The 115,343-nt window shown below is 52.4% G+C and carries 87 protein-coding genes, 3 tRNA genes, 3 rRNA genes and 19 pseudogenes (2 of these 112 running past the window's edge); 68 read left to right on the top strand and 44 right to left on the bottom strand.

From position 1 onward, the window contains the following. Positions 1-187 carry the 3' portion of a multicopper oxidase CueO gene (gene cueO, locus KQP84_RS18260; RefSeq protein ID WP_215847594.1) on the top strand. 1,403 nt of this gene lie to the left of the window's left edge, so only the last 187 of its 1,590 coding nucleotides appear in the window; the start codon falls outside the window, past its left edge; the stop codon is at positions 185-187. Between the two features lie 2 nt (positions 188-189). On the opposite strand, the gene KQP84_RS18255 is transcribed toward cueO, so the two are convergent. Next, a complete protein-coding gene (locus KQP84_RS18255; RefSeq protein WP_215847593.1) occupies positions 190-1,473 on the bottom strand; it encodes a cystathionine gamma-synthase family protein in 1,284 nt (427 codons plus the stop codon). A 164-nt stretch (positions 1,474-1,637) separates the two neighbouring features. Between KQP84_RS18255 and hpt the strand changes: the two genes are divergently transcribed. Continuing rightward, the gene (hpt, locus tag KQP84_RS18250; RefSeq protein ID WP_215847592.1) at positions 1,638-2,174 is read left to right on the top strand and encodes a hypoxanthine phosphoribosyltransferase; all 537 of its coding nucleotides are present in this window, start codon (positions 1,638-1,640) and stop codon (positions 2,172-2,174) included. 193 nt (positions 2,175-2,367) lie between these two features. On the opposite strand, the gene can is transcribed toward hpt, so the two are convergent. Then, the gene (gene can / locus KQP84_RS18245) at positions 2,368-3,030 is read right to left on the bottom strand and encodes a carbonate dehydratase (RefSeq protein ID WP_215847591.1); all 663 of its coding nucleotides are present in this window, start codon (positions 3,028-3,030) and stop codon (positions 2,368-2,370) included. Between the two features lie 107 nt (positions 3,031-3,137). Here can and KQP84_RS18240 point away from each other — a divergent pair. Together KQP84_RS18240 and KQP84_RS18235 are read left to right on the top strand one after the other, a co-directional pair. Next, a pseudogene (locus KQP84_RS18240) lies at positions 3,138-4,063 on the top strand (ABC transporter ATP-binding protein). Beyond that, positions 4,060-4,830, top strand: coding sequence for an ABC transporter permease (locus tag KQP84_RS18235; protein WP_215847590.1), 771 nt, complete (start codon positions 4,060-4,062; stop codon positions 4,828-4,830). Before KQP84_RS18240 ends, KQP84_RS18235 begins: the two are co-directional and overlap by 4 nt. A gap of 70 nt (positions 4,831-4,900) precedes the next feature. Here KQP84_RS18235 and panD read toward each other — a convergent pair whose 3' ends face one another. From panD to thpR, 9 genes and pseudogenes are all read right to left on the bottom strand, one after another. Then, positions 4,901-5,281, bottom strand: a complete 381-nt coding sequence (panD, locus tag KQP84_RS18230) for an aspartate 1-decarboxylase (protein ID WP_215847589.1) — start codon at positions 5,279-5,281, stop codon at positions 4,901-4,903. A 50-nt stretch (positions 5,282-5,331) separates the two neighbouring features. After that, complete coding sequence (gene panC, locus KQP84_RS18225; RefSeq protein ID WP_215847588.1) at positions 5,332-6,186, bottom strand: pantoate--beta-alanine ligase; 855 nt, start codon at positions 6,184-6,186, stop codon at positions 5,332-5,334. A 15-nt stretch (positions 6,187-6,201) separates the two neighbouring features. Continuing rightward, positions 6,202-6,996: a 3-methyl-2-oxobutanoate hydroxymethyltransferase gene (gene panB / locus KQP84_RS18220; RefSeq protein ID WP_215847587.1), complete on the bottom strand. Its 795-nt coding sequence runs from the start codon at positions 6,994-6,996 to the stop codon at positions 6,202-6,204. A gap of 85 nt (positions 6,997-7,081) precedes the next feature. Beyond that, positions 7,082-7,566 (bottom strand): annotated as a pseudogene (gene folK, locus KQP84_RS18215) (2-amino-4-hydroxy-6-hydroxymethyldihydropteridine diphosphokinase). Beyond that, positions 7,563-8,975, bottom strand: a complete 1,413-nt coding sequence (gene pcnB, locus KQP84_RS18210; protein ID WP_215848335.1) for a polynucleotide adenylyltransferase PcnB — start codon at positions 8,973-8,975, stop codon at positions 7,563-7,565. The pseudogene folK and the gene pcnB overlap by 4 nt, the downstream one beginning before the upstream one ends. A gap of 40 nt (positions 8,976-9,015) precedes the next feature. After that, the gene (gene gluQRS, locus KQP84_RS18205) at positions 9,016-9,945 is read right to left on the bottom strand and encodes a tRNA glutamyl-Q(34) synthetase GluQRS (protein ID WP_215848334.1); all 930 of its coding nucleotides are present in this window, start codon (positions 9,943-9,945) and stop codon (positions 9,016-9,018) included. A 73-nt stretch (positions 9,946-10,018) separates the two neighbouring features. After that, a complete protein-coding gene (gene dksA / locus KQP84_RS18200; RefSeq protein WP_008925615.1) occupies positions 10,019-10,474 on the bottom strand; it encodes an RNA polymerase-binding protein DksA in 456 nt (151 codons plus the stop codon). Positions 10,475-10,720: 246 nt separating this feature from the next. Then, a complete protein-coding gene (gene sfsA / locus KQP84_RS18195) occupies positions 10,721-11,425 on the bottom strand; it encodes a DNA/RNA nuclease SfsA (protein ID WP_215847586.1) in 705 nt (234 codons plus the stop codon). Positions 11,426-11,436: 11 nt separating this feature from the next. Then, the gene (gene thpR / locus KQP84_RS18190) at positions 11,437-11,964 is read right to left on the bottom strand and encodes an RNA 2',3'-cyclic phosphodiesterase (RefSeq protein WP_215847585.1); all 528 of its coding nucleotides are present in this window, start codon (positions 11,962-11,964) and stop codon (positions 11,437-11,439) included. Between the two features lie 36 nt (positions 11,965-12,000). On the opposite strand from thpR, the pseudogene hrpB reads away from it, so the two are divergent. The 6 genes and pseudogenes from hrpB (at position 12,001) to fhuB (ending at position 23,219) form a co-directional block, all read left to right on the top strand. Next, positions 12,001-14,483, top strand: a pseudogene (gene hrpB / locus KQP84_RS18185) (ATP-dependent helicase HrpB). A 98-nt stretch (positions 14,484-14,581) separates the two neighbouring features. Further along, positions 14,582-17,106 (top strand): annotated as a pseudogene (gene mrcB, locus KQP84_RS18180) (bifunctional glycosyl transferase/transpeptidase). A 200-nt stretch (positions 17,107-17,306) separates the two neighbouring features. Then, on the top strand, positions 17,307-19,517 hold the full coding sequence (gene fhuA, locus KQP84_RS18175; RefSeq protein WP_215847584.1) for a ferrichrome porin FhuA: 2,211 nt from the start codon (positions 17,307-17,309) through the stop codon (positions 19,515-19,517). 40 nt (positions 19,518-19,557) lie between these two features. Then, positions 19,558-20,352, top strand: a complete 795-nt coding sequence (gene fhuC / locus KQP84_RS18170; RefSeq protein ID WP_215847583.1) for a Fe3+-hydroxamate ABC transporter ATP-binding protein FhuC — start codon at positions 19,558-19,560, stop codon at positions 20,350-20,352. A gap of 10 nt (positions 20,353-20,362) precedes the next feature. Continuing rightward, positions 20,363-21,241 carry a Fe(3+)-hydroxamate ABC transporter substrate-binding protein FhuD gene (fhuD, locus tag KQP84_RS18165; protein WP_215847582.1) on the top strand — a complete coding sequence of 293 codons (879 nt, stop codon included), beginning with the start codon at positions 20,363-20,365 and terminating at the stop codon, positions 21,239-21,241. Next, positions 21,241-23,219: pseudogene (gene fhuB / locus KQP84_RS18160) on the top strand (Fe(3+)-hydroxamate ABC transporter permease FhuB). Before fhuD ends, fhuB begins: the two are co-directional and overlap by 1 nt. A gap of 73 nt (positions 23,220-23,292) precedes the next feature. Here fhuB and hemL read toward each other — a convergent pair. Then, the gene (hemL, locus tag KQP84_RS18155) at positions 23,293-24,573 is read right to left on the bottom strand and encodes a glutamate-1-semialdehyde 2,1-aminomutase (protein ID WP_215847581.1); all 1,281 of its coding nucleotides are present in this window, start codon (positions 24,571-24,573) and stop codon (positions 23,293-23,295) included. Positions 24,574-24,777: 204 nt separating this feature from the next. On the opposite strand from hemL, the gene erpA reads away from it, so the two are divergent. Then, positions 24,778-25,125, top strand: coding sequence for an iron-sulfur cluster insertion protein ErpA (erpA, locus tag KQP84_RS18150; protein WP_215847580.1), 348 nt, complete (start codon positions 24,778-24,780; stop codon positions 25,123-25,125). 29 nt (positions 25,126-25,154) lie between these two features. Here erpA and KQP84_RS18145 read toward each other — a convergent pair whose 3' ends face one another. From KQP84_RS18145 to mtnN, 3 genes and pseudogenes are all read right to left on the bottom strand, one after another. Then, positions 25,155-25,406, bottom strand: a complete 252-nt coding sequence (locus KQP84_RS18145) for a hypothetical protein (protein ID WP_215847579.1) — start codon at positions 25,404-25,406, stop codon at positions 25,155-25,157. A 124-nt stretch (positions 25,407-25,530) separates the two neighbouring features. Continuing rightward, a pseudogene (gene btuF, locus KQP84_RS18140) lies at positions 25,531-26,324 on the bottom strand (vitamin B12 ABC transporter substrate-binding protein BtuF). After that, positions 26,317-27,015, bottom strand: coding sequence for a 5'-methylthioadenosine/S-adenosylhomocysteine nucleosidase (mtnN, locus tag KQP84_RS18135; RefSeq protein ID WP_215847578.1), 699 nt, complete (start codon positions 27,013-27,015; stop codon positions 26,317-26,319). The pseudogene btuF and the gene mtnN overlap by 8 nt, the downstream one beginning before the upstream one ends. Before the next feature lie 95 nt (positions 27,016-27,110). Between mtnN and dgt the strand changes: the two genes are divergently transcribed. From dgt to KQP84_RS18120, 3 genes and pseudogenes are all read left to right on the top strand, one after another. Continuing rightward, positions 27,111-28,601: a dGTPase gene (gene dgt / locus KQP84_RS18130; RefSeq protein ID WP_215847577.1), complete on the top strand. Its 1,491-nt coding sequence runs from the start codon at positions 27,111-27,113 to the stop codon at positions 28,599-28,601. 152 nt (positions 28,602-28,753) lie between these two features. Continuing rightward, positions 28,754-30,171: pseudogene (gene degP, locus KQP84_RS18125) on the top strand (serine endoprotease DegP). A gap of 183 nt (positions 30,172-30,354) precedes the next feature. Continuing rightward, positions 30,355-31,515 (top strand): CdaR family transcriptional regulator, encoded by a 1,161-nt coding sequence (locus tag KQP84_RS18120; RefSeq protein WP_215847576.1) that lies wholly within the window; start codon positions 30,355-30,357, stop codon positions 31,513-31,515. Between the two features lie 131 nt (positions 31,516-31,646). Here KQP84_RS18120 and KQP84_RS18115 read toward each other — a convergent pair whose 3' ends face one another. The 4 genes from KQP84_RS18115 to map form a co-directional block, all read right to left on the bottom strand. Beyond that, positions 31,647-32,039: a DUF3461 family protein gene (locus KQP84_RS18115; protein ID WP_215847575.1), complete on the bottom strand. Its 393-nt coding sequence runs from the start codon at positions 32,037-32,039 to the stop codon at positions 31,647-31,649. A 221-nt stretch (positions 32,040-32,260) separates the two neighbouring features. Then, the gene (dapD, locus tag KQP84_RS18110) at positions 32,261-33,085 is read right to left on the bottom strand and encodes a 2,3,4,5-tetrahydropyridine-2,6-dicarboxylate N-succinyltransferase (protein ID WP_215847574.1); all 825 of its coding nucleotides are present in this window, start codon (positions 33,083-33,085) and stop codon (positions 32,261-32,263) included. An 82-nt stretch (positions 33,086-33,167) separates the two neighbouring features. After that, positions 33,168-35,822 (bottom strand): bifunctional uridylyltransferase/uridylyl-removing protein GlnD, encoded by a 2,655-nt coding sequence (gene glnD / locus KQP84_RS18105; protein WP_215847573.1) that lies wholly within the window; start codon positions 35,820-35,822, stop codon positions 33,168-33,170. Between the two features lie 66 nt (positions 35,823-35,888). Further along, a complete protein-coding gene (gene map / locus KQP84_RS18100) occupies positions 35,889-36,683 on the bottom strand; it encodes a type I methionyl aminopeptidase (RefSeq protein WP_215847572.1) in 795 nt (264 codons plus the stop codon). A gap of 315 nt (positions 36,684-36,998) precedes the next feature. On the opposite strand from map, the pseudogene rpsB reads away from it, so the two are divergent. From rpsB to KQP84_RS17995, 21 genes and pseudogenes are all read left to right on the top strand, one after another. Then, a pseudogene (gene rpsB, locus KQP84_RS18095) lies at positions 36,999-37,723 on the top strand (30S ribosomal protein S2). Between the two features lie 180 nt (positions 37,724-37,903). After that, on the top strand, positions 37,904-38,755 hold the full coding sequence (tsf, locus tag KQP84_RS18090; protein WP_215847571.1) for a translation elongation factor Ts: 852 nt from the start codon (positions 37,904-37,906) through the stop codon (positions 38,753-38,755). Positions 38,756-38,911: 156 nt separating this feature from the next. Beyond that, the gene (pyrH, locus tag KQP84_RS18085) at positions 38,912-39,637 is read left to right on the top strand and encodes a UMP kinase (protein WP_128084920.1); all 726 of its coding nucleotides are present in this window, start codon (positions 38,912-38,914) and stop codon (positions 39,635-39,637) included. A 143-nt stretch (positions 39,638-39,780) separates the two neighbouring features. Continuing rightward, positions 39,781-40,338: a ribosome recycling factor gene (gene frr / locus KQP84_RS18080; RefSeq protein ID WP_215847570.1), complete on the top strand. Its 558-nt coding sequence runs from the start codon at positions 39,781-39,783 to the stop codon at positions 40,336-40,338. 118 nt (positions 40,339-40,456) lie between these two features. Then, a complete protein-coding gene (ispC, locus tag KQP84_RS18075) occupies positions 40,457-41,659 on the top strand; it encodes a 1-deoxy-D-xylulose-5-phosphate reductoisomerase (protein ID WP_215847569.1) in 1,203 nt (400 codons plus the stop codon). 171 nt (positions 41,660-41,830) lie between these two features. After that, positions 41,831-42,582 (top strand): annotated as a pseudogene (gene ispU, locus KQP84_RS18070) ((2E,6E)-farnesyl-diphosphate-specific ditrans,polycis-undecaprenyl-diphosphate synthase). Between the two features lie 18 nt (positions 42,583-42,600). Further along, positions 42,601-43,458 carry a phosphatidate cytidylyltransferase gene (gene cdsA / locus KQP84_RS18065; RefSeq protein WP_215847568.1) on the top strand — a complete coding sequence of 286 codons (858 nt, stop codon included), beginning with the start codon at positions 42,601-42,603 and terminating at the stop codon, positions 43,456-43,458. A gap of 12 nt (positions 43,459-43,470) precedes the next feature. Continuing rightward, on the top strand, positions 43,471-44,820 hold the full coding sequence (rseP, locus tag KQP84_RS18060) for a sigma E protease regulator RseP (RefSeq protein WP_215847567.1): 1,350 nt from the start codon (positions 43,471-43,473) through the stop codon (positions 44,818-44,820). A gap of 51 nt (positions 44,821-44,871) precedes the next feature. Beyond that, the gene (gene bamA / locus KQP84_RS18055; RefSeq protein ID WP_215847566.1) at positions 44,872-47,277 is read left to right on the top strand and encodes an outer membrane protein assembly factor BamA; all 2,406 of its coding nucleotides are present in this window, start codon (positions 44,872-44,874) and stop codon (positions 47,275-47,277) included. A gap of 112 nt (positions 47,278-47,389) precedes the next feature. Further along, complete coding sequence (gene skp / locus KQP84_RS18050; RefSeq protein ID WP_215847565.1) at positions 47,390-47,887, top strand: molecular chaperone Skp; 498 nt, start codon at positions 47,390-47,392, stop codon at positions 47,885-47,887. 3 nt (positions 47,888-47,890) lie between these two features. Then, positions 47,891-48,913 (top strand): UDP-3-O-(3-hydroxymyristoyl)glucosamine N-acyltransferase, encoded by a 1,023-nt coding sequence (lpxD, locus tag KQP84_RS18045; RefSeq protein ID WP_215847564.1) that lies wholly within the window; start codon positions 47,891-47,893, stop codon positions 48,911-48,913. A 151-nt stretch (positions 48,914-49,064) separates the two neighbouring features. Continuing rightward, positions 49,065-49,519 (top strand): annotated as a pseudogene (fabZ, locus tag KQP84_RS18040) (3-hydroxyacyl-ACP dehydratase FabZ). Positions 49,520-49,522: 3 nt separating this feature from the next. After that, positions 49,523-50,311: an acyl-ACP--UDP-N-acetylglucosamine O-acyltransferase gene (gene lpxA / locus KQP84_RS18035; RefSeq protein WP_215847563.1), complete on the top strand. Its 789-nt coding sequence runs from the start codon at positions 49,523-49,525 to the stop codon at positions 50,309-50,311. Positions 50,312-50,314: 3 nt separating this feature from the next. Next, the gene (lpxB, locus tag KQP84_RS18030) at positions 50,315-51,463 is read left to right on the top strand and encodes a lipid-A-disaccharide synthase (protein ID WP_215847562.1); all 1,149 of its coding nucleotides are present in this window, start codon (positions 50,315-50,317) and stop codon (positions 51,461-51,463) included. Next, entirely contained in the window at positions 51,456-52,082 is a 627-nt protein-coding gene (gene rnhB / locus KQP84_RS18025; protein WP_252515302.1) for a ribonuclease HII, read from the top strand. The genes lpxB and rnhB overlap by 8 nt, the downstream gene beginning before the upstream one ends. 31 nt (positions 52,083-52,113) lie before the next feature. Next, positions 52,114-55,594, top strand: a pseudogene (dnaE, locus tag KQP84_RS18020) (DNA polymerase III subunit alpha). A gap of 12 nt (positions 55,595-55,606) precedes the next feature. Continuing rightward, positions 55,607-56,563, top strand: coding sequence for an acetyl-CoA carboxylase carboxyl transferase subunit alpha (gene accA, locus KQP84_RS18015; RefSeq protein WP_215847561.1), 957 nt, complete (start codon positions 55,607-55,609; stop codon positions 56,561-56,563). A gap of 121 nt (positions 56,564-56,684) precedes the next feature. Then, a pseudogene (locus KQP84_RS18010) lies at positions 56,685-58,828 on the top strand (lysine decarboxylase LdcC). A gap of 74 nt (positions 58,829-58,902) precedes the next feature. Beyond that, entirely contained in the window at positions 58,903-59,292 is a 390-nt protein-coding gene (locus tag KQP84_RS18005; protein WP_215847560.1) for a VOC family protein, read from the top strand. A gap of 53 nt (positions 59,293-59,345) precedes the next feature. Further along, complete coding sequence (gene tilS, locus KQP84_RS18000) at positions 59,346-60,644, top strand: tRNA lysidine(34) synthetase TilS (RefSeq protein WP_215847559.1); 1,299 nt, start codon at positions 59,346-59,348, stop codon at positions 60,642-60,644. Positions 60,645-60,662: 18 nt separating this feature from the next. Continuing rightward, positions 60,663-60,971, top strand: coding sequence for a c-type cytochrome (locus tag KQP84_RS17995; protein WP_215848332.1), 309 nt, complete (start codon positions 60,663-60,665; stop codon positions 60,969-60,971). Between the two features lie 39 nt (positions 60,972-61,010). Here the strand turns inward: KQP84_RS17995 and rof are convergent, their stop codons facing one another. Both rof and KQP84_RS17985 read right to left on the bottom strand, forming a co-directional pair. Next, positions 61,011-61,271, bottom strand: coding sequence for a Rho-binding antiterminator (rof, locus tag KQP84_RS17990; protein WP_215847558.1), 261 nt, complete (start codon positions 61,269-61,271; stop codon positions 61,011-61,013). Further along, complete coding sequence (locus KQP84_RS17985) at positions 61,249-61,458, bottom strand: YaeP family protein (protein WP_215847557.1); 210 nt, start codon at positions 61,456-61,458, stop codon at positions 61,249-61,251. Before KQP84_RS17985 ends, rof begins: the two co-directional genes overlap by 23 nt. Positions 61,459-61,675: 217 nt before the next feature. Between KQP84_RS17985 and arfB the strand changes: the two genes are divergently transcribed. After that, positions 61,676-62,086 (top strand): alternative ribosome rescue aminoacyl-tRNA hydrolase ArfB, encoded by a 411-nt coding sequence (gene arfB, locus KQP84_RS17980; RefSeq protein ID WP_215847556.1) that lies wholly within the window; start codon positions 61,676-61,678, stop codon positions 62,084-62,086. A gap of 38 nt (positions 62,087-62,124) precedes the next feature. On the opposite strand, the gene proS is transcribed toward arfB, so the two are convergent. The 6 genes and pseudogenes from proS to metN all read right to left on the bottom strand — a co-directional run bounded on the left by proS (position 62,125) and on the right by metN (position 67,682). Continuing rightward, entirely contained in the window at positions 62,125-63,843 is a 1,719-nt protein-coding gene (proS, locus tag KQP84_RS17975; RefSeq protein ID WP_215847555.1) for a proline--tRNA ligase, read from the bottom strand. A gap of 89 nt (positions 63,844-63,932) precedes the next feature. Continuing rightward, a pseudogene (gene tsaA / locus KQP84_RS17970) lies at positions 63,933-64,639 on the bottom strand (tRNA (N6-threonylcarbamoyladenosine(37)-N6)-methyltransferase TrmO). Continuing rightward, positions 64,636-65,033 (bottom strand): annotated as a pseudogene (gene rcsF, locus KQP84_RS17965) (envelope stress sensor lipoprotein RcsF). Before rcsF ends, tsaA begins: the two co-directional pseudogenes overlap by 4 nt. Before the next feature lie 128 nt (positions 65,034-65,161). Beyond that, positions 65,162-65,976, bottom strand: a pseudogene (locus KQP84_RS17960) (MetQ/NlpA family lipoprotein). Positions 65,977-66,005: 29 nt separating this feature from the next. Continuing rightward, positions 66,006-66,658 (bottom strand): annotated as a pseudogene (locus tag KQP84_RS17955) (methionine ABC transporter permease MetI). Next, positions 66,651-67,682: a methionine ABC transporter ATP-binding protein MetN gene (gene metN, locus KQP84_RS17950; RefSeq protein ID WP_215847554.1), complete on the bottom strand. Its 1,032-nt coding sequence runs from the start codon at positions 67,680-67,682 to the stop codon at positions 66,651-66,653. Before metN ends, KQP84_RS17955 begins: the two are co-directional and overlap by 8 nt. Before the next feature lie 189 nt (positions 67,683-67,871). Between metN and gmhB the strand changes: the two genes are divergently transcribed. From gmhB to dkgB, 7 genes are all read left to right on the top strand, one after another. Next, on the top strand, positions 67,872-68,432 hold the full coding sequence (gene gmhB, locus KQP84_RS17945) for a D-glycero-beta-D-manno-heptose 1,7-bisphosphate 7-phosphatase (protein ID WP_215847553.1): 561 nt from the start codon (positions 67,872-67,874) through the stop codon (positions 68,430-68,432). 405 nt (positions 68,433-68,837) lie between these two features. Further along, positions 68,838-70,378, top strand: a 16S ribosomal RNA gene (locus KQP84_RS17940). 91 nt (positions 70,379-70,469) lie between these two features. Then, a tRNA-Glu gene (locus KQP84_RS17935) sits at positions 70,470-70,544 on the top strand. 214 nt (positions 70,545-70,758) lie between these two features. Beyond that, positions 70,759-73,664, top strand: a 23S ribosomal RNA gene (locus tag KQP84_RS17930). A 97-nt stretch (positions 73,665-73,761) separates the two neighbouring features. Then, positions 73,762-73,877, top strand: a 5S ribosomal RNA gene (gene rrf, locus KQP84_RS17925). Together the 16S, 23S and 5S rRNA genes with 2 tRNA genes alongside form the textbook arrangement of a ribosomal RNA operon. A gap of 98 nt (positions 73,878-73,975) precedes the next feature. Beyond that, positions 73,976-74,052: transfer RNA gene (locus tag KQP84_RS17920), tRNA-Asp, on the top strand. 167 nt (positions 74,053-74,219) lie between these two features. Next, positions 74,220-75,023, top strand: coding sequence for a 2,5-didehydrogluconate reductase DkgB (gene dkgB / locus KQP84_RS17915; protein ID WP_215847552.1), 804 nt, complete (start codon positions 74,220-74,222; stop codon positions 75,021-75,023). Here dkgB and yafC read toward each other — a convergent pair. Next, positions 75,020-75,942 (bottom strand): annotated as a pseudogene (yafC, locus tag KQP84_RS17910) (DNA-binding transcriptional regulator YafC). The gene dkgB and the pseudogene yafC sit on opposite strands and share 4 nt — an antisense overlap. Positions 75,943-76,041: 99 nt before the next feature. Between yafC and KQP84_RS17905 the strand changes: the two are divergent. Continuing rightward, the gene (locus KQP84_RS17905) at positions 76,042-77,220 is read left to right on the top strand and encodes an MFS transporter (RefSeq protein ID WP_215847551.1); all 1,179 of its coding nucleotides are present in this window, start codon (positions 76,042-76,044) and stop codon (positions 77,218-77,220) included. 149 nt (positions 77,221-77,369) lie between these two features. Next, on the top strand, positions 77,370-78,161 hold the full coding sequence (locus tag KQP84_RS17900; RefSeq protein ID WP_215847550.1) for an endonuclease/exonuclease/phosphatase family protein: 792 nt from the start codon (positions 77,370-77,372) through the stop codon (positions 78,159-78,161). Positions 78,162-78,223: 62 nt separating this feature from the next. Here KQP84_RS17900 and mltD read toward each other — a convergent pair. Then, positions 78,224-79,599, bottom strand: a pseudogene (gene mltD / locus KQP84_RS17895) (murein transglycosylase D). Between the two features lie 70 nt (positions 79,600-79,669). Then, on the bottom strand, positions 79,670-80,425 hold the full coding sequence (gene gloB / locus KQP84_RS17890) for a hydroxyacylglutathione hydrolase (RefSeq protein WP_215847549.1): 756 nt from the start codon (positions 80,423-80,425) through the stop codon (positions 79,670-79,672). A 42-nt stretch (positions 80,426-80,467) separates the two neighbouring features. Here gloB and KQP84_RS17885 point away from each other — a divergent pair, with 42 nt between their 5' ends. Then, positions 80,468-81,202, top strand: coding sequence for a class I SAM-dependent methyltransferase (locus KQP84_RS17885; protein ID WP_215847548.1), 735 nt, complete (start codon positions 80,468-80,470; stop codon positions 81,200-81,202). On the opposite strand, the gene rnhA is transcribed toward KQP84_RS17885, so the two are convergent. Next, a complete protein-coding gene (gene rnhA, locus KQP84_RS17880; protein ID WP_215847547.1) occupies positions 81,187-81,654 on the bottom strand; it encodes a ribonuclease HI in 468 nt (155 codons plus the stop codon). The two genes, KQP84_RS17885 and rnhA, sit on opposite strands and share 16 nt — an antisense overlap. Before the next feature lie 53 nt (positions 81,655-81,707). On the opposite strand from rnhA, the gene dnaQ reads away from it, so the two are divergent. Beyond that, a complete protein-coding gene (gene dnaQ, locus KQP84_RS17875) occupies positions 81,708-82,439 on the top strand; it encodes a DNA polymerase III subunit epsilon (RefSeq protein ID WP_215847546.1) in 732 nt (243 codons plus the stop codon). 134 nt (positions 82,440-82,573) lie between these two features. Beyond that, positions 82,574-82,650, top strand: a tRNA-Asp gene (locus KQP84_RS17870). A gap of 147 nt (positions 82,651-82,797) precedes the next feature. Here KQP84_RS17870 and KQP84_RS17865 read toward each other — a convergent pair. Beyond that, entirely contained in the window at positions 82,798-84,294 is a 1,497-nt protein-coding gene (locus tag KQP84_RS17865) for an NCS1 family nucleobase:cation symporter-1 (protein WP_215847545.1), read from the bottom strand. Positions 84,295-84,440: 146 nt separating this feature from the next. Here KQP84_RS17865 and KQP84_RS17860 point away from each other — a divergent pair, with 146 nt between their 5' ends. The 4 genes from KQP84_RS17860 to KQP84_RS17845 all read left to right on the top strand — a co-directional run bounded on the left by KQP84_RS17860 (position 84,441) and on the right by KQP84_RS17845 (position 87,655). Further along, positions 84,441-85,163: a GntR family transcriptional regulator gene (locus KQP84_RS17860; RefSeq protein ID WP_215847544.1), complete on the top strand. Its 723-nt coding sequence runs from the start codon at positions 84,441-84,443 to the stop codon at positions 85,161-85,163. After that, on the top strand, positions 85,160-85,891 hold the full coding sequence (gene hpxA, locus KQP84_RS17855; RefSeq protein ID WP_215847543.1) for an allantoin racemase: 732 nt from the start codon (positions 85,160-85,162) through the stop codon (positions 85,889-85,891). The genes KQP84_RS17860 and hpxA overlap by 4 nt, the downstream gene beginning before the upstream one ends. A gap of 34 nt (positions 85,892-85,925) precedes the next feature. Next, the gene (gene puuE, locus KQP84_RS17850) at positions 85,926-86,885 is read left to right on the top strand and encodes an allantoinase PuuE (RefSeq protein ID WP_215847542.1); all 960 of its coding nucleotides are present in this window, start codon (positions 85,926-85,928) and stop codon (positions 86,883-86,885) included. Positions 86,886-87,091: 206 nt separating this feature from the next. Beyond that, positions 87,092-87,655 (top strand): glycosyltransferase family 25 protein, encoded by a 564-nt coding sequence (locus KQP84_RS17845; protein WP_215847541.1) that lies wholly within the window; start codon positions 87,092-87,094, stop codon positions 87,653-87,655. 42 nt (positions 87,656-87,697) lie between these two features. Here KQP84_RS17845 and hpxZ read toward each other — a convergent pair whose 3' ends face one another. Genes hpxZ through KQP84_RS17825 form a run of 4 tightly spaced genes read right to left on the bottom strand, consistent with a single transcriptional unit; the run spans position 87,698 to position 91,259 of the window. Next, entirely contained in the window at positions 87,698-88,081 is a 384-nt protein-coding gene (gene hpxZ, locus KQP84_RS17840) for an oxalurate catabolism protein HpxZ (protein ID WP_215847540.1), read from the bottom strand. Next, on the bottom strand, positions 88,081-89,478 hold the full coding sequence (locus KQP84_RS17835; RefSeq protein ID WP_215847539.1) for an AtzE family amidohydrolase: 1,398 nt from the start codon (positions 89,476-89,478) through the stop codon (positions 88,081-88,083). Before KQP84_RS17835 ends, hpxZ begins: the two co-directional genes overlap by 1 nt. Next, complete coding sequence (gene hpxX, locus KQP84_RS17830) at positions 89,475-89,660, bottom strand: oxalurate catabolism protein HpxX (RefSeq protein WP_215848331.1); 186 nt, start codon at positions 89,658-89,660, stop codon at positions 89,475-89,477. Before hpxX ends, KQP84_RS17835 begins: the two co-directional genes overlap by 4 nt. A gap of 12 nt (positions 89,661-89,672) precedes the next feature. Beyond that, positions 89,673-91,259 carry a gamma-glutamyltransferase family protein gene (locus KQP84_RS17825; RefSeq protein ID WP_215847538.1) on the bottom strand — a complete coding sequence of 529 codons (1,587 nt, stop codon included), beginning with the start codon at positions 91,257-91,259 and terminating at the stop codon, positions 89,673-89,675. A 142-nt stretch (positions 91,260-91,401) separates the two neighbouring features. On the opposite strand from KQP84_RS17825, the gene hpxU reads away from it, so the two are divergent. From hpxU to uraH, 9 genes and pseudogenes are all read left to right on the top strand, one after another. Further along, a complete protein-coding gene (gene hpxU / locus KQP84_RS17820; protein WP_215847537.1) occupies positions 91,402-92,241 on the top strand; it encodes a MurR/RpiR family transcriptional regulator HpxU in 840 nt (279 codons plus the stop codon). Positions 92,242-92,445: 204 nt separating this feature from the next. After that, complete coding sequence (locus KQP84_RS17815; RefSeq protein ID WP_215847536.1) at positions 92,446-93,231, top strand: transporter substrate-binding domain-containing protein; 786 nt, start codon at positions 92,446-92,448, stop codon at positions 93,229-93,231. A 10-nt stretch (positions 93,232-93,241) separates the two neighbouring features. Continuing rightward, a complete protein-coding gene (locus KQP84_RS17810) occupies positions 93,242-93,907 on the top strand; it encodes an amino acid ABC transporter permease (RefSeq protein ID WP_215847535.1) in 666 nt (221 codons plus the stop codon). Continuing rightward, a pseudogene (locus KQP84_RS17805) lies at positions 93,907-94,561 on the top strand (amino acid ABC transporter permease). Before KQP84_RS17810 ends, KQP84_RS17805 begins: the two are co-directional and overlap by 1 nt. Continuing rightward, entirely contained in the window at positions 94,542-95,273 is a 732-nt protein-coding gene (locus tag KQP84_RS17800) for an amino acid ABC transporter ATP-binding protein (RefSeq protein WP_215847534.1), read from the top strand. The pseudogene KQP84_RS17805 and the gene KQP84_RS17800 overlap by 20 nt, the downstream one beginning before the upstream one ends. Positions 95,274-95,294: 21 nt before the next feature. Continuing rightward, positions 95,295-96,530, top strand: coding sequence for a pyridoxal-phosphate-dependent aminotransferase family protein (locus KQP84_RS17795; protein ID WP_215847533.1), 1,236 nt, complete (start codon positions 95,295-95,297; stop codon positions 96,528-96,530). Further along, entirely contained in the window at positions 96,527-97,783 is a 1,257-nt protein-coding gene (gene hpxK, locus KQP84_RS17790) for an allantoate amidohydrolase (protein WP_215847532.1), read from the top strand. Before KQP84_RS17795 ends, hpxK begins: the two co-directional genes overlap by 4 nt. A 25-nt stretch (positions 97,784-97,808) precedes the next feature. Beyond that, on the top strand, positions 97,809-98,303 hold the full coding sequence (uraD, locus tag KQP84_RS17785; protein ID WP_215847531.1) for a 2-oxo-4-hydroxy-4-carboxy-5-ureidoimidazoline decarboxylase: 495 nt from the start codon (positions 97,809-97,811) through the stop codon (positions 98,301-98,303). Next, positions 98,300-98,635, top strand: coding sequence for a hydroxyisourate hydrolase (gene uraH / locus KQP84_RS17780; protein ID WP_215847530.1), 336 nt, complete (start codon positions 98,300-98,302; stop codon positions 98,633-98,635). The genes uraD and uraH overlap by 4 nt, the downstream gene beginning before the upstream one ends. A gap of 262 nt (positions 98,636-98,897) precedes the next feature. Here uraH and KQP84_RS17775 read toward each other — a convergent pair whose 3' ends face one another. Both KQP84_RS17775 and KQP84_RS17770 read right to left on the bottom strand, forming a co-directional pair. Next, complete coding sequence (locus KQP84_RS17775; RefSeq protein WP_215847529.1) at positions 98,898-99,668, bottom strand: amidohydrolase; 771 nt, start codon at positions 99,666-99,668, stop codon at positions 98,898-98,900. After that, positions 99,656-100,816: a pyridoxal phosphate-dependent aminotransferase gene (locus KQP84_RS17770; protein ID WP_215847528.1), complete on the bottom strand. Its 1,161-nt coding sequence runs from the start codon at positions 100,814-100,816 to the stop codon at positions 99,656-99,658. Before KQP84_RS17770 ends, KQP84_RS17775 begins: the two co-directional genes overlap by 13 nt. A gap of 378 nt (positions 100,817-101,194) precedes the next feature. On the opposite strand from KQP84_RS17770, the gene KQP84_RS17765 reads away from it, so the two are divergent. Genes KQP84_RS17765 through KQP84_RS17755 form a run of 3 tightly spaced genes read left to right on the top strand, consistent with a single transcriptional unit; the run spans position 101,195 to position 103,033 of the window. After that, positions 101,195-101,809: a methylthioribulose 1-phosphate dehydratase gene (locus tag KQP84_RS17765; protein WP_215847527.1), complete on the top strand. Its 615-nt coding sequence runs from the start codon at positions 101,195-101,197 to the stop codon at positions 101,807-101,809. Then, positions 101,806-102,489 (top strand): acireductone synthase, encoded by a 684-nt coding sequence (mtnC, locus tag KQP84_RS17760; protein ID WP_215847526.1) that lies wholly within the window; start codon positions 101,806-101,808, stop codon positions 102,487-102,489. The genes KQP84_RS17765 and mtnC overlap by 4 nt, the downstream gene beginning before the upstream one ends. Before the next feature lies 1 nt (position 102,490). Further along, on the top strand, positions 102,491-103,033 hold the full coding sequence (locus tag KQP84_RS17755; RefSeq protein ID WP_215847525.1) for a 1,2-dihydroxy-3-keto-5-methylthiopentene dioxygenase: 543 nt from the start codon (positions 102,491-102,493) through the stop codon (positions 103,031-103,033). 154 nt (positions 103,034-103,187) lie between these two features. On the opposite strand, the gene mtnA is transcribed toward KQP84_RS17755, so the two are convergent. Then, positions 103,188-104,210 (bottom strand): S-methyl-5-thioribose-1-phosphate isomerase, encoded by a 1,023-nt coding sequence (gene mtnA / locus KQP84_RS17750; RefSeq protein WP_215847524.1) that lies wholly within the window; start codon positions 104,208-104,210, stop codon positions 103,188-103,190. Positions 104,211-104,332: 122 nt separating this feature from the next. Here mtnA and mtnK point away from each other — a divergent pair, with 122 nt between their 5' ends. Beyond that, a complete protein-coding gene (gene mtnK, locus KQP84_RS17745) occupies positions 104,333-105,532 on the top strand; it encodes an S-methyl-5-thioribose kinase (RefSeq protein ID WP_215847523.1) in 1,200 nt (399 codons plus the stop codon). A gap of 59 nt (positions 105,533-105,591) precedes the next feature. On the opposite strand, the gene fadE is transcribed toward mtnK, so the two are convergent. Then, a complete protein-coding gene (fadE, locus tag KQP84_RS17740) occupies positions 105,592-108,039 on the bottom strand; it encodes an acyl-CoA dehydrogenase FadE (RefSeq protein WP_215847522.1) in 2,448 nt (815 codons plus the stop codon). 253 nt (positions 108,040-108,292) lie between these two features. On the opposite strand from fadE, the gene lpcA reads away from it, so the two are divergent. Continuing rightward, positions 108,293-108,871 (top strand): D-sedoheptulose 7-phosphate isomerase, encoded by a 579-nt coding sequence (gene lpcA, locus KQP84_RS17735; RefSeq protein WP_215847521.1) that lies wholly within the window; start codon positions 108,293-108,295, stop codon positions 108,869-108,871. A gap of 48 nt (positions 108,872-108,919) precedes the next feature. Further along, a complete protein-coding gene (locus KQP84_RS17730) occupies positions 108,920-109,687 on the top strand; it encodes a class II glutamine amidotransferase (RefSeq protein ID WP_215847520.1) in 768 nt (255 codons plus the stop codon). Here KQP84_RS17730 and dpaA read toward each other — a convergent pair. Then, a complete protein-coding gene (gene dpaA / locus KQP84_RS17725; protein ID WP_215847519.1) occupies positions 109,658-110,398 on the bottom strand; it encodes a peptidoglycan meso-diaminopimelic acid protein amidase in 741 nt (246 codons plus the stop codon). The two genes, KQP84_RS17730 and dpaA, sit on opposite strands and share 30 nt — an antisense overlap. 245 nt (positions 110,399-110,643) lie before the next feature. Between dpaA and dinB the strand changes: the two genes are divergently transcribed. Then, entirely contained in the window at positions 110,644-111,699 is a 1,056-nt protein-coding gene (gene dinB / locus KQP84_RS17720; protein ID WP_215847518.1) for a DNA polymerase IV, read from the top strand. Positions 111,700-112,138: 439 nt separating this feature from the next. On the opposite strand, the gene KQP84_RS17715 is transcribed toward dinB, so the two are convergent. The 3 genes in view from KQP84_RS17715 to KQP84_RS17705 are tightly spaced (at most 32 nt apart) and all read right to left on the bottom strand, a layout consistent with a single transcriptional unit that may run on beyond the window. After that, complete coding sequence (locus KQP84_RS17715; RefSeq protein ID WP_215848330.1) at positions 112,139-113,230, bottom strand: sugar ABC transporter substrate-binding protein; 1,092 nt, start codon at positions 113,228-113,230, stop codon at positions 112,139-112,141. A 32-nt stretch (positions 113,231-113,262) separates the two neighbouring features. Next, on the bottom strand, positions 113,263-114,264 hold the full coding sequence (locus KQP84_RS17710) for an ABC transporter permease (RefSeq protein WP_215847517.1): 1,002 nt from the start codon (positions 114,262-114,264) through the stop codon (positions 113,263-113,265). Next, positions 114,261-115,343, bottom strand: partial view of a sugar ABC transporter ATP-binding protein gene (locus KQP84_RS17705; protein ID WP_215847516.1) — the 3' portion only. It continues 423 nt past the right edge of the window; the window shows 1,083 of its 1,506 coding nt (coding positions 424-1,506); its start codon lies off the right edge, out of view; the stop codon is at positions 114,261-114,263. The genes KQP84_RS17710 and KQP84_RS17705 overlap by 4 nt, the downstream gene beginning before the upstream one ends.

Below are 115,343 nucleotides of genomic sequence, written 5' to 3'. Positions count from 1 at the left end.
GGAGAATGGCAAACCGCCAGCCCCGCATCGTCAGGGCTGGAAAGATATCGTGAATGTTGACGGCTGGCGCAGCGAAGTGCTGGTGCGCTTCAACTACGTTGCCGCCGCCGAACAGGCTTATATGGCGCACTGTCATCTGCTGGAGCATGAAGATACCGGCATGATGCTGGGCTTCACCGTGACCTAAATTCAGGCGATATCAAGCGCCAGCTTAATGTCTTCTATCAGGTCATCCGCATTCTCGATGCCAATCGACAAACGCACGGTAGCGTCAGTAATGCCAATCCGCTGACGCACCGCTTCCGGCACGCCCGAATGGGTGGTGCTGCCAGGATGGCTGGCCAGCGATTCGGTACCGCCAAGGCTGACGGCCTGTTTGAACAGCGCTAGCGCATTAAGAAAACGAAACGCAGCTGGCTGGCCGCCAACGATATCAAATGAAAAGGTTGAGCCGGCGCCGTGACATTGCTCACGGTAGGTTTTTCCTTCTGCGCTCTCTGCATCCAGATAGGGCAGCCAATGCAGCTTTTCCACTTTCGCATGGTCGCGTAAAAATGCAGCCACCGCTTCGGCGTTATGCCAGGCTTTTTCCATGCGCAGCGACAGTGTTTCCAGCGAGCGACCAATCATCCAGCTGGAATGGGGATCGAGCTGCATACCAATCGCGCTGCGTAAGGCACGGATTTTTGTCATCAGCGCTTTACTGCCCATCGCCGCGCCAGCAATTAAATCAGAATGCCCACCCACATATTTGGTCAGTGAATAGAGCGACACGTCCGCGCCCAGCGTCAGCGGTTGCTGAAACAGCGGGCCAAGCAGGGTGTTGTCACAAGCCACGATCGGACGTGATCCTTGCTGCTGATCAATCTCGTCGGCGATGCGCGCAATCAAGGCGATATTTACCAAACTGTTGGTCGGGTTGGCGGGCGTTTCAATCAGGATCATCGCCACCCGACCTTGCGCCATTGCGCGCTGTGCAGCGTCACGCACTTTGCTTTCATCATTGCCATCGCTGAAACCCACCGCCTGAATATCCAGATTATGCAGCGTCTTACTCAACAGCGTTTCGGTGCCGCCATAGAGCGGTTGCGAATGCAGAATGACTTCGCCAGGACGGGAGAAGGCCAGCAGCGTGGTTGAAATTGCCGCCATGCCCGATGCAAACAGGGCACAGCTTTCAGCGTGTTCGTAAATCGCTAGCCGATCCTCAACAATTTCGCTGTTGGGATGGTTGAAGCGCGAATAGACTAACCCGCCAGTTTTCCCTTCTGGCGGTTCTTTGCGTCCTGAGACGTAATCAAAAAAATCACGTCCTTCTTCAGCACTGTTAAAAACAAAGGTGGAGGTGAGGAAAACCGGCGGTTTAACCGCGCCTTCTGAGAGGCGTGGATCAAAGCCGTAATTCAGCATTTGCGTTTCAGGATGAAGGGGACGATCGCCTATGTGGGTCTTTTTACTGGATGAAGAGGTCATGAAATCTCCGGCTAACCTGGGTTAACGAGCAGCGTACGATTCATACAGTTAACGCTACTGCATCCTTTTTCGCCACGGTAACGTTTGCCTTTGCCGTACGGCGTCAGCGGCGGTATCGACTATGATAGACTTCGTGGCTTTCTGACGTAACCGGGCTGAACGCAATGAAACACACTGTTGAAGTGATGATCCCTGAGCAGGCAATCGCCGAGCGCATCGCCGAACTGGGCAAAGAGATTACCGAGCATTACCGCGACAGCGGCAGTGACATGGTACTTGTCGGGCTGCTACGCGGCTCCTTTATGTTTATGGCCGATCTGTGCCGTGCCATCGATGTTTCGCATGAAGTCGATTTTATGACGGCATCAAGCTACGGCAGCGGCATGTCTACCACGCGTGATGTGAAGATCCTGAAAGATTTGGATGAAGATATTCGTGGTAAAGATGTGCTGATCGTGGAAGACATCATCGACTCCGGTAATACACTGAGCAAAGTGCGTGAAATCCTGGCATTGCGCCAACCGAAATCGCTGGCAATTTGTACTCTGCTGGATAAACCGGAACGTCGTGAAGTTGAAGTAAAAGTAGAATATGTCGGTTTTACTATTCCCGATGAATTCGTGGTGGGCTTCGGTATCGACTATGCGCAGCGCTACCGTAATCTGCCTTATATCGGTAAAGTCGTTCCGCTCGAAGCATAAGCACCGCACATTCTTCCAAGGCTACGACAGCCTGCTTAGTGTAGGCTTGTCGCCGCGATACCCATCATTCTTCACGCTGCAGATGCGCTGGCTACCTGTGTTTATCCGAATCACTGACCTGAGTCAGCTCATCGGGATAAATACGCTTGCCGTGTGGCTGCAACGAGAATGATTTAGGGTATATCCAGACGGATTACTGCGGGCTTTCGGAATTGACCAATAAATTGGCAATGCCGTGGCGATAACGTTGCTCAAGGATTTCGCGGCTGTTGGCGGTGACATCAAGGTTACGCAAGCAGCCGTCCTGAATACCGTATACCCAGCCGTGCAGCGAAACATTCTGCCCGCGTTTCCAGGCGGATTGCAGGATGGTAGAGTGTCCAAGGTTATAAACTTGCTCAACCACGTTGATTTCGCACAGTTTATCGAGGCGCTTATCCGGCGGGAGTTCCCCCAACAACACGCTATGCTTGTACCAGAGATCGCGAATGTGCAGCAGCCAGTTGTTGATCAAACCCAGCTCCGGGTTATCCATCGCCGCCTGTACACCACCGCAGCCATAATGGCCGCAAACAATGACGTGTTCAACTTCCAGCACTTCGATGGCGTATTGCACCACGGAAAGGCAGTTGAGATCGGTGTGAACTACCAGATTGGCCACGTTGCGATGAACAAAAAGTTCGCCCGGTTCAAGTCCGGTGAGGCGCTCGGCGGGAACGCGGCTGTCTGAACAGCCAATCCACAAAAAGCGGGGTTTTTGTGCCTGGGCAAGCCGCTCAAAAAAGCCGGGATCTTCTTCGACCAGTAATTTGGACCATTCGCGGTTATTACTGATCAGGGTATCGATGTCTGTCATGGCGTGAGCGACCTGTTACTGCGCGTTGTGCGTGGGCGTACTATAGGCGAAGGCTTAATAATTTCAAACGGCATAAAAATGCCACTACAACAGGGTATGGATTCGTAATGACTTATGCACTGGAACTTTCCCGGTTAACTAAAACCTATCCCGGCGGCATGCAGGCGCTGAAAGGGATCGATCTTAACGTTGAGGCGGGCGACTTTTATGCGCTGCTGGGACCAAACGGCGCCGGTAAATCCACCACTATCGGTATTATTAGCTCGCTGGTGAATAAGACCGAAGGCAGCGTGCGGGTATTTGGTTACGACCTGGAAAAAGATGTGGTAAATGCCAAACGGCAGCTCGGATTGGTGCCGCAGGAGTTCAACTTTAACCCGTTTGAAACCGTCATGCAGATTGTCGTGAATCAGGCGGGTTATTACGGCGTTGAACGTCGAGAAGCCAATACGCGCGCTGAAAAATACCTGAAGCAGCTCGATCTGTGGGAAAAACGCAACGAGCGTGCGCGTATGCTTTCCGGGGTATGAAGCGTCGCCTGATGATTGCTCGCGCCTTAATGCATGAACCCAAGCTGCTGATTCTTGATGAACCCACCGCCGGCGTAGATATTGAGCTGCGCCGTTCAATGTGGGTGTTTCTGAAAGATCTCAATGCGAAAGGCACCACCATTATCCTTACCACGCACTATCTGGAAGAGGCCGAAATGCTGTGCCGCAATATTGGCATTATCCAGAGCGGTGAATTGGTGGAAAACACCTCCATGAAAGGTTTGCTCTCCAAGCTGAAATCGGAAACCTTCATTCTTGATTTAGCCCCGCGCAGCCCGCTGCCAGCACTGGAAGGTTTTCAGTATCGCTTGGTTGATACCTCAACGCTGGAAGTGGAAGTGATGCGTGAACAGGGATTAAACAGCGTATTCAGCCAGCTTAGTGCGCAGGGCGTTCAGGTATTGAGTATGCGTAACAAAGCCAACCGACTGGAAGAGTTGTTCGTCGGCCTGGTGCAGGGAAAAACAGGAGCAAAAGCATGACACATTTGTACTGGGTGGCGTTAAAGAGCATCTGGAGCAAGGAAATTAACCGCTTTGCCCGCATCTGGATTCAGACGCTGGTGCCGCCGGTAATTACCATGACGCTCTATTTCATTATCTTCGGTAATCTGATCGGTTCACGCATTGGCGATATGCATGGTTTTAGCTACATGCAGTTTATTGTGCCGGGCTTAATCATGATGTCGGTGATCACCAATGCTTACGCTAACGTGGCGTCATCCTTCTTCAGCGCGAAGTTCCAACGCAACATTGAAGAGCTGTTAGTCGCGCCCGTTCCCACACACATTATCATCGCTGGATATGTTGGTGGTGGTGTCGCGCGCGGCGTGTGCGTCGGTATTTTGGTTACAGCAATCTCTCTGTTTTTTGTGCCGTTCCACGTGCATTCATGGACGATGGTGGCAGTAACCTTGTTACTGACAGCAATTTTGTTCTCACTGGCGGGTCTGCTGAATGCCGTGTTTGCGCGAACTTTTGATGACATCAGCTTGATTCCAACCTTTGTGCTGACACCGTTAACCTACCTTGGCGGCGTGTTCTATTCGCTGACGCTGCTGCCACCGTTCTGGCAAATGGTGTCGAAACTGAACCCGGTGGTTTATATGATCAGCGGGTTCCGCTTTGGTTTTCTGGGTATCAACGATGTGCCGATCATTTTCACGTTGTCGGTGCTGATCGGCTTTATTGTGGTGTTTTATATCTTGGTGTATAGCCTGATTCAGCGTGGCCGCGGTTTACGCAGCTAATCGCAGCATCAGCAATATAAATAACGCAGCTCAGGCTGCGTTATTTTATTGGAGCGAATAGCACAAAGCGTCAGGCTACCTGTACGGGCAACGCTTTCGCCAGGCGCTTCATCTGGTTGTCGCCTTCAAAATAGGCCACTTTAGGCTGCCATGTCCGCGCTTCAGCCTCTTCCACCTGCACATACGAGCAGATAATCAGAATATCGCCTTCACAGGCACAACGCGCCGCTGCACCATTCACGGAAATGATTTTTGAGCCGCGTTCAGCCGCAATGGCGTAGGTTGAAAAGCGCTGACCGTTGGTCACGTTGTAGATATCAATCGCTTCGTATTGCAGGATGCCTGAGGCATCAAGAAAATCCTGGTCGATAGCGCAGGAACCTTCATAATTCAGGTCCGCTTGCGTCACTTTCACCCGATGTAACTTACCTTGTAAAACGGTACGAATCATAGCCAAAACCTTTCTTATGCAGCGGAAAAAATCTCTCCAGCAACAGCGAATTACTGGGTGAGATCGACCTGTTTGTTATCGATTAAACGCGCGTTGCCGAGCCACGCCGCCATTAATACCACCGCGCACTGACTGTCGACCGTCAAGGGTTGCAGCGTCTCAGCATCACAAATGGCCAGCCCATCTGGACGTAAGCCTTTTTCCAGCAATGATTGGTTAGCGGCTTCAATCATCTCATCAACGTGCCGTTCGCCATTAGCCAACTGCGTGGCGATCTCATTCATCACCTGACTTAACGCCGGTGCCAGCTTGCGTTCGTCATCGCTGAGATAGCCATTACGTGAGCTCAGCGCCAGGCCATCTTTGGCACGCACGGTAGGCACGCCAACAATGTCGATATCAAAGCCCATGTCCGCCACCATTTTGCGGATGATCGCCAGCTGCTGGAAATCTTTCTCACCAAAGCAGGCGATATCGGGCTGAACCAGATTAAATAACTTGCTCACGATAGTGGCAACGCCACGGAAATGACCCGGACGGCTGGCGCCTTCCAGCAGTGAAGAAAGTACCGGCACTTCAACAAAGGTCTGGTTTTTAGTGCCGTGCGGATAGACTTCGGCCGGAGAGGGCGCAAACACCACATCTACACCGCGACGGTTCAGCTTTTCGCAATCTTCCTGCAAGGTGCGTGGATAGCGCGCTAAATCGTCGGCACGATCAAATTGCATCGGGTTAACAAAAACCGACACGATAACGATGTCGCCGCGGTTACGCGCTTCATCAACCAGCGTTAAATGTCCGTCGTGAAGATTACCCATGGTCGGCACCAATGCGATGCGTTTGCCTTCCTGACGCCAGCGGCGCACTTCACGGCGCAGCAACGGCAGCGTTTCAATGATCAGCACTGCAATTCTCCTGAATTACTGGAAACTGTGTTCAGCGGCGGGGTAAGCCCCAGACTCCACTTCGGCAATATAGTGGCGAATCGCCGCGCGAATGTCGCCGGTCTCGGCCAGGAAATTTTTAGCGAATTTGGGAATGTGCCCGCCGGTAATGCCAAAGGCATCATGCATCACTAAAATCTGACCATCGGTGGCGTTACCGGCACCAATACCAATCACGGGAATGGTCAACGCTTCGGTGATGCGCTTCGCCAGCGCGACCGGCACGCATTCAAGCACCAGTAACTGTGCACCTGCTGCTTCCAGTGCCAATGCATCAGCCAGCACGCGTTCAGCACCTGCCTCATCACGACCTTGCACTTTATAGCCACCAAAAATATTCACCGACTGCGGCGTTAACCCGAGATGACCACATACCGGCACCGCACGATCGGCGAGCATACGTACGGTCTCAGCCAGCCACTCACCGCCTTCAATTTTCACCATGTTGGCCCCGGCGCGCATCAGCTGCGCGGCATTCTCGAAGGTTTGCTCAGGCGTGGCGTAACTCATGAAGGGCAGGTCAGAAAGCAGCAGCGACTGCGGCGCACCACGACGTACTGCCGCCGTGTGATAAGCAATATCGCTAACCGTAACCGGTAATGTCGAGTCGTGACCTTGAACCGTCATGCCAAGAGAATCACCGACCAGCAGCACCTGAATACCTTCATCAGCAAACAGGCGAGCAAAACTGAAATCGTAAGCGGTCAGCGTTGCGAATTTTTTACCGCTGGCTTTCCACTGGCGTAAATGGGAAATCGTGGTGGGTTTCATAACCTTCTCAACTCAGGGAGTTCTGATGGGCGAAGTTTACTGGATAGCGTCAAGGAGCGGAATGAAAGAAGTGCTATTGTGCGGTTCAGGCGTGCCAGAGGCGAATATTGCTGGCATCCAGTGTAGGAAGAAAGGTTTTGAGTGCGCGTCCATCGGGCAGGGCAACATCGGGCGCAATCTCAAGCAGCGGCAGCAGCATAAAGGCGCGATTCAGCATGTCGTAATGCGGCACGATAAGGCGTTCGGTATTGATCTCCGCTTCGCCAAACAGCATGACGTCAATGTCCAGCGTGCGCGGCCCCAACGCTCAGCTTTGCGTACGCGACCATGCTCAAGCTCGATGCGTTGAGTGTGGTCGAGCAGGCTTTCTGGCGACAGCTGGGTTTCCAGCGCGACGGCAGCGTTAAGATAATCTGGCTGATCCGCTGGACCGTAAGGCGGGGTGCGATAAAACGCGGAGGTGGCGATACGTTGCGTTTCGGGCAGCGCATCCAGCGCTGCCAACGCTGCATCAACCTGATGCAGCGGATCGGCGAGATTACTGCCTAACGCAAGGTAAACGCGGGTCATGACGCGCTTTGATTCCGTGGCGCAGCCGAACGAGGACGACGACGACGCGCTTTACCGCGCGGTGAAGGATCATCACCCAGAGTATTCAGCATGGTTTTCTGATGCGGCGGTGCAGCGACCTGGAATTCACCCCACCACTGGCTCAGGCGCAACAGCTCTGGGTTATTCTCAACTTCAGCACGCAGCGCCAGCAAATCGTAGGCTGCACGGAATTTTGGATGCTCCATCAGCTTCCACGCTCGTTTACCGTGACGGCGAGACATACGCAGCTGGAGTTGCCAAATATCGCGAATCAGCGAAGTAATACGTTTGGGAATCGCCAGCGCTTTGCAGGCTTCATCCAGCGTATCGTTCATCGCCATGGCAAAGGCTTCGAAGTAGGTCAGGCCACTTTCCTGTGCAATGCGCTCGGCAGTTTCCAACTGGGGATACCAGAACATGGCAGCAAACAAAAATGCCGGGTTTACGCGCATATCGTTGTGGATGCGGTTATCGGTATTTTTCAGCACCTGCGCCAGCATGCGTTCCATGAAGCTATCACCGTTTTCGGTGAAGTTGCGTGACAGCGTCGGGAACAGCGGCTGGAATAACTGGTATTCGCACAGCTTGAGATAAGTACTGTAACCGTAACCGGCTTGCAGCAGCTTAAGCGACTCTTCAAACAGGCGCGCTGGCGGAATGTCACGTAATAGCGTGGCCAGGCGAGGAATCGGCTCCGCGGTCTCTGGTGCAATGCGCATGTTCAATTTGGCGGCGAAACGCGCCACGCGCAGCATCCGCACCGGATCTTCGCGATAGCGGGTTTCCGGATCGCCAATCAGTCGAATAATGCCTTCCTGCAAATCGTGCAGGCCGCCGACGTAATCGCGCACGCTGAAATCAGCCACGCTGTAATAAAGGCTATTGATGGTGAGATCGCGACGCTGCGCATCATCTTCAATATTGCCAAAGATGTTATCGCGCAACAGCATGCCGCTTTGAGCGCGCTGCGACGTGTTGCGATCGTCCACTTCCTCTTCAGCCTGATGGTGACCACGGAAAGTCGCGACCTCAATCACTTCCGGGCCAAACATCACATGGGCCAAACGGAAACGGCGACCCACCAGCCGACAGTTGCGGAACAGCTTACGCATCTGCTCTGGCGTGGCATTGGTGGTCACGTCGAAGTCCTTCGGCTTTTGCCCTAACAGCAAATCGCGCACGCCGCCGCCTACCAGATAGGCTTCGTAACCGGCTTTATTCAGGCGATACAGCACTTTGAGGGCATTTTCGCTGATGTCTTTGCGTGAGATGATATGGCTTTCACGAGGAATAATGGTCATAAGACGCTCGGGTTCAACCTCTACTGGTGCCTCCTCGTCATCACGCTTAAGGACTTTTCTGCAAAAATTAGCTACTCGGGTAAAAATGGGACACCTCGACAGTGACGTAAAAAGGGTGTGGGTAAAATCAGCGGCTAATCATAGCCTGTTGAGAACCGTTTGAGAATGCTGTTGTCCTGGCATCCGGTTTCAGAGCGTTGTCTTGAGGGATCAAAGCGATATTCCACTGTGACACCGCACGAGACAGCAGTTTCTCCTGCGTTTCGTCCTGCCAGTTCTCATCAACCTGCTGACCAAGAAAGCGTAGCGCCTCAACCAATAGCGGCCGTGCATCACCTTGAGGCAATGGCGGCGCATGATTTTGCTTCGAAAGCTTATTGCCGTCAGCATTGATCGCCAGCGGCAAATGCAGATATTGCGGCACCGCCCAGCCAAATTGCTGATAAAGCGCGATCTGCCTTACCGTGGGTTCAATCAAGTCAGCACCGCGAACAATTTCGGTCACACCCTGGAAATAATCGTCAACCACCACCGCCAGGTTATAAGCGAACAACCCATCGCGACGATGAATAATAAAGTCTTCCTGCGCCAGACGAGGATCGGCCTGCAACGTGCCGCGTAGGCGATCGGTAAATTCATTCACCGGCGCATGCTGACGCAGACGTAATGCGGCGTTTTCCGATCCCCGCTGTAAATCACGGCAATGACCATCATAAAAGCCGCCCAACTGCTGAATTCGGCTGCGCGGGCAGGTACAAAAGTAGCTTTGACGATGCTGTTGTAGCCAGTCGAGGGCTTCGCGATAAGCTTCATGCCGTTGCGATTGCCACAGCACCTCACCATCCCAATGCAAACCGTATTGTTCAAGCTGCTGCAGAATATGCGTGGCGGCGCCCGGGATTTCACGCGGCGGATCAATATCCTCAATGCGTACCAGCCAGCGACCATTTTGCGCGCGCGCGCTAAGGTAACTGCCTAAAGCAGCGATGAGTGAGCCAAAGTGAAGTTCACCGGAAGGGGATGGGGCGAAGCGCCCAGTGCAAGATGACATTGACATGTGCATTAGAGGTTACCGCGCAACGAGAAAACCTGCAGTTCTCTTGATGCGCGGCAACGAAGTGGCTGCGGCATTAGCCAGCCATTTGTTTCTCGCGGATTTCTGCTAATGTCTTACAGTCGATGCAAAGATCGGCGGTAGGACGCGCTTCAAGACGGCGAATGCCAATCTCTACGCCACAGGAATCGCAATAGCCAAAGTCGTCATCTTCAACTTTCTTCAGCGTTTTTTCGATCTTTTTAATCAGCTTACGTTCGCGATCGCGGTTACGCAGCTCCAGGCTGAATTCCTCTTCCTGCGCGGCACGGTCAACCGGGTCCGGGAAGTTGGCAGCTTCATCCTGCATGTGCGATACGGTGCGATCCACTTCGTCCCGCAGTTGATTACGCCAGGCTTCCAGAATCTTACGAAAATGGGTCAGCTGGGCATCATTCATATACTCTTCGCCCGGTTTTACCTGATAAGGCTCAACCCCAGCGATTGCGAGAATACTCAGGGACGATGTTTTACGGTTTTGCCCTTCTTGCATGTTGTTTCTCCTGGATAACACGCACTATACCCTTCAACTTCTTGCAACAGGTGCGTTGCCGCCTGCCTGCTTCTTGACATCTCTCGGGTACATCGATCCCCCAACGGGGAAAAAACAGGCCGCTATAAATAACAGAAGCAGTCAAGGTTAGCAATTATTCGTGAACGCACCTTGACAAGCCTGTGAGGAGCAGCGTAATTGGCGTCATGCTCAGAACATTCTTAGCACAAATAATTGCTAAAGATATTACAACTTTACTGCAACAGGATTTTTAAGAAACATACCTGCCACCGATAAGTTTGCCTGATACGCCAAAACTTCAACGCCATCCTTCTGCGCCTGGACCAGTTGTTCTGCGTAAGCCGCGTCAATATGACGGGCCGGGGAAACGTCCTCAATCCCCGAGTGCAGAACCGCGAACAACAAGACAGCTCGATGACCTTCAGCGGCAACTGCGCTTAGCTCGCGCAGGTGCTTTTGACCTCGAGTCGTCACCGCATCCGGGAAGTAGCCTTTTCCTTGATGTAAAAGGGTCACGGATTTCACCTCAATATAGCAGTTGCGCTTGTCCTTCGCCTGGAGGAGGAAGTCAATTCGGCTTTTTTCGCTGCCGTACTTCACCTCAGCCTGGCAATGTTCGTAAGCGGATAACTCTGGAATACGTTGCTGGTCCAACGCTTCACGCACTAACTGATTGGCGCGCAAGGTATTAACGCAAATCCAGTGGCCTGATTGCGTCTCAGTAATTTCCCAACTGTGGGGATATTTACGCGTCAGGCTCTCCGACGTGGAATACCACACTGTATCGCCCGGTGTAGCGCAGCCGGTCATTGCACCGGTATTGGCGCAGTGAATCGTCAATGTTTCGCCTTCGGGTGTCACCACATCGGCGAGAAAACGTTTGTAACGGGCAAGTAAACGGGCGGATTTAAGCGGTGGAGAAAAATGCATAGGATTCCTGATCAAGCCTGCAACGGCCAGCTTGCCAGCGCGCGATAACGCGTGCGGCCTTTAGCAAACTCCGAAGCATAAAGAGAAAAATGCGCCACGCGAAAGCGCCAGTGAAAGCCGCGCGGCGGTAGCGCAACCGGCTGGTAAGCGTGGCGTAATAAGGTCACATGCGGATGAAACGGCTGGGGACTTTGTACACAGCCGTGACGCGCAGCTTGGGCTCGCAGCAGGCTGGCGAGCTGTAACAAGCCGCGAGGCGGGCGCTGACAACCGAGCCATACCACGCCGGGACGTGGCCAGTGTCCGGCATCATCAAGATCGACATCAAAACCAGGCTGCACAATGCGTGACGCCAGCGTCTGTAAGCGCTGCGACGTCTCGCTGGAAACCTCGCCCAGAAATGCCAGTGTAATATGCATATTGGCCGCAGCAACCGGGCGTCCAGCCTCTTCAGCAAAGTTTTCTGCCCGCCAACGCACCAGCTGTTGCTGAAGATCGTCGGGCAGGCTGATAGCAAAGAATAAGCGTTGTGTCGGCATGGCGGTCTCCGGCAATCCTCACGGATGGGTGCTACAATGCGCGCCATATTAGCACAGGCGGAATCGGAGTTTGCTGTGAGTGATTTACCCGTCAGCGCGGTGCTGCCTGACATTTTAGCGGCGCTTAACACGGCGTCACAAATCCTGCTGGCCGCGCCAACCGGCGCAGGCAAATCGACCTGGCTGCCGCTGCAATTACTGGAACATGCGGCGCTGCCAGGCCGAATCATTATGCTGGAACCGCGTCGTCTGGCGGCGCGCAACGTGGCGCAGCGGCTGGCGGAACAGCTCAATCAGCAGCCGGGCGAAACCGTGGGTTATCGCATGCGCGGTGAAACCTGCGTTAGCGGTAATACCCGATTAGAGGTCGTGACCGAAGGCATTCTCACCCGGATGTTGCAGCAAGATCCCATGCTGGATGGCGTCTCGTTAGTGATCCTGGATGAGTTTCATGAGCGCAGCCTGCAAGCTGATGTCGCGCTCGCGCTGTTGCTGGACGTGCAGCAAGGTCTGCGCGAAGACCTGAAGATTTTGTTGATGTCGGCAACCCTCGACAATGCCCGTTTGGCGGCGATGCTGCCAGATGCGCCGTTGATCATTTCAGAAGGGCGCAGTTACCCCGTCGAGCGGCGTTACGCATCGCTCAATCAATCGGTTCGCTTCGATGAGGCGGTTGCGCGTGAAGTGGCGCAACTGTTGCGCGAAGAAAGCGGCTCGCTGCTGCTGTTTTTACCCGGTGTCGCAGAGATTGAACGCGTAAAGCACGCGCTGGAATCACGTGTGGCGGAGGATATTGATCTTGCGCCTTTATATGGTGCATTGCCGTTAGCGGCGCAGCGGCGCGCCATTCTTCCTGCACCTGCAGGGCGACGCAAAGTGGTGCTCGCCACCAATATTGCTGAAACCAGCCTGACGATTGAAGGTATTCGCTTGGTGGTCGACAGCGCACTGGAACGCAGCGCGTTGTTTGATGCGCGCAGCGGTGTCACGCGGCTGCAAACCCAGCGCATTAGCCAGGCTTCAATGACGCAGCGCGCCGGACGCGCCGGACGTTTATCGCCCGGCATCTGTTTGCATCTCATTCCTCAAGAACAAGCTTCACGGGCAGCAGCACAAAGCGAAGCGGAAATTCTGCACAGCGATCTCTCATCGTTGTGGCTGGATTTGCTGCAATGGGGCTGTACGCAACCCGAGCAGCTGCAATGGCTCGATTTACCGCCCGCAAAACATCTGCGCGCTGCACAGCAACAGTTAACGCACCTCGGCGCGTTAGCCGACAAGGGTCAACTTAACGCGCAAGGTCGCCGTATGGCGCAGCTCGGTAGCGATCCGCGTTTAGCTGCTATCTTGCTCGCCGCTGGCGAGGATGCTGATGCGGTTGCCAGCGCCGCTTTGCTGGTGGCGATTCTGGAAGATCCCCGCGCAGCGGCAGCGCCGATTTACGGGATGCGCTGCATCGGCCCCAGCCGCACTGGCAACGTCGTGCTCAGCAGTGGCAAAAGCGGCTTAAGGTCAGCGGTGGGCGCGTGGATGAAGATCGCTTTGCCGTCTTGCTGGCTGCGGGATTTGGCGATCGCCTGGCACGACGTCGCGATCAAAGTGGTCGCTATCAGCTGGCTAACGGCCTGGGCGCGAAACTGGATGAGCAGGATGGATTAACGCGTAATGAATGGCTGATTGCGCCTGCGTTGTTACAAGGCAGCGCCGCACCGGATGCACGCATGTTGCTGGCGTTGCCGGTAGATATCGATGCGTTGTGTCGCCAGTATCCCGCGTTGATTGAGCAACGTATGGAAGTGGAATGGGATGATGAAAAAGGCACGTTGCGCGCTTTCAGACGTGAGCAGATCGGGGCGTTAATCCTCAAAACGCAACCGCTGGCGCGCCCTGAACCAGAGGTACTGCATGCCGCGATGCTGCGCTGGATCAGCGAGAAAGGTTTATCGGTGCTCGGCTGGACACCGGAAGCTGAACAGCTGCGTCTGCGTCTACACTGCGCGGTTGAATGGCTGCCGGAAGAGAACTGGCCCGCGATGGACGATGCCGCGTTGCTTGATTCACTGGAGCAATGGCTGTTGCCGCAGATGAGCGCGGTACGCGATCTAAAAAGCCTGCAGTCGGTCAATCTTGTTAGCGCGCTATTACATTTGCTCACATGGTCACAACGTCAGCGGCTGGATACTGTGCTGCCAACTCATTACACTGTGCCGACCGGAAGTCGTCTACCTATTCGCTATCATGCGGATAAGCCTCCGGCGCTGGCGGTGCGGATTCAGGAGATGTTTGGCGAAGCCATCAATCCCGCCGTCGCAGAAGGGCGCGTGCCGCTGGTGCTGGAGCTGTTATCACCCGCACAGCGCCCGCTGCAGATCACCCGTGACCTCGCTGCGTTCTGGCGTGGCGCGTATCTGGACGTCCAAAAAGAGATGAAAGGGCGCTATCCCAAACATCCCTGGCCTGACGATCCAGCAAACGCTTTGCCAACAAGACGCACGAAAAAATATTCCCCGCAAGGTTGAGAACGCTGGATCGAATTCAGAGGGTTCTGCCATGCGGAATGCGATAAAGCAGTTAGAGTAACCGCCTTGCCGATGGCTATGCCTGGAGAACGAAACGAATGTCTGGGAACGATCGCGAACCTATTGGGCGCAAAGGAAAGCAGCTGCCGCCGCGCCGCAGCGCGAACCGGGGTCGCCGCAGAGATATCGATGACGATATCGCGCAGGATGATTTTGACGATGATTACGAGGAGAAGGCACCCGTGCCACGTAAAGGTAAAAGCGGAAAGCCGCGCGGCAAACGCCGTTGGTTGGGATGGTTAATTAAACTCTTCCTGGTATTTGTAGTGGTAATGGCGGCATGGGGCGTCTATCTCGACTCGGAAATCCGAAGCCGCATTGATGGTAAAGTATGGCAGTTGCCTGCCACGGTGTACGGTCGTATGGTCAGCCTCGAACCTGGCATGGCGTACAACAAAAGCGAAATGGTGGCGCTGCTGGAAGGTACGCAGTATCGCGAAGTATCGCGCATTACCCGTCCCGGCGAGTTCTCGATCAAAGGCAACACCATCGATATGCTGCGTCGTCCGTTTGACTTCCCGGACAGTAAAGAAGGGCAGATCCACGCGCGCATGACCTTCAGCAAAGATGAGCTGAGTGAGATCAAGAACCTGGATAACGGTCGCGACTTTGGCTTTTTCCGCCTCGATCCGCGTCTGATCACCATGCTGCAATCACCCAATGGTGAGCAGCGCTTGTTTGTGCCACGCGCAGGTTTCCCGGATCTGCTGGTCGATACCTTGATCGCCACTGAAGATCGCCACTTCTATGAACATGATGGTATTAGCCCCTATTCGATTGGTCGCGCTTTCCTGGCGAACATTACCGCCGGTAAAGCGGTGCAGGGCGGCAGTACGCTGACTCAGCAGTTGGTAAAAAACCTGTTCCTGACCAATGAGCGTTCGCTGTGGCGTAAAGCCCGTGAAGCTTACATGGCGGTGATCATGGATGCGCGCTACAGCAAAGATCGCATCCTTGAGCTCTATCTGAACGAGGTTTACCTCGGCCAGGCGGGCAACGATCAGATTCGCGGCTTCCCGCTGGCCAGCTTGTATTACTTTGGTCGTCCGGTCGATGAGCTGAGCCTCGACCAACAGGCGATGCTGGTCGGCATGGTAAAAGGCGCTTCGCTCTATAATCCGTGGCGTAACCCGAAACTGGCGCTGGAACGTCGTAACTTAGTGCTGCGTTTGTTGCAGCAGCAAAAAGTGATCGATCAGGAACTCTACGACATGCTGTCGGCGCGTCCGCTGGGTGTGCAGCCGAAAGGTGGCGTGATTACGCCGCAGCCTGCTTTCATGCAGATGGTGCGTAACGAACTCCAGACCCGGCTGGGCGACAAAGTCAAAGATCTCTCTGGCGTGAAAATCTTTACCACGCTCGATCCGGTATCGCAGGATGCAGCGGAAAAAGCGGTACTTGACGGTATTCCAACCCTGAAAAAACAGCGCGGCTTAAAAGATCTGGAAACCGCGATGGTGGTGGTTGATCGCTTCAGTGGCGAAGTGCGTGCCATGGTCGGCGGTGCCGATCCGCAGTTTGCCGGTTATAACCGTGCGCTGCAGGCGCGTCGTTCTATCGGTTCGCTGGCAAAACCCGCGACCTATTTAACGGCACTGAGCCAGCCGAACAGCTATCGTCTCAACAGCTGGATTGCGGATGAACCGATTGCGCTGAAACAGCCAAACGGTTCGATCTGGAAACCGATGAATGACGATCGTCGATTCAGCGGCAAAGTGATGCTGGTGGATGCGCTGACCAACTCCATGAACGTGCCGACAGTTAACCTTGGTATGACGCTGGGTCTGGATGCGGTAATGGATACCTGGACCAAGCTGGGCGTGCCGAAAGATCAGCTGCATCCGGTTCCTTCAATGCTGTTGGGTGCTCTTAACCTGACGCCGATTGAAGTCGCGCAAGCTTTCCAGTCGATTGCCAGCGGCGGCGACCGTGCGCCCCTGTCAGCGGTGCGTTCGGTGATTGCAGAAGATGGCACAGTGCTCTATCAGAGCTTCCCACAGGCGCAACGTGTTGAGCCTGCGCAAGCGGCTTACCTGACGCTTTACACCATGCAGCAGGTTGCGAGCCACGGAACTGCACGTGCGCTGGGCGCGCGTTTCCCGAATGCGCATCTGGCGGGTAAAACCGGTACCACTAACGACCTGATCGATAGCTGGTTCGCCGGTGTCGACGGTAAAGAAGTGGCGATTACCTGGGTAGGCCGTGATAACAACCAACCCACCAAGCTTTATGGTGCAAGTGGTGCGATGCAGCTTTATCGCCGTTATCTCGACAATCAGGCGCCGATGCCGCTTCAGCTGACGCCGCCAGAAGATGTGTCATTGATGAACGTTGATTCTGCAGGCAACTTTGTTTGCGGCACAGGCAGCAGCACCTGGCGCTCGCTGCCGGTTTGGGCGCTGGATCCTAATGCGCTTTGCCAGCAGCAGCAGCAGCAGTTGAACAGCAGCAGCAGGTAGAGCAGCAGCAGGAACAACAAGTTCAGCAGCAGCAACAGCAGCAGCAAGAGCAGAAAGACAGCGATGGCGTTGCGGGCTGGATAAAGGATATGTTCGGCAAGTAGTTGAAAGAGTAATGAGTAAAAAGGGCGCTTATGCGCCCTTTTTTTGTGCTTGATCAATAACGGTCAATCGCGCTGCAAACGGCGTCACGCTTGGGTTTTTGCTTGCAGTGATTGCTGCGTTTCGCATATTATCCGACCGTTATAATAATCATTATCGTTTCGATTCGCCTGCCCAAAACTCATCCATTAGAGATAACTTTATGAATGCGCGAACGACTTTTCCTTGTTACAAAAGCGGTGTTTTTTCTCGTCAGCCTCTGACCATGATGATTGCCCTTGCGCTCAGTGGTTTCAGCGCCGGTGCCTTTGCCGAAGAGACGATTGTTGTTTCAGCAGATGGCGGAGGCGGCGTAGAGCAGGAAAGCGCATGGGGACCCGCTCCAACTGTTGCCGCGAAACGCAGTGCCACGGGTACCAAGACCGATACACCCATCGAAAAAAATCCGCAGTCGGTTTCCGTAGTAACGCGTGAAGAGATGGAGATGCGTAACGTTACCAGCGTGAAAGGTGCCTTTAACTACACGCCAGGCGTATTAACCGGTAACCGCGGCAGCTCCGATGTGATCGATGCGCTGTCGATTCGCGGTTTCAGCGAAACCAACACCAATCAATATCTTGATGGCCTGAAGCTACAGGGCGACAACTACTCTGAATTTGCCATCGATCCCTATTTTCTTGAACGTGCGGAACTGCTGCGCGGCCCGGTTTCGGTGCTGTATGGCAAAAGCAATCCAGGCGGCGTGGTTTCACTGGTCAGCAAGCGCCCAACTCAGGAAACACTCCGTGAAGTGCAATTCCAGATGGGCAACGACAATCTGTTCTCGACGGGCTTCGACTTCAGCGGATCGCTGGACGATGATGGCGTTTACAGTTATCGCCTGACTGGCCAGGCTCGCAGTCAGGATGCGCAGCAGGATATGAACAAAGAGAAGCGTTATACCCTCGCGCCGTCATTCAGCTGGCGTCCTGATGAAAATACCCGCTTCGATCTGCTGACCTATTTCCAGAACGAACCTGAAACCGGCTATTACGGCTGGCTGCCGCGTCAGGGCACGGTAGTACCTATCATTCGTGCCGACGGCAGCGAATACAAACTTCCTACCAACTTTGATGAAGGCGAAGACAGCAACAAGATCTCGCGTAACACCAAGATGGTCGGCTATAACCTTGAACACAGTTTTAATGATACGTGGACGGTGCGGCAAAACCTGCGCTACGCGGATTTACGTACCGATTATCGCAGTATTTACGGCAACGGTTATCTGCCCGCCACGCAGGAGATTACACGTGGTTCGGCCACTTCAAATGAGAAGCTGAACCAGTTCGCGGTGGATAACCAGGCGCAGGCCAAATTTGCTACTGGTCAGGTTGACCACACATTATTGCTGGGCGTGGATTTCCAGCGTACGCGCAACGATATAGATGCGCAGTTTGGTACGGCATCGCCGTTGAATGCTGTGAGTCCTCAATATGGTGATGACAGCGTGACGCCATTTGCCGATCCTTATCAGCATCTCAATAAACAACGTCAAACCGGTTTGTATGCGCAAGATCAGTTGGAATGGGATCGCTGGGTATTGACGCTCGGTGGTCGCTACGATTACGCCATGAATTCAGTTTACGATCGTGTAGCAGACTCGGTTGATCGCCAGAACGATCAAGCGTTTACCTGGCGCGGTGGCCTGAACTATGTGTTTGATAACGGCATTGCACCCTATTTCAGCTACAGCGAATCTTTCATACCCAACGCGGGTGCGACGTGGGGTGGCGAGGCGTTTGATCCTTCACGCGCTAAACAGTATGAGGCGGGAGTGAAGTATGTGCCGAAAGATCGCCCTGTTGTTATCACTGCTGCGGTGTATCAGCTGACCAAAACCAAAAACCTCACCGCCGATCCCGATAGCGTAAACCATCCTTTTGCCAGCATTCAAAGCGGTGAGATCCGTTCACGCGGCGTTGAGCTGGAAGCCAAAGCGGCGCTGAATGCCAACATCAACCTGACCGCGTCGTACACTTACACCGATGCGGAATACACCGAAGACACCACGCTAAAAGGCAAAACACCGGTTCAGGTGCCGAAGCATATGGCGTCATTGTGGAGTGATTATACCTTCCATGAGACAGCGCTTTCGGGTGTCACCGTGGGGGCTGGCGTGCGTTACGTCGGTGAAAGCAAAGGTTTGTATAGCACGGGCGACAACGTTAACCAGAACTTCGACGTTGCGGGTTACACCACGGTTGATGCTGCGCTGAAGTATGATTTAGGTCGCTTCGGATTGCCTGGATCGACGGTAGGCGTTAACGTCAATAATCTGTTTGACCGTGATTATGTCGCCAGCTGTTACCGCGAATACGCGTGTTACTGGGGCGCAGAACGTCAAATTGTGGGCACCGCGACCTTCAGATTCTGATTTAACCGGGCGCTGCGGCGCCCGTTTTACAGGGATTCTCATGCAGCATCAGCACGCCGAAGAAACCACTTTTACACTGCAAAATGTCAGCTTTCATGTGCCTGGCCGCACGCTGCTCCATCCGCTCACGCTGACCTTTCCGCCTGGCAAAGTCACCGCATTGATTGGTCATAACGGATCAGGCAAATCCACTTTGCTGAAAATGTTGGGGCGTCATCATGCAGCCAGCGAAGGTCAGGTTTTGCTTAACAATCGGCCAATAGAGAACTGGAGCAGCAAAGCTTTTGCGCGTCAGGTGGCTTATCTGCCACAACAACTGCCTGCTGCAGAAGGAATGACGGTACGTGAACTGGTGGCGATTGGACGTTATCCGTGGCATGGCGCGCTGGGGCGTTTCGGCCAGGAAGATCGCGATCGTGTCGATGAGGCGATTGCGCTGGTTGGGCTAAACCCCTTCGCCAGCCGGCTGGTGGATAGCTTGTCCGGCGGTGAGCGGCAGCGTGCATGGCTGGCGATGCTGGTGGCGCAAAACAGCCGCTGTTTACTGCTGGATGAACCGACCTCTGCGCTGGATATTGCGCATCAGGTAGATGTACTCGCGCTGATTCAACGCCTCAGCCGTGAACGCGGTTTAACCGTGATCGCGGTATTGCATGACATCAACATGGCGGCGCGTTATTGCGATCATCTGGTGGCGCTACGCGGCGGTTCAATGATTGCCGAAGGCGGCCCGGAAACCATTATGCAGGCCGACGTGCTGGCAGCCATTTACGGTATTCCCATGGGCATTTTGCCTCATCCGCAGGGCGGCGCGCCGGTCAGTTTTGTTTACTAAGGATGGGATAATGCCCGATCTGCTGCGCCGTCGTTTGATGATGGCAATGGCGTTGTCGCCGTTACTTCACAGTTTTCCGCTGCGTGCCGCACCCGTGGATCTGCAACGCATTATTGCGCTGGAGTGGTTGCCGACGGAGTTACTGCTGGCGCTGGGCGTAACACCGCTCGGCGTGGCAGATATGCACAACTACAACATTTGGGTGGGGGATCCGCCGCTGCCTGCCCGCGTCGTGGATGTGGGATTGCGTACCGAACCCAATCTTGAATTGATGACGCAGATGCGGCCGTCACTGATTCTATGTTCCAACGGTTATGGTCCACCAAAAGAGAAGCTCACGCGCATTGCGCCGATTATGGGGTTTGACCTCAACAGCGGCGACGGTAAACCGTTTACGACTGCGCGCCTGTCGCTACAAGAATTAGGCAAGCGTCTCGGTCGCGAAGCGCAAGCCGATCAGCATCTCGCGTGGGTGGATAAACAGCTTGCAGCGGCGCGTCAGCGCCTTGCTGTTTATCGCGGGCGGCCCATTCTCTTGATGTCACTGCTCGATAGCCGCCACGCCATCACGTTCGGTAAAAACAGCCTGTTTCTTGAGGTGATGAATATGCTGGGCCTGGAAAATGCCTGGCAGGGCGAAACCAATTTTTGGGGCAGCGCGGTGGTGGGCATTGAGCGTCTGGCTTCGCTAAGCGATGTTGAGGTGATCTGCTTCGATCATGACAACGAGGCGGACATGCAGCAGGTGATGCGCAGTCCGCTGTGGCAATCTTTGCCCTTTATTCGCGCGGGCCGCTTTCAGCGCGTTCCTGCGGTGTGGTATTACGGCGCGACGTTGTCGGCGCTGCATTTTGTTCGCGTGTTGGAACGCGCGCTGGAGACGCATTGATGCGCCATCGTCTTTTCCCCGTTGCGTTGTTGGGTGTGCTGTTTTTGCTGGCGCTTGGATTAACGCTGGTTAATTTGCAGCACGCGTTGCCGTTGGCGCAGTGGTCACAGGCGCTGTGGGCGCCGGATGTGAATAATATTCAGCAAATGGTGTTTCATCACAGTTTGCTGTCGCGCCTGATTTTAGCGTTGCTGGTTGGCGCAGGCTTGGGTTTAGCCGGTTTGCTGTTTCAGCAAGTGTTGCGCAATCCGCTGGCAGAACCCACGACATTGGGCGTCTCGTCGGGGGCGCAGCTAGGGATTACGGTGGCGACGCTGTGGCAATTACCCGGCGGCGCGATGACGCAGCAGTTTGCGGCGCTGGGCGGCGCGTTACTGGTGGGGGCGATTGTGTTTGGCGTGGCGTGGGGAAACGTTTGTCGCCGGTCACGCTAATCCTTGCAGGTTTGGTTCTGAGCCTTTACAGCGGCGCGGTCAACCAGATTTTCGCCATCTTTAACCACGATCAATTACAGAACATGTTCCTTTGGAGCACCGGATCGCTGAATCAAATGGGCTGGGAGAATGTGAGTCAGCTCTGGCCGCGTCTGCTGCTGGCATTTGCGGTGGCGCTGGCGCTGCTGCGCCCATTAACCTTGATGGGGCTAGATGATGGTGTCGCTAAAAACCTGGGACTCGCACTTTCCCTGGCGCGGCTGGGCGGTTTGGCGCTGGCGATTTTGCTGAGTGCGCAGCTGGTAAACGCAGCCGGGATTATCGGCTTTATCGGTCTGTTTGCACCGCTGCTGGCGAAGTTGCTTGGCGGACGTCGCTTGCTCAGCCGTATGTTATTAGCGCCACTTATCGGCGCGTTACTGCTCTGGCTGGCAGATGCTTGCGTATTGTGGCTCACCACGCATTGGCGCGAAGTTTCAACCGGTACCGCAACTGCGCTGCTGGGTGTGCCAATTTTGTTGTGGTTGTTGCCGCGTTTGCGTACCGGCTCGGTGCCGCCCGCAATGAACCTTGGCGATAATGTGCCTGCGGAGCGTCAAGCGGTGGGGCGTTGGTGTCTTATTGCTTTGAGCGTCCTGGCGCTGCTGACGTGCTTTGGCCTGGCATTTGGCCGCGATGCGCATGGCTGGACTTGGTCCAGCGGCGAGATGTTACAACAGCTCATCCCGTGGCGTGCACCGCGCTTGCTGGCTGCGCTGGTGGTGGGTTTAATGCTAGGCGTTGCCGGCAGTTTGATTCAGCGTCTGACCGGTAATCCGATGGCGAGCCCGGAAGTATTGGGCATCAGTTCAGGTGCGGCTTTTGGCGTGGTGATCATGCTGTTTTTCGTACCGGGTGATGCGCTGGCGTACCTGCTGCCGGCGGGCGTGCTGGGTGCTGGCGTCACTTTGCTGATCATCATGCTGGTCGCCAGCCGAGGCGGTTTCTCGCCGGAGCGTATGCTGCTGGCGGGAATGGCGCTTAACAGCGCTTTTGTCACGCTACTGATGCTTTTGCTGGCAAGTGGCGATCCGCGCATGGGCGGATTACTCAGCTGGATTTCTGGCTCAACCTACAATATCAGCGGCAAGCAGGCGATCCAGAGTGCCGTTTGCGCACTGGTACTGGTGTCGATGGCACCGCTGGCCAGCCGTTGGTTGACGCTGCTGCCGCTGGGTAGCGCCACGGCGCGCTCGGCAGGAATGGCGCTGACGTCATCGCGCCTGAGTCTGCTGCTGCTGGCTGCCGCGTTGACGGCTGCCGCGACATTAACCATCGGACCGCTGAGCTTTATCGGTTTGATGGCACCACATATCGCACGCATGTTGGGCTTTCGTCGGGCGTTGCCGCAGGTGTTGCTGTCTGGATTGTTAGGGGCAGGGTTGATGGTGTTTGCTGACTGGTGCGGCAGGATGTTAGCGTTTCCGGATCAAATACCGGCGGGCTTAATGGCAACGTTTTTGGGTGCGCCGTACTTCATCTGGTTATTGCGGCGGTCGCGTTAAACTGCATAACATCAACCCGATTCAGGGTGGGTTATTCAGAACAAAAAAGACCGGCTTTCACCGGTCTTTTTTATTACAGCTTAGCGAAACAGCGACGTGCCGCGTCAATAGTGCGCTGGATATCTTCAGTGCTGTGCGCCAGCGACATGAAGCCCGCTTCAAACGCTGATGGTGCCAGATAAACGCCCTCTTCCAACATCAGGTGGAAGAATTTTTTGAAGCGTTCAACGTCACACTGTGTGACATCGGCATAGCACGTTACCGTTGCGGCATCAGTGAAGAACAGGCCAAACATACCGCCTACGTAATTCACGACCAACGGAATGTTTTCCTGCTGCGCCGCTTCAAGCAGGCCTTCCGCCAGCTGCGTGGTGAGTGCGGTCAGCTTCTGATGCGTACCCGGCTGGGCGATTTGGCTTAAACAGGCGTAGCCCGCTGCCATCGCAATCGGGTTACCGGAGAGCGTACCTGCCTGATAAACCGGGCCGGTTGGTGCTAGCGCTGCCATCACGTCGCGACGGCCGCCAAATGCGCCGACAGGCATGCCGCCACCGATAATTTTGCCGAGGCAGGTCAGATCGGGCACGACATTGTAATGCGCCTGCGCGCCGCCAAGTGCGACGCGGAAGCCCGTCATCACTTCATCAATGATCAGTAGCGCACCAAACTCATCACACAATGCACGCAAACCCGACAGGAAACCTGGCTGTGGCGGAATGCAGTTCATGTTGCCCGCAACCGGTTCAACGATGATACAGGCGATCTCTTGCGGATAAAGTTTAAACGCCGCACGTACAGAATCGAGATCGTTATAGGTGCAGGTCAGCGTGTGTTTGGCGAAATCAGCAGGCACGCCCGGTGAGTTAGGCTGGCCCAGCGTTAATGCGCCAGAACCCGCCTTAACCAGCAGGTGATCGGCATGGCCGTGATAGCAGCCTTCAAACTTAATGAGCTTATCGCGGCCGGTGAAACCACGCGCCAGACGAATCGCGCTCATGGTGGCTTCAGTGCCGGAGTTCACCATGCGCACCATTTCCATGCTTGGCACCAGGTCGCAGACCAGTTGCGCCATGGTCACTTCCATTTCGGTAGGCGCACCAAAGCTTAAACCGCGCTGGGCCGCTTCAATCACGGCATTGCGAATTTCAGCATTATTATGGCCCAGCACCATCGGGCCCCATGAACCGACATAATCGATATAGGCTTTGCCATCGGCATCATACAAATAGGCGCCGTCAGCATGCTCAATGAACAGCGGTACGCCGCCCACACCAGTAAACGCACGTACCGGCGAATTTACGCCGCCGGGAATCAGGCGTTGCGCCTGGGCGAACAGGTTTTCGGACTTACTCATTTTCGGCTCCAGCAGTTCAATAAAATATCGCGCCATTCTACGTAAGAGGCGCGGCAGGCGAAAGGGTGGAAAACCCTGCAATATGTCTAACCTTAGTTAAGGCGGCACAGAGTGCGAAGCTCAAAACTTGATTGCGCTGGTGTGCTGGCAGATAATAGCGGTATTAAGGTCGTTTTCTGACCTGGGCGTTTACTGGAGTCAAACATGAGTGATGAAGTAGCAGCACTGCCGTTGCAATTTACCGAAGCAGCAGCCAATAAAGTGAAGAATCTGATTGCTGATGAAGAGAATCCAGAACTGAAACTGCGTGTCTATATCACTGGCGGCGGTTGCAGCGGATTTCAGTATGGTTTTACTTTCGATGACAAAATGAATGATGGTGACATGACGATTGAGAAGCAAGGCGTGTCACTGGTGGTTGATCCGATGAGTCTGCAATATCTGGTGGGCGGATCGGTGGATTACACCGAAGGGCTGGAAGGTTCGCGCTTTATCGTGACTAACCCGAACGCTAAAACCACCTGCGGCTGTGGTTCTTCATTTAGTATCTGATTTTGCAGGCCGCTGTTCAGCGGCCTCGCTCACCACTCTATTGTTACTAACCGATCGGTTTCTCTCTGCTTGGCATCTCGTTTCAGCACGCTTTGCATAATGCGCGGCTGCGCGCTGAAGTGACGTCCGCAATCAACCCGGGGCGTGCTTTGGCTCGTGGCGCTGTTGATTTCACAGCGAGAGAAAATGATCAGTTTAACGCCAATAGAGCCGGTGATTGACCCTGCAGTCGCGGAGCTAGCAATCAACAGCGCTATGGCCAGAAGCACTGTTCTGGTCATGTTTAGGTCCTGGTGTAGTCAAAAGGCGCTTATGCGCAAAAGGACGGCGAGCATACGTGGCTCGCGCGTCTCATGTAGTAATTAACGGCAATAATTGGTTTTTCTTTAATCGATTATGCAAATTTTATGGTACTGGATGCAGCGCTGTACAGAGTTGTTTTGCTGCCAGTATCAGACGTGGGCCCGGACGGCTTAGCCAGTCATCATTGATAGCAATCACCGGCACGCTAAGCTGCGGTTGCCAGAATCGCGCTACGTTTCTTGCCTGCTGCGTGTTACCGCCCATCACTATCGCTTGAGGATGGCGCATTAATACTTGTTCGCGGCTGACTTGTGGCCAGCTGACGCGGCTATCAGCAAAAATATTTCTGCCGCCGCACAGCTCAATGATGTCGTTCTGCAAGGTCGCTTTTGCTGCGGTGAAAAGAGGCTGCTGGCCAAACTGTAAAAACAGCGGAATTGATGTCAGCGAAGCGTAATGCTGACGCAATTCAGCTTCCTGCTGGCGCAGCTGTTGCGCCGCCTTTTCCGCCTGCTCAGGATGCGGACTCCATTTCCCTAGCGCGGCCAGCGCATCGATCATGCCTGCCAGATTAGCGGGATCAATCCATTCAATTTTGATACCCAACTGCTGCAATTGATCTATTTGACGTTGTGGATTGCCGCCACGCCACGCCAACACCACATCCGGTTTTAGCTGCAAAATGCGCTCAACTTTGATGCCTTGCCAGTTGGCAACCTGTTCGATTTTTGCGCAGCAGTCGGATAGTCTGACCAGGCGCTAACGGCAATTGGTGTGATGCCTGCGGCGAAAGCCAATTCGGTTAAATGCGGGGCGAGAGCGATAACGCGTGGGGATGAAGCGAACAGGCTGCTGCTAAACAGCAGCAGCCAGCAGAGCAGAAAACGTTTAGCCACGCGCCAGGCGCGCCAGCAAGTTTTCTACCATCAGCGACGACTGTTTTGCCGCAACGCTGAGGAACTCATCAAAGCTCAAATGTGATTCTTGATCGGCAACGTCCGAAATGGCGCGAACCACCACGAAAGGCACCGCGAATTGATGGCAGACGTGACCAATTGCGGTGGCTTCCATCTCAACGGCAATGGCCTGCGGGAAGGTGTTACGAATGCGTGCCAGCGGCTCAGCGCCGTTGATGAAAGCATCGCCGCTCACCACCAAACCACGCACTGCATTGAGATCCAACTGCTGAATGCAGGCTTCTGCTTGCGCAATCAAATTCGCATCGGCAACAAATGCTGCCGGGCAGCCCGCCATTTGGCCGGGCGCGTAACCAAAGGCGGTGACATCTGCATCGTGATAACGCACCTCTTCCGAAACCACAATATCGCCCACTTTCAGCGTAGGCGCTAAACCGCCCGCAGAACCGGTATTGATGACGACATCGGGTTTGCAGAGCTGTAACAACAGCGTCGTACCAAGCGCAGCTGCAGTTTTACCGATGCCCGATTTCAGCAGAGCCACCTCAACGCCATTAAGCGTGCCGGTGTAAATTTCGCAGCCAGCCAGTGATAAGGTTTGACGGTTTTCAATTTTGTCACGCAGTAGAGTGACTTCCTGCTCCATCGCGCCAATAATGCCTGCTTTCATAAAGAGTCTCGCTAATGTAGATGTTTTCGCCGAAATTAAGGCATAGTCTACCATGGCTGACAGGGGATTAATTCACGAAAAAAGAGGGGCAATTAATGGCAGCGATCAATTTCAGGACGAAGATCAGCTTTACTCGCCCTTATACCAGCCGAAAAGATCCCGAAGGGGAATATTATATTAGCCGCCATTTTGAAAGTGACCGCGGTCGAATAATTAACTCGGCGGCCATTCGTCGTTTGCAACAGAAAACCCAGGTCTTTCCTTTAGAGCGAAATGCGGCGGTGCGCTCGCGTTTAACCCATTCGCTTGAAGTGCAACAAACCGGACGCTATATCAGCAAAGAGATCCTGCAAACCCTGAAAATGCAGGGCGGGCTGGCGCAATATGGTCTGGATGAGCTGGAAGGTGCCTTTGAGAGCTTAGTGGAAATGGCGTGCCTGCTGCACGACGTCGGCAATCCGCCGTTTGGCCATTTTGGCGAAGCGGCAATTAACGACTGGTTTGAGGATAAGTTACCCGCAAACTTGGTGGATCCGCTGGTTGCTGGTGTTGAAACCGATGAGCAGCGCAGCGCTTTTGATCAAATGAATGCCATGATTCGCCAGGATTTATGTCATTTTGAAGGCAACGCGCAGGCCATTCGCATGGTGCATACTTTGCTGCAGCTGAATCTCAGCTATTCACAAGTTGCCTGCGTGTTGAAATATACAGCGCCCGCCTGGTGGCAAGGCGAAAAACCGGCTGAATATAGCGTATTAATGAAAAAACCGGGCTTCTATTTATCCGAGCGAGATTATATTGCTGAGCTACGGGCTGAGACGAATATGGATGAGCATCATCGTTTCCCGCTGACTTATATAATGGAAGCGGCAGATGATATCTCTTATTGCATTGCCGATCTGGATGATGCGGTAGAAAAAGCCATTTTTAATGTCGACAGTTTGTATGAATTTCTCAGTAAAGCCTGGGGAACAATTAAACCCAACGATGCATTTAGCCGAACTATTGGTGAGGCCTGGCGTGAAGCCTGCAGCAAAAAGCGCCGCAGCCGCAGCGATCAATTTTTTATGTCGCTACGTGTCAATGTTCAAAACGTTTTGGTGGGCTACGCAGTAAAACGTTTTGTTGATAATCTTGCCGCTATTTTTGATGGTAGCTTTAATCATGCTTTATTAGAGGATGAAGGGGAAGAAGGGCGGCTTCTTCAGATATTTAAAACCGTGGCGCGGCAGCAGGTATTTAACCATTCCGAAGTCGAACAGTTGGAGTTACAAGGTTATCGCGTCATTAAAGGACTATTGGAAATTTATGAACCGCTAATGAAGCTGAATTACGAAGCTTTCACTGCATTGATTAATGAAGATTTTCTTCCTCAGCATCCCATTGAAACCCGTTTGTTTCATAAGCTTTCAGGAAAACATCGTAAAGCTTATCAGCAGGCAATGCGTTCGCTGGTAGTAAAACATAAATATGAGCGTCTGTTATGGGAGCGTTATTATCGTTTCCGCCTTATTCAGGATTACATTAGCGGCATGACCGACCTTTATGCCTGGGATGAGTATCGTCGCTTGATGGCGGTGGAATAAAGGGCGAATTGTAAAGAGCGCGCATAAATTTTTACTTTTACCTAAAACTTTTGCTGGAACTTCGCGTTAAAACATTTATCTCATCATACGACCACAGCAAGGGTCTGGACGATAATTTTTGAGAGATACCGAAAAATGAAAAAAAAGTTCTAATGTTAAGCGCGCTGGCGCTGAGTCTTGGTATGGCACTGACGCCTGTCAGTGTTCTCGCAGCAGAAACGGCCTCTTCTACCAGTCAGCAATTACCCAGCTTGGCTCCTATGTTAGAAAAAGTGATGCCTTCTGTTGTCAGTATCAGTGTTGAAGGCAGCACTACGGTAAAAACGCCGCGCATGCCGCAGCAGTTCCAGCAATTCTTTGGTGATGATTCACCGTTCTGCCAGGACGGTTCGCCGTTCCAGAGCTCGCCAATGTGTCAAAACGGTGGCGGCAGCGAGGGGGCAACGCGCCAGATACCCAGAAAGAAAAATTCCGGGCTCTGGGTTCAGGCGTGGTCATTAATGCTGAAAAAGGCTACGTGGTAACCAATAACCATGTGGTAAACGACGCCACTAAAATTCAGGTGCAGCTCAGCGATGGTCGCCGTTATGACGCTAAAGTGATTGGTAAAGATCCCAGCTCTGACATTGCGTTAATTCAGCTGCAAGATGCCAAAAACCTCACTGCTGTGAAAATTGCTGACTCCGATAATTTGCGCGTGGGTGATTACACCGTCGCCATCGGCAACCCTTACGGCTTGGGTGAAACCGTAACATCGGGCATCGTTTCAGCGCTGGGCCGTAGCGGGCTGAACGTAGAAAACTACGAAAACTTTATTCAGACCGATGCGGCGATTAACCGTGGTAACTCCGGCGGAGCGCTGGTCAATCTCAACGGTGAACTGATTGGGATTAACACCGCAATTTTGGCACCAGATGGCGGTAATATCGGTATCGGTTTTGCTATCCCAAGTAACATGGTTAAAAACCTCACCGGACAGATGGTGGAGTTTGGTCAGGTGAAACGCGGTGAACTGGGCGTTATGGGCACCGAGCTTAACTCTGAACTGGCAAAAGCGATGAAAGTGGATGCCCAGCGCGGTGCATTTGTTAGCCAGGTGCTGCCGAATTCCGCCGCAGCAAAAGCGGGTATCAAAGCGGGCGATGTCGTGGTGTCGATGAACGGTAAGCCATTAACCAGCTTTGCTGCGCTGCGTGCCGAAGTAGGTACATTACCGATTGGTACAACCTTGAAACTGGGCTTGTTGCGTGACGGTAAACCCATGGACGTTTCCGTGCAGTTGCAGCAAAGCACGCAGGATAAAGTGCAATCCGCCATCATTTACACCGGTATTGAAGGCGCCGATCTCAGCAACAGCGACACCAGTGATAAAGGTGTGCGTATCGATAATGTTAAGCCGGGCAGCTCAGCTGCGCGCATTGGCCTGAAGAAAGGCGATGTGATCATGGGCGTGAACCAGCAAAGCGTTGCTAATCTGGGCGAACTGCGCAAGATCCTCGACAGCAAGCCCTCCGTGCTCGCGCTTAACGTGAAGCGCGGCGACAGTAACCTTTACTTGCTGATGCAGTAAAAATTCACGATTATCTGATTCAGGCGGGCTTTGGCCCGCCTTTTTGTACCCATGCGCTGACCGATTAGAATGTGATGGCCGCCGCAAAATGAGTAAATGACACTCTGGCTCTGTGCAGTTGCACAATGTTCTGTGCGTAACCTACGCGTATTCTGTCATTCCCCTCTTTGTCAGGAGTAATGGATGGCTACCTATCACCTCGACGCTCGACTAGCCCAAGATATTGTGGCACGCACCATGAGAATTATTGATAGCAATGTCAACGTCATGGACGCACGTGGACGGATTATTGGCAGCGGTGATCGGGAGCGTATTGGAGAATTGCACGAAGGTGCTTTGCTGGTGCTCTCTCAGGGACGGGTGGTAGACATTGATGAAGCGGTAGCAAAGCATCTGCACGGCGTCAGGCCCGGCATAAATCTGCCACTGCGTATTGATGGCGATATCGTTGGAGTGATCGGACTGACCGGCGAGCCGGTCGCGCTGCGTCACTATGGCGAGCTGGTGTGTATGACGGCAGAAATGATGCTGGAGCAGGCGCGCTTGCTGCACATGCTGGCACAGGACAGTCGTTTACGTGAAGAGCTGGTGCTTAATCTGATTCGCAGCGATACCTTATCGCCACAGCTAACCGAGTGGGCGCAGCGGCTGGGCATCGATCTTAATCAGCCACGTGTCGTCGCAGTCGTGGAAGTGGACAGCGGGCAGCTCGGCGTTGACAGTGCCATGTCCGAACTGCAACAGCTGCAAACGCTGCTTACTACGCCGGAGCGCGATAACTTGATCGCCATTGTTTCGTTAACAGAAATGGTGGTGCTGAAACCGGCACTTAATCCGCACGGACGTTACGATCAGGAAGACCACCGTAAGCGTGTTGAACAGCTTTTGCATCGTATGAAAGAGAGCGGACAAATACGTATGCGCATCGCCTTGGGTAACTATTTTACGGGGCCTGGCAGCATTGCGCGATCTTATCGTACCGCTCGCACCACCATGATGGTCGGTAAACAGCGGATGCCGGATGTAAGAAGTTATTTTTATCAGGATTTAGTGTTGCCGGTATTGCTGGATAGTTTGCGTGGTGGATGGCAGGCGAACGAGCTGGCGCGGCCGTTGGCGAAGCTAAAAAGCATGGATAATAACGGCTTGTTGCGCCGTACCTTAATTGCCTGGTTTACCCATAACGTACAACCGAGCGCCACGGCGCGGGCGCTGTTTATACATCGTAATACGCTGGAATATCGACTGAACCGTATCTCTGAATTAACGGGGCTTAATCTGAGCCATTTTGACGATCGGCTGTTGTTGTATGTGGCACTACAGCTTGATGAGCAGGGCGGCTAGCCCGCTTTTTGACGGCAAACGCAGCAAGCTGCTGCGTAGCGATGTTGGAAGAAACCATGCGTATTAAGGGGTATTCGGTCGAAAATAAAAAAGGCCAGCGTCAGCCAGCCTTTTATATCAGAGCGGTGAGATTAACGTGAATTACGGGTTAATTTATCAAGGTCTGATTCAATTTCTGTGATCTTGTGTGAGACCACGCTTTCTAAATGACGCAAGTCATCAAGAATTTTACGTTTCAGATCAACTTCTACCTGATCGCGCTGGCAAATTTGATCTAATTCATCAATCACATAGCGCAGATTCGGGCTGATTTCCTGAACTTCTTTGTAACCCTGACTCGCGTGATCGGCAACCACGGTTTTACGCTGACGTGGGTATTTAAACTTGACGCTTTTAGCGAAGAATTCACCTTTATCTTTGCGAAAGTAAATCTTCAGAATGTCGTTGTTCGCTTCCTGACGCAGGCTGTAACGGTCGATATCGTCGGGATTATTGATGCCTAAGCTTTTAAGATTGTCGTACATAGCGTTGTTTCCACCAAGATTGAGAAGCGCGCAGATGTGTTCATGACTTAACAACTGTAGACATTAATAACAGGATGAACATTGCGCGACAGGATTTAACTGGCGCGGATTATGAACTGTTTGAAAAACAAACGCACCTGTTAATTCGTGGCGCGAATCAGGATATTGGGCGGGAAGTGTAAAGAAAAGATGACAGGCTGATTTCCAGCCCGTCTGATGCTTTAGTCGATGGTACGCAACAGTTCGTTGATGCCTACTTTACCCAAGGTTTTCGCGTCAACTTTCTTAACGATTACGGCACAGTACAAGCTGTAACTGCCATCTTTAGAAGGCAAGTTACCGGAAACCACCACAGAACCTGCTGGTACGCGTCCGTAATGCACTTCACCGGTTTCACGATCGTAAATCTTGGTGCTTTGTCCAATGTAGACACCCATTGAAATCACAGCGCCTTCTTCTACGATCACGCCTTCTACGATTTCTGAACGTGCGCCAATGAAGCAGTTATCTTCAATGATGGTTGGGTTTGCCTGCAGCGGCTCCAACACACCACCAATGCCAACGCCGCCTGACAAGTGAACGTTTTTACCGATCTGCGCGCAAGAACCCACGGTCGCCCACGTATCAACCATTGTTCCTTCGTCAACGAAAGCACCAATGTTGACGTAAGAAGGCATCAACACGGTATTACGTGCAATGAACGCGCCCTGACGAACGGCTGCGGGTGGCACCACACGGAAACCGGCTTCTTTGAAGCGCGCCTCATCCCAACCGGCAAATTTCATTGGCACTTTGTCATAAAAACGCGTTTCAGCGCCTTCCATAACCTGGTTGTCATTAATGCGGAATGACAGCAGTACCGCCTTCTTCAGCCACTGATGCGTTATCCATTCGCCGTCAATCTTTTCAGAAACGCGCAGCGCACCGCTGTCCAGTAATGAGATAACTTGATTGATGGCATCACGGGTTTCGGTATCGACATTGTTCGGTGTCATGTCGGCGCGACGTTCGAAGGCGGATTCAATAACGCTCTGTAACTGTTGCATGTTTTTTCCTGATTTGTCGTGTTCAGTGCCGGGTAATGACCCGATACAAGTAAATAGTTTTAATTTCACAAATCGATTGCGGTCACACTTTATCGTTTGGATTAAGGGTTTCTGTCAACCGTTGTTGCAACGCTTTGCGCATTTCCTCATCAAGCGCCAGGCGATCGCTGTTTGCTAAAATAAACAAATCTTCGACGCGTTCGCCAATGGTGCTGATGCGTGCACCGTGCAGTGAGACGCCGAGATCGGCGAACACTTCACCTACGCGTGCCAATAAGCCCGGCTGATCGAGCGCCACCAGTTCAAGATAACTGCGCCGATCGGTGTGCGTAGGCAGGAAGTTGACTTCGGTATCAACGCTAAAGTGTTTCAGCTTGGCGGACTGACGGCGAGTGCGTGGCGGAACCCAATCTGATTGGGTAATCGCCTGTTCCAGCGCTTGAATGATGATGGGGTGACGATCCGGTGCCAGTGGGCTGCCGTCCGGTTCCAGCACAATAAACGTGTCCATTGCCATGCCATCGCGGCTGGTAAAAATTTGTGCATCGTGAACGCTGAGGTTACGGCGATCCAGTTCGCCAGCAACCGCCGCGAATAGGTGAGGGCGATCCGGACTCCAGATAAAAATCTCAGTGCCGCCGCGCGTGGCTTGCGGGCTGACCAATACCAAAGGTTTAGTCAGATCGTGTCCCATTAAATGTCGAGCGTGCCAGGCAATTTGGTTTGGCGTATGTCGCAGGAAATAATCAGCGCGACAGCGATTCCAAATCTGGTGCAAACGTTCTTCATCGATATTGTCCATGCGCAACAGGGCCAAAGCCTGTAGGCGATGATGGCGCACGCGTTCGCGCAGATCCGGACTATTTTCCATGCCGCGACGCAGCTGTTTTTCCGTCGCAAAGAACAGCTCTCGCAATAAACTCTGCTTCCAGCTGTTCCATAAACTTTCATTGGTTGCGCAGATATCCGCTACGGTCAAACACACCAGATAGCGCAGGCGATTTTCGTTTTGCATGATTTCAGCAAACTGTTGAATAACAGTAGGATCCTGAATATCACGACGTTGGGCGGTGACTGACATCAACAAATGATGGCGCACCAGCCAGGCCACTAATTGCGTTTCACGCGAATTGAGCCCATGCAGTTCGGCGAAATCGAGTGCGTCCTGCGCGCCGAGAATCGAGTGATCGCCGTTGCGTCCTTTGGCGATATCGTGCAGCAAGGCTGCCATCAGCAGCAGTTCTTGCTGCGGCAGACGCGGCCACAGTTCGACGCACAGAGGATGTTGCGGGCGCGTTGCTTCGTTGGCAAAGCTTTCCAGTTTCTGCAACACGCGAATAGTATGTTCATCAACGGTGTAAGCATGAAACAGGTCAAACTGCATTTGCCCGACGATATGTCCCCAAAGCGGCGTATAAGCCCACAGCACGCTATGGCGATGCATAGGAACCAGCGCACGGCTAACAGCGCCTGGATGGCGCAAAATGGCCATGAACAGCTGACGCGCTTCGGGAATCTGACACAGCGGTTGCTTAAGATGACGACGTGCATAACGCAAATGGCGCAAGGTTGTGGAGTAGATACCTTTGATATTTTCGTTGCGTACCATCACATAGAACATGCGCAGAATCGCCTGCGGCTCGCGACCAAACAGGGTTTCATCGCGCAGATCGATCAAGTCACCGCGTAGCTGGAAATCATCATCTATTGGACACGGTTTTTCACTGGTAGAGAGGGCTAAAATCGCTTCATCGAACAGTTGAAGCAGCATGTGGTTCAGTTCGCTGATGCGACGGGTGACGCGATAAAAATCTTTCATCATGCGTTCAACCGGCTCGTTGCCTTCGCCTTGATAATTCAGGCGCTGAGCCACGCTTAGCTGGCGATCAAATAGCAAACGGTTGTCATAACGCGTCAGCGAAAGGTGCAGGGCGAAGCGGATGCGCCAGAGAAAATCCTGACATTCATTGAGTTCGTTGCGCTCAACCTCAGTGAGGAAGCCAAACCCAACCATTTCATCCAGCGTGGTGGCACCGAAATGGCGTCGCGCAACCCATTGCAGCGTGTGAATATCGCGTAATCCGCCGGGGCTACTTTTAATATCGGGTTCAAGGTTATAACTGGTGCCGTGGTAGCGTTTATGACGCTCTTGCTGCTCTTCAATTTTGGCGGCGAAGAAATCAGAGGAAGGCCAGAACCCATCGCTGAAGACATTTTTTTGCAATTCAAGAAAGAGCGCGACATCGCCAGTCAGCATGCGTGATTCAATCAGGTTGGTGGCGACAGTCAGATCGGACAAACCCTCCAGCAAACACTCTTCCAGCGTTCGGACGCTGTGACCGACTTCAAGTTTGAGATCCCACATCAGGGTCAGCAGTTCGCTGGTGCGCTGCGCCGCCTGTTCGTCGAGTGGCTGACGGCTGAGGATCAGGACATCAATATCGGAAAGGGGATGCAGTTCGGCGCGCCCATAACCACCTACCGCAACCAAGGCGATAGACTTCATGCTGTCAAAACCAAAGAAGCGCCACAAACGACGCAGCAGGCGATCGATATACAACGTACGCGCATCGATCAATGTTTCAACCGCTTCACCTGCGTCGAACGCTGCAGCTAAATATTGCTGAAAATTCTCCAGCCGCTGTTTTAACAGTTCGCGTGTTAGCTGGTCATCATCCCAATGCGCGGGGGAATCTTTTAGGCCATTTTTAACATCGTCCGACAGGCTCACACTCATGCAGCTCTTCTCTTCTTTAGCCATAAAAAAACCGGCATAGCGCCGGCCTTTTCTTAAGTGGGGGAATCACCCTTCGTTGACTAACACGGCAGGAATGGTGTCGTCTTTACGCAGGGTTAAAATCTCACAGCCGTTTTCCGTCACCACAATAGTATGCTCGTACTGTGCGGACAAGCTGCGATCTTTGGTTTTCACCGTCCAGCCATCTTTCATGGTGCGGATGCGGTAATCACCCGCGTTGACCATCGGTTCAACCGTGAAGGTCATGCCCGCTTGCAGCACAACGCCGCTGTCGTCTGCATCGTAATGTAATACTTGCGGCTCTTCATGGAAGCCTTTGCCAATGCCGTGACCACAATATTCACGTACTACGGAGAAGTCGTTCGCTTCAACATATTTTTGAATAGCGCGGCCCAGCTCGCGTAAGCGAATGCCTGGCTTGATCAGGCGCAGCGACAGATAAAGGCTTTCCTGAGTGACGCGGCACAGACGCTCGCCCTGAATAGTCGACTTGCCAACAAGGAACATTTTTGAGGTGTCTCCGTGATACTCATTTTTGATCACGGTGACGTCAATGTTAATGATATCTCCATCTTTCAGGGGACGATCATCGCTGGGAATACCATGACACACAACTTCATTGATAGAGATGCACACGGATTTCGGGAAACCGTGATAGCCGAGGCAAGCGGAAATCGCGTGCTGCTCGTTGGTGATGTAGTCGTGACAGATGCGATCCAGCTCGCCAGTGGTGACACCCGGCTTTACATGCTGTTCAATCATCTCCAGCACCTCGGCAGCCAGACGGCCCGCGACGCGCATTTTTTCGATTTCTTCAGGGGTTTTTATTGAGATTGCCATTAAATTAATCCGCATTTGTCGAAAATATCGACAATAATAAATTCTGTGCTGTCATGTTAGCAGCCAGCAAATGGGCTGCCAAATAGAGAACGCGCTGGCCTGAGTTAGCGAACTATTATTGGTGTCTCGGGCGTGATTATGGTATAAAGCGCGCCGACGATTCTCTGTACGGCCGTTTTGGTCGGCAGGAAACGCATAACTCTCATTATGTGTAATAAAACACACATGTATCGACACATACGCCGGGGTGCCTTGTAAGAGGTCGGTTGTATGGGATACATGGAGGCCCAACCCCAATCACTCATAGAGGTAATCATGGCAACTGTTTCCATGCGCGACATGCTCAAGGCTGGTGTTCACTTCGGTCACCAGACCCGTTACTGGAACCCAAAAATGAAGCCATTCATCTTTGGTTCACGTAATAAAGTTCACATCATCAACCTTGAGAAAACTGTACCAATGTTCAACGACGCTCTGGCTGAACTGAACAAGATCTCTTCCCGTAAAGGTAAGATCCTGATCGTTGGTACTAAGCGCGCTGCTGCTGAAGCGGTAAAAGAGTCTGCACTGAGCTGCGACCAGTTCTTCGTAAACCACCGCTGGTTGGGTGGCATGCTGACTAACTGGAAAACTGTTCGTCAGTCTATCAAACGTCTGAAAGACCTTGAGACTCAGTCTCAGGACGGTACTTTCGACAAACTGACCAAAAAGAAGCGCTGATGCGCGCTCGTGAACTGGCCAAGCTGGAAAACAGCCTGGGCGGTATCAAAGATATGGGCGGTTTGCCGGATGCACTGTTTGTTGTCGATGCTGACCACGAACACATCGCAATCAAAGAAGCAAACAACCTGGGTATCCCAGTATTTGCTATCGTTGATACCAACTCTGATCCAGATGGCGTTGATTTCGTTATCCCTGGTAACGACGATGCGATCCGTGCTGTAAGCCTGTACCTGACTGCCGTTGCGACCACTGTTCGCGAAGGCCGTTCTCAGGATCTGGCTGAGCAAGCTGAAGAAGCGTCTTTAGAAAACGCTTAATAAGGTTTGCTCTGCATAAGAGCCCTTAGTATTCAGATGTGATCTGTAAGGGGCCAAGATTGGCCCCTTTATTTTATCTAAGTCTGTAACGCCCCCATTGGGAAGGCGGGACAGAGTAATCTTTCCGCAATAAGTGCCTGCTAGTGCAAATGTACACAGGTACGAACCGAGGATTCTGGAATGGCTGATATTACCGCTGCATTGGTAAAAGAACTGCGCGAACGTACTGGCGCAGGCATGATGGATTGCAAAAAAGCGCTGACTGAAGCGAATGGCGACATTGAGCTGGCAATCGAAAACATGCGTAAGTCTGGCGCAATTAAAGCAGCGAAAAAAGCAGGCAACGTAGCTGCTGACGGCGTGATCAAAACCAAAATCGTTGGCAACTACGGTGTGATTCTGGAAGTCAACTGCCAGACCGACTTTGTCGCTAAAGATGGTGGTTTCCAGGCATTCGCAGACAAAGTTCTGGAAGCTGCTGCGACCGACCGCGTTACTGATGTTGAAGTTCTGAAAGCGCAATTCGAAGAAGAGCGCGTGGCGCTGGTTGCTAAAATCGGTGAGAACATCAACATTCGTCGCGTTGCGATCCTGGAAGGTGAAGAGCTGGGCAGCTACCTGCACGGCGCACGTATTGGCGTTCTGGTTTCAACCAAAGGCGCTAACGAAGAGCTGATTAAGCAGATCGCTATGCATGTTGCAGCGAGCAAGCCTGAGTTTGTTAAACCAGAAGACGTATCTTCTGAAGTGGTTGACAAAGAATACCAGGTTCAGCTGGACATCGCGATGCAATCTGGCAAGCCAAAAGAAATCGCAGAGAAAATGGTTGAAGGCCGCATGAAGAAATTCACCGGCGAAGTTTCTCTGACCGGTCAGGCTTTTGTTATCGACCCAAGCAAAACTGTTGGCCAGGCTCTGAAAGAGCAGGGCGCTGACGTTATCAACTTCATCCGCTTCGAAGTGGGTGAAGGCATTGAGAAAGCTGAATCTGACTTCGCTGCAGAAGTTGCAGCAATGTCTAAACAGTCTTAATGTTCTGAAAGAACCGCCAGAAGGCGGTTCTTTTTTGTCTGTGATTTGCAACAGATACATTTTCAGTCTCATCCCAATAGCAATTTCATTGCGGTAAGCGGATGATCGATCAGATTTTACTTCTCCTTTTCATCATATCTTCCAGGAAGAATTGCCATGGCGACCAACGCAAAACCTGTTTATCAACGTATCCTGCTAAAACTGAGTGGCGAAGCACTGCAAGGCGCCGAAGGTTTTGGTATTGACGCGAGTGTGCTTGACCGCATGGCACAAGAGGTGAAAGAGCTGGTCGAACTGGGCATCCAGGTTGGCGTCGTGATTGGCGGCGGTAACTTGTTCCGTGGTGCTGGTCTTGCACAAGCTGGCATGAATCGCGTTGTAGGCGATCACATGGGCATGCTGGCGACCGTGATGAACGGCCTGGCGATGCGTGATGCGCTGCACCGTGCATATGTTAATGCGCGCCTGATGTCTGCAATTCCACTGAATGGCGTGTGTGACAATTACAGCTGGGCCGAAGCTATCAGCCTGTTGCGGAATAACCGTGTTGTGATTTTCTCTGCGGGTACGGGTAATCCTTTCTTCACCACTGACTCTGCAGCTTGCCTGCGCGGCATCGAGATTGAAGCCGACGTGGTATTGAAAGCGACCAAGGTTGACGGCGTTTACTCAGCCGATCCAGTGAAAAATCCCGATGCGACACTTTACGAACAATTGACCTATGCTGAAGTGCTGGATCAAGAGCTGAAAGTGATGGATCTTGCTGCCTTTACGCTGGCGCGTGACCATAAATTGCCGATTCGCGTCTTCAACATGAATAAGCCTGGCGCGTTGCGCCGCGTAGTGATGGGTGAAAAAGAAGGTACCCTGATTACGCATTAATACCCGAGGCGAGATAAAATAAGGTATATTCTGTCAGCGCGGTGACAATTCATCGCGCACCAGTCAGGATTATCGATGATTATCGATCCCGCTTCCGGTTATGCCGGAACTGGCCAGGTCAAACCGAATCCAAGGGTTTCAACGTGATTAACGACATCAAAAAAGATGCTGATATGCGCATGGACAAATGCGTGGAAGCATTCAAAAACACCATCAGCAAAATACGCACGGGCCGTGCTTCACCTTCGCTGCTCGACGGTATCATCGTCGAATATTACGGCACGCCGACGCCGCTGCGTCAGCTGGCTTCTGTTACCGTAGAAGACTCACGCACGCTGAAAATCAACGTGTTTGATCGCTCACTCGGCCCAGCCGTTGAGAAAGCGATCATGACGTCTGATCTCGGTCTGAACCCAAGTTCAGCCGGTACAGACATCCGTGTTCCGCTGCCTGCGTTAACCGAAGAACGTCGTAAAGATTTGATTAAAATCGTGCGCGGCGAAGCCGAGCAGGGCCGAGTGTCGGTACGTAACGTCCGCCGCGATGCCAACGATAAAATCAAAGCATTGCTGAAAGATAAAGAGATCAGCGAAGACGACGAGCGTCGTACGCAAGACGAGATTCAAAAAATGACCGATGCACACATCAAGAATGTTGATGCTGCTCTGTCAGAAAAAGAGAAAGAGCTGATGGATTTCTAATCCCATCACTGCCAGACAAAACGCCGTACAGATGAAGTATTCTCTCGAATACGCTATCTGGCGGCGTTTTACATTGTGCTTCTTAGCACGGCCTTTTTGACTTCACATGGACAGCATAATGAAGCATCTAACTCTGCTAGGTTCAACCGGTTCGATTGGCGTCAGCACGCTGGCGGTAATTCGCGCTAATCCAAATTTATATCAGGTAACCGCATTGGTTGCCGGTCACAACGTTGATTTGATGGCTGAACAGTGCGCAACTTTTCAACCACGCTATGCGGCGATGGCCGATGAAACTTCAGCAGCGGCGCTGCGTGAACGACTGAGAGCACTCAAGGTAAATACCGAAGTGCTCTCCGGCGTTCAGGCGGCTTGCGAACTGGCGGCATTGGACGACGTCGATCAGGTCATGGCGGCGATTGTTGGTGCATCGGGTTTACTCCCCACGCTGGCCGCTATTCGCGCCAGTAAAACTGTCCTGTTGGCGAATAAAGAATCCCTTGTCACCTGCGGCCGTTTGTTTATGGAGGCTGTACGTCAACATAACGCGCAATTACTGCCCGTCGACAGCGAGCATAACGCCATTTTTCAGAGTTTACCGGCTTCCATCCAGCATCAGTTAGGTTACGCTGACCTCCAGGATAATGGCATTGAGTCGATTATTCTTACGGGATCAGGTGGTCCTTTTCGTGACACGCAATTAACCGATCTGGCGGGTATGTCGCCCGATCAGGCATGTGCACATCCGAACTGGTCAATGGGGCGAAAAATCTCTGTTGATTCAGCCACCATGATGAATAAAGGTCTTGAATACATTGAAGCCCGTTGGTTGTTTAACGCTAGCGCAGCGCAGATGGAAGTGATTTTGCATCCGCAATCGGTCATTCACTCCATGGTGCGTTACTGCGATGGGAGCGTGTTAGCCCAGCTGGGTTCTCCCGATATGCGTACGCCGATTGCTCACAGCATGGCGTGGCCAGCGCGTATCAAGGCGGGCGTCACGCCGCTGGACTTCACCCGCATGTCGGCGTTGACATTCGCAGAACCCGATTATGGTCGCTATCCGTGTTTGAAACTGGCCATTGATGCCTGTGAAGCCGGACAAGCGGCGACCACCACGCTTAACGCCGCCAATGAGGTTGCCGTCGCGGCTTTCCTGAGTCACCAGATCCGCTTCACTGATATTGCGGCACTTAATAGTGAGGTGCTGGCAGCGCAAACGTGTCAGGAACCGGATTCGGTGGACGCAGTCCTTGAAATCGATCGCATAGCGCGCAAAGTTGCAACAGAAATGTTGCCGCGCGTCACGTCATTACGTTGATCGCGCCGAGGCTGTTTGTTCACTTCCGGTGAAACTGGTATAGTCGCTGGCTCGCGTTTCACGGTCTGACACCGAATTCGGTGTGGCCCGACATAGAGTGTCGGGATTTGTACCGAGCGCAATGTATTCAGAAACCACAGCATTTCTGATGAAAGGAATTGATTACGCGTTATGTCGTCTAACAATCAAAACAACACCGATGACCAACAGGGAAACGGTCCACGTCATGTTGCTATCATTATGGATGGCAATGGTCGCTGGGCTAAAAATCAGGGAAAATTGCGTATAACCGGTCACAAAGCCGGTGTGAAGTCGGTACGACGTGCCGTTAGCTTTGCTGTCAGCAACAATTTAGAATCCTTGACGCTGTACGCCTTCAGTAGCGAAAACTGGAGCCGCCCAGCGCAAGAGGTGACTGCCTTAATGGAATTGTTTGTCTGGGCACTCGACAGTGAAGTGAAGAGCCTGCACAAACACAATGTTCGTTTACGTATTATCGGCGATATTAGTCGTTTCAGTGCCCGCATCCAGGAACGTATTCGTCGTTCTGAAATGCTGACTGAAAATAACGATGGTTTGACCCTTAACATTGCCGCCAACTATGGTGGGCGTTGGGATATCATCGAAGGCGTAAAAAAACTGGCAGAACAGGTTCAGGAAGGATTATTACGTCCTGACCAAATTACCGAAGAGAATCTGGCACCGCACCTGTGTATGCAGGATCAAGCGCCAGTGGATTTAGTGATAAGGACCGGGGAGAGCATCGGATTAGCAACTTCCTGCTGTGGCAAATTGCCTATGCTGAATTCTATTTTACCGATGTTCTTTGGCCTGATTTCGATGAACACGTTTTTGAAGGTGCACTGAATGCATTCTCTCTGCGGGAGCGACGCTATGGCGGCGCTGCACCAGGCGGCGCCTGAGCAATCTGGGGGTAACCTTTGCTGAAGTCTCGTCTGATTACCGCGTTTATTCTAATACCGCTGGTGATTGCTGCGCTGTTCTGGTTACCGCCCGTTGGTTTTGCGATTACAACCATCATTATCTGCATGCTGGCCGCCTGGGAATGGGGGCAGCTTGCGGGCATGGCATCCCGTCAACAACGCATCTGGTTAGCCGTACTTTGTGGCTTATTGCTGTCGCTGATGCTTTTTACACTTCCTCCCTATCAGCATGATGTCCATCTGCCGCAGGTGGAAATTTCTCTTTGGGCGTCATTAGTGTGGTGGGTTGTAGCGCTTTTACTGGTGCTCTGTTATCCCGCTTCTGCAGCATTATGGCGTCATTCGCGCCCGCTGCGCCTACTGTTTGGCATCTTAACCATTATCCCCTTCTTCTGGGGCATGCTTGCACTGCGCCAATATCATTACGACAGCGATCACTTCGCGGGAGCCTGGTGGCTGCTGTTTGTTATGTTTCTGGTATGGGGTGCGGATTCAGGTGCGTTTATGTTCGGCAAACTGTTTGGTAAACATAAGCTGGCACCAAAAGTTTCACCCGGTAAAACCTGGGAAGGCTTTATTGGTGGTCTGATTTCTTCAGCCATCATTGCATTATTATTTGCTAGTCTGGCGCCGTTGAGCGTGCCTGTCGGTACGCTGGTCATTTGCGCCGTCATCGCGACATTAGCCTCGGCGCTAGGTGATCTCACCGAGAGCATGTTCAAACGTGAAGCGGGTATTAAAGACAGTGGCAATTTGATTCCTGGCCACGGTGGTATTCTTGACCGCATTGATAGTCTGACCGCAGCCGTGCCGGTTTTTGCCTGTTTATTGCTATTGGTGTTCCGCACCCTCTGAGGACAGGCAAAGATGTTGAGCATACTCTGGAGTTTCGTCGCCTTTATCGTTGCACTTGGCGTATTGATTACCGTGCATGAATTTGGCCATTTTTGGGTAGCGCGCCGTTGCGGTGTGCACGTTGAACGTTTCTCTGTTGGCTTCGGTAAAACACTGTGGCGACGTCAGGATCGTCACGGCACCGAATTTGTTATTGCTCTTATTCCCCTTGGCGGTTACGTCAAAATGCTCGACGAGCGCGTCGAGAGCGTTCCTGCGGAGCTGCGCCATCAGGCTTTTAATAACAAAGCTATATGGCAGCGCGCCTCAATTATTGCGGCAGGTCCTGTCGCAAACTTCATCTTCGCCATCTTGGCTTACTGGGTTGTGTTTATTCACGGCGTACCCGGTGTGCGCCCAGTAATTGGTGAAATATTAAACGGATCGGTCGCTGCTGAAGCGCAAATTGCGCCGGGTATGGAACTTAAGGCCGTTGACGGTATCGAAACGCCTGATTGGGATGCTGTGCGTATGGAGCTGGTAGGAAAAATCGGCGACAGCGCAACCACGTTAACGGTGGCGCGTTTTGGTGAACAGGCAACTCAGCAGAAACAGCTTGATCTGCGTAACTGGCATTTTGAGCCTGATAAGCAAGATCCGATTGTGGCATTGGGTATTCGACCACGTGGACCGCAGCTTGAAACTACGTTGGCAGAAGTGCAGGCGAACTCCCCAGCCAGTGAAGCTGGTTTGCAAGCTGGTGACAGGATCGTTAAAGTCGATGGTCAGCCATTATCGCAGTGGCAGGTTTTTGTCACACAGGTGAGAGATAATCCTGGCAAAAGCATGGCACTTGAGGTTGTTCGTAATGGTGAATCGGTGCAGTTAGCCATGACACCTGAAGCGAAGCCGGGAGCGAAAACGGAAGGATTTGCGGGTGTGATCCCACGTATCATTCCGCTGCCGGAAGAATATAAAACGGTACGACAGTATGGCGCGTTCGCAGCTGTTGGTGAGGCCAGTGTAAAAACCTGGCAACTGATGAAGCTAACTGTTTCCATGCTGGGCAAGTTAATAACCGGTGATGTGAAGTTAAACAATCTGAGCGGGCCGATTTCTATCGCGCAAGGTGCAGGATTGTCAGCAGAGTACGGGATGATTTACTACCTGATGTTCTTAGCGTTGATTAGCGTCAACCTTGGCATCATCAACCTGTTCCCTCTCCCGGTTTTAGATGGTGGGCACTTGCTCTTTCTGGCGATCGAAAAGATCAAAGGTGGACCGGTGTCCGAACGAGTTCAGGACTTTAGTTATCGCATTGGCTCAATCTTGCTGGTGTTGTTAATGGGGCTTGCACTTTTCAATGATTTCTCACGTCTGTAATAGCTGGATAGCGGACAGACGAGGGATGTGTTAGGAAAACGCATAATAACGATGGCGATGAAAAAGTTGCTCATAGCGTCGCTGCTGTTTAGCAGCGCCACCGTTTACGGTGCAGACGGTTTCGTGGTGAAGGATATTCATTTCGAAGGGCTGCAGCGAGTCGCCGTCGGCGCGGCTCTGCTGAGCATGCCGGTACGGGTTGGCGATACGGTGTCTGACGATGACGTCAGAAATACGATTCGCTCGCTGTTCGCTACTGGCAACTTTGAGGATGTTCAGGTCCTGCGAGACGGTAATACGCTGATTGTCCAGGTCAAAGAACGTCCTACCATTGCCAGCATTACCTTCACCGGTAACAAAGCGGTGAAAGAGGATCAGCTCAAACAGAATCTTGAAGCATCAGGTGTTCGTGTCGGCGAAGCGCTGGACCGCACCATGCTCTCTTCAATCGAGAAAGGACTTGAAGACTTTTACTACAGCGTCGGTAAATACACCGCCAGCGTAAAAGCGGTCGTTACGCCGTTGCCACGCAACCGTGTCGACTTGAAGCTGGTGTTTACTGAAGGTGTTTCTGCAAAAATTCAGCAGATAAACATCGTTGGTAACAAAGCGTTCAGTTCCGATGAACTCATTTCACGTTTCCAGCTGCGCGACGAAGTGCCGTGGTGGAACGTGGTAGGCGATCGCAAATATCAGAAACAGAAACTGGCGGGCGATCTTGAAACCCTACGCAGCTTCTACCTTGATCGCGGTTACGCACGCTTTAATATCGACTCAACGCAAGTGAGCCTGACGCCAGATAAAAAAGGCATTTACATCACCGTGAACATCAACGAAGGCGATCAGTACAAGATTGCTGGCGTGATTGTGAATGGCAGCATGGCGGGCCACTCGGCAGAAATCGAACATCTGACCAAAATCCCTGCGGGCGAGCTGTATAACGGCACCAAAGTGACGCAGATGGAAGATGATATCAAAAAGCTGCTGGGCCGTTATGGTTATGCCTATCCGCGCGTTGTTACACAGCCGGAAATTAACGATGCTGATAAAACAGTAAAACTGCATATTAATGTCGATGCCGGCAACCGTTACTACGTGCGCAATGTTCGCTTTGAAGGGAACGACACGTCGAAAGACTCCGTATTGCGCCGTGAAATGCGTCAGATGGAAGGTGCATGGCTGGGCAGCGATTTGGTCGATCAGGGTAAAGAGCGTCTGAACCGCACCGGCTATTTTGAGACAGTTGATGTCGATACGCAGCGCGTGCCGGGTTCTCCTGATCAGGTCGACGTGGTTTATAAAGTTAAAGAGCGTAACACCGGTACCTTCAACTTTGGTGTGGGTTACGGTACGGAAAGCGGCGTCAGCTTCCAGGTTGGCGTCACGCAGGACAACTGGCTTGGCACCGGTAATACCGTCGGTATCAGCGGTACCAAAAACGATTACCAGACCTATGCCGAGTTCTCGCTTACCGATCCTTATTTCACGGTTGATGGGGTGAGCTTAGGCGGTCGTCTGTTCTATAACGACTTTAAAGCTGACGATGCTGATCTCTCCGACTACACCAACAAAAGTTACGGTTTAGACGGTACGCTGGGCTTCCCGATTAACGAGAACAACACGCTGCGCGTGGGATTAGGTTATGTACACAACGACCTGTCTAACATGCAACCACAAGTTGCTATGTGGCGTTATCTCGACTCGGTTGGTAAACCACAACAGCTTAACGATGAAGGTGATTTCTCTGCGGATGACTTCACCTTTAACTATGGTTGGACGTACAACACGCTGGACCGCGGCTTCTTCCCAACCGCAGGTAACCGCACTAACCTGAATGGTAAAGTCACTATTCCAGGTTCTGATAACAGCTTCTATAAAGTGACGCTGGACAGCCAACAGTACATGCCGATCAACCAAGATCGTACTTGGGTGCTGTTAGGTCGTGGTCGTGTAGGCTACGGTGACGGCTTGAGTGGCAAAGAATTGCCATTCTATGAGAACTTCTATGCGGGTGGTTCAAGTACTGTGCGTGGTTTCCAGTCGAATACGATTGGTCCTAAGGCCGCGTATTTGAATGATAACTCGTCTACTTGTTCTGGCACGAACAGAATCTGTAACTCAGATGATGCTGTAGGTGGTAACGCAATGGCGATCGCCAGCCTTGAGCTGATTACACCGACGCCGTTCCTGAGTGAGAAATACTCTAACTCAGTGCGTACTTCACTGTTTGTTGATGCCGGTACCGCATGGGATACCAAGTGGGAAAATACTGACGATACACGCGCTGCTGACGTGCCGGACTACAGCGATCCAAGTAACATTCGTGTATCAAGCGGTATCGCTTTGCAATGGATGTCGCCGTTGGGTCCGCTGGTGTTCTCTTACGCCCAGCCGATCAAGAAATACGAGGGAGACAAATCAGAGCAATTCCAGTTTAACATTGGTAAAACCTGGTAATGTTCTGAGCATGGATGCATAAGCTAGAGTATTGCCGCCGGGCAGCTGCTAACAGCTGTTCCGGGGCAAACACTGTGTCGCTGACACAAACGTTGATGGTAAGGAGTTTATAGTGAAAAAGTTGTTGTGTGCCGCCGGTCTGGGTCTTGCTTTAGCGGTTTCCGCTGGTGTTCAGGCTGCTGACAAAATTGCAGTGGTAAACGTGTCCAGCATTTTCCAACAGTTACCGCAACGTGCGACTGTTGCTAAACAGCTGGAAAATGAGTTCAAAGGCCGTGCAACCGAGTTGCAAAGCCAGGAGCGCGATCTGCAGACTAAAATGCAGCGCCTGCAGCGTGACGGTTCTACCATGAAGGCCAGCGAACGTAGCCGCATGGAAAAAGACGTCATGTCACAGCGTGAAACCTTCTCAACCAAAGCGCAGGCTTTTGAGCAAGACAATCGCCGTCGTCAGACGGAAGAGCGTAACAAACTGCTGAGCCGTATTCAGGACGCAGTGAAGAAAGTTGCTGATGACGATGGTTACGACGTAGTCATCGACGCTAATGCTGTGGCTTACGCTTCAAACGCGAAAGACATTACTGCAGACGTGCTGAAACAGGTTAAATAATCGATGTCATCTATTCGACTGGCTGATTTAGCCCAGCAGTTGGATGCAGAATTGCACGGAGATGGCGATATCGTCATCTCCGGCATTGCTTCTATGCAATCCGCCACAACTGGCCAAATCACTTTTCTTGCAAACAGCCGTTACCGCGAGCAACTCGCCCTGATTAAGGCCTCAGCCGTGGTGCTGACGGAAGCGGATCTGGAGTGGTGCAACTCGGCAGCGTTGGTGGTGAAAAATCCTTACCTGACCTATGCGCGTATGGCGCAGCTGCTTGATACTACACCTCAGCCAGCCCAAAACCTCGCCCCCAGCGCCGTCATCGATCCCAGTGCAAAATTAGGCAACAACGTTTCAGTTGGAGCTAATGCGGTGATCGAGTCAGATGTTGAACTGGGTGATAATGTTGTTATCGGCGCAGGCTGCTTTGTGGGTAAAAAAACACGCATCGGCAGCGGTACGCGTTTATGGGCCAACGTTTCTATCTATCATGAGATTCAAATTGGTCAGGATTGTCTGATTCAGTCAGGCACAGTAATTGGTTCCGATGGTTTTGGTTACGCTAACGATCGCGGCAATTGGGTGAAAATCCCACAGCTGGGTGCGGTAATTATCGGCGATCGCGTCGAAATTGGGGCTTGTACCACCATTGATCGCGGCGCCTTGGATAACACTCTAATCGGCAATGGTGTTATCATAGACAACCAATGTCAGATCGCCCACAACGTGGTTATTGGTGACAATACCGCTGTTGCAGGTGGTGTGATCATGGCGGGTAGTTTGAAAATTGGTCGTTACTGTATGATTGGCGGTGCCAGCGTCATTAACGGCCATATGGAAATCTGTGACAAGGTGACCGTGACCGGTATGGGCATGGTGATGCGTCCTATTACAGAGCCTGGTGTATACTCCTCAGGCATTCCGCTACAACCTAACAAAACCTGGCGTAAAACTGCAGCGCTGGTGATGAACATCGATGAAATAAGCAAACGCTTAAAAGCCATCGAACGCAAAGTCGGTAAAGACTAAGCGGCATCCCAAACCTGCCCGGCTTTCATAATAAAAGTGTTAAGCAGGAAGCCAGGCGCCACGGAACCTATTTGCGGCCTGCGGAAGATCATGTTGATCTGTGCAGGCCGTGTTATTGATGTCATCAGATTTTTAGGACAGGAAGAGTATTTTGACTACTGAAACTCATACTCTGAAAATTGAAGAGATTTTAGAGCTGCTGCCGCACCGCTATCCGTTTTTGCTGGTTGACCGTGTGCTGGAATTTGAAGAGCACAAATACCTGCGTGCAGTGAAGAACGTTTCCGTAAATGAACCGTTTTTCCAGGGCCATTTCCTGGTAAACCGATTTTTCCTGGCGTTCTGATCCTTGAAGCGATGGCGCAGGCTACCGGTATTCTGGCGTTTAAAAGCGTCGGCAAACTGGAGCCGGGCGAGCTGTATTACTTCGCCGGTATCGATGATGCGCGTTTTAAACGTCCAGTCGTACCGGGCGATCAAATGATCATGGAAGTCACTTTCGAAAAAACCCGCCGTGGCCTGACTCGCTTCAAAGGCGTGGCGACCGTCGACGGTAAAATCGTTTGTGAAGCAACCATGATGTGTGCCCGCAGCCGGGAGGCATAATTCGTGATTGATCCAACCGCCAACATCCATCCCAGTTCTGTCATTGAAGATGGGGCCATTATTGGTCCCAATGTTCACATCGGCCCGTTCTGCTTTATTGGGGCAAATGTGGAGATTGGTGAAGGAACGGTACTTAAATCGCATGTGGTCGTTAACGGCCATACGCGCATTGGTAAAGATAACCAGATCTATCAGTTCGCCTCGATTGGCGAAGTGAATCAAGATCTGAAGTATGCCGGTGAGCCGACTCGCGTTGAGATTGGCGATCGCAACCGTATTCGCGAAAGCGTCACCATTCACCGTGGCACCATCCAGGGTGGACACGTCACGACGCTGGGTAGCGACAACCTGCTGATGGTTAATGCGCATATTGCGCATGATTGCGTAGTCGGCAATCGTTGCATTTTTGCTAATAATGCAACCCTTGGCGGTCATGTAACCGTGGATGATTTTGCCATTATTGGTGGCATGACGGCCGTGCATCAGTGGTGCACTATCGGTGCACATGTGATGGTTGGCGGTTGTTCAGGCGTGGCACAAGACGTGCCCCCTTACGTGATTGCGCAGGGCAACCACGCGACACCGTTTGGTATCAATATTGAAGGTCTGAAACGCCGTGGCTTCAGTAAAGAGTCACTGCACGCGATACGCAATGCATATAAATTGCTTTATCGTAGCGGAAGAACGCTGGATGAAGTGAAGCCGGAAATCGAAGAAATCGCTAAGCAGCACAGCGAAGTGCAGCCATTCTATGACTTCTTTGCCCGCTCAACCCGTGGATTAATTCGCTAATTCATGTCATCGCGTCCTTTAACGATAGCCATAATCGCCGGAGAAACCTCCGGCGATATTCTTGGCGCAGGCCTGATTCGTGCGCTTAAAGCGCGTCATCCTAATGCCCATTTCGTTGGTGTAGCGGGTCCGTTGATGCAAGCGGAAGGCTGCGAAACTTGGTACGAAATGGAAGAGTTGGCGGTGATGGGAATTGTGGAAGTGCTAGGTCGCTTACCGCGCCTGCTAAAAATCCGCCGCGATTTAACCCAACGATTTATCGATCTTAAACCGGATGTGTTCGTCGGTATTGATGCACCGGATTTCAATATCACGCTTGAAGGACGATTGAAGCGAGCGGGGATCCGCACTATTCATTACGTCAGCCCATCGGTGTGGGCATGGCGGCAAAAACGTGTATTCAAAATCGGTCGCAACACCAATCTGGTGTTGGCATTTTTACCGTTTGAAAAAGCTTTTTATGATCGCTTTGATGTACCTTGCCGTTTCATTGGCCATACCATGGCTGATGCTATGCCATTACAGCCAGATAAGCTTGCTGCTCGCCGCTACCTGGGTATTGCTGATGATGCGCTCTGTCTCGCGCTATTGCCTGGTAGTCGTGGGGCAGAAGTCGAGATGTTAAGCGGCGATTTTCTAAGAACAGCCCAACTGCTGCGTGTGCAATATCCTGCGTTGGAAATTGTTGTACCGCTGGTCAACGCAAAGCGCCGTGAACAATTTGAGCTGATAAAAGCCGAAGTTGCCCCAGAATTGCCTATGCATCTGCTGGATGGCAAAGGGCGTGAAGCAATGATTGCGAGCGATGCCGCATTGCTGGCATCGGGAACTGCCGCACTGGAATGTATGCTGGCAAAATGCCCCATGGTTGTTGGCTATCGCATGAAGCCTTTCACTTTCTGGTTGGCGAAACGGCTGGTAAAAACGCCGTATGTATCGTTGCCCAATTTATTGGCCGGACGTGAACTCGTTAAAGAGTTGCTGCAAGATGAATGTCAGCCTGAAGCGTTGGCGGCGGCTTTAGAGCCGTTGCTGCACCCCGGTGTTGAGCGCGACGAGTTGCTGAACAATTTCCATGAATTACACCAACAGATCCGCTGGAATGCCGATGAGCAAGCAGCGGATGCGGTACTGGAGATCGCTGATGTCTGATTTTATCTATCCTATTGCTAGCCTTATCGCGGGTGTAGACGAAGTCGGGCGTGGACCATTGGTTGGTGCGGTAGTTACCGCTGCGGTGATTCTCGATCCGGCGAAGCCGATCGTGGGTTTAGCTGACTCGAAAAAGTTATCCGAGAAACGTCGACTGGCGTTGTATGACGAAATCAAAGAGAAGGCGTTGTCATGGAGTTTAGGCCGCGCTGAACCAGAAGAGATCGATCAAATCAACATTCTGAACGCCACCATGCTCGCTATGCAACGCGCAGTAGCGGGGTTGTCGATAATGCCCGATTATGTCTTGATCGATGGAAATCGCTGCCCGGCGTTACCCATGCCTTCGCAAGCAGTAATAAAAGGCGACAGCCTGGTGGCAGAAATTAGCGCCGCATCCATTATTGCTAAAGTGACGCGCGATCGTGAAATGGCCGAGTTAGATCTGCTGTTTCCGCAATATGGATTTGCTCAGCATAAAGGCTATCCAACTGCGCTGCATATGGAAAAACTGACGCAGTACGGTGCGACACCGCACCATCGCCGCAGCTTTGCGCCGGTGCGTAATGTCCTTATCGACGCCGAAGTGCTGGCTACGTGCCAGACAACCACGCTTTAATAGCCTGACACTGTTTTAATCGGAAACTGATATGGCTGAACCTCGTTTTATACATTTGCGTGTCCACAGCGACTATTCGATGGTCGATGGCTTGGCGAAAACCGGGCCATTGATCAAGAAAGCGGCTGCTTTGGGTATGCCTGCTATTGCGATTACCGACTATACCAACCTGTGCGGGTTAGTGAAGTTCTATGGCAGCGCGCATGGCGCAGGGATAAAGCCCGTAATCGGTGCTGACTTTAGCGTTGCCAGCGAACTGATGGGCGATGAATTAACGCAGTTGACAGTGTTAGCCAGCAACAATGTCGGTTATCAAAATCTTACTTTACTCATTTCGCGTGCCTACCAGCGTGGTTATGGCATTGCCGGCCCAGTCATTGACCGTGACTGGTTGGTTGAGTTACAGGAAGGCTTAATTCTGCTTTCAGGGGGACGCTGTGGTGATGTGGGCCGCTGCCTGTTACGTGGTAATACCGGTCTGGTTTCGCAATGCCTGAATTTTTATCAACAGCATTTTGCCGATCGCTATTATCTTGAGCTTACACGCACCGGACGTCAGGATGAAGAAAGCTATCTGCATGCAGCCGTTGAGCTAGCCATCGCCGAAGGCATTCCAGTCGTAGCGACCAACGAAGTTTGCTTCATTAATGAAGAAGATTTTGACGCACACGAAATCCGCGTTGCTATTCACGATGGTTACACGCTGGATGATCCTAAACGTCCACGCAAATACAGTCCTCAGCAATACATGCGTAGCGAAGAGGAGATGTGCGAGCTGTTCTCGGACATCCCTGAAGCGCTGGAAAACAGCGTAGAGATTGCTAAGCGTTGTAACGTTACGGTGCGGTTGGGCGAATACTTCTTGCCACAATTTCCGACCGGCGAAATGACCACCGAAGATTTCCTGGTAATGAAGTCGCGTGAAGGGTTAGAAGAGCGTCTCGAATTCTTGTTCCCAGACGAAGCCGTTCGCGCTGAGAAACGCCCAGAATATGATGAACGCCTGGAAATAGAGCTTAACGTAATCAACCAGATGGGCTTCCCCGGCTACTTCCTGATCGTAATGGAATTTATCCAGTGGTCGAAAGATAACGGCGTACCCGTCGGGCCGGGTCGTGGTTCTGGTGCTGGCTCTTTGGTGGCGTATGCACTAAAAATTACCGATCTCGATCCGCTGGAGTTTGATCTGCTATTCGAACGCTTCCTCAATCCGGAACGTGTATCGATGCCAGACTTCGACGTCGACTTCTGTATGGAGAAGCGCGATCAGGTTATTGAGCACGTTGCCGATATGTATGGCCGCGAAGCGGTATCGCAAATCATCACCTTCGGTACCATGGCGGCAAAAGCGGTTATTCGTGACGTAGGGCGTGTATTGGGCCATCCATACGGTTTCGTTGATCGCATTTCTAAACTCATTCCACCTGATCCTGGCATGACGCTGGAAAAAGCATTTGCTGCTGAACCGCAGTTGCCAGAAATTTACGAGGCGGATGAAGAAGTCCGGGCGCTGATTGACATGGCGCGCAAGCTGGAAGGCGTGACGCGAAATGCCGGTAAACACGCCGGTGGTGTTGTTATCGCACCCACTAAAATCACCGATTTTGCACCGCTTTATTGCGATGAGAACGGCCAGAATCCACTGACTCAGTTTGATAAAAATGATGTTGAATATGCTGGCTTGGTGAAGTTCGACTTCCTTGGCCTGCGTACCTTAACCATCATTAACTGGGCGCTGGAAATGATCAACGCCCGACGCGAGAAGCAGGGCGAGCCGCCCATCGATATTGCGGCGATTCCGTTAGAAGACAAGAAAAGTTTCGATATGCTGCAGCGCGCGGAGACCACAGCGGTTTTCCAGCTTGAATCGCGCGGCATGAAAGATTTGATCAAACGCCTTAAGCCTGACTGTTTTGAAGACATGATCGCATTGGTGGCGCTGTTCCGTCCTGGGCCGCTGCAATCGGGCATGGTGGATAACTTTATCGACCGTAAACATGGTCGCGAAGCGATTTCCTATCCAGATATTCAGTGGCAGCACGACACGCTGAAGCCAGTGCTGGAACCAACTTATGGCATCATCCTGTATCAAGAACAGGTGATGCAGATCGCCCAAGAACTTTCCGGTTATACCCTTGGCGGTGCAGATATGCTGCGTCGCGCGATGGGTAAAAAGAAACCGGAAGAGATGGCCAAGCAGCGTTCTGTCTTTAAAGATGGCGCGGAGCGGATGGGCGTCGACGGCGAGCTGTCGATGAAAATCTTCGACCTGGTCGAAAAGTTTGCTGGCTACGGCTTTAACAAATCGCACTCCGCTGCTTATGCATTGGTTTCCTATCAAACGCTGTGGCTAAAAGCGCACTATCCAGCCGAATTCATGGCAGCAGTAATGACTGCCGATATGGATAACACAGAGAAAGTGGTTGGGCTGGTGGATGAATGCTGGCGCATGGGACTGAAGGTCTTGCCGCCAGATATTAACTCTGGCTTGTATCAGTTCCATGTTAATCCAGAAGGGGAGATCGTTTACGGTATTGGCGCGATCAAAGGCGTCGGCGAAGGCCCAATTGAAGCGATCATTGATGCGCGTAACGAAGGTGGCTATTTCCGCGAGCTGTTCGATCTCTGTGCGCGCACTGACACGAAAAAATCAACCGTCGCGTGATGGAAAAATTGATCATGTCCGGTGCGTTTGATCGCCTTGGCCCGCACCGCGCCGCGCTGATGAGTTCGCTCAGCGATGCGCTAAAAGCTGCCGATCAACATGCCAAAGCCGAAGCGATTGGCCAGGCGGATATGTTTGGTGTATTGGCGGAAGAGCCGGAGCAGGTTGAAAAGTCTTACGCGAGCGTCACACCGTGGCCTGAACAGGTCCAACTGGATGGTGAACGTGAAACGTTGGGACTGTATCTTACCGGTCATCCCATCAACCAGTATTTGAAAGAAATTGAGCGCTATGTCGGCGGTGTACGTCTTAAAGATATGCATCCCACCGATCGTGGTAAAATTACTGTCGCGGCCGGTCTGGTGATTGCCGCGCGTGTAATGGTGACTAAGCGCGGCAACCGAATTGGTATTTGTACTTTGGACGATCGTTCCGGTCGTCTGGAAGTCATGTTATTTACCGATGCGTTAGATAAATACCAGCAGTTGCTGGAGAAAGACCGTATCCTGATCGTCAGCGGACAGGTCAGCTTTGATGACTTCAGTGGAGGCCTTAAAATGACCGCCCGCGAAATCATGGACATTGACGAAGCACGCGAAAAATATGCGCGTGGTCTTGCTATCTCGCTGACGGACAGGCAAATTGATGACCAGCTATTAAACCGACTCCGCCAGTCCCTGAACCTCATCGATCAGGGACCATTCCGGTGCATCTCTACTATCAGAGAGCCGACGCGCGTGCCAAGCTGCGCTTTGGTGCAGCGTGGCGAATTTCGCCTAGCGATCGTTTACTTAATGATCTGCGGTCGTTGATCGGATCGGAGCAGGTAGAACTGGAGTTTGACTAAAACAGGAACATTATGAGTCTTAATTACCTGGATTTTGAACAACCAATCGCAGAACTGGAAGCGAAGATTGATTCGCTGACATCGATTGGTCGTCAGGATGATAAACACGTAAATCTGGATGAAGAAGTTCAGCGTTTGCGCGAAAAAAGCGTTGAGCTGACGCGTAAAATCTTCGCCGACTTAGGCGCATGGCAGATCGCTCAACTGGCGCGCCATCCTTTGCGTCCTTATACCTTTGACTACGTGCGCAACGCGTTTGACGATTTTGATGAGTTAGCTGGCGACCGTGCTTATGCTGATGACAAAGCAATTGTCGGCGGTATTGCTCGTCTTGATGGACGTCCGGTGATGATCATCGGTCACCAGAAAGGTCGCGAAACCAAAGAGAAAATTCGTCGCAACTTCGGTATGCCTGCACCTGAAGGCTATCGTAAGGCACTGCGTTTGATGGAAATGGCTGAGCGCTTCAAAATGCCAATCATTACCTTCATTGATACGCCGGGGGCTTATCCGGGTGTAGGTGCAGAAGAGCGCGGCCAGTCTGAAGCGATTGCTCGTAACCTGCGTGAAATGTCTGGCCTAAAAGTGCCGGTCATTTGTACCGTGATTGGTGAAGGCGGTTCAGGTGGTGCGTTAGCGATCGGCGTTGGCGACAAAGTGAATATGCTGCAATACAGCACCTATTCGGTGATTTCACCGGAAGGTTGTGCGTCAATTCTGTGGAAGAGCGCAGACAAAGCGCCACTGGCTGCGGAAGCGATGGGCATCACTGCCGAACGTTTGAAAGAGCTGAAGCTGATTGACTCTGTGATCCCAGAACCGTTGGGTGGCGCGCATCGTCGCCCAGTGGATATGGCGATCTCGCTGAAACAGCAACTGCTGGCTGACTTGGCCGATCTCGATGGATTCACGACTGAAGAGTTGCTGGATCGTCGTTATCAGCGTCTGATGAGCTACGGCTACGCCTGATTTTGCATGATAAAAAACTAAGCGGACCTCGGTCCGCTTTTTTTATGCCTTAATTCTGACTGAGAGCGGCCCTGCAATTCGCTATGCTTAGCCAATGCCACAACAACTTAGGAGGTGCGCATTGAATATTCTGGCAATCATGGGCGGGCACGGTGTGTTCTATAAAGATGAACCGTTGCGCGAACTGGATGCTGCGTTAAGTCAGCAGGGTTTCCAACTCATCTATCCCAAAAACGCCGTCGATTTGCTCAAGCTGATCGAACACAATCCCCGTATCAGTGGCGTGATTTTTGACTGGGATGCGCATAACAGCATGGAGTTATGTGGCGAAATCAATCAGCTGAACGAATATCTGCCGCTGTATGCTTTCATCAACACCCATTCGCAAATGGACATCAGCATCAATGAAATGCGTATGCCTCTGCATTTTTTGAATACGCGCTCAATGCTGCTGAAGATATTGCGCTGCATATCCGTCAATACACTGACGACTATCTGGATCACATTACTCCGCCGCTGACGAAAGCACTGTTTACCTATGTAAAAGAAGGCAAGTACACCTTCTGTACGCCGGGTCACATGGCGGGTACCGCGTTTCAAAAAAGCCCGGTTGGCTGCTTGTTTTACGATTTCTTTGGTGCGAATACGCTGAAGTCTGATATTTCAATTTCCGTTACCGAGTTGGGATCGCTGCTCGATCACACCGGGCCGCATCTTGAAGCGGAAGAGTATATTGCGCGAACCTTCGGGGCGGAACAGAGCTACATGGTGACCAATGGCACCTCAACGTCGAACAAAATAGTGGGGATGTATGCAGCACCCGCAGGCAGCACGGTGTTGATTGACCGTAATTGCCATAAATCCCTCACGCATCTGCTGATGATGAGCGATCTGGTGCCGATTTGGCTGAAGCCGACACGAAATGCACTCGGCATTCTTGGCGGTATTCCTAAACGTGAATTTACTCGCCCGAGCATCGAAGCAAAGGTGGCGGCAACACCCCGCGCGACCTGGCCGGTGCATGCAGTCATCACTAACTCCACCTATGACGGCTTGCTGTACAACACGCAATACATCAAACAGACGCTGGAAGTTCCGTCGATTCATTTTGATTCAGCCTGGGTGCCTTACACTAATTTCCATCCTATTTATGAGGGTAAAAGCGGCATGAGCGGCGAGCGCACGCCGGGAAAAGTGGTCTACGAAACGCAGTCGACGCATAAGCTGCTGGCAGCATTTTCGCAGGCATCAATGATCCATATTAAAGGCGATTACGACGAGCAGACGTTTAACGAAGCCTACATGATGCACACCACCACATCGCCGAACTATGCAATTGTTTCCTCAATCGAAACGGCAGCGGCAATGCTGCGCGGTAATCCCGGCAAGCGTTTAATTAACCGTTCAGTCGAGCGTGCGCTGCATTTCCGTCGTGAGATTCAGCGTTTGCGAGAAGAGTCTGACAGCTGGTTTTTTGATATCTGGCAGCCTGAGCATGTCGATGAAGCGCAGTGCTGGCCGATCCAGCCGGGTGAAGAGGAGTGGCACGGTTTTACGCAGGCCGATCGCGATCATATGTATCTGGATCCGATCAAAGTCACCATCCTCACACCAGGCATGAGCGAACTGGGCGTGATGGCAGATGACGGTATTCCGGCTGCGCTGGTAGCCAAATTCCTTGATGAGCGCGGTATCGTGGTGGAAAAAACCGGGCCGTACAATTTGCTGTTTTTGTTCAGTATCGGCATCGATAAAACCAAAGCGATGAGTGTGCTGCGGGGCTTAACTGAGTTTAAACGCGCTTACGATCTGAATTTGCGGGTCAAAAATATGCTGCCGGATCTGTATGCAGAAGATCCTGATTTCTATCGCAACATGCGCATTCAGACGCTGGCGCAAGGGATCCATCAGATGATTCGTCAACATGATCTGCCGCGCCTGATGCTGAAAGCTTTTGATGTCTTGCCAGAGATGAAAATGACGCCGCACCAGGCTTTTCAACAACAGGTTAAAGGCAATATCGAAACGGTGGATATCAGTGAACTGGTTGGGCGTGTCTCGGCCAATATGATTTTGCCTTATCCGCCAGGTGTTCCGCTGGTTATGCCAGGTGAAATGATCACTGAGGCGAGCCGTGCCGTGCTCGATTTCCTGTTAATGCTTTGCAGCATTGGCCGTCATTATCCCGGTTTCGAGACCGATATTCATGGCGCAACACTGACTGAAGAGGGTGAATATCGCGTGCGGGTGCTGAAAAGTGAATGAGTTCAGAAGATTACGCATTGTCAGCGTAGAGTCTCGGCCGTAAGGTAATGAATTACCGAACTCAAGGAGCCAGCATGCTGCAGTTAACTCAAATCCATCACATCGCTATCATTGCGTCCGATTACCAGCGCAGCAAAGCCTTTTATTGCGACGTGCTCGGGTTTAGCCTGTTAGGCGAATACTATCGGGAAGCGCGCGATTCATGGAAAGGGGATTTAGCGCTTAATGGCCAGTACACCATTGAGCTGTTTTCTTTCCCTACGCCACCTGCTCGGGTTAGTCATCCCGAAGCCTGCGGCTTACGTCATCTCGCTTTTACCGTGGCAGATGTTGAAATCGCGGTTCAGGCGCTGGCAGAAAAAGGGGTAACTTGCGAGCCGATTCGCATTGATGATCTTACCGGTAAGCAATGCACCTTCTTTGCTGATCCAGATGGTTTGCCGCTGGAGCTGTATCAGGCGTAAAATAGCGCGCTTCAACGGGCCGCATTCGGCGGCCCGAATCTTTGGATTGCGCCATGTCTTTGCCACATCTTGATCATTTGTTGAATTCTGACGCTGCGCTTGTCGTGGCTTTCAGCGGTGGCCTGGATTCAACTGTGCTGTTGCATCATATGCTGGCATGGCAGCAACATCATCCTCAAATCCGTTTACGTGCCTTACACGTTCATCATGGGCTCAGCCCCAATGCTGACGCTTGGGCTGCGCATTGCGTAGCGATTTGCCAGCAGTGGCAGCTGAGTTGTGAGGTATTGCGGGTAAACGTCGATAGCCGCGAGCAAGGCATTGAAGCGGCAGCTCGTCAGGCACGTTATCTGGCGTTGAGTGGCGCGTTAAAGCCAGATGAAATATTGGTAACCGCGCAGCATCTTGACGATCAGTGTGAAACTTTACTGCTCGCGTTGAAACGCGGTAGTGGCCCGGCAGGCTTAGCAGCAATGCCAAAAGCAATGCAGTTGGGCAATCATCGCCTGCTGCGTCCTCTGCTGGATATCTCCCGTCAGGTGCTGGAAGATTATGCTCACAAGCATCAACTCATCTGGATAGAGGATGAAAGTAATCAGGATGTACGTTATGACCGTAATTTTTTACGTCAGCGTTTATTACCTGAATTATTAACGCGTTGGCCCCATTTTGCCGAAGCGACAGCGCGCAGCGCCGCGTTATGTGGTGAACAAGAACAGCTGCTGGATGAGTTATTGTCTGAGCAATTACAGTCGCTGGTTCAGGCCGACGGTAGCCTGACGTTCACCGAACTCCTGAATCTCAGCGATGTGCGTGTTAATGCGCTGCTTCGCCGCTGGATTGCCGGGCAGGGCGGCAAGATGCCTTCCCGTGACGCGCTAAAGCGTATTCATCAGGAAGTGATGTTGAGCCGTGAAGATGCTCAGCCGCGTTTGCAGCTAGGCCATTTTGAAATACGCCGCTTTCGCCAGCAACTTTACTGGCTGCCGTTACAGGAATCTTTGCGTAACAGTGAATTGTGCTGGCCCGATCTCAATGACTCACTGACGCTTCCGCCTAATTTAGGCTCGCTGCAGGCTGATCACTCGGAAAATGTATTACGGCAGCCAAAGGCTGATGAGCACGTCTTTGTCCGTTTTCAGGCACAAGGCTATTTGCATCTGGTTAATCGCGCGGGTGGTCGAGAAATGAAAAAGCTTTGGCAGGAGTTAAATGTTCCGCCATGGCAGCGCGAACGCATTCCTTTAATTTTTTATAATCAGACGCTTGTCTGCGCGCCCGGTTTGTTTGTTACCCGGGAAGGCGCGACCGTGGATGCGCACGGCTGGCAAGCGATCTGGCACAAACAATAATATTGCTGGAGAGCAATGATGAAAAACTTTATTGCCGCTTTATTGGTGGTAACGGCAGTGCCGGCTTTTGCCGAGGGTGATGTGAATGCAGGCGCACAAAAAGCCGCGAGTTGCATGGCGTGTCATGGTGCGGAAGGAAAAACGGCGGTACCGCTCTATCCTAATCTTGCCGGGCAAAATAGCGCTTATCTTAATCATGCTTTACAGGCTTATAAAAAAGGTGAGCGCAGCGGTGGGCAAGCAGAAGTAATGAAAGCGTTTGTGGCGGGATTAAGTGATGAAGATATGGCGGATATTGCGGCCTATTATAACTCTTTGAAACCGTAGCGAAGGAGGCGGGATAGAATCCCGCCCATGAGGATTGCGTTACTCTTCGCTGACGACAACCTTTCCCAGTTCGGGGTGGCTGAAACTGGCGATGTGATCGAGACGCAATTCACGCGTTTCACCAGAAAGGTCAATCTCCAGATACTCCACGTTTTTACGGGACACGATAACATTAGCTTTTGCCTTGAGCTGCTCGCCATCCTTCAATTCCAGCGACAGCATCCAATTCTTTTGGCAGGCGAGTTCCAGATTATCGTAGTCATCGCAATTGATGGGTTTATAAGCTTCGTTCATCAACATAGTCGCTCACCAATAAGTTTGCAGCGGCGTATGCCGCCTGTTCCCTGACAGAAGAGTTTAGCGCAGAATTCGCGGCAATATCATCAAGCGCCTTTAAAGCGCAGCCAATTGCATCCGGGACATAGCCTAAATCCCCGCTGCCGATTTCGGCATATTTTTGGCGAACTAATTCACAATATTTTTGCACAAGCCCCTCCTCAGCAGAGCGTAAATACTCTGGATGATAGGCGACTATAACACAGGCATTTACAGGAAATCAGCCCGGCTAAAGCAGGATCGACACGCGATTCACTGCTAAAGTGACAGATTCCGCTGTTTGACACCAGATTAATACCCGCACAAAAGGTTAAGTTGATGAATCAGTTAAGGCATTTAAGCAGCGATTTCGCTCTGGAAGGTGACAGATGATTATGCTGTCGCGCAATATTGAGCTCCCCGATAACGAAATCGAACTGACGGCGATCCGTGCACAAGGCGCGGGTGGGCAGCATGTGAATAAAGCCAGCACGGCGATTCATCTGCGCTTTGATATCGCTTCATCGTCCCTGCCGCCGTTTTACAAAGAACGGTTGCTGGCTGCTAATCACCATTTGATTACTGGCGAAGGCGTGGTAGTGATTAAGGCTCAGGAATATCGCAGTCAGGAGATGAACCGTGAAGCTGCTTTACAGCGTTTAGTCAATTTGATTGCTGAACTTACTACGGTTGAGAAAACGCGACGCGCAACGCGACCTACGCGTGCATCAAAAGTACGGCGTCTGGAAGGCAAAACACGGCGTGCAAATACCAAAGCGTTGCGTGGAAAAGTGCAATAAAAAACGCCCCATAACCGGGGCGTTTGAACGTGAAGATGCTACTTATTCAGCGCTTTCAGCAGGAAGTCGACAATATCGTTCTGCTTAATCATCTGTTTTTCACTGTCGCGGCGCGCTTTGTACTCAATTTCTTGGTTATCGAGGTTACGATCGCCAATAACGATAGTATGCGGTACGCCAATCAGTTCCATATCAGCAAACATTACGCCAGGACGCTCTTTGCGATCGTCAAGAATCACATCGATGCCTTTAGCGCGCAGTTGGTTATAGAGCTCTTCTGCCACTTCTTTCACTCGGAAAGATTTCTGCATGTTCATTGGCAGAATGGCCACTTCGAACGGAGCCAAGGCCGCAGGCCAGGTAATGCCGCGTTCATCATGGTTTTGCTCAATAGCCGCCGCCACTACGCGCGTAATACCGATACCGTAACAACCCATGGTCAACACTTGGTTACGGCCATCTTCACCCTGAACCGCGGCTTTCATCGCTTCAGAATATTTGGTACCTAGCTGGAAGATGTGTCCCACTTCGATGCCGCGTTTGATCTGCAGCGTGCCTTTGCCATCTGGACTCAGATCGCCTTCTACTACATTACGAATATCCGCAACATGTGGTGCGGGCAGATCGCGCTCCCAGTTAATGCCAATGTAATGTTTATCATCAACGTTGGCACCTGCACTAAAATCACTCATCTTCGCGACCGTACGATCAGCGATAATCGGCATATTTAGGTTAATTGGGCCAAGCGAGCCTGGACCTGCGCCCACGGCTGCACGAATCTCTTCTTCAGTGGCAAAAACCAGCGGTGAGGCAACCATGTCTGATTTCTCAGCTTTGATTTCGTTCAACGCATGATCGCCACGGACCAGCAGCGCCACCAGCGCATGACCGCTTTCTTCGGCACCTTTGACGATCAGCGTTTTGACGGTTTTCTCAATAGGCAGCTGGAATTGATTAACCAGATCCGCGATGGTTTTCGCATTCGGCGTATCGATCTGGCTCAGTTCCTGCGTTGGCAGAGCGCGTTCACCTGCTGGAGCAACCGCTTCTGCGAACTCAATGTTAGCGGCGTAATCGGAATCAGTGGAGAAGATCACATCATCTTCGCCGCTCTGTGCCAGCACCTGGAATTCATGTGATGCGCTGCCGCCGATTGAGCCGGTATCTGCCTGTACGGCGCGGAAATCGAGTCCCATGCGGCTAAAGCTTTGGCTGTAGGCGCGATACATCGCATCATACGTTTCTTGCAGAGATTCCTGCGAAATGTGGAATGAGTACGCATCTTTCATAATGAATTCGCGTGAACGCATCACACCAAAACGCGGACGGACTTCGTCACGGAATTTGGTTTGAATCTGATACAGGTTAAGTGGTAGCTGTTTGTAGGAGCTGAGCTCGTTACGAATCAGGTCAGTGACCACTTCTTCATGCGTTGGACCCAGCACGAAGGGACGCTCATGGCGATCCGCAACGCGCAGCAGCTCTGGGCCATACTGTTCCCAGCGGCCGCTCTCTTGCCACAGATCGGCAGGCTGAACGACCGGCATTGAAATCTCAATCGCGCCCGCGTTGTTCATCTCTTCACGCACGATGTTTTCGACTTTTTTCAGCACACGCACACCGGTCGGCAACCAGGTATACAAGCCCGAGGCCAGTTTGCGGATCATTCCGGCGCGTAGCATAAGCTGATGGCTGATCACTTCAGCGTCGGATGGCGTCTCTTTCTGAGTAGAGAGCAGATATTGAGTAGTACGCATTGGTTACGATTCCAGTTGATCGGAAAGTCACAGACAGAATTTTGCTGGCGGCTAGTGTACCAGCGAGATCTCTGGCTCAAAAGCGGGTTTTAACGTGGGTCGATAGCAACGACTTCAGTGCCGGCTTCATCAATACGCCAGCGCACATTAAAATCCAGCAACCAGGCAGCATATTCCCGCTCCAGCGCTTCGCCTTTGCGGTAAGCGGGGCGGGGATCCTGCGCCAAAACGTCGCTGATAAATCGCGCGAGTTGGGGATAGCTCACTTGCTGCTGCAAAAGCTGTTGTTGTGCCAGCAGAGAAAAACGCACTGGCATATCCGCTTCAGGTGCAGCCTGAGCAAAGCCAGCACGCGCATTCGGTAAGGCTTCAGCAAAAGGCAGGTAAGGTTTGATATCCACCACTGGCGTGCCATCAACTAAATCCAGACTACCCAGATCCAGAATGACCTGCTGCTTCGCGCAGCGAATACCTTTAACTCAACCAGCGACATGCCAATTGGGTTAGGTCGAAACGTTGAACGCGTAGCAAAAACACCTACGCGTGCATTACCGCCGAGGCGCGGTGGTCGCACCGTGGGCCGCCATCCACCTTCCATCGTTTGATGAAACACAAACAGCACCCAAAGGTGACTGAAATCTTCCAGTCCACGTACGGCCTCAGGCTGATTGTAAGGAGGCAAAAGATGGAGCTCGCCGCCGCCATCCTGAACCAGACCTGGCTGGCGCGGCACGGCGAATTTCTCTTTCCACGGTGAACGGATTACACCAATTTGCGCAAAGGCGAATTCACTCATTGATTACTGACTTTCAGCGCCGAGCCTTGGCAAATAGCCTGGCGATAACAACCTGGCGTGCTGCTGACAATTTCGCATTTGTGCAGTAAAACGGCGTTGGCTTTCATCTGAGACGCTTTTACTTGTAAGCGTTTGCGTGCCGTCGCGATATTGGGGGTGAATCTTGCGTGCTGGTCTGGCAATCATCGCCGGACACTTCACCTAAATCGCGGAACGGTTTGCTGACCAGATCGGTAGCATCGGTATAAACTTTGACCGGCGCAGGACGCGACGCAGGCTTACGTGTCGGCTCGCTGGATGCCTGCGGGCGAGAAGGTGCGCTGCTTATGGGGTGATATTCCCGAACACACCCAGTCAGCATCAATGCTAACAAGCAGAGCGGTAAAAAACGCATAGCAACATCCTCATGTTGTAAAAAGTGGCGTTATTGAAACAAGGACCAGAATAAATAACAAGTCGAGCGAGGCGCTAAGCAAAGAAAGGGCGGCATAGCGCCGCCCTGAGGGAAGGAGCAAGGCAGAATTACCAGCCTTTTACTGCGCCACCGTTAAAGACTTTATTAGCCGCGTCATTCACTTCGTCAGACTGATAAGCCTGAACAAACTTCTTCACGTTCTCTGCGTCTTTATTGTCTTCACGCGCCACAATCATATTGACGTAAGGTGAATCTTTATCTTCAACAAAGATACCGTCTTTCGCTGGCGTCAGGCCAATCTGGCTAGCGTAAGTGGTGTTGATCACTGCCAATGCAATCTGGGCATCGTCCAGTGAACGTGGCAGCTGCGGCGCTTCCAGCTCAACAATTTTTAATTTTTTCGGGTTTTCAGTGATATCCAGTGAAGTCGGCAGCAAGCCAACGCCATCTTTCAATTTGATCAGGCCCACTTTCTGCAGCAGCAGCAAGGTACGTCCCAGATTGGTCGGATCGTTAGGAATGGCGATTTGTGCGCCATCCTGCAATTCGTCCAGTGATTTGATTTTTTCGAATAGCCGGCGATTGGGTAAACAAAGGTATTGCCTACCGATACCAGCTTGTAACCACGATCTTTGATTTGCTGATCCAGATAGGGCTTATGCTGGAAAGCGTTGGCATCAATGTCACCTTTGCTCAGCGCTTCGTTTGGTAAAACATAATCGTTGAACGTCACCAGCTCGACATCGAGGCCATATTTTTCTTTAGCGACTTTCTGAGCCACTTCAGCAACCTGCTGTTCAGCACCGACAATCACACCCACTTTAATGTGGTTTGGATCTTTTTCTTTCTGATCGCATCCAGCCAGCGCAATCGCGCCAATTAGTGCACCCACAGCGGCAATGTTTTTAAACTTGAAAGACATATCCTTTCCTTAATATTGATATTGCTTGCTTACTTATGGGACACAGCACGCACGATGCGGTCGCCACAGAATTGAATGAGATACACCAGAACCACCAGTAATACCAATACTGTATTCATCACGGTAGCGTTGTATCCGATATAACCGTACTGATAACCAATCTGACCTAATCCGCCTGCACCGACTGCACCGCCCATGGCTGAATAACCGACTAAGGTAATCAACGTTATTGTCGCGGCGTTCACCAAACCTGGCAGCGCTTCAGGCAGCAACACCTTACGCACAATCTGCATTGGCGTTGCGCCCATGGCGCGGGACGCTTCAATCAATCCAGTGGGTAGTTCCAGTAAGGCGTTTTCCACCATACGTGCAATAAAAGGTGCGGCCCCAACCGTCAATGGCACAATAGCGGCTTGTAAACCAATCGAAGTACCTACAATGACGCGGGTGAAGGGAATCATCCACACCAATAAGATAATGAAAGGAATGGAGCGGAAGATATTCACTACCGCTGAGAGCACGCGATACAAACCTTGGTTTTCAAGAATTTGTCCGGGGCGTGTCACATACAGCAATACGCCGACCGGCAAGCCCAGCACAAAACCAAAAAGCCCGAGACAAAGGTCATCATTAGCGTTTCCCATACGCCACGCGCCAGTAACCACATCATCGCGTCAGACATAACCTAATACCTCAACTTTTACATGGTTCTCTTGCAGCCAGGCGATGGCTGTTTTGGTGTCACTTTCTGTACCGTGCATTTCAGCCAGCATAATGCCGAACTTAACGCCACCGGCGTAATCCATCTGCGCGCTAATAATGTTGTTATTAACATTGAAGCGACGAGCGGCCTCTGACAACAGTGGGGCATCCACTGATTTACCGGTAAATTCCAGGCGCAACAGCGGTACGCTATCGGTTTTCGCTTCCGATGACATGCGTTGCTGATAGTCGTCAGGAATATCCAGATGCAGTGTGGACTGAATAAATTGTTGCGCTAACGGCGTTTTAGGGTGTGAGAACACTTCGCTGACGCTGTCTTTCTCGATTAATTCGCCGTGACTAATAACGGCAACCTGATCACAGATGCGTTTCACAACATCCATTTCATGGGTAATTAAGAGAATGGTCAGGCCCAGGCGACGATTAATATCTTTTAGTAACTCAAGAATGGAACGCGTGGTTGCGGGATCAAGTGCGCTGGTGGCTTCGTCACACAGCAAGACTTTTGGATTACTGGCCAACGCACGAGCAATGGCAACCCGCTGCTTTTGGCCCCCAGAAAGGTTAGCTGGCCAGGCATCGTGCTTGTCAGACAATCCCACTAAGTCCAGCAATTCGGTAACACGTTGGTTGATCTGGCTACGCGACAGATTACCTAATTCAAGCGGAAGCGAGACATTGCCCGCCACGGTGCGTGAATTCATCAGATTAAAATGCTGGAAGATCATGCCTATTTGGCGACGGGCTTGAGTCAGTTGGCGTTCATTCAATGCAGTTAAATCAGCACCATCAACCAGCACGCGACCAGAAGTAGGGCGCTCCAACAGGTTTACGCAACGAATTAATGTACTTTTACCGGCACCGGAAGAACCGATGACACCATATATCTGACCTGCAGGGACATGAAGACTGACGTCAGATAACGCCTGAATCTTACGCGTACCTTGCTGGAACACTTTGGTTATATTTTCGAGTTTTATCATTGCGTTATTTATTATCGTATTACGTTGTCCGTGGTGTGGGATGCTTTCTATAAGCTTAGCCATAAGAGAGCCCAATGGATGTTAAGGCATCCAGACGTCTAAATCAATCAAAGTCATTCAATCTGCCGTTCTCCCTTTTATTGCAATCATGCGATACTGAACGGTAATTTTTATAGCAGGAGTTTCTACGTGGCGAATAAAGTCCCAGCCATTTTTCTTGATCGCGATGGCACCCTAAATGTTGATCATGGCTACGTCCATGAAATCGATAATTTCCAGTTCATTGATGGCACCATCGAGGCGCTGCAAGAATTGAAGAAAATGGGCTTTGCCCTTGTAGTCGTAACAAACCAATCAGGCATAGCGCGCGGTATGTTTACTGAAGACCAGTTTATGACGCTAACCGAGTGGATGGATTGGTCGCTGGCAGATCGTGATGTTGACCTGGATGGTATCTATTTCTGTCCGCATCATCCTGAAGGGTCAGTTGAAGCCTATCGTCAACAATGTGACTGTCGTAAGCCGCAACCCGGAATGCTGCTCTCCGCCCAGGAAGAACTGGATATCGATATGGCTTCTTCTTATATAGTCGGTGACAAAGTTGAGGATATGCTTGCAGGACAAGCTGCTGGTGTTGGAACAAAAGTATTGGTCCGCACTGGTAAACCCGTAACAGCTGAAGGTGAAGCGGCAGCGGATTGGGTAATTAATAGCCTTGCAGACCTCGCTGAGCGGATTAAAAGCGCTTAAAATAGGCATTGTGATTAAAATTCAGGCGAACAGCAAAAAAGTTTGAATTCGCACTTGCGCTCTCAGAATGGTTCCCTATAATGCGCCTCCACTGACACGGCAAACCGGCAACGGGATGGCGGTTCAGGAGACACAGGAAACTGCGTCGCCGGAGAAAAGCTTCTGAAAAAGAGGTTGACTCTGAGGAGGGAAAGCGTATTATACGCCCCTCGCGACAGACCGGCTAAGCCGCTGTTCGCACTGCTCTTTAACAATTTATCAGACAATCTGTGTGGGCACTCGCAGGATGGATATCAGCGTCTTAGGACGTAAAAAATATCAAGCCTCACGAGTGAACACATAATGAAATTCATTATGACGTTTTACAGATGAGCACCGCTTAACTTGTTTAAGCAAATCAAACTTAAATTGAAGAGTTTGATCATGGCTCAGATTGAACGCTGGCGGCAGGCCTAACACATGCAAGTCGGACGGTAGCACAGGAGAGCTTGCTCTTTGGGTGACGAGTGGCGGACGGGTGAGTAATGTCTGGGAAACTGCCCGATGGAGGGGGATAACTACTGGAAACGGTAGCTAATACCGCATAACGTCGCAAGACCAAAGTGGGGGACCTTCGGGCCTCACACCATCGGATGTGCCCAGATGGGATTAGCTAGTAGGCGGGGTAATGGCCCACCTAGGCGACGATCCCTAGCTGGTCTGAGAGGATGACCAGCCACACTGGAACTGAGACACGGTCCAGACTCCTACGGGAGGCAGCAGTGGGGAATATTGCACAATGGGCGCAAGCCTGATGCAGCCATGCCGCGTGTATGAAGAAGGCCTTCGGGTTGTAAAGTACTTTCAGCGGGGAGGAAGGCGATGCGGTTAATAACCGCGTCGATTGACGTTACCCGCAGAAGAAGCACCGGCTAACTCCGTGCCAGCAGCCGCGGTAATACGGAGGGTGCAAGCGTTAATCGGAATTACTGGGCGTAAAGCGCACGCAGGCGGTCTGTTAAGTCAGATGTGAAATCCCCGGGCTCAACCCGGGAACTGCATTTGAAACTGGCAGGCTTGAGTCTCGTAGAGGGGGTAGAATTCCAGGTGTAGCGGTGAAATGCGTAGAGATCTGGAGGAATACCGGTGGCGAAGGCGGCCCCCTGGACGAAGACTGACGCTCAGGTGCGAAAGCGTGGGGAGCAAACAGGATTAGATACCCTGGTAGTCCACGCCGTAAACGATGTCGACTTGGAGGTTGTGCCCTTGAGGCGTGGCTTCCGGAGCTAACGCGTTAAGTCGACCGCCTGGGGAGTACGGCCGCAAGGTTAAAACTCAAATGAATTGACGGGGGCCCGCACAAGCGGTGGAGCATGTGGTTTAATTCGATGCAACGCGAAGAACCTTACCTACTCTTGACATCCAGAGAACTTAGCAGAGATGCTTTGGTGCCTTCGGGAACTCTGAGACAGGTGCTGCATGGCTGTCGTCAGCTCGTGTTGTGAAATGTTGGGTTAAGTCCCGCAACGAGCGCAACCCTTATCCTTTGTTGCCAGCGATTCGGTCGGGAACTCAAAGGAGACTGCCGGTGATAAACCGGAGGAAGGTGGGGATGACGTCAAGTCATCATGGCCCTTACGAGTAGGGCTACACACGTGCTACAATGGCGCATACAAAGAGAAGCGACCTCGCGAGAGCAAGCGGACCTCACAAAGTGCGTCGTAGTCCGGATCGGAGTCTGCAACTCGACTCCGTGAAGTCGGAATCGCTAGTAATCGTGGATCAGAATGCCACGGTGAATACGTTCCCGGGCCTTGTACACACCGCCCGTCACACCATGGGAGTGGGTTGCAAAAGAAGTAGGTAGCTTAACCTTCGGGAGGGCGCTTACCACTTTGTGATTCATGACTGGGGTGAAGTCGTAACAAGGTAACCGTAGGGGAACCTGCGGTTGGATCACCTCCTTACCTGAAGATACCTTCCCGCGAAGTGCTCACACAGATTGTCTGATAGAAAAGTAATGAGCAAGACGGCTGCGAAGTCGTGACACACCTTTGTGTCCCCTTCGTCTAGCGGTTAGGACACTGCCCTTTCACGGCGGTAACAGGGGTTCGAATCCCCTAGGGGACGCCACTTGCTTGGTGACAGGTGAAAGGTGTCTCCACAAAATATCTCAAAGCCGGCTTTTCAGCCGTGTTTGAGATATTGCTCTTTAACAATCCGGAACAAGCTGAAAATTGAAACGACGCGCGCCGCACTCCTCCGTAATAAGGGGTGCACAGGCGACGCGTTCGAGTCTCTCAAATGCTTGCAGCACGCAGCGTTGCAAAACGCCTGTGGGTTGTGAGGTTAAGCGACTAAGCGTACACGGTGGATGCCCTGGCAGTCAGAGGCGATGAAGGACGTGCTAATCTGCGTAAAGCGACGGTAAGGTGATATGAACCGCTACAGCCGTCGATGTCCGAATGGGGAAACCCGGTGCACTCAGTGCATCATCGCAACATGAATACATAGTGTTGCGAGGCGAACCTGGGGAACTGAAACATCTAAGTACCCAGAGGAAAAGAAATCAACCGAGATTCCCCCAGTAGCGGCGAGCGAACGGGGAGCAGCCCAGAGCCTGAATCAGCTTGTGCATTAGTGGAACGGTCTGGAAAGTCCGACGGTACAGGGTGATAGTCCCGTACACAAAAGTGCACAAGCTGTGAGCTCGATGAGTAAGGCGGGACACGTGGTATCCTGTCTGAATATGGGGGGACCATCCTCCAAGGCTAAATACTCCTGACTGACCGATAGTGAACCAGTACCGTGAGGGAAAGGCGAAAAGAACCCCGGCGAGGGGAGTGAAACAGAACCTGAAACCGTGTACGTACAAGCAGTGGGAGCCTCTTTTATGGGGTGACTGCGTACCTTTTGTATAATGGGTCAGCGACTTATATTCTGTAGCAAGGTTAACCGTATAGGGGAGCCGCAGGGAAACCGAGTCTTAACTGGGCGTTAAGTTGCAGGGTATAGACCCGAAACCCGGTGATCTAGCCATGGGCAGGTTGAAGGTTGGGTAACACTAACTGGAGGACCGAACCGACTAATGTTGAAAAATTAGCGGATGACTTGTGGCTGGGGGTGAAAGGCCAATCAAACCGGGAGATAGCTGGTTCTCCCCGAAAGCTATTTAGGTAGCGCCTCGTGAACTCATCTCCGGGGGTAGAGCACTGTTTCGGCTAGGGGGCCATCCCGGCTTACCAACCCGATGCAAACTACGAATACCGGAGAATGTTATCACGGGAGACACACGGCGGGTGCTAACGTCCGTCGTGAAGAGGGAAACAACCCAGACCGCCAGCTAAGGTCCCAAAGTCATGGTTAAGTGGGAAACGATGTGGGAAGGCACAGACAGCCAGGATGTTGGCTTAGAAGCAGCCATCATTTAAAGAAAGCGTAATAGCTCACTGGTCGAGTCGGCCTGCGCGGAAGATGTAACGGGGCTAAACCATGCACCGAAGCTGCGGCAGCGGCGCGCAAGCGCTGTTGGGTAGGGGAGCGTTCTGTAAGCCGTCGAAGGTGGACTGTGAGGTCTGCTGGAGGTATCAGAAGTGCGAATGCTGACATAAGTAACGATAAAGCGGGTGAAAAGCCCGCTCGCCGGAAGACCAAGGGTTCCTGTTCAACGTTAATCGGAGCAGGGTGAGTCGACCCCTAAGGCGAGGCCGAAAGGCGTAGTCGATGGGAAACAGGTTAATATTCCTGTACTTGGTGTTACTGCGAAGGGGGGACGGAGAAGGTTAGGTTAGCCGGGCGACGGTTGTCCCGGTTTAAGCGTGTAGGCTGGCAGTCCAGGTAAATCCGGACGGCCTCAAGGCTGAGGCGTGATGACGAGGCACTACGGTGCTGAAGTAACTGATACCCTGCTTCCAGGAAAAGCCTCTAAGCATCAGGTAACACAAAATCGTACCCCAAACCGACACAGGTGGTCAGGTAGAGAATACCAAGGCGCTTGAGAGAACTCGGGTGAAGGAACTAGGCAAAATGGTGCCGTAACTTCGGGAGAAGGCACGCTGGCGCGTAGGTGAAGGGACTTGCTCCCGGAGCTGAAGCCAGTCGAAGATACCAGCTGGCTGCAACTGTTTATTAAAAACACAGCACTGTGCAAACACGAAAGTGGACGTATACGGTGTGACGCCTGCCCGGTGCCGGAAGGTTAATTGATGGGGTTATCCGCAAGGAGAAGCTCTTGATCGAAGCCCCGGTAAACGGCGGCCGTAACTATAACGGTCCTAAGGTAGCGAAATTCCTTGTCGGGTAAGTTCCGACCTGCACGAATGGCGTAATGATGGCCAGGCTGTCTCCACCCGAGACTCAGTGAAATTGAACTCGCTGTGAAGATGCAGTGTACCCGCGGCAAGACGGAAAGACCCCGTGAACCTTTACTACAGCTTGACACTGAACCTTGAGCCTTGATGTGTAGGATAGGTGGGAGGCTTTGAAGCGCGGACGCCAGTCCGCGTGGAGCCAACCTTGAAATACCACCCTTTAATGCTTGATGTTCTAACGTAGGCCCGTAATCCGGGCTGCGGACAGTGTCTGGTGGGTAGTTTGACTGGGGCGGTCTCCTCCTAAAGAGTAACGGAGGAGCACGAAGGTCAGCTAATCACGGTCGGACATCGTGAGGTTAGTGCAATGGCATAAGCTGGCTTGACTGCGAGAGTGACGGCTCGAGCAGGTGCGAAAGCAGGTCATAGTGATCCGGTGGTTCTGAATGGAAGGGCCATCGCTCAACGGATAAAAGGTACTCCGGGGATAACAGGCTGATACCGCCCAAGAGTTCATATCGACGGCGGTGTTTGGCACCTCGATGTCGGCTCATCACATCCTGGGGCTGAAGTAGGTCCCAAGGGTACGGCTGTTCGCCGTTTAAAGTGGTACGCGAGCTGGGTTTAGAACGTCGTGAGACAGTTCGGTCCCTATCTGCCGTGGGCGCTGGAAAACTGAGGGGGTTGCTCCTAGTACGAGAGGACCGGAGTGAACGCACCGCTGGTGTTCGGGTTGTCACGCCAGTGGCACTGCCCGGTAGCTAAGTGCGGAAAAGATAAGTGCTGAAAGCATCTAAGCACGAAACTTGCCCCGAGATGAGTTTTCCCTGACCCCTTGAGGGTCCTGAAGGGACGTTGAAGACTACGACGTTGATAGGCCGGGTGTGTAAGCGCAGCGATGCGTTGAGCTAACCGGTACTAATGACCCGTGAGGCTTAACCTTACAACGCCAGAGGCGTTTTGGTTGTAGAGACAGAGATTTTCAGCTTGTTCGACGGATAACCCTGCGCGGCAGAAGCGGCGCGGGACAACAGAATTTGCCTGGCGGCTGTAGCGCGGTGGTCCCACCTGACCCCATGCCGAACTCAGAAGTGAAACGCCGTAGCGCCGATGGTAGTGTGGGGTCTCCCCATGCGAGAGTAGGGAACTGCCAGGCATCAATTTAAGACCAGCACGCTGGTCGTGACCCCGCGGGTGACGCGGCGGGGGCGAAACACCTGCAGCCTGCAGCGCGGGCGGCAGTACAGAATCGGTGGAGCGGTAGTTCAGTTGGTTAGAATACCTGCCTGTCACGCAGGGGGTCGCGGGTTCGAGCCCCGTCCGTTCCGCCACTTAATTGATAAGCCCTGACTGAAAAGTCAGGGCTTTTTCATTTGTGCAAAAAGCGGTAGGTTGATTAAAAATCAATTATCTTCTGCTTATCAGCGGCTTAATCAGCAATAATAACCCTGTCAAAATGACCTCATTATATAATTCCGTTCACATTAATGAGGATAAAATGTCTATTCCCGCTTTTGGTCTTGGGACCTTCCGTTTGCAAAATGATGTCGTTATTCATTCAGTAAAAACTGCCTTAGACGTTGGTTATCGCGTCATTGATACCGCTCAGATCTATGAAAATGAGGCGGCTATTGGTCAGGCGATCGCTGAAAGTGACATTGCTCGTAATGACTTATTCATCACCACGAAAATATGGGTCGAAAACCTTTCGAAAGACGATTTGATTACCAGTCTCAAAGAGAGTTTAGAAAAGTTAAGAACTGATTATATCGATTTAACGCTGATCCATTGGCCTTCTCCAGGCGCAGCAATTTCAGTAGCTGAAAGCATGCAAGCTCTTATGGAAGCGAAGCAGCAGGGGTTAACGCGTCAAATAGGCGTATCAAACTTTACGATAGATCTTATGCAGCAGGCGATTAATGCGGTTGGTGCTGCAAATATCGCTACAAATCAGATTGAGCTTCACCCCTTTTTACAGAACCGCCAGGTTGTAGATTTTGCAAATGCTCATGCTATTCCCATCACTTCTTACATGACACTGGCATATGGTGAAGCTTTGAAAAACAAGGTTATTCAAACTATTGCGATGAAGCATCAAATAACTGCAGCTCAGGCTGTTCTGGCATGGGCTATGCAGCTCGGGTACGCAGTTATTCCATCTTCAACCAAGCGTGATAACTTAATCAGTAATCTTGATGCTATAAAAGTCACGCTGGATGAAGATGATATGATGCAGATTGCTTCATTAGATCGTAATCATCGTTTGGTTAGTCCTGAAGGACTGGCACCTGACTGGGATTAAGTTTTGCTTAAACAGTCCTGCACGCGCCAGGGCTGTTCACTCATCCACTCACTAAGAAAATCAATAAATGCACGCACGCGCTGGCTTACTCCCATGTCGCTGTAGTAAACCGCGTTAAACGGCATTTCTACAAGGAGCCGCTGCTCAGCTAATACCTCCACTAACTTTCCCTCAGCAATTTCTTTATCGATCATGTAATCAGACAAACATGCGATGCCATTGCCGTTTAGGCAAAGCTGTTTGATGGTCTCGCCGCTATTAGAAGACATTCCCAAATGAATATCGTAAAGCTCACCGCTTTCCTGAGCAACAGGCCAGCGATTTAGACGCGAAGGATCAACAAAGCCCAGGCACTCATGGCGATCTAAATCTGTAACATTGTGCGGCGTCCCCCTTTTTTAAGATATTCAGGTGAAGCTACCAATTTTCGATAGCTTATAAATAGCAGTCTGGCTCGCAGTGTTGAGTCCGTTAAATTACCTGCTCGAATAGCCACATCCACCTTGCGTTCAATCAAATTGATGAAGCTTTCAGAGGAAATTAACGACAAAGTGACATCAGGATAACGTTCGCGGAAGGGTTTAATCATTGGCATAAGTAGATGAAGAATAACCGGCGTTGCTGCATCCACTCGTAATAAACCCTTTGGTGCGTAACGGCTTTCAATTAAATCATTTTCTGCCGATGTCATTTCTTGTAAGAAACTTTGCACCCGTCTGAAATAACGCTCGCCTTCTTGTGTTAGCGCTAAATGTCGTGTTGTTCGCGTAAGCAACGCAACGCCGAGCTTATTTTCTAACTTCTTGATGGTCCTACTTACAGCCGAGTTTGCCATGTGCAGTTGCTCGGCGGCGCGACTAAAGCTCCCGCTTTCAACCACGCTAACAAACACTTTTAGCTCTTCAGAAGATGCTTTCACTATTTCCCTCCAGACAAAAGACTATTGTTATTTTGCATCTTTTTGTTATTAAAGCATGCGGCAATACTAGCGGCCATCAATCATTGGATGGAGTTAATTATGCCACTTGCTCTTTGGGCGCTAACCATCAGCGCATTCGCTATAGGAACAACTGAATTTGTCATTGTAGGATTGATCCCGACGATCGCCGAACAGATGACCATTACCTTACCTTCAGCAGGAATGCTGGTATCGATCTATGCAATAGGCGTTGCGGTAGGCGCGCCAGTGTTGACTGCGCTGACAGGAAAATTACCGCGTAAATATTTACTTGTAGGATTAATGGCGCTGTTCACGATGGGCAACATCGTTGCCTGGCGAGCCCCCGATTACAACACGCTGATCATTGCTCGCTTGCTGACAGGGCTGGCGCATGGCGTTTTCTTCTCTGTTGGTTCAACAATTGCCACCAGCCTGGTCAGTAAAGATAAAGCCGCCAGCGCCATTGCTATCATGTTTGGTGGATTAACCGTTGCCTTAGTGACGGGTGTTCCGATGGGAACCTTTATTGGTCAACATTTTGGCTGGCGCGAAAGTTTCCTCGCTGTATCGTTGCTGGGTGTCATAGCTTTAATCGCGAGCGCTATACTTATTCCGCGTAATATCGCCCAACCTAAAAACACGAGTCTGTTACAGCAGGCACAGGTCTTAGTTAATCCTCGCTTGATGCTGATCTACGCCATTACCGCGCTAGGATATGGCGGAGTTTTTACCACCTTTACATTTTTAGCGCCTGTCATGCAGCAGTTAGCGGGGTTCTCACCTTCGGCAGTAGGCATTATTTTGCTCGGCTATGGCGTGTCTGTCGCGATCGGTAATATTTGGGGCGGCAAGCTGGCAGATACACAAGGCCCGGTACGGGCGCTTAGCCTGATTTTTGCTGCGTTGGCGCTATCGTTACTCCTATTTCAGTTCACTGCCTCACTTCATTGGGCAGCTTTAGCAACCGTGTTGGTGATGGGAATATTTGCGTTTGGAAACGTGCCTGGCCTGCAAGTGTATGTAGTACAGAAAGCGGAACGTTATACACCCGGCGCGGTTGATGTTGCGTCAGGGCTGAACATCGCCGCTTTCAATGTCGGTATTGCGTTAGGATCGACAATTGGAGGCTACGTAGTTCAACATTATGGGCTGTCTCAAACGCCGTGGATTGGCGCGCTTATCGTTTTTTCTGCTCTGTTATTGATTCGGCTAAGTGGCCGCCTTGATCGGCCTAGCTCCGAGCCAGTGATGGAATAAAACCCGAAACAGCCTGCAATCCGCCGGCTGTTTTGCACATTAAGAATGAGATGAATTCCGACATTCACCGACATTGATTGAAACCCCGTACTAAAATCCCTATAACAGACAAGAGATATACTTTGTTGAGTAATGAGTCAGGCGGGAAAGTGCGGAAAAAAACTTATGCAATGCGATATGTCGCGGGACAGCCAGCGGAACAGATCTTCCCGCCGGGTGCAATGCTTCATCTCGGACAAGCGCTTCCTCCCGGTGCTCCGCTGCCTGCCAATCCTAACTTAAAGGTATTGGTATGGAATATTTTCAAGCAGCAGCGTGCAGACTGGATGACAGTGTTAGAGGGATTCGGTAAAGACGCGCATCTGGTTTTGCTTCAGGAAGCGCAGACTACGCCAGAACTGGTACGTTTTGCTACCAGCAACTATCTCGCAGCAGATCAGGTTCCTGCTTTCGTGCTGCCACAGCATCCCTCAGGAGTCATGACCTTAGCTTCGGCGCATCCTGTCTATTGCTGCCCGTTACGAGAGCGTGAACCGCTCTTACGGCTCGCGAAGTCGGCGCTCATTACTGCTTATCCTTTACCGACCGGTGAAATGCTAATGGTCGTAAACATCCATGCCGTGAATTTTAGCCTTGGCGTTGATGTTTACAGTAAACAGTTGGGACCGATTGGTGAGCAGATCACGCATCACCGTGGGCCGGTTATCATGGCAGGGGATTTTAATGCCTGGAGTCGGCAGCGTATCAATGCGCTGTATCGGTTTGCACAGCAAATGGATCTGGAAGAGGTGATGTTTACTGCCGACCATCGCCGTAAAGCGTTTGGGCGTCCCCTGGATTTTGTTTTCTATCGCGACATGAATGTTAGCGAAGCATCAGTGTTAGTGACTCGCGCCTCGGATCACAATCCATTACTGGTAGAGTTCAACTCGAAACGCTGAACTGATGTAAAGCAGAAAGGTATAAAAGAAAAAGGCTGACAATTGTCAGCCTTTTCGACGTATCAGGTATCTGGTGTTGCGCTATTATTTACAAACAGCGTTAACTTATCGCCTGGCTGAATATCTTTTGAGTTATCCAGCACACTGTTCCAGCGCATCACGTCTTTGATATTGACGCCGTGATGCTTTGCAATACTGCCAAGAGAATCACCCTTACGAACACGATAGGTGATGCTGTTGCCGTTATCAGCCAGCTTGGTGCCGCTAGTGCCCACGTTCAATGTTTGACCGGGCTGGATAGCTGCACTGCGCAGGTTGTTTTGCTGCTTCAGTGTGGCAATGCTGACGCCCAGCTTATTAGCGATACCGGAAAGCGTATCACCCGTGCGCACTCTGTACCCACCGGTTGCGCTGGCTTTCGCTAGCTGCGTTGGCTGTACGGCTGCGATATCACCGGAAGCCAGTGAATTACGCAACTTTGCGACGTTGGACTTAGGCACCATAATATAGTGCGGTCCATTTGGTGCTGTAGCACCCCTTTATAGCCCGTATTGAAGCTCTTTAATTTACTGAGCGACATACCGGCCATTTCAGCGGCTTGCGTCAACTGCATCTGCTGACCTACTTCAACACGCGCCAGAGCGCGGCTTTCATTAGGTGCTGGCAGTTTAATACCGTAACGCTTGTTGTTTTTGAGCAGTTCACTCAAAGCCAACATTTTAGGGACGTAAACCGTGGTTTCACGTGGAAGCGAAAGATGCCAGAAATCGGTGGGCTTACCGCGCGCCTTGTTCTGTTTCATCGCCTTCAATACACGCCCTTCGCCACTGTTGTAAGCCGCGATGGTTAATAACCAGTCACCGTCAAACATCGTGTTGAGGCGTTGCATCATATCCAGTGCAACTTTGGTTGAAGCGACCACATCGCGTCGACCATCGTAGTATTGGTTCTGTTTCAAACCATAGTTTCGCCCGGTAGCAGCAACGATCTGCCAAATGCCTGCGGCATTGGCGGATGATGTTGCGCGAGGGTCAAAAGCGCTCTCCACTATGGGTAGCAGTACTAGTTCCATCGGCATTTTACGTTTCTGTATTTGCTCGACTATCCAGTACATGTACGGCTCTGCCCGTAATGTTACATCGTGGAGATAGCTCTTATTCTTTAAAAACTTTGTTTTTTGTTCGCGGATCCGGCTGTTTTCCGGAATCCCCATCTTCAACTCGTCACTAATGAAACTCCAGAGATCACTGTCGTCTGCGAGGCCAGTTCCATCTTCCTGCCATCGCGGTGACAATAATTCGTCTCCGTATTTTCCATTTTCACTTTGACCAGCTGAAGACAGACTCTGGGCATGCTGTTCTGGGATGTTGGCGTCATTCCGTGAAGCCTGGCATCCAACCAGCAAGACCGAGGCGAGTAATATCGCTTTAGCCTTCATGTGTGTGTCAATAGTCGCTTAAAAGACGAGCAACTATACTTGACGACTTTTCACAACACAACCCGAAATGTCAGAAACTATCTTTCTTCTCGCGTAGAACGGCAAATGTATGCCATATCGGCTTTCCTGAAGGGTCAACGTTCAAAGCACGTTGTAAATCAGGGTCTTGCGTACGCAAAAATAAATTTATTGACCGTTCGTGCGCCAGTTTTGTGGGCAAACTAATGCCGTTTTTGGCACGTAAGTCCTTAATTTTCTGGAATTCAGCCATAATTTGCGGGTCATGAGGCAGAATAGCCGCAGAAAAGGTTAAATTGGATAACGTATACTCATGAGCACAACAGACTAAAGTTTCCTCAGGTAACGTATTAAACTTTTGAAATGATTGATACATTTGCTCTGCAGTTCCTTCAAAAAGCCTGCCACAGCCGCCAGAAAACATTGTGTCGCCACAGAAAAGGTAAGGGGCGCTGTAATATGAGATATGTCCTAAAGTGTGCCCGGGGGTAGCGATCACGTCAAAGGTCATGCCTAACACACTCACCTTATCCCCTTCACTTACCAGGGTTTTTGCACCTTTATCTGCGGTTTCTTGTGGTCCGAAAATCTCAATGTCAGGGAAGTGTTCAAGCAGGGTTTTCACACCACCTACGTGATCGTTATGATGATGCGTGAGCAAAATTGCGACAGGTTGCCAGCCATTGGCTTTGACTTTTTCCACCACTGGCTGCGCTTCGCCTGGATCGACAATCAGGCATTTTCCTTCATTATCTGTCAGCGTCCAGATGTAGTTATCTTGCAACGCCGGAATACTGGTAAGATTCATAATCACCTCTCGCAGGTCGTAGGAAAAGGAAGATGGTAAAGCATGAAGCCCGCTAAAACACGCCAAATTCTGACCGCGCCGCACTCCTGGCAAGACATGCCATGGGGAGAATATTTTCGCGACGCGCTAACGCAGCAACTTCAACCTTATCTCGGAAAGCTTTATGGCTTTCATATGCTTAAGCTTGGCAACCTGAGTGCAGAAATCAATACCGAAAACTGCGCTATCTCGCATCAGGTTAATGTGGGCAGTGAAGGTGACCTGTTACAGGTACGGGCAGATCCTTCGCAATTACCGTTTGAATCTAAATCCGTTGATGCCTGTTTGCTGGCGCATACGCTGGCGTGGAATCAAGATCCTCATCGTGTATTGCGCGAAGTTGATCGGGTATTAATCGATGATGGTTGGATGATTATCAGCGGCTTCAATCCGTTTAGCTTACTCGGCATCAGTAAGTTTGTGCCGATGGTTCACCGAAAAGCGCCGTGGAGTGGCCGGATGTTCAGTCAGATGCGTTTACTCGACTGGCTAGGCTTGCTGAATTATGAAGTCGTTTTCCGCACGCGCTTTCAGGTTTTGCCGTGGCATCGGCAGGGCGGCAAGCTGATCAGCGCCCATTTACCGGCGCTGGGTTGTCTGAATATTGTGGTGGCGCGTAAGCGGACTTTCCCGCTAACGCCAACCAAAGCCAAAAAGAGCCTGAGCAAATCGCAGGTGCGTCAAACGGTTAACGCCACGCGTCAGTTTCGTCAGGCAAAAGATCAAGATTCAGGCTGATAACCGATATCCTCAAAAGCGGGGTTGCCTGCAGCGCTGCGAGCCAGTTCATCGCAGCGCTCATTCTCAGGATGACCGGCGTGACCTTTAACCCATTCCCACTCAATTTTGTGGGTACTGAGTGCGGTATCGAGACGTTTCCAAAGATCGACGTTCTTGACAGGTTTCTTATCTGCCGTTTTCCAGCCACGCTTTTTCCAGTTATGAATCCAACTGGTAATGCCCTGACGTACATACTGGCTGTCGGTGCTTAGCACCACATTGCAAGGCTGAGTCAGTGCTTCCAACGAAACAATCGCAGCCATCAACTCCATGCGATTATTGGTGGTCAGGCGATAGCCCGCGCTGAACGTTTTCTCATGTTGACCATAGCGTAAAATGGCACCGTAACCGCCTGGGCCGGGATTACCAAGGCAAGATCCATCGGTGAATATTTCTACCTGTTTGCGCATCTCTGGTAGACTTCCTTCTGACAAAACGCCAAGTCTGACATAAAACAGGTCCTATGAGCACTGCAAATAACCGCCAGATCGTACTCGATACAGAAACCACCGGCATGAACATGATCGGGGTTCATTATGAGGGTCACCGCATCATCGAAATCGGTGCGGTGGAAGTGATCAACCGTCGCCTGACCGGCAATAACTTTCATCTCTATTTGAAGCCCGATCGGCTGGTGGACCCCGAAGCCTTTGGCGTGCATGGTATTGCAGATGAATTTCTGGCGGACAAGCCCAGCTTCAGCGAAATCGCTGACGAGTTTCTGGATTACATTCGTGGCGCTGAATTAGTCATTCATAACGCCTCGTTTGATATCGGCTTCATGGATTACGAGTTCAGCAAGCTGCAGCGGGGAATCGAGAAAACGGAAACGTTTTGCAAGATCACCGACAGTCTCGCGATGGCGCGCAGAATGTTTCCTGGCAAGCGCAACAGTTTGGATGCGTTGTGTTCGCGCTATGAAATAGATAACAGCAAACGAACGCTGCACGGCGCATTGCTTGATGCCGAGATCCTTGCTGAAGTCTTCCTCACCATGACCGGCGGCCAAACCTCACTGACATTTTCCATGGAAGGGGACAAGTCGCAGCAAAACCAGGAAGGTGGCATCCAGCGCATTGTGCGTCCAGCGTCGGCACTGCGTGTGGTTTCTGCCAACGAAGAAGAAGTGGTGGCGCACGAATCACGTCTCGATTTAGTGATGAAGAAGGGCGGCAGCTGTCTGTGGCGCGGGTGAACCGGGTGATTTTGTTGAGGAAAACACCGTCCAGATGAAAAAAACAGCAAACGATAAGCTATGAAAGAAAAAGCGTTGACGGCGGATTTAGCTGCTATTACTATGCGCCTCGTTCTCGACGGGGAACAAAGCGCGGAGCGGTAGTTCAGTTGGTTAGAATACCTGCCTGTCACGCAGGGGGTCGCGGGTTCGAGCCCCGTCCGTTCCGCCAATCTATTTAAAGAAGCCGATTCAGAAATGAATCGGCTTTTTGCTTTTAGCTTTTGGATAGGCGGTGGCGAATCGGCATTTTGCTCACTTCCCTAAAAGCAGGCAGGAGAGCGTGCACAAATAAAGTGCATTCACTCCCCACCTCAAATCACTCTTTCTGCACCGCGACGCTACCACGGTAATCAGCCATTTTCTCATCTACTTCACGATCGGCACGCGCCAGATAACGGTAGCAACCGCCGCCCAAAGCCACACCAATAAACCAGCTGAAATTCGCGACGGCGTGCAGAGAAGGAATAAAGCTGATCACCAGACAAATCCCTACTGAAGGCAGCAGCGCTGCAATCGCTTTCGGGTTAAATCCTCCGCGGTACCAATAGCGACCTTGCGGCGTATCGTTAAACAGCTCATCAACATAGATACGGCTGCGTTTAATCACATAAAAATCGACTAACAGAATGCCGAACAGCGGCCCAATAAACGAACCCAGCACATCCAGTGTGTAGTGAATCAGTTCAGGTGATTGAAACAGGTTCCATGGCGTTAACAAAACAGAGCCTACTGCCGCGATCATGCCGCCGGTACGGAAGCTGATTTTTTGCGGTGAGCAGTTGGAAAAGTCGAAAGCCGGAGAGACAAAGTTCGCCACGATATTGATGCCAATTGTCGCGGTGATCATGGTTAGCAAGCCAATAGCGACCGCGAGATCGTTGCCCACCATGCTCACGGTTTCAATCGGATCGGTAATCATTCTGCCAAACAGCGACTGCGTTCCAGAAACAATCACCACCGTGACAATAGAAAACAGCAGGAAGTTAAACGGTAAGCCCCAGCGGTTGCCACGACGAATTTCGCCCATGCTTTTTCCATAGCGTGAGAAATCGCCAAAGTTAAGCAAAGGGCCGGAGAAATAGGAGACCACCAGCGCAGTGGCGGTGAGCATCTGCCAGCTCTGTTCACCGGTTGTCAGCTGCTTGCTGGCAAGCGTCAGTGAAATCCCATCGAAACCCGTTTTGTATACAATCCAACCCGCTAACGCCACCATCACCACGTATACCGCCGGGCCCGCCACGTCAATAAAGCGTTTAATAGCACTCATGCCATGCCAAAACACCATCGCCTGTAATAACCACATCACGCCAAAGCAGCACCAGCCCAGCAGGGATAAGCCGAGCCAGCTTGATTGCGTCATAGGTGAAAGCACAGGGAAGAATTTCAGCAGCACCAGCATTAAGGCATTAGCGGCGAGATAAGTCTGAATGCCGTACCAGGCAAAGGCGATCAAACCGCGAATCACCGCAGGAATATTGGCACCAAACACGCCAAACGCCTGACGGCAAATCACTGCATAGGGAACGCCTGCCATTTGACTCGGTTTTGCCACCAGGTTTGCGCAGATCTGCACAATGCAAATCCCGACCAGCAGGCAGAGTAAAACCTGCCAGCTGGCTAAGCCCAGAGTAAAGAAACTCGCCGCCACAACATAGCCGCCCATGCTGTGCACATCCGACATCCAGAAAGAGAAAATGTTGTACCACGACCAGTTTTGATCGCGCGTCGGTGCCAGGTCTTCATTACACAGCCTTGGGCTGTAATGTGCATTGGCTTCAGAGGCCTTGCTGGCCACCGTTGTATGATTTGGCATGAAACCTGCTCCTCTGTTGATACGATGAAAATTAATTACAGCGTGAAACGGTATTGCAGGATCCAGGCCAAATTTGTTTTCTTGTATACAAAATTTCTTTTTCACGTATACGATAGTTTGCACACAGAGACTTACCGGAGCGGGTAATGAAGAGTGAAACAGGCCAGAGAACGGCCGCCGATCTGCATGATAAAGATGAACCTATCTATCAGGCGTTGATGAACGCCATCGTTGAACATCAACTACCGCCAGGCAGTAAATTGCCAGAAGAAGCGCTTTCAGAGGTTTTTGGCGTTAGCCGCACGGGCATTCGCAAGGTGTTACAACGCCTCGCCGCGGTGCAAATGATCACCCTGACGCCCAAACGCGGTGCACATGTCGCAACGCCAGGCGTTGACGAGGCGCGCGATATCTTTCGTACTCGCAGTTTAATGGAGTGCGCCAACTTGCCCGCGGTACTGGATCATCTGCAACCGCCGCATCTGGTGGCGCTCAGCGGTTTAATCGAACAAGAAAAACAGGCACACGAGGATCGCGACGGTTCTGCGGCGATCCGCCTGTCTGCCGCCTTTCATATTCAACTGCAGGCGATCTCCGGGAATCAGGTATTAACCGAGATGGTGACGCGCCTGACGCAGCGATCTTCTCTGGTGATTGCCGCTTATGGCGCGCCGTGGCAGCGAGGCTGTCGCTGTGACGATCACGATCGTTTACTGCAATTACTGCGCGATCGTAAATTGCAGCCGCTGAGCAAGGCACTACAGCATCACTTCGATCACATCGTTTCCAGCCTTCACTTTGAGCGGAGCGGCGAAACGCTGCCCGATTTTTCACGTTTATTTTCCCGTCATAAAGGAGCGTCATCATGAGCCTGATTCAGGTGATCAATCCCAATACCAGCCTGGCGATGACCGAAACCATGGGTTTGGCGGCGCGCGCTGTTGCCGCGTCCGGCACCGAAATTCTGGCGGTTTCACCCGTCCACGGTGTGCCGTCGATTGAAGGGCATTTTGATGAAGCGATTGCCGCGATTGGGGTGCTGGAGCAAATCAAACTGGGTAAAGCACAAGGCGTAAGCGGCCATGTCATCGCCTGTTTTGGCGATCCCGGTTTACTGGCGGCGCGTGAATTGGCCAGCGGTCCGGTAATTGGGATTGCCGAGGCGGCAATGCACACCGCCACGCTGGTGGCGACGCGCTTTTCTATCGTTACGACGCTGCCACGCACGCTGGTGATTGCCCGGCATCTGTTGCAGCAATATGGCTTTACGCATCACTGCGCTGCGCTCCATGCCATCGATTTGCCGGTGCTGGCGCTGGAAGATGGTAGTGGCCTGGCGCAGGAAAAGGTGCGTGAACGCTGTATACAGGCGAAACGTGAAGATGGTAGCGGCGCGATCGTTTTAGGGTGCGGCGGCATGGCGACCTTAGCCGCCTCGTTGACCCAGGAATTAGGCATGCCGGTGATTGATGGTGTGAGCGCAGCGGTGAAAATGGTCGAGTCGCTGTTGGCGCTGGGCTTTGGCACCAGCAAGCACGGTGATTTGGCTTATCCTTTGCAGAAACCTCTCTCAGGTGCCTTTCAGCACCTAAACTAACGAGATGTTGCACTTTTACAACGGGAAGCAAGCAATGACTGAAGGTGTAGAGAAGAAAGAATACAGCTTTAACAAAAACTACCCACGCGACATGGTGGGCTACGGCGCAAATCCGCCCCATGCAGCCTGGCCAAAAGGCGCGCGCGTCGCAGTGCAGTTTGTCCTGAATTATGAAGAGGGCGCAGAGAACAGCGTATTGCATGGCGATGCGGGCTCTGAACAGTTTCTTTCAGACATCATCGGTGCCGCCAGTTATCCCGATCGTCACATGTCGATGGAGTCGCTTTATGAATATGGATCGCGTGCCGGGTTCTGGCGCATCCACAACGAATTTCAAAAGCGTGGTTTGCCGCTGACGGTTTTTGGCGTGGCGATGGCGCTGGCGCGTCATCCTGAAATTGTCGAGGCGATCAAAAAAGCCGATTACGATGTTGTCAGTCACGGCTGGCGCTGGCTTCACTATCAAGGCATGGATGCAAAAACAGAACGTCAGCACATGCAGCAAGCGGTAGATGTGCTGAGCGAGCTGTTCGGTAAGGCGCCTACCGGTTGGTACACCGGACGCGACAGCCCGAATACGCGCCGCCTGGTGGTTGAACAGGGTGGATTCACTTACGACAGCGATTATTACGGCGATGATTTGCCGTTTTGGACGCAAGTAACCTGTCAGGATGGCACGGTGAAGCCGCATCTGATTATTCCCTATACGCTGGAATGCAACGATATGCGCTTTGCCTCACCGCAGGGTTTTAACACTGCCGAACAATTCTTCACCTACCTGCGTGACACCTTTGATGTGCTGTATGAAGAGGGGGAAACTGCGCCGAAGATGATGTCGATTGGTATGCATTGCCGTTTGTTGGGGCGTCCAGGCAAATTCCGCGCGTTGCAAAATTTCCTCGACCATATTCAGCAGCACAAAAAAGTCTGGATTTGTACCCGCCAGCAAATCGCCGATCATTGGGTGAAAAAACACCCGGCACCTTCCGCATAATCGCAATGAGTTCCAGCGCCAAACTGGAACTCATTTCTCCTCCTGAAATTTCAGATCCGCTCCGTTTGTGCCGCCTGACGTCAGTAGCCACTTTAGGATGACGAAGAGATGTCTGAAATTAACTGGGATCTGATCGATCAGGTCGTCTACATCAATTTAGCCGAGCGCAACGATCGTCGAGTGAACACGCGCCGTGAACTCAAAAATTGGGTGTACCGCAGGAAAAAATTACCCGCTTTGAGGCGATAGCTTATCAGCCTGGCTACATCGGCTGTGCCCAATCGCATTTACAGGTGCTGCAACTCGCGCAGCAGCAACAGTGGAAAAATGTGCTGATTCTGGAAGATGACATGGCATTTCATCACGACAGCGCCAGTGCTCATCGGTTGAATAAATTCTTTGCCGCGTTAACACAAATTAACTGGCACGTCGCCTTTCTGACGGCAAACTATGTGCAGGTCACGCCGTTTAAAAGCGCGGATTACCTCATTAAAGCCCATCGCGCTTTTTGCGCCTGCGCCTATATCGTTAACGGCAGCTACTTACCTGTTTTGATTGAAAATATCAGTGAAAGTATCGAGCAACTGCTGTTGGGCGGTGCTCAGCATCATTACGCGCTGGATGTACACTGGATGCCATTAATGCAGCGTGATATCTGGCTTGGCCTGTTTCCCAATCTTGGCTATCAACGTCCCGGCAGAAGCGATATTGAAAAAGGTGCCATGGATTACCGGCACCTGTTTTATAAACCGCTGAGTAAGTTGGTTTAAACGTGACGATGTAAAGCCGGCATGCTGCCTGCTTCAATCACATCAACTCATTAAACTGACCTGAGCCGCCACGATGCGCCAGCCGCACGGCAACTTCACCCAGGTTTGCTGCTGGCGACCGATCTTCTCGCTACCTTCGCGGGTAAACTCGGTGCTGCACACCGCATAATCTTCGCCAAACGTGGTGATCACCGTATTATGCAGCGTACGATTCAGCCCGGCAGAAGGGCGCGCAGCCCGGAAGGCACGAATCTCATCAATCCCATACAAATTCTCACCGGCACCCAGCCGCACGGTGCGTGCATCATGCCAAAACAGTTCGTCCAGTACGTCAATATCGTTACCGATCAGTGCTTGTTCATAGCGGTAAAAAGCCTCTGTCACTTCGGCAACAATCATGGGGCGATCAATATATTCAGATTTCATCAGGCACCTGTGATACTCATTTGTGGCAGGGTTAATCCTTGCTGCTCGAGCGCATAGGCAGCGCGCAGCGCAGCCTCTTCTTTAAACGGCGCGGCGATAAGCTGGAGTCCAATCGGCAAACCGCTTTTCGTTGCCAGCGGTACGGTACAGACCGGCAAGCCCAAAAACGAAATCGGCTGCGTTAGCATTCCCATACTGGCTTTAGCTGGCAGATCCTGACCATTAATGTGAATACTTTCCTGACCAATGGCTATCGCGCTGCACGGCGTGGCGGGCGCAATCAAGACATCGAAATGGTCAAACAGCGTCAGCACCTGTTGCTGGAAATAGCGGCGGAAACGCTGCGCCTGAACATACCACGCGCCAGGCATCATCGCGCCAGCCAGCAAACGCTCACGCGAGTTGGGTTCAAACTGTTCCGGCATCTGGCGCAGCGCTGGCAAATAGTGATTACCGCCTTCCGATGCGGTCATGATGAACGCTGCTGAACGCGCCAGTTCGGCTTCTGGCATCTCCACTTCCTGGTTGGCCTGCAAGGCATGAGCCGCCACAGCCAGAGCAGTACGTGCATCTTCATCACACCAGGTTGAGAAAAAGCCACCCAATACGCCGCAGCGCAAGCCGTTGTCGCCTTGGGCTAACGCCGGAAAAGTGGGCGCAACCGGGCGATCTGCCTGAAAGGCATCACGGTTGTCGTGGCCTTGCAGCAGGTCATAAACCAGCGCCAAATCGTCCACGCGTCGGGCAAACGGACCAATATGATCAAGACTGGCAACAAACGGGTGAGTGCCGCTGCGCGATAAGCGCCCAAACGTCGGTTTCAGGCCGAAGATACCGCACAATGAAGCGGGAACGCGAATCGATCCGTTGGTGTCCGTACCAAGCGAGAAGTGCACTAAACCTGCCGCGACCGCCGCCGCAGAACCGCCGGACGATCCGCCGGCTACGCGAGAAAGATCGCGCGGATTATGCGTCGCGCCGTAATGGCTGTTTTCAGTGGTAAAACCATAAGCGTAGGCATCCATATTCAGCATGCCGGAAAGCAGCGCGCCCGATTCACGCAGTCGGTTAACCGCCCAGGCATCTTCGCGTGCGGCAGGCCGTTCACTGAACAAGCGGGCACCCGCTAAGGTGCTATGGCCTGCAACGTCAAACAGGTTTTTTACCGCGTAAGGAATACCCGCCAGTGGCGCCAGGACTTCACCGCGCTGGCGCTGATTATCCACCCGCTCAGCTTCTTTTAACATGCGTTGCCCGGTGACTTCAGTCCAGGCGTTGAGTGCTGGATTGTGTTGCTCAATCGCCTGCAGCGTGTCGGTGGCAACGTCATGCGCGCTGATATTGCCGTTTTGAATCGCCTGATGCAGCGAATGAATCGAGAGTTCACTCAGTTTCATGCTTTGTACACTCCTGCCACTTCCAGACGATCGTCGAGTGGAAACGCCATCAGCGGTGCCGCCATGCCAGCAATACGTGTCATCTGCGTCAGCAGCTCAGCGCGACGCGCCTCATCCAGCTCGACATTCAGTATCTGTTCCATTTGCGCGATATAGATCGCCCAGTCGATGTTCTGATTCATCATTCTCTCCGGTTAAAAACCTGCGGCGCTGCCGTTGCTGCGCGGATCGCTCGCGCCTTCAAACATGCCGTTGTTGTGTCGCACAATCGCACCAGCATGGCCGACCGCTTCACTGAAATCTGGCAGCAGCTCAACGTCGTGGCCCAACTGACGTAAACGTTCCAGCGTTTCGATGGAGAAGCGGCCTTCCAGCTTGAGCGAGTCAGAAGATTGCCCCCATGTGCGGCCCAGCAACCAGCGCGGCGCGCTCACCGCTTGCTGTAGCGGCATGCCCTGAATCACGTGACGCGTAAAAATTGCGGCCTGCGTTTGGGGTTGCCCATCGCCGCCCATTGAGCCGTAAACCATCACGCGGCCATCTTTCAGTCGCGCTGCCGCCGGGTTGAGGGTGTGGAAGGGTTGTTTGCCTGGTGCCAGCGCCAGCAAATGTTCAGGATCGAGGCTGAAAGCCGCGCCGCGGTTTTGCCAGGTGATTCCGGTGCCGGGTAGCACCACGCCGCTACCAAATTCGTGATAGATGCTTTGAATAAAGGAGACCGCAAGTCCGCTGCTGTCCATGACGCCCATCCACACCGTATCGCCGGGACCGCGACCGGTTCCCCACGGCGCAGCACGGTCATCCTCTATTTGGCTGGCAAGCATGGCGAGGTGATCGCTGTCGAGCAATGCTTGCAGATCTTCGGTGATGTGACGCGGATCGGTAATATGCTTGTCGCGCAGCGCAAAGGCTTTTTTAGTGGCCTCAACGATGCGGTGCACGGTTTGCGCTTCATCCGCTTTCGCCATCTGCAGCCGATCGGTAATGCCAAGAATTGCCAGCGAAACCATGCCTTGAGTCGGTGGTGTCATATTCCAGATATCACCTTCGCTGTGGGCGATATGCAGCGGCGTGCAGCGCCGGGCACGCTGTTGTTGCAAGTCTTCAAGGGTAATCGGCATGCCGAGCGCGGACAGTTCACGCGCCAGATGATGCGACAAATTGCCGCGATAAAAGCTGTCGAGCCCTTCCTCAGCTAACTGGCTCAGCGTTTGCGCCAGTGCTGGCTGAGTAAAACGGCTGCCCGCTTGCGGAACATCGCCATCCGGCAAAAACGTCGCGGCAAAACCGGGCTGATGCTGCAATTCAGCGCGCTTAGCTTCAGTCGCCGCAGCCTGAGAAGCCGTCACCGGAATGCCGTCGGCAGCATACCGAAGGGCATCACGCAGTAGCCGTGCCAACGGAAGCGGCGTGCCGCCCAGTTCGCCGGAAAGCGTTAACGCTTCCTGCCAGCCGCTGACGGTGCCCGCTACGGTCAGCGCTGCTTTAGGGCCGCGATGGGGAATATGCGGTTCATTGTGATAGAAATCGAAGTGGGCGAGGGAACCGGCTGAGCCGCTGGCATCAATAGCAATCGGGTCGCCTTGTGGCGGCATCACTAACCAAAAACCATCACCGCCTAAGCCATTCATGTGCGGATAAACCACCGCAATGGTAGAGGCTGCCGCCACCATCGCTTCAATGGCGTTGCCGCCTTCGCGCAGTACCGCCAGCGCGCTTTCACTGGCCAGATGATGCGGTGTAACCGCCATGCCCAGCGGGGCCATATTGCTCTGAATCATTCGTTTCTCGTTTTGCTTTCGGGTAACAGTAGAGAAACTAAAGCAAGAGCTGTTCCAGTTTTCACTAAGGTGACAAAGCGGTGAAGCGAACCTGGCGCAAAATATGCTAGCTTGATCTGAAACGAAAGTTACAGGATGAATAATGAAACAGCTTGATGAACGGCTCAGAAGCCACTATCCCCAGCTTTCGCCGCAGGAACAGCGCATTGCTGACTTTGTCTTTGATCACTTTGATGATCTCATCAGCTACAACAGCGCTGAGCTGGCGCGGCTGAGTGGCGTGTCGAAAGCCACCGTCAGCCGCCTGTTTAAACGTTTGGGCTATGAAAAATACAAAGATATGCGCGATGAATTGCGCACCCTGCGCCAAAGTGGCATGCCGCTTACCGACAACCGTGATGCGGTGCAGGGCAACACCTTGTTGTCGCGCCACTACAAGCAGGAAATGGCGAATCTGACACAGTGGGTTAACAACATTGATGCACAGCAGTTCAGTGAAGTCATTCAGCAGTTAGCACAGGCAAAACGCATTTTTATCATTGGAATGCGCAACGCTTATCCGGTTGCTTTGCACCTGCGTCAACAGCTAATGCAGGCGCGTCCGCAGGTGCATATTCTGCCGCAGCCAGGCCAAACGCTGGCGGAAGAGTTGGTTGATATCACCCCGGATGACATGGTGGTGGTGATGGCGTTTCGTCGTCGCACGCGCATTATTCGTCCGCTGATGCAGCAGTTGCAAAGCGCTGGCGTGCCGCAACTGGCATTGTGTGAACCCCAGGCGCAGACGGTGATTTCACTGGCACGCTGGCAACTCTGCGCGCCCCTCGACAGCGTTTCTGCCTTTGACAGCTACGCTTCAGCGATGAGCCTGATTAATTTGCTGGCGAATGCGTTATTACACGAAATGTTATCTCATGGGCGTCAACGTATTCACCATATTGCCGATCTTTATCAGCAATTTGACGAGTTGGAGCACCGCTAACAGGCACCATTTTGGTGCTTTGCCTCTTTTGGTTCATCTCCTCTTGACGGTTTAAGCGCGATTGTTACGCCGTCAATCTCCTAATGCCTCGAATAAATAACGCGTTTCTCCAGATAATGCTGGTTGGCACATTAGTTGCAAATTGCTTTATCAAGAATCTTTTGTTTCACGTAAATCTTTCACGTTAATTCACTGGGGTGCATAATGAAAAAAGTTTTGATGGCAGTGGCGACAGCGGCATTACTGATGGCACAAGCAGGCAGTGCGCTGGCTGATCAACTGCAGGATATTCAAAAGCGCGGCGTCCTTCGCGTTGCGGTACCTCAGGACTTCCCGCCGTTTGGATCGGTTGGCACTGACTTGCAGCCGCAAGGTTATGACATCGACATGGCGAAGTATCTGGCTAAACAGATGAAACTTAAGTTGCAGTTGGTGCCCGTCACCAGCGCTAACCGCGTACCTTATCTTCAGACCGATAAAGTCGATCTGGTGATCTCCAGCATGGGTAAAAACGCTGAGCGTGAAAAGGTCATCGACTTTACGCGTGCCTATGCGCCGTTCTTCCTGGGCGTGTTTGGGCCAAAAGGTGAAGAGGTGAAAGACGCGGCGGCGCTGAGCGGTAAGTCTGTTGGCGTAACGCGCGGAGCAGTTGAAGATATGGTGTTGAGCGATGTCGCGCCAAAAGATGCGCAGGTAAAACGTTATGAAGATAACAACACCACGCTGTCAGCTTATCTTTCGGGTCAGGTTCAATACGTCGCGACCGGTAACTTAGTGGTGGCCGCGATCACTCGTCAGAACCCGGCGAAAGCGCCCGTTGCCCAGTTCATGTTGAAAGATTCACCGTGCTTTATCGGTCTGAAGAAAAATGAGCCGGCGCTGAAAGATAAGATGAATGCGCTGATTGAGCAGGGCATCAAAGATGGCACGTTGAACAAACTGTCGCAAGAGTGGTTGAAAGCACCGCTGCCTGCCAACCTCGGCGCATAAGGACGAAACAATGATCGGGCAACTTAACTTTCCCGCATTGTGGCCGTATTGGCCGGAATTGCTCTCCGGCCTCTGGATCACCATTCAGCTGACGGTGCTCGCCACTGTCGGCGGTGTCGGCCTCGGTATCTTTGGCGCGGCGTTACGCAGCGGCAAACCGAGCGCGTTGAGTCGCATCTGGGGCGTGTACGTTGAACTGATCCGCAATACGCCGTTCGTGGTGCAACTCTTTTTTATCGTATTCGGTTTACCCAATCTCGGGCTGAAACTCACTGCGGGTGAAGCTGCGCTGCTGGCGATGCTAATTAACCTTGGCGCGTACAGCACCGAAATTATTCGCGCCGGCATTCAGGTAACACCTAAAGGGCAATGGGAAGCGGGACGCGTATTGGGATTAACCCGCAGCCAGACATTTCTGCGCGTGGTGCTGCCGCCGTCGCTGCAGCGTATTTACCCCGCGCTGGTCAGCCAATGCATCATCGTGATGCTGGGATCGTCAGTGGTGTCACAGGTTTCCTATGAAGAACTGACGTTTGCTGCCAACCTGATTCAGTCGCGCACCTTTTTGAGCTTTGAAGTCTATCTGGTGACCACGCTGATCTATCTGGCGTTGTCCATTGCCATGCGTCAGCTGCTGCTGGGCATTGGCCGCAAATGGTTTGGAGTGCAGTCATGATGACGAGCTTTACCGATTGGGACATCGTGCGCAACTTACTGCTGGCGGCGCGCTGGACCATTTTATTATCGCTGGTGGCGTTTTTTGGCGGCACGGTCGTCACGCTTCCGCTGCTGTTTATGCGCTTGCTAAAACGCAAATGGCTGTCGCGTGCGGTTCGCGCTTACACCGAACTGTTTCAGGGCACGCCGCTGCTGATGCAGCTGTTTCTGGCTTTTTCGGCGTCGGGATGTTCGGGATTGATGTTGCACCCTGGACCGCGGCGTCGGTTGCTTTAACGCTCTATACCAGCGCCTTCCTGGTCGATATCTGGTACGGCAGCATTAATGCGCTACCTAAAGGCCAATGGGAAGCGTCGCGCTGCCTGGGACTCAATTTCGGTCAAACACTGATGCGAGTCATTACACCGCAGGCGATTCGTATCGCCATCGCGCCCACCGTGGGCTTTGCCGTGCAGGTCATCAAAGGCACCGCGTTGGCTTCCATCATCGGTTTCATTGAGCTGACTAAAGCGGGCACGATTTTAAATAACGTGACCTATCAGCCATTTAAAGTATTCGGGTTGGTGGCACTGGGCTACTTCCTGATGTGTTATCCGCTGTCTCGCTACAGCCAGTATCTGGAGAAAAATTCAATGCCGCTCATCACCATTAATCAGGTGCAGAAATATTACGGCACAAACCATGTGCTGAAAGGCGTCGATCTGGATGTCGATATGGGTGAAGTCATCTCCATTATTGGTCGCAGCGGATCGGGGAAAAGTACGCTGTTACGCTGCATGAATGGTCTTGAAGGTTATCAGGAAGGCAGTATTAAGCTGGGCGGAATGACCATCACCGATCGTGAGTCACAGGCGCGTGAAATCAGCCGTTCGGTTGGGATGGTGTTTCAGAACTTCAATCTGTTTCCGCACATGACGGCGCTGGAAAACGTCATGCTGGCGCCGCGCCGCGTGCTGAAAAAGAGTGAAGCCGAGTGCCGTGAACTGGCGGCGCAGATGCTGGATAAAGTCGGCCTCGGCGAACGACTGAACTACTATCCTTCCAGCCTTTCCGGCGGCCAGCAGCAGCGCGTGGCGATTGCCCGTGCGCTGGCGATGACGCCCAAAGTTTTACTCTGTGACGAGATCACCTCGGCGCTCGATCCTGAATTGGTTGGCGAAGTGCTGAAGGTATTAGAAAAGCTGGCGGCAGAAGGCATGACGCTGATTCTCGTTACGCATGAAATGAACTTCGCCCGCGACGTGGGCGATCGTGTGGTCTTTATGCATCAGGGGCGCGTCTGGGAGCAGGGCGACAGTAAAACGCTGTTCGCGAATCCGCAAACACCAGAGCTGAAGCAGTTTATCTCCTCAGTCCGCCTCTAAGTGTCTAACAAGGAATTCACCATGGATATCACCCAATTCTCACAACTTAATCCCCCTCAACGCCTGCTGATGGGACCGGGGCCGATCAACGCCGATCCACGCGTACTGCGTGCGATGTCGAGCCAGTTGCTGGGTCAGTACGATCCCGCCATGACGCATTACATGAATGAAGTGATGGCGCTCTATCGTGGCGTGTTTCGTACTGAAAACCGCTGGACGATGCTGGTTGATGGCACTTCACGCGCCGGTATCGAAGCGATTCTGCTGTCGGCAATTCGTCCAGGCGACAAAGTGTTGGTGCCGGTATTTGGACGTTTTGGTCATTTGCTGTGTGAGATTGCTCGCCGCTGTCGCGCTGAAGTGCACACCATTGAGGTGCCGTGGGGCGAAGTCTTTACGCCCGATCAGGTGGAAGATGCCATTAAACGCGTGAAGCCGCGCCTGCTGTTGACGGTACAGGGCGACACGTCCACCACCATGCTGCAACCGCTGGCGGAGTTGGGAGCGATCTGTAAAAAGTACGGCGTGCTGTTCTATACCGATGCCACCGCTTCGCTGGCCGGCAACGCGCTGGAAACCGATGCGTGGGGGTTGGACGCGGTTTCTGCTGGCATGCAAAAGTGCCTTGGCGGCCCGTCTGGCACCTCGCCGATTACGCTGAGCGCCGAAATGGAAGCCGTGATCCGCAAACGCAAATGTGTGGAAGAGGGGATTCGCACTGACGCGCATCAGGATGGCGACGACGAGATGATCTACTCCAACTATTTCGATCTCGGCATGGTGATGGATTACTGGGGACCCGAGCGCCTGAATCACCACACTGAAGCGACCACCGCGCTGTTTGGCGCCCGTGAATGCGCGCGTTTGATCCTGCAAGAAGGACTGGATAACGGCATTGCGCGCCACCAACTGCATGGCGAAGCGATGTTGAAAGGGATTCAGGGCATGGGACTGGAAACCTTCGGCGACCTGAAACACAAAATGAATAACGTATTGGGCGTGGTGATTCCGCAGGGCGTTAATGGCGATCAGGTACGCAAACTGATGCTGGACGATTTCGCTATCGAAATCGGTACCTCGTTTGGCCCGCTGCACGGCAAAGTCTGGCGTATCGGCACTATGGGTTACAACGCACGAAAAGATTGCGTGATGCAAACGCTGTCTGCGCTGGAAAGCGTGTTAACGCATCTGGGTTATCGCACCCCGCAAGGTGCGGCTTCACAAGCGGCGTGGGATCACTACGGGAGCCATGCATGAAAATGAACGCCAGCGAAGCGCAAACCGCCGCGCTGCGCGTGATGACGCGCTGTGACGCGCTGGCAGAGATCAGCGAGTCGGCCGACGGATTAACCCGAGTTTATCTGTCACCAGAGCATTTACGCGCTAATGCCTGCGTGGGTGAATGGATGAAAGCCGCCGGTATGCAGGTTTGGCAAGATGCCGTCGGCAATATCTGTGGACGTTACGAAGCCGTTGATGTGGGTGCACCTGCGCTGTTGTTGGGTTCGCATCTCGATACGGTACGCAACGCGGGCCGCTACGACGGGATGCTTGGCGTCTTAACCGCCATTGAAACCGTGCAATGGCTGCATGAACGTCAGCAACGTTTGCCGCTGGCGATTGAGATTATAGGTTTTGGCGACGAGGAGGGTACGCGTTTCGGCATTACGCTGTTAGGCAGCCGCGGCATTACCGGCACTTGGCCGGAAAGCTGGGTAACCCATCCCGATGGCAACGGCATTACCGTGGCGCAGGCGATGAGCGATGTCGGACTCGACAGCACCCAAATCCATCGCGCAGCGCGAGATGTTAACGAGATCGTGGCCTATCTGGAATTGCATATCGAACAGGGGCCTTGTCTGGAGCAAGAGAATCTGGCGCTCGGCGTGGTCACCGCCATTAATGGTGCACGTCGCCTGAATTGCCGTTTCACCGGCGAAGCGGGTCACGCGGGCACGGTGCCGATGACGCATCGCAAAGATGCGCTGGCTGCTGCTGCTGAATGGATGGTGTTTATCGAACACACCACGCGCGACCAGGACCCGCAACTGGTGGCCACCGTGGGTACCTTAAGTTGCGCGCCCGGCGCGGTGAATGTTATTCCTGGCGAAGTCGATTTGTCGTTGGACGTGCGTGGACCACAAGACGATCCGCTGGAAACCTTGCTGTCGACGTTATTGACGCAAGCTGAAGCGATCGCGCTGCGTCGCGGTTTGCGTTTCGAATCCCATGAGTATTATCGCATTGCGGCAACGGCCTGCGATCCGCTGTTGCAGCAGGCATTGAGCCACGCGGTAGAAACCGTGCAGGGCCGAAGTGTGTCGCTGCCGAGCGGCGCGGGACATGATGCCATCGCGATTGCCGAACGCTGGCCGGTTGGGATGTTGTTTGTGCGCAACGATCGTGGCATCAGTCATCATCCGGCTGAATCGGTTATGGCTGAAGATGTGGCACCCGCCGTTCAGGCCTATTTGCAGGCGATCTGTCATATTGCAGAACAGAATCGCTGAACGGATTCATTAAAGGGAGAGAAGCATGGAATTAGCCGTTTTTAATCAGCTTTCCGCTGATGATGCTATCGCTTCAATTGCTCATTGCGTGGCGATTCCCGCCTGGCAACAGGCGCTGGCAGCAGCGCGCCCTTATACGTCGCTCGACGCGCTGCTCGCCGAGGGCGATCGGTTGGCGCGTCAATGGCAGGGCACCGATCTTCAGCAGGCACTCTCTGCACATCCGCGTATTGGCGATCGGGTAAGTGGCGCGAGTAAAGAGGCTTCGCTGTCGCGTGGCGAGCAATCTGCGATGCAGCAGGCCGATAACACGTTGCAACAGGCGATGTTGCAAGGCAATCAGCGCTACGAAGCCCGCTTTGGTCGGGTATTTTTGATTCGCGCAAAAGGGCGTAGCGGCGAAGAGATGCTGGCAGAGTTACAGCGTCGTCTGGGCAATGACCCGCAAAGCGAGCAGCAGGAAGCGCTGGATCAACTGCGAGAAATCACCTTGTTACGTCTTAAGGAGAGCATGGCATGAGCACCATTACTACTCACATTCTTGATACCGCGCTGGGCAAACCGGCAATCGGCGTGGCGATTTCACTGGAGCAAAATAGCCCAGAAGGATGGCTTCCCGTTTCTGAAGGCGTCACTGACAGCGACGGGCGGCTGAAAGATTTAACGCCAGAACCGGTATCGCCAGGACATTATCGGCTGACCGCCGAAATTGGTGATTACTTTGCGGTTGCAGGTCGCGATGCGCTGTATGTCAGTGCCCAAATTGATTTTGTCATTGCCGAGGCGGGCAGCCATTTCCACCTGCCGTTTTTGATTTCGCCCTGGTCATGGTCGACTTATCGGGGAAGTTAAGGGGCTCTTAGTGGGTGCGCGCTGTCCCCCATCCCGGCCTTCCCCGCATCGCGGGGAAGGAGACGCTCCACATGTTGATACCGAATTCGCCTATTGCAGCATCTTCCTCCCCATTTACGGGGAGGAGCGAGGCAGGGGACAAAAGACCTCGCACTTTAGAGGACCGAGGTGGGGGACAAAAGACCTCGCACTTCAGAGGATCTGAGGTGAGGGATAAACCACCTCGCTCTTTAGCAGCCCGAGGCGGGAAAAGCGCAGCCCATCACGTCAGCGAAAAATCATCCGCATCGCGCCATGCCGGGAAGCGTTCGCGGTAGGCGTTTAATTCATCCAGTGAAAGCTCAGCATCGAGGCGCGCCGGTTTAAAGGGTTCGGCGGCGCTGATGATCTCTCCTTGCGGCGAAATAATCCGGCTATCACCGCTGTATTGATGCTGATTGCCATCGCTACCTACGCGATTACAACCCGCCACATAAGCCTGATTCTCAATGGCCCGCGCTAATAACAGCGCTTGCCAGTGCAACGCGCGTGGCGCAGGCCAGTTCGCGACAAATAGCGCCAGATCGTAATCATTGCGGTTGCGGGAAAAGACCGGGAAACGCAGGTCATAACAGATTTGTGGCAGGATACGCCAGCCACGCCAGCTGAAGACTTCACGGGTTGCGCCCGGCAGATAATGATGATGTTCATCGGCCATGCGGAACAGATGACGCTTGTCATACTGATGCAGCGTACCATCTGGCTCTACTAGCAAAAAACGGTTCACCGCACCGTTTTCAGTTTGGATCGCCGCGCTGCCGCCAACCAACGCATCCGTGGCACGTGCATGCCCGTGTAACCATTCCACCACCTGCGCTTGTGGCAGCGAGCTTTTCGCCGCTTCCATAGCAAACCCGGTGGTAAACATTTCAGGCAGCAGAATCACATCCCGCCCATGAATACCCTTCAGAACCTGATCAAAATGGCGTAGGTTAGCTTCGCCATCCATCCAGCTCAGCGTTTCCTGCAAAACCGTGATATTTAAAGCTGACATAAACGCTCCGCAGCGGCATCCAGCGTCGCTTCTTGTTTAGCAAAACAGAGGCGAATTAGCTTGTGTGGGAATGGATCGGCACAGAATACCGATAACGGAATCGCGGCGACACCCACTTCTTTGGTCAACCATTGACAGAAACTCACATCATCCAGATCAGAAATTGCGCTGTAATCGGCGAGCAGGAAATAAGTGCCTTCACAGGGCAGCACCTCAAAGCGGCTTTTGCTCAATGCCTGAATCAAACGATCGCGGCGGGCACGGTAAAACTCCGGCAGTTCACGATAGTGTTCAGGTTCCTGACGTAGCATATCGGCAATGGCGAGTTGGGCAGGGGTATTCACGGAGAAGGTCAGGTATTGGTGCACTTTGCGGATCTCAGCGCTGATCGCCGCAGGTGCGATGCAGTAACCCACTTTCCAGCCGGTCATGTGAAAGGTTTTACCAAATGACGATACGGCAACCGCACGTTGACGCAACCCGGCATGCGCCAGCACGCTGGCATGACCTTCTTCGGCAAAGCAAATGTGCTCGTAAACTTCGTCGCTCAGTACATAGATTTCTTGATCGGCAATCGCCTGCCACAGCGCGGCATAATCACTCTTGCGCCACACAGTAGCGGAAGGGTTGTGCGGTGTATTCAGGATCACCAAACGGGTTTTATCGCTGAGCAACGTGTTGAATGCAGCCCAATCAACGCGAAAACCCGGCGGTTGCAGGGCGATGCGTTTCAACACGCCGCCCGCCAGTTGTACCGCGGGTGCGTAGCTGTCATAGCTGGGATCAAAGCAGATCACTTCGTCGCCTGGACGCACCAGTGCGGTGATCGATGCATACAACGCTTCGGTCGCGCCTGCAGTAACGGTAATCTCACTGTCGATGTCTGGCTGGTGGCCATAAAGCTCAGCGGTTTTAGCGGCAATCGCTTCACGCAGCGGCAGCGTACCGGTCATTGGCGCATACTGATTCGCGCCCTGGCTAACATGATACGCCAGACGTTCCTGCAAATAGCGCGGGCCATCAAAATCAGGAAAGCCCTGGGAAAGATTGATTGCGTTGTGCTGCTGCGCCAGCGCGCTCATTTGCGTAAAAATGGTGGTGCCGAGGGCAGGTAATTTGCTCTCAGGAATCAGGTTGTGCTGCGTCATTGTTCTTGGGCCTATAAGCGCGAATGTCGTTGCGGAGTAACCTTGTGTTGTTGTCACTATAAACAGGATGCTAGTATTTGGCAATCAAGACGCTTAGATGGCTATATCCGTCATACTTCGCGCTGCAGATGCGTTGGCTGCTCACATTTCACCCCGGTCACTTACCTGAGTAAGCTCCCGGGGATTCATGCGTTTGCCGCCTTCCTGCAACCCGAATTATTTAGGATATCTATCCGTCATGCTTCGCGCTGCAGATGCGTTGGCTGCCCGCATTTCACCCCGGTCACTTACCTGAGTAAGCTCCCGGGGATTCATGCGTTTGTCGCCCTATTAAAATAGGTATTATCAAGGTCATAAACCCATCGCACAGGATATTGTATGTCTGACACTCAACAGCTCGATCAGCTCGTCGCCGCTTGTCACTGGATAGGCGCTAAAGGCTGGGCACCCGCGACTGGCGGTAATATGTCGGTTCGTCAGGATGAACATTTCTGTTTGCTCAGCGAATCGGGCAAAGACAAAGGTGGCCTGACGCGTGATGACTTCATCCAGGTTGAAATTGCCTCTAATCTTGCGCCTTCTGGACGCAAACCTTCTGCCGAAACCGCGTTGCACACCTTAATCTATCGACTATTTCCCGAGGCGGGCGCGGTTCTGCATACGCACACCGTTAACGCCACCGTCTTGTCTCGAGTGGAAGAGGGCGCTGCACTGCTGCTGTATGGCTACGAAATGCAAAAATCCCTGACGGGTCAGCACACGCATGAAGATACCGTGGCGATTCCGGTATTTGATAACAGCCAGGACATCGCTGCGCTGGCGTCAGAAATTGAAGATTATGCCGCCCGTTTTCCGCTGCGTTACGGCTTTTTATTACGCGGTCACGGCTTAACCTGCTGGGGCGAAAACGTCAATGAAGCACGACGTCATCTTGAAGGGTTGGAGTTTTTATTTGAATGCGAACGTCAACGTCGCCTGCTGGAGAGCAAATGATCCGCGCTATTGTCACTGATATCGAAGGCACCACCAGCGACATCCGCTTCGTGCACAACGTACTGTTTCCTTACGCCCGCCAACACTTAGCTGCCTTTATTCGCGAAAATCAGGATAACGCAGAGGTTGCTGCCGCGCTGAATGCGGTACGCATCGAAGCCGAACTGCCGGAGGCCGATCTCGCCACGATCACTGAAATCCTGTTCAGCTTTATGGATCAGGATCGTAAATCCACCGGCTTAAAAGCGCTGCAAGGGATGATCTGGCGCGCGGGTTACGTTAACGGCAGTTTTACCGGGCACCTTTACCCTGATGTTCTGCCTGCTTTAAAGGCATGGCAGCAGCAGGGTATAAAACTCTACGTATATTCTTCCGGCTCGGTTGCGGCGCAGAAATTGTTATTTGGCTACAGCGACGAAGGTGATATTACTGGCCTGTTTAGCGGTTATTTTGATACGCACGTTGGTGCCAAGCGTGAGGTTAACGCTTATCACACTATCGCCGCCGAAATCGGCCTGCCGGCTGACCAGCTGCTGTTTCTTTCTGATATTTATCAGGAACTGGACGCAGCGGCTGAAGCCGGTTGGCAAACCCTGCAGTTGATTCGTGGCGACGCGGATAATCAAAGCCGTCATCGTCAGGTCAATAATTTTTCCCAGATTAACCCGGAGTCGATTTGAGATGAGTGCACTGACCATTTTTACTGAGAGTGAAGCCAGCCAGCCGGTATGGCACAGCACCGATGCTGAGGCAATCCGTGAACGTCTTAACGCTAAAGGTGTACGCTTTGAGCGCTGGGAAGCGGATCGCGAACTGGGTGAGAATCCTGACGCCGAAAAGGTAATTAACGCTTATCAGCATGCCATTGATCGTCTGGTCGCCGAAAAAGGTTATCAAAGTTGGGACGTCATCAGCATGCGTGCCGACAATCCCCAGAAAAGCGTCTTGCGCGAGAAGTTTCTTTCAGAGCATACCCATGGCGAAGACGAAGTGCGTTTCTTTGTTGAGGGCGCAGGATTGTTTTGCCTGCATCTGGATGGACAGATCTTGCAGATCCTGTGTGAGAAAAACGATCTGATCTCCGTTCCGGCGGGAACGCCGCACTGGTTTGATATGGGATCGTCGCCAAACTTCACTGCGATCCGTATTTTCGATAATCAGGAAGGTTGGGTAGCTAATTTTACTGGCGACAAGATTGCCGATGCTTATCCACGGCTGGATTAGCTTTTGCCTTTGCGCGTAGAGATTTGACCTCTGCGCGTTAGATGTTGGCCTCTACATACGCGGTTTTGACGTGTGTGCACTGTCCCCACCTTGGTCCCTCCCCATCAAAAAGGGGAAGGCCGGGAAGGGGACAAACGACCTCGCAACGCAGGAATCACTGTGGCTGAAACGCACCCAATTTTACCTGCTCTGGCGTGACCACACCGGTATCCAACACCCAACCGCTGATCAATGCAGCAGGCGTCACGTCAAATGCCGGATTATAAACAGCCGCATTTTCGGGTGCCCATTGAACATTGCCAAAACTGCCCGCTACGCCGGTGACCTCGCTCGCCGCACGCTGTTCAATCGGAATCGCTGCGCCGTTCGGACACAAACGATCCAGCGTGGTGTGTGGCGCGGCAACATAGAATGGAATGCCATGGTAATGCGCCAGCACTGCCAAACTGTAAGTGCCAATTTTGTTCGCTACATCACCGTTCGCAGCGATGCGATCGGCACCGACCCAAATCGCATCGACCTGCTTACTGGCCATCAGGCTGGCGGCCATGGAATCGGTGATCAACTGATAGGGTATCGCCAGCTCACCCAGTTCCCATGCAGTCAACCGCCCACCCTGCAATAAAGGACGCGTTTCACCGACCCAAACATTCGCTACTTTACCTTGCTGATGCGCTCGGGCAATCACGCCCAACGCGGTGCCTACGCCTGCGGTGGCTAATCCGCCAGTATTGCAATGTGTCAGCAAGCGGCTGCCAGGCGTGACCAACGCGCTGCCAGCGTCAGCGATATCGTCACACAGCTGTTTATCTTCTTCCACCAGACGCAGCGCTTCTTTAACAAGCGCGTCGACAAACGTCTCCTGCGCTAGCGCGAGCTTCATGCGATCAAGATTATTCATTAGGTTCACAGCGGTCGGACGCGCCGCGCGCAGGATTTCCAGCGCTTCTGCCAGCTGATCGCGCGTTTGCCCGTGCTCCGCCAGCAGCGCCAGCAGCAGCGACGCAGAAAGGCCAATCAGCGGCGCACCGCGCACGCGCAAGGCATGAATATGTTCAACCAGCTGCGCCACGCTGTGCGCGGGTAGCCAGTTTTTTTGCTGCGGCAGCGCTTGCTGATCGAGGATCCAAAGCTGATTGTCACGAACCTGTAGGTTGGTGGTTTGAAGTCTCTGCATTGTCTGTGAAATCCATGTTGCGTTAATGGCGGATATTGTGCCAACATGCTTGGCGGATGTATAGACGTCTGAACGGCTTATGGCTATTTGATCCTCAAGTCTTTTGTTTATAAGGAATGGCAATGTTGCAATACCGTACCTTCACCGCTGCTGACGCTGTGGAATATGCCAAACAATTTGGCGGAGTGGACGATCCTTCTACGCTGGTCAGTGCGGAAGAGATTGGTGATGGTAACCTTAATCTGGTGTTTAAGATTTATGATAACCAAGGCAAAAGCCGCGTGGTGGTTAAGCAAGCGCTGCCCTACGTACGTTGCGTGGGAGAATCCTGGCCGTTAACGCTGGATCGTGCCCGTCTGGAAGCGCAAACGCTGGTTGAACACTATAAACATTGCCCGCAGCATACCGTTCAGATTACCCATTACGACGCAGAATTGGCCGTGATGGTGATGGAAGACCTTTCCAGTCACCGTATCTGGCGCGGCGAGCTGGTACAAGGCGTTTATTACCCGGAAGCATCGCGTCAGCTGGGTGAATATCTGGCGCAAACCCTGTTTCACACCTCTGATTTCATTTTGCATCCTCACCAGAAAAAAGCGGAGGTTGCCCGCTTTATTAACCCGGAAATGTGCGAAATCACCGAGGATCTGTTTTTCAACGATCCCTACACCGATCATGAGCGCAATAAATACCCGGAGGCTTTGGAGCCGCTGGTTGCCAGCCTGCGTCATGATGATGCGTTACGCATTGCGGTGGCGGGCCTTAAGCATCGTTTCTTTGCCAATGCTGAAGCGCTGCTGCATGGTGACATCCACAGCGGATCGATTTTTGTCGCTGACGGTAGCCTAAAAGCGATTGATGCTGAGTTTGGTTATTTCGGTCCAATTGGCTTTGATGTTGGCACCGCGTTGGGTAATTTGCTGATCAACTACTGTGGTCTGCCAGGCCTGCTGGCGCCGCGCGAAGCCGCCGATGGTCGTGAACAGCGTTTAAGCGATGTGCGCGACGTCTGGATTGCCTTCGCCCATCGCTTTCTTGAACTGGCTGAAGCCAAAACCACCGATGTTGCCATGGCATATCCAGGCTATGCGCAGGCGTTTTTACGTAAAGTATGGGCGGATACGATTGGCTACTGCGGTACCGAGCTGATTCGTCGTACTGTGGGCATGTCTCACGTTGCGGATATGAAGCTCATTAAAGATGAGGCGATGCGCACGGAGTGTATTCGTAACGCCATCACGCTGGGCCGCACGCTGATTCTGGCCGCCGATCATATTGAGGATGTGGAAGCGCTGCTGGCCCGCATTCGCCAGGCTGTCTGAAAAAGCGGATAAAAAAGGCCGACATTGCGTCGGCCTGTTAGGGAATGATTCATCGATCATCAAGCGGCTTCGCTGGCACGACCCGGTTTCTGCTCCGCCGCTTTAGCCGGCACCGCCAACGCATCTGCGGCAAACTCATCAACGTTAATGGAGCGCAATCGACTCGCTTCGGCGCGTTTCAGCACCTCAGCTTCTTGCACATCAATTAAGCCCTGTTCCAGCGCCTGCGTTGCCAGCGCATCAAGCCGGGTAAAAGAGAGATGCTTTTTAGTCTGTTTGCACAGCCGATCGTGAATCACTTCCGCCGCCATCACATCCTGCAAGGCTTGCTCCAGCTGTCCTGCCGGATTATGTTCACTCGGCGTCAGATATTGGCCGCGCCCTAAACGAGTGCGCGTCGCTGACGGCAGCTGCAGCAATCTTGCGAGCTGGTGATCGAGACGATCAGAAGGCGCTGGACACTGTTTGCCGCCGGCAAAAATCACCAGGCGGAGCACGCCTGAAACTAAGCGATTCGGGAAGTTACGCAGCAGATCATCCATGGCATCTTCCGCCTGATGCAAGGCATCCTGTACGCCCCAATGCACCAGCGGCAGATCGGCTTCGTTGCGGCCCTCATCGTCATAACGTTTCAGCGTTGCGGAGGCGAGATAGAGCTGGCTCAGCACATCACCTAAACGGGCTGAAATGCGTTCGCGACGTTTCAAACTACCGCCCAGCACTGCCATCGAAACATCTGACAGCAAAGCGAGATTAGCGCTGATGCGGTTCAGGTGCTGATAATAGCGGCGCGTTGCATCACGCGTTGGCGTGGCGCTGGTGCGGCCACCGGTTAAACCCAACCACAAACTGCGCACGTGGTTACTGCCGACATGACCTATGTGGCTGAACAACGCCTTGTCAAAAGCACTGACATCATTGTTGGCTGCTGCTGCCATCTCTTGCAGAACATAAGGATGGCAACGAATCGCGCCCTGACCAAAAATGATCATGCTGCGCGTCAGAATATTCGCGCCTTCAACCGTAATCGCGATGGGCGCGCCCTGATAGGCACGGGCGAGAAAATTGCTGTTGCCGAGCATGATGCCTTTGCCGCCTGCAATATCCATGGCGTCGATAATGGCGTGCTGACCGCGATGGGTGCAGTGATATTTGACAATTGCAGAGAGCACCGCCGGTTTCTCGCCCTGCATAATACCGGTGGTAATCAGCGTCGCGGCTGCATCCATCACATAAGCATTTCCGGCGATCCGCGCGAGCGGCTCTTCAATCCCTTCCATTTTACCGATTGGTAATTTGAACTGGCGACGAATATGCGCATAAGCACCGGTTGCCAGCGCCACGCTTTTCAGACTGCCGGTAGAGTTCGATGGCAATGTAATACCGCGCCCAACCGACAAGCATTCAACCAGCATCCGCCAGCCTTGTCCGGCCATTTCTGGGCCGCCGATAATAAAATCGATCGGTACGAAGATATCTTTGCCGCGTGTTGGACCATTTTGAAACGGGACGTTTAACGGGAAGTGTCGATTGCCAATTTCAACGCCTGGCGTATGGGTGGGGATCAACGCACAGGTAATACCGAGTTCTTTGGTTGCGCCCAGCAATCCTTCAGGATCGCTGAGTTTAAATGCTAGCCCCAGCACGGTGGCAATGGGGGCCAGCGTGATATAACGCTTATTCCAGGTCAGACGCATACCCAGAACGTGCTGCCCTTGCCAGTCGCCCATGCACACCACGCCGGTATCGGGAATAGCGCCTGCGTCAGAACCCGCTTCCGGGCTGGTCAGAGCAAAACAAGGAATCTCTTCACCACGCGCCAGACGCGGTAAATAGTGATCTTTCTGTTTGTCGGTGCCGTAATGTTGCAGCAGTTCACCGGGGCCAAGTGAGTTCGGAACGCCGACGGTAATGGCTAAAATGCCCGACACGCCAGCCAGTTTTTGCAGCACACGCGCTTGTGCATACGCTGAGAATTCCAGTCCGCCATACTCTTTTTTAATGATCATAGCGAAGAAGCGATGCTGTTTTAAATACGCCCAGAGTTCAGGCGGCAGATCGGCCATTTCATGGGTGATCTGAAAATCATTTGCCAGGCGGCAAGCTTCTTCTACCGGGCCATCGATAAAAGCTTGCTCGTCGGCGGTCAGACGCGGCTGCGGATAGTTGTGTAGCTTCTGCCAGTCTGGTTTGCCTTGAAACAGATCGCCTTCCCACCAAGTTGTACCGGCCTCAATCGCCTCTTTCTCGGTGCGCGACATCGGTGGCATCACTTTCTGAAAACGCTGTAGCATCGGTTTGGAAAAGAGATTACGGCGCAACGCGGGCAAATTGAAAGGCAGCAGGATAATGGCTAACGGCAGCAGCAACCAGGGTGACCAGAGCTGAGCCGCCGCCAGCGCGCCGGTCCACAGCAGCAGAATCAGGCTACTCAACCGCAGCGAAATGCGGTGATAAAACAAGGCGCTAATCAGCACCACCGTCGCAAGTATCGAAACAACCATCATAATGAACCGCCTGTAAAGTAGTAAGAGGTCTGACCTGTTATGAGTAGATCTTTAGAGTAGTTAGTTTGATTTAGCAATTCGTTTACATCGCAGTTACGACCTTCCTCACAAAATCGTTGCGCGCGGTTTTTTCCGGGCAGAAGTCCCGCCAAATTTTCGCGTGGAAAGGGGGACGGATAGGGTGCGGTGCTTTGCGCTGACCGGCCATTCCGTTAAACTTGCTGCGATAAACCTCCCTTTAAAGGACATCCCTATGTACCAGGACATTATTCGTTCAGAACTTAATGAAGCCGCCGATACGTTAAATAATTTTCTGAGCGATGAAGCCAATATCCATGCGATTCAACGCGCTGCGGTGATGCTGGCCGACAGTTTTAAAGCAGGTGGAAAAGTGTTGTCGTGCGGTAATGGTGGCTCGCATTGCGATGCGATGCATTTCGCTGAAGAGTTAACGGGCCGCTACCGCGAAAATCGTCCTGGTTATCCGGCGATTGCCATCTCTGACGTCAGCCATCTTTCCTGCGTCAGCAACGATTTTGGTTACGACTATGTGTTCTCGCGTTACATTGAAGCCGTGGGGCGTTCTGGCGATGTACTGCTGGGCCTGTCTACTTCCGGTAACTCTGCCAATATCATTAAAGCGATTGAAGCCGCGCGTGCACAAGGCATGAAAGTCATTACGCTGACCGGCAAAGATGGCGGAAAAATGGCGGGAACAGCCGATATCGAAATCCGTGTGCCGCATTTTGGCTATGCTGACCGTATTCAGGAAATTCACATAAAAGTGATTCATATCCTGATGCTGCTGATTGAAAAAGAGATGGTGAAGTAACAGCATTGCCTCCTGCTCGACGGGAGGCGTTTAACTAAGGCGGTTGCTATGTGCGAATTGCTCGGGATGAGCGCCAATGTACCAACGGATATCTGTTTCAGCTTCACCGGTCTGGTGCAGCGCGGCGGTGGAACCGGGCCACACAAAGATGGCTGGGGCATTACGTTTTACGAGGATAAAGGCTGCCGTACGTTTAAAGATCCGCTGCCCAGCTATAACTCGCCCATTGCGCGCTTAGTGCAGGAATACCCCATCAAATCCCATTCGGTGGTGGCACATATTCGTCAGGCCAATCGCGGACAGGTATCGCTGGAAAACACCCATCCGTTTACACGTGAATTATGGGGACGCAACTGGACCTACGCTCACAACGGCCAACTCAAAGGTTATCGTCAGCTGGAAACCGGCACTTTCCGTCCGGTGGGTGAAACTGACAGCGAAAAGGCTTTTTGCTGGATTCTGCATAAGCTGGCGACACGATATCCGCGCACACCAGGTAACTGGCCCGCGGTATTTCGTTATATCGGTGAATTAGCCAGCGAGCTGCGGCAGAAAGGCGTGTTCAATATGTTGCTGTCAGACGGACGTTATTTAATGGCGTTCTGTTCCACCAATCTCTTTTGGATCACGCGCCGTGCGCCGTTTGGCCGTGCGCAGTTGCTTGATCAGGATGTTGAGGTTGATTTTCAAGAACATACTACTGCCAATGACATCGTGACGGTGATAGCGACGCAGCCGTTGACAGGAAATGAAACCTGGCACCGGATAGTGCCAGGTGAATGGGCATTATTCTGCCTTGGAGAGCGCCAGGAATGATTTGGACGCAGCTTCGGGATTGGTTATCACCGGGCTGTTGTTCATGACATATTTACCGCTGGTCACGTTAACCGTGGGTGGCTGGTGGTATTTGTCGAAATACGCATAGCCCGGTTGCAGCTCACGCCAGAAATTGGCGTAGGTTGAGTAACGATGACGCTGCATGTTGCTTTCAGTCATGCGGAACGGATAGATGCTAATGCTCACCTCTGGTTGCCCATTGCGCAGCGCCGCATCCACATAATTAAAAATTTCATCCATGTAGGCGTTGGTCATGGCGTAACAGCCAATCGATTTGCAATCACCGTGGATCATCAAATAGTTGCCGTTGTAGCCCTGATCGCGATCGTATTGGTTCGGAAAACCAATGTTAATAGCGCGATAGAAGCGGCTATCGGGCTTCAGCTGATTCAGCTTAACGTTATAAAATCCTTCCGGGCTTTTGAAATCGCCTTGACGACGTTTCGGGCCGAGGCCGCCAGAAAAATTACAGATGCGATAGGTGTCCAGTAGACGGTATTCATTACCGATTTTACCGTACAACTCTAACGTACGTTCTTCCTTGAAAATCTGGATATAAACTGGCGTGCCGAGTAACTGTTTCTTTAATTCTTTATTCACCGGCGCCAGTTGTTGAACGGGTTCAGGTGTCATTGCCATGCTGAGGGCTGGCATCAAAATCATCGCAAACAGGAGTGCGATTTTGCCCATGCTGTGTGTACCTTGACGTGAAGAAGAACAATGACGCCGAACAGCGTCTCTGCTTGCATTATCGGAAAACTCCGCTACCGCTGCGCAACATTAACATTGTCTGTTTTTTTAGCAAGACTATGTCCTGGAAAATGGCAGTTTCCTAAAGGGAATACGGCCAAAAATTTGTAAACTTTAATGCCTCGCTCAACAAATATTGCAGTTACTTTTGCCGACTGTATACTTATCCAGTATTGGAGGAGGGTATGCGCAAGATTATTCATGTTGATATGGACTGCTTTTATGCCGCGGTTGAAATGCGTGATGATCCCTCATTACGCGATATCCCTATCGCTATTGGCGGTAGCCGTGAACGCCGTGGCGTAATCAGTACCGCCAACTATCCTGCCCGAAAATATGGTGTGCGTAGCGCAATGCCTACCGGAATGGCGCTGAAATTATGCCCTCATTTACGCCTGTTACCGGGCCGCTTTGCTGCTTATAAAGAAGCATCTGCGCAAATTCGCGACATCTTTTTGCGTTATACCCCGCTCATTGAACCGCTTTCCCTGGATGAGGCCTATTTAGATGTCACCGACAGCCTGCACTGTCACGGCTCCGCTACGCTGATCGCTAAAGATATCCGCGCCACAATCTATCGTGAAACCCAGTTAACCGCGTCTGCGGGCATTGCGCCGATTAAATTTCTTGCCAAGATTGCTTCCGATTTGAATAAGCCGGACGGGCAATATGTGATTACACCGCCAGAGATGGCGGGGTTTTTATTGACATTACCGCTGGCAAAAATTCCCGGTGTGGGCAAGGTGTCCGCAAAGAAGTTGGAAGAGATGGGCCTGCATACGTGCGGCGATGTGCAGAAAGCAGATTTGGCGCAACTGTTAAAGCGGTTCGGTAAGTTTGGTCGCATTCTTTGGGAGCGCAGCAACGGCATTGATGAACGTGGCGTGGTGGTGGAGCGTGAACGCAAGTCGCTGGGCGTAGAAAGAACGCTGGCGGAGGATATTGAGAGTTGGGAAGCCTGCCTGACAATCATCGATTATCTCTATGAGGAACTGGATCGCCGTTTGACGCAGATCCGACCCGATAAATTAATCGCTCGTCAGGGCGTTAAATTAAAATTTAACGATTTCCAGCAGACGACGCAGGAACACATTTGGCCGGTGCTGAACAAGGAAGATATGATTGCGGTGGCGCGTAAAACCTGGGACGAGCGGCGGGCGGGAAGAGGCGTTCGGCTGGTGGGATTGCACGTCACGCTGGTGGATCCGCAGCTTGAACGGCAGTTGCTGTTGGGTTTGTAGTTTAGGGGAATGCGCGCGCTGTCCCTTATCCTAATCTCTTTAGATTAGGCGTCGTTTATCCCCCACCTTGGTCCCCATAAGTGCGAGGCCGTTTGACCCCCACCTCAGTCCTCCCCCATAAATGGGGGAGGAAGATGCTGCTATATGTTAGTGATGAGGCTGCATGTGGCAGCGTCTCCTTCCCGCGTCAAAACGGGGGAAGGCCGGGATGGGGGACAGCGCGCAGATGAGATAGTTTTCCCCACCTCAGTCCTCTCAGGTGCGAGGTCGTTTGCCCCCACCTCAGTCCTCCCCCATAAATGGGGGAGGAAGATGCTGCTATATGTGAGTATTGAAGCTGCATGTGGCAGCGTCTCCTTCCCCCGTCAAAACGGGGAAGGCCGGGATGGGGGACAAACGACCCCGGACTCAATAAGACCAGGGAGGGACAAACGACTTCTTACTTCTTATATTTCGCTTCCAGCGTGGCAAACCACGGTGCAACGAAATCGTCGTTGCTGCCCCAGCCTGGAATGATTTTGTTCAGCGAAGCCATGTTAACCGCACCTTGCTGACTGTTGAGCTGCTGCTGAGAAATCGAAGCGGCTTTAAATTCGTAAGTCGCGGGCGTTTCTTCACCGGCAATCTTCTTCGCCACCAGACGCATATTCACGGCACCGATGGTTTTTGGATCCACCGCGAACGTTTGCACCCACGGGCTGCCTTTCTCACGCATCAACTGCAAATCCTGGTTTGAGACGTCAATGCTGTACAGCTTGATCTCGGTACGACCATTTTCCTGCAGCGCTTTGTATGCGCCCTGACTAAAAGCATCCCATGCGCCCCAAATGGCATCGATCTGACCTTTTGGATACTTCGCCAGAATAGCGCCGATTTTATTGGCGGTATCGCCCTGTACGTCCGTAGACACCGCACCAATCGATTCCAACTGATGAATGCCCGGGTTGGCTTTCAGTAATTTTTCATACACCACCTGACGACGTTCCATTGCGGGGAATCCGGCCACCCAAAGCTTAACGATATTCGCTTTACCGTTGAAATCTTTGATTACCTGCTCCAGCGACAACTGTGCCAGAGAAGCATCATCCTGCGCTGTCACGGTAACGCCGTTAATCGGCGAATCAACCGGCGTATCGAAGACGGAAAGCTTGATGCCGGAATCAGCGATGCGCTTCACCAAACCGTTGGCATAGGGCGCTTTACCGTGCGACAGGATAATGCCGTCATATTTTTGGCTGATCGCCTGATTAACGAAATCCTGAAAACGCGCATCATCGCCATTGCTCAGAAAGGTACTGACCTTAAAGCCCAGCTTGCGACCTTCCTGAATTGCGCCAGCCACAAACTGCGTGGTGTTGTCATCGGAACCCAAGTTACGGATTACTGCGATGCGGATCGGACCGTCGTGATTAGCGATAACAGCAGGAACCGGCGTCACGGTGGCGGCAAATACAGCGCTGGTATTCAGCAGGCTTACAGCCAGCAGCGAGAGCGTGATTTTTTCATTATTGTTAACTCCAAAAGGATAAATTTAGGCCCGTTAATTCAGTAAGAATGCGCGCCTCAGCGGCGCTGCATGTAAGTCATCGCCAAGGCTAACGCCAGCACTAAGCCTTTAATGATATCCATGGCGTAATAGGGCACCGACAGCATCACTAAACCGTTTTGCAATACGCCCAGAATGACCGCACCGACCAGCGTGCCCAAGGCGTTGGGTTTACCCGAACCGGCCAGCGAAAGGCCAATCCATGCTGCCGCAACGGCATCCATCAGATAGCCGCTACCCGCATTGACTTGGGATGAGCCGATACGTGAGGCCAGCAAAATGCCACCCAGTCCTGCCAGCAGCGAGGCAATAACGTAAGCCAGCACGCGATAGCGCGTGGTGCGAATACCGGAAAGGCGCGCCGCTTCAGGATTGCCGCCCAATGCGTACATGCGTCGCCCATGCTTAGTCAGTGACATCGCCAACTGTGCCACGACCGTCACCACTAACATGATGATCACAATGGTCGGAACCTGGCCAAGCAGGCCAAACGCCGCGGGAATGGTGCCTTCCGCCATATCGCCGCTGGGCAACACCATGTTCTCGGTGATCGAGCCGCCAAAGCTGTAAGTCATCGCCACGCCCTGAATCACAAACAGCGTTGCCAGTGTGGCGAGCATGTCTGGAATGCGCAGAATAACGATCAGAAAAGCGTTAAACAGACCCACTAGCGTACAAAGCGCCAGGGTGATGACGATCGCTTCGGTGGTGTTGAAGCCGTACCAAACGAACAGCGAGATGACCAGCGCATTGGCCAGTGAGGCCGTTGCGCCAACAGAAAGATCAAAGCCGCCAATGGTCAGCGAGATCGATACGCCAACAGCAATCACCGTCACGATCGCAATGGATCGCAAAATATTGATGATGTTATTGGGATCGAGAAAGCTGTCAGATGCCAGACCAAAGGCGGCGATCAGGATCACTACCGTCAGTAACATGCCCCACTTATAGAGGAAATCGAACAGGCGATGGCGCAGCGAAGGCGACGCGGGATTCAGGGATAGTTCTTTACTGCTCACGCTGGGGTTCCTCCGGTGGAATAAAGCAAAAGCGTCTCTTCTGTGACCTCACGCGCGTCCAGTTCTGCCACGATGCGTCCGTCCCAAAGTACACAAATTCGGTCGCATAAGCCGACCAGTTCAGAAAATTCACCCGACGCGTAGATAACACCTTTGCCTTCACGCGCCAGGCCATCAATCAGGGTAAAGAGTTCGGTTTTGGCTTTGATGTCGACACCTTTGGTCGGCTCATCAAAAATCAGTACGTCTGCGTTGTTACGCAGCCATTTACCGATAGCCACTTTTTGCTGGTTGCCGCCTGAAAGGCGACACAGCGTTTGCGCCGGGCCGGTGGTGCGCACGTTGAGGCGGCGAATAATCTCTTCTGCCCAACGCCACGCCTGACGATGACCAAACAGGCTCCAGCGGGAAAAGCTACTGTCAGCGCTTACGCTCAGATTCATCGCGACGGATTCATCAATAAAAATCCCTTCTTTACGTCGCTCTTCCGGCACCAGCGCCATACGCTGCGACACGGAATCATAGGGCGATGTTGGTTTCCAGGCTTTGCCGTGCAGTTCACCACGCGTGATGCGGCTTTTACTGGCACCAAACAGCGCTTTGCACAGTTCGGTTTTGCCCGCACCCGCCAGGCCTGCAATGCCAAGAATCTCGCCTTTATGCAAGCGTAGCGAAATGTCTTGCAGCAACTGCTCATCATGCAGACCTTCAATTGCCAGCAACAAGGGCTGGGGCTGGCGTTCACGCCGGGCTGGGTATATATCGGTGAGTTGATGACCCAACATTTTTTCGACGATTTGCTCACCGCTCAGCGCTGCCATTGGAGCGCTTTCGATCAGGCAGCCATCGCGCAGCACCGTCAGGCGATCGCAAATCGCTTTCAATTCGTGAATACGGTGGGAAATAAACACCACACCCATTCCACTGCTCTGCAAGCGGCGCACGACATTGAACAGACGCTCGCTTTCGTGTTGATCCAATGGCGCGGTAGGTTCGTCCAGAATCAGGAAACGGCAGTGATGCGACAGCGCGCGTGCCAGCAAAATCTGCTGCTTTTCAGCAAGCGAACAGCGTTCAAC

The sequence above is a fragment of the Candidatus Pantoea bituminis genome, from assembly GCF_018842675.1.
In the GTDB taxonomy this organism is placed as follows: domain Bacteria; phylum Pseudomonadota; class Gammaproteobacteria; order Enterobacterales; family Enterobacteriaceae; genus Pantoea; species Pantoea phytostimulans.
Note: the sequence above shows the minus strand (reverse complement) of the source record. Positions and strands in the feature narration are given on the sequence as shown.

Coding starts and splice junctions, on each gene's coding strand:
- hpxU (WP_215847537.1), top strand. CDS start 91,402: ATGAAACAGCTTGATGAACGGCTCAGAAGCCACTATCCCCAGCTTTCG.
- rnhA (WP_215847547.1), bottom strand. CDS start 81,654: ATGCGCAAACAGGTAGAAATATTCACCGATGGATCTTGCCTTGGTAAT.
- KQP84_RS18005 (WP_215847560.1), top strand. CDS start 58,903: ATGCTGCAGTTAACTCAAATCCATCACATCGCTATCATTGCGTCCGAT.
- rof (WP_215847558.1), bottom strand. CDS start 61,271: ATGTTGATGAACGAAGCTTATAAACCCATCAATTGCGATGACTACGAT.
- tsf (WP_215847571.1), top strand. CDS start 37,904: ATGGCTGATATTACCGCTGCATTGGTAAAAGAACTGCGCGAACGTACT.
- dnaQ (WP_215847546.1), top strand. CDS start 81,708: ATGAGCACTGCAAATAACCGCCAGATCGTACTCGATACAGAAACCACC.
- KQP84_RS18255 (WP_215847593.1), bottom strand. CDS start 1,473: ATGACCTCTTCATCCAGTAAAAAGACCCACATAGGCGATCGTCCCCTT.
- mtnA (WP_215847524.1), bottom strand. CDS start 104,210: ATGCAGAGACTTCAAACCACCAACCTACAGGTTCGTGACAATCAGCTT.
- sfsA (WP_215847586.1), bottom strand. CDS start 11,425: ATGCATTTTTCTCCACCGCTTAAATCCGCCCGTTTACTTGCCCGTTAC.
- gluQRS (WP_215848334.1), bottom strand. CDS start 9,945: ATGTCAATGTCATCTTGCACTGGGCGCTTCGCCCCATCCCCTTCCGGT.
- KQP84_RS17860 (WP_215847544.1), top strand. CDS start 84,441: ATGAAGAGTGAAACAGGCCAGAGAACGGCCGCCGATCTGCATGATAAA.
- glnD (WP_215847573.1), bottom strand. CDS start 35,822: ATGAGTGTGAGCCTGTCGGACGATGTTAAAAATGGCCTAAAAGATTCC.
- KQP84_RS17825 (WP_215847538.1), bottom strand. CDS start 91,259: ATGATTCAGAGCAATATGGCCCCGCTGGGCATGGCGGTTACACCGCAT.
- lpxD (WP_215847564.1), top strand. CDS start 47,891: ATGTCATCTATTCGACTGGCTGATTTAGCCCAGCAGTTGGATGCAGAA.
- panB (WP_215847587.1), bottom strand. CDS start 6,996: ATGAAACCCACCACGATTTCCCATTTACGCCAGTGGAAAGCCAGCGGT.
- gloB (WP_215847549.1), bottom strand. CDS start 80,425: ATGAATCTTACCAGTATTCCGGCGTTGCAAGATAACTACATCTGGACG.
- mtnN (WP_215847578.1), bottom strand. CDS start 27,015: ATGAAAGCAGGCATTATTGGCGCGATGGAGCAGGAAGTCACTCTACTG.
- KQP84_RS17770 (WP_215847528.1), bottom strand. CDS start 100,816: ATGACGCAGCACAACCTGATTCCTGAGAGCAAATTACCTGCCCTCGGC.
- lpcA (WP_215847521.1), top strand. CDS start 108,293: ATGTACCAGGACATTATTCGTTCAGAACTTAATGAAGCCGCCGATACG.
- KQP84_RS17815 (WP_215847536.1), top strand. CDS start 92,446: ATGAAAAAAGTTTTGATGGCAGTGGCGACAGCGGCATTACTGATGGCA.
- hpxZ (WP_215847540.1), bottom strand. CDS start 88,081: ATGAAATCTGAATATATTGATCGCCCCATGATTGTTGCCGAAGTGACA.
- KQP84_RS18115 (WP_215847575.1), bottom strand. CDS start 32,039: ATGTACGACAATCTTAAAAGCTTAGGCATCAATAATCCCGACGATATC.
- mtnK (WP_215847523.1), top strand. CDS start 104,333: ATGTTGCAATACCGTACCTTCACCGCTGCTGACGCTGTGGAATATGCC.
- fhuC (WP_215847583.1), top strand. CDS start 19,558: ATGCAGCATCAGCACGCCGAAGAAACCACTTTTACACTGCAAAATGTC.
- KQP84_RS17765 (WP_215847527.1), top strand. CDS start 101,195: ATGTCTGACACTCAACAGCTCGATCAGCTCGTCGCCGCTTGTCACTGG.
- thpR (WP_215847585.1), bottom strand. CDS start 11,964: ATGCCGACACAACGCTTATTCTTTGCTATCAGCCTGCCCGACGATCTT.
- can (WP_215847591.1), bottom strand. CDS start 3,030: ATGACAGACATCGATACCCTGATCAGTAATAACCGCGAATGGTCCAAA.
- uraD (WP_215847531.1), top strand. CDS start 97,809: ATGGAATTAGCCGTTTTTAATCAGCTTTCCGCTGATGATGCTATCGCT.
- rseP (WP_215847567.1), top strand. CDS start 43,471: ATGTTGAGCATACTCTGGAGTTTCGTCGCCTTTATCGTTGCACTTGGC.
- uraH (WP_215847530.1), top strand. CDS start 98,300: ATGAGCACCATTACTACTCACATTCTTGATACCGCGCTGGGCAAACCG.
- arfB (WP_215847556.1), top strand. CDS start 61,676: ATGATTATGCTGTCGCGCAATATTGAGCTCCCCGATAACGAAATCGAA.
- hpxK (WP_215847532.1), top strand. CDS start 96,527: ATGAAAATGAACGCCAGCGAAGCGCAAACCGCCGCGCTGCGCGTGATG.
- puuE (WP_215847542.1), top strand. CDS start 85,926: ATGACTGAAGGTGTAGAGAAGAAAGAATACAGCTTTAACAAAAACTAC.
- panD (WP_215847589.1), bottom strand. CDS start 5,281: ATGATTCGTACCGTTTTACAAGGTAAGTTACATCGGGTGAAAGTGACG.
- KQP84_RS17995 (WP_215848332.1), top strand. CDS start 60,663: ATGAAAAACTTTATTGCCGCTTTATTGGTGGTAACGGCAGTGCCGGCT.
- KQP84_RS18145 (WP_215847579.1), bottom strand. CDS start 25,406: ATGACCAGAACAGTGCTTCTGGCCATAGCGCTGTTGATTGCTAGCTCC.
- KQP84_RS18235 (WP_215847590.1), top strand. CDS start 4,060: ATGACACATTTGTACTGGGTGGCGTTAAAGAGCATCTGGAGCAAGGAA.
- KQP84_RS17800 (WP_215847534.1), top strand. CDS start 94,542: ATGCCGCTCATCACCATTAATCAGGTGCAGAAATATTACGGCACAAAC.
- rnhB (WP_252515302.1), top strand. CDS start 51,456: ATGTCTGATTTTATCTATCCTATTGCTAGCCTTATCGCGGGTGTAGAC.
- pyrH (WP_128084920.1), top strand. CDS start 38,912: ATGGCGACCAACGCAAAACCTGTTTATCAACGTATCCTGCTAAAACTG.
- KQP84_RS17775 (WP_215847529.1), bottom strand. CDS start 99,668: ATGTCAGCTTTAAATATCACGGTTTTGCAGGAAACGCTGAGCTGGATG.
- hemL (WP_215847581.1), bottom strand. CDS start 24,573: ATGAGTAAGTCCGAAAACCTGTTCGCCCAGGCGCAACGCCTGATTCCC.
- lpxB (WP_215847562.1), top strand. CDS start 50,315: ATGTCATCGCGTCCTTTAACGATAGCCATAATCGCCGGAGAAACCTCC.
- fhuD (WP_215847582.1), top strand. CDS start 20,363: ATGCCCGATCTGCTGCGCCGTCGTTTGATGATGGCAATGGCGTTGTCG.
- proS (WP_215847555.1), bottom strand. CDS start 63,843: ATGCGTACTACTCAATATCTGCTCTCTACTCAGAAAGAGACGCCATCC.
- KQP84_RS17865 (WP_215847545.1), bottom strand. CDS start 84,294: ATGCCAAATCATACAACGGTGGCCAGCAAGGCCTCTGAAGCCAATGCA.
- dgt (WP_215847577.1), top strand. CDS start 27,111: ATGGCAGCGATCAATTTCAGGACGAAGATCAGCTTTACTCGCCCTTAT.
- dapD (WP_215847574.1), bottom strand. CDS start 33,085: ATGCAACAGTTACAGAGCGTTATTGAATCCGCCTTCGAACGTCGCGCC.
- KQP84_RS17795 (WP_215847533.1), top strand. CDS start 95,295: ATGGATATCACCCAATTCTCACAACTTAATCCCCCTCAACGCCTGCTG.
- KQP84_RS17905 (WP_215847551.1), top strand. CDS start 76,042: ATGCCACTTGCTCTTTGGGCGCTAACCATCAGCGCATTCGCTATAGGA.
- ispC (WP_215847569.1), top strand. CDS start 40,457: ATGAAGCATCTAACTCTGCTAGGTTCAACCGGTTCGATTGGCGTCAGC.
- KQP84_RS17810 (WP_215847535.1), top strand. CDS start 93,242: ATGATCGGGCAACTTAACTTTCCCGCATTGTGGCCGTATTGGCCGGAA.
- dksA (WP_008925615.1), bottom strand. CDS start 10,474: ATGCAAGAAGGGCAAAACCGTAAAACATCGTCCCTGAGTATTCTCGCA.
- tilS (WP_215847559.1), top strand. CDS start 59,346: ATGTCTTTGCCACATCTTGATCATTTGTTGAATTCTGACGCTGCGCTT.
- mtnC (WP_215847526.1), top strand. CDS start 101,806: ATGATCCGCGCTATTGTCACTGATATCGAAGGCACCACCAGCGACATC.
- dkgB (WP_215847552.1), top strand. CDS start 74,220: ATGTCTATTCCCGCTTTTGGTCTTGGGACCTTCCGTTTGCAAAATGAT.
- KQP84_RS17730 (WP_215847520.1), top strand. CDS start 108,920: ATGTGCGAATTGCTCGGGATGAGCGCCAATGTACCAACGGATATCTGT.
- hpxX (WP_215848331.1), bottom strand. CDS start 89,660: ATGAATCAGAACATCGACTGGGCGATCTATATCGCGCAAATGGAACAG.
- dpaA (WP_215847519.1), bottom strand. CDS start 110,398: ATGGGCAAAATCGCACTCCTGTTTGCGATGATTTTGATGCCAGCCCTC.
- map (WP_215847572.1), bottom strand. CDS start 36,683: ATGGCAATCTCAATAAAAACCCCTGAAGAAATCGAAAAAATGCGCGTC.
- KQP84_RS17885 (WP_215847548.1), top strand. CDS start 80,468: ATGAAGCCCGCTAAAACACGCCAAATTCTGACCGCGCCGCACTCCTGG.
- hpt (WP_215847592.1), top strand. CDS start 1,638: ATGAAACACACTGTTGAAGTGATGATCCCTGAGCAGGCAATCGCCGAG.
- dinB (WP_215847518.1), top strand. CDS start 110,644: ATGCGCAAGATTATTCATGTTGATATGGACTGCTTTTATGCCGCGGTT.
- fhuA (WP_215847584.1), top strand. CDS start 17,307: ATGAATGCGCGAACGACTTTTCCTTGTTACAAAAGCGGTGTTTTTTCT.
- fadE (WP_215847522.1), bottom strand. CDS start 108,039: ATGATGGTTGTTTCGATACTTGCGACGGTGGTGCTGATTAGCGCCTTG.
- KQP84_RS17755 (WP_215847525.1), top strand. CDS start 102,491: ATGAGTGCACTGACCATTTTTACTGAGAGTGAAGCCAGCCAGCCGGTA.
- erpA (WP_215847580.1), top strand. CDS start 24,778: ATGAGTGATGAAGTAGCAGCACTGCCGTTGCAATTTACCGAAGCAGCA.
- accA (WP_215847561.1), top strand. CDS start 55,607: ATGAGTCTTAATTACCTGGATTTTGAACAACCAATCGCAGAACTGGAA.
- hpxA (WP_215847543.1), top strand. CDS start 85,160: ATGAGCCTGATTCAGGTGATCAATCCCAATACCAGCCTGGCGATGACC.
- metN (WP_215847554.1), bottom strand. CDS start 67,682: ATGATAAAACTCGAAAATATAACCAAAGTGTTCCAGCAAGGTACGCGT.
- KQP84_RS18120 (WP_215847576.1), top strand. CDS start 30,355: ATGGCTACCTATCACCTCGACGCTCGACTAGCCCAAGATATTGTGGCA.
- bamA (WP_215847566.1), top strand. CDS start 44,872: ATGGCGATGAAAAAGTTGCTCATAGCGTCGCTGCTGTTTAGCAGCGCC.
- KQP84_RS17835 (WP_215847539.1), bottom strand. CDS start 89,478: ATGAAACTGAGTGAACTCTCGATTCATTCGCTGCATCAGGCGATTCAA.